Raw genomic sequence first — 113,892 nt, forward strand, 5'->3', positions numbered from 1 at the left:
GCCAGGAGAGCGCCTGCAGCTTCATTAACGGCTTCCGATGGAGACGGTGCAGGTGGTGCCGGATACCAGCGTGATGCCCTCGGGTAAACGGTCAAACTCCACACGCACAGGCACACGTTGAGCCAGTCGCACCCAGGGGACGTTCGGCTTTATGTCCGGCACGAGGCCGGAATCCGTTTCGACGCTTTGATCGTAAATGGCGCGACCGATGCTGGAGACGTGACCCTGTAACGTTTGCGAACCGCTGTAAAGGGTAATGGCCGCAGGTGAACCCTCGCGAATGTGGCGAAGCTTGGTCTCTTCAAAATAGCCCACCACGTAGAAGGAATGGCTGTCGACAAGGGCAAAAACAGGCTGGCCGGTGGTGGCGTAGTTACCCACCCGGGCAGAGAGGTTAGTCACCCATCCATCTACAGGTGCGGTAATCACGGTTTGGGTCAGTTCCCACTGTGCCTGCTTAAGCGTCGCCTGGGCTACGTTGACGCTTGCCTGCATGGCCTTGACGTTAAGGTTGGCGGTATCCAAATCTTCCGCTGAGATGTAGTTTTGCGATAAGTGACGGCGGCGATTGGCTTCGTTATTGGCCTTCGCCAGGTCTGACTGGGCTTTCGCCAGCTGCGCCTGGGCATTCAGAACGGCAATATGGTAGGGGGTATCGTCGATACGGAACAGTTCCTCTCCCTTTTTAACATACTGGTTATCCTTCACCAGGAGCGTGGTAATACTTCCCGACACCTGCGGGGTGATGCTGACCTGCTCGGCGCGAACTTTGCCGTCACGCGTCCAGGGGGACTGCATATAAAAATTCCAGAGCCACCAGCCGGCGATCAGCGCGAGGACCAGGACAAACAGGGTGGAAAAGTACTTCAGCGTTTTCAGAGGCATATTCACCACACGGTCAAAACAGCAAGGCCCAGACTGACACAGAGGGCGAACAGGGAGAGATCCATCAACATGGGATGCCAGATTTCGCCGGAATACATCCAGTCGCGAAGCAGGCGGTGCGCAACGAGCCAGAGGATAAAGCCCACCAGCACGGCTTTAAACAGGGGAGGAAAGTAGACTGACGCACCGAAGATCAGGTCCTGGAGGGGTAAACCCTCTGAGCGATGAAAAAAGGTCACAAGCAGAGATCCTTTGCAGTGAACAGAATGCCGCGTTGGCTTGTCTGAGTATAAAGAAGCATCAGAATTCAGTGTAAGTCATACTTTTGAGTTAGATGAATGCAGTATTGCATTTGTTTTGCCAATACAAATGCTGCACACTATTCTAAAATCAGTATAATAACTTAGCAAGCTAATTATAAGGAGATGAAATTGGAATCGCCATTAGGTTCTGATCTGGCAAGGTTGGTACGCGTCTGGCGTGCTCTGATTGACCATCGCCTGAAACCTCTGGAATTGACACAGACGCATTGGGTCACGCTGCACAACATTCATCAGTTGCCGCCTGACCAGTCGCAAATTCAACTGGCAAAAGCGATAGGTATTGAGCAACCGTCGCTGGTGCGTACGCTTGATCAACTGGAAGAGAAGGGGCTGATCTCCCGGCAAACCTGCGCCAGCGATCGTCGCGCCAAGCGGATTAAACTCACTGAGAAAGCAGCGCCCATTATTACCGAAATGGAAGCTGTGATTACCAAAACGCGCGGTGAAATCCTTTCAGGCGTTTCACCGGCGGAGCTGGAAATGCTCATAAGCCTTATTGCTCGCCTTGAGCAGAACATCCACGAGCTGCAGTCTCGCGACTGACCAGACAACAAGGCCTTGCATCTGCAAGGCCTTTTTCCTACCTAAAGACAACGACGCGGTTTCGGCCAGTCTCTTTCGCTTCATACATCGCTTTATCGGCGCTTTCCACGCACTCCTCTGCGGTCACGGACGATGATGTTGCCGTAAACACACCCATGCTGATGGTAATGGGCTCCGGTAGCTGACCTTCGCTGGTGGTTTTATCAAAGCTGCTCAGCTTCAGCCGTATGCGTTCCGCCACCTGGCATGCTGCGTCTGAAGGGGTATTTGCCAGCATCAGGACAAACTCTTCACCACCGATACGCGCCGCGATGTCCTGCGGGCGCACGGAATCCACCAGCAGATTGGCGACAAACTGTAAGACTTTATCCCCCTGCAGGTGACCGTAGTTGTCGTTGATACGCTTGAAGCGATCGAGATCGCTGACGATAACCGAAACAGGGCGGCTGGATTTTGCGACATCCAGCGCCTGATTTAACGATTCATAAAAATAGCTGCGGTTATACAGGCGCGTAAGCGGATCGCGAATCGAATTCTGATACGACTGCTGATACTTTAAATGCGATTCACGGTACAAGCTGAAGACATCGCAGAGCAGAACAAAAATAATCAGCAGCGTGGCGACGGTTTCAAATAACCGGGCGCGATACCACGATATGTCTTCGGCATGCCCACCCAATAACAGCATTAAGAGCGTGACGATATAGCAGACACAAAGAAAATTACCGGTCACCCAGAACAGATTACGTACGCGCGTCATAAACATCAGCGTTGCTAATGTCACCACCCAGAGGACAATTAAAGAAATATTAATGCTGTGGCTCCAGAGAACCATAAACTGCCGCGTTTCATTATCAACCAGGTCGAGGGATAAAAAATCAAAATGGCTGGAATACATCCACGCCACCATCACGCCACCGGCAGTAAAAAGAAATGTCGTGCTGACGATAGCGATATGCGTCAGCCTCGAAAGGGGCTGATTACGCAGGGGAAACAGCAGGGCCGAAGCGATGAACAGGACCGCCATGATGAGATGGCGGAACATATAGTAGATCATCGCATCGTTATAGTTCACGACGTTGAACTGGTAGAGATCCAGCCAGGCGGGAAAACTGGACAACGTTCCAATCATTAGCAATGCCGAACCGGCAAAGGCAAAAGCGATGGCAACCAGATACAGACGCCTCTTATCACACCAGTATTTCATTGCCATAAAACAGGCAATAAACAGGTGAAATACCAGTAGAAAAATGGTGAGCGTAGGAAACAACAGCGGCGAAAAGGAAGGAACCCATTCAACCAGTGTTGAAAATAAACCCTGTAATATTCCGATGACAACAACACAACCGAAACAGAACGAGAGATAACGACCTTTTACAGTAAGACTATTCGCAAGCATATAAATTTTTTTAAATAATTAAAAATGAATGAACAGGAGGTAATAGCGAAGAGTCTAATCAATTGAAACAATAATTACTTTGCGCAGAAACAATATACGGTGGGGTAAATAATGGGCGGGTGAATATATTTTGTAAATATATTCATGAAAATGATATATATTGTAAAGGGATGTGGCCTGATAGCCACATCCCGTTTTAATTAACGTGGGGAAACGGTCACCTGGCTTCCGTTGCTTGCCAGCACGACACGCTGACCAGCAGAGAAACGGGTATTCCCCTGTTTCTGAACAACCATAATGGTGCTGCCGTCGTCTTTACGAATTTCCAGCTCAACACCCTGCGTTTTGTTCATTGCACCCTGAACGCCCTGGCCTGCAACACCACCCGCCACAGCGCCCGCAGCGGTCGCCAGAGAACGGCCTGTACCGCCGCCAACGGTATTCCCGAGGAAACCACCCAGAACAGCACCGCCGATTGCGCCCATAACGTTGTTGTCATCGCCACCCTGAATTTGTACAGGACGGGCGTTAACAACGGTACCGTAAGTCACGCTCTGAACCTGTTTTGCTTCAGAAGCGCTGTAAACGTCGCCAGACAGTGAGCTGTCATTCACACAGCCAGCCAGGGTTAAACCAATCAGCGAAACGCCCAGTACACGTACAATCATTTGAATCTCCTGTTCACCAAAAACGCCCAATTGGAGGCATCCGTTATGGCTAAATTATATGGCATAAGGGGCCATAGTTCATATCTTTGCACTAACAATAAGAAAATTGTACTTGAATTTGACTTAACGAGACATAAACAGGTTCTGCTCATGTCACCCGCATGACATTGTTAAAAAATATTATCGCTGGATGGCAAAGCCGTGCTGTTTATGGTTGAGTGGATAACCTTAGCCCACGCAACGTAAGGAAAGCGCATGAAATCGGGTCGCTACATTGGTGTGATGTCGGGCACCAGTCTGGATGGGGTAGATGTCGTTCTGGCCGCCATTGATGAACGTATGGTCGCTCAGCAGGCGAGCCTGACCTGGCCCATTCCCATTTCACTGAAAGAGGATATTCTGAGTATCTGTCAGGGGCAGCAATTGACGCTCTCTCAGCTAGGGCAACTTGACGTCCGCCTGGGAGCACTGTTTGCTGATGCGGTACAGGCGTTAATGCAAAAAGAAAATCTTCGTGCCCAGGATGTGGTTGCCATCGGATGCCATGGACAGACCGTCTGGCATGAGCCGGTTGGTGATGCGCCGCATACGATGCAAATCGGTGATAACAACCAGATTGTGGCGAAGACGGGCGTCACGGTCGTCGGCGATTTCCGTCGTCGCGATATTGCGCTTGGCGGCCAGGGGGCACCGCTGGTGCCGGCGTTCCATCAGGCGCTACTGGCACACCCTTCAGAACGCCGGATGGTGCTGAATATCGGCGGAATTGCCAACCTGTCAATGCTCATTCCCGGGCAGCCTGTCCGCGGCTACGATACCGGTCCAGGTAATATGTTAATGGATGCCTGGATCTGGCGGCAGTGCGGGCAACCCTATGATAAAAACGCCGAGTGGGCGAGCGAGGGTAAAGTGATTCTCCCGCTGTTGCAGTCGATGCTCAGCGATCCCTACTTTGCTTTACCGGCGCCGAAAAGCACGGGGCGTGAATACTTCAACGTTGGCTGGCTTGAACGTCAGCTGGCGCCATTCCCGGCACTGGCTCCGCAGGATGTGCAGACGACGCTTGCCGAATTGACGGCGGTGTCGATCTCTGAGCAGGTACTTCTCAGCGGCGGATGCGAACGTCTGCTGGTGTGCGGCGGTGGAAGCCGAAATCCGCTGGTGATGGCGCGTCTGGCCGCGTTACTGCCGGGTACGGAAGTGACCACGACAGACGAGGCGGGTATCAGTGGGGATGATATGGAAGCGCTGGCTTTCGCCTGGCTTGCCTGGCGCACCATCGCCGGGCTTCCGGGTAATTTACCGTCGGTGACCGGCGCGCGCGAGGCCAGCGTCCTCGGGGCGATTTACCCGGCAAATCCTCGTCATAATCAGAGTTAACTGAAATTCAGCGCGGCGTCTCGTCGTTAGAATGGAATGAAACAGGAGGGCAGCCATGCCCTCCAGGACCAGGAAAGTCTTCGGAATACGCCCATGAAAAAAATTCTTCTTATTGTCGCGCCTTTATTGCTGTCAGGATGCAGCGTCTACAACCAGTTCCTTGAGCGTATGCAGACCGATACGCTGGAGTATCGCTGCGATGAAAAACCGCTGACCGTGAAGCTGAATAATCCACGTCAGGAAGCCAGTTTTGTTTATGACAATAAACTGCTGACCCTCAAGCAGGGCATGTCGGCCTCCGGGGCACGTTATTCCGACGGTATCTACGTCTTCTGGTCGAAGGGGGATAGCGCCACGGTCTACAAACGCGACCGCATCGTACTGAACAATTGCCAGCTTGAAAATCCGAAGCGTTGAGATTTTTACAGGGGCGGCGCACAATAGCGCCACCCAATCTCAACGTCAGCTAACGCCATGTCAGATAACGACGAACTGCAGCAAATTGCGCATCTGCGCCGTGAATACACCAAAGGCGGCCTGCGTCGCCAGGATCTTCCCGCTGAACCCCTCGTGCTTTTTGAACGCTGGCTGAAACAGGCCTGTGAAGCGAAACTGGCCGACCCAACGGCCATGGTTGTCGCAACGGTAGATGAAAACGGTCAACCGTATCAGCGCATCGTCCTGCTCAAGCATTATGATGAGAAAGGGCTGGTGTTTTATACCAACCTCGGCAGCCGCAAAGCGCACCATTTAGAAAATAATCCGCGCATCAGCCTGCTGTTCCCCTGGCACATGCTGGAACGTCAGGTCATGGTCACCGGCAAAGCGGAACGTCTCTCGACCCTTGAAGTGGTGAAATATTTCCACAGCCGTCCGCGTGACAGCCAGATTGGTGCCTGGGTTTCAAAACAGTCCAGCCGAATCTCTGCCCGCGGTGTCCTGGAGAGCAAGTTCCTGGAACTGAAACAGAAGTTCCAGCAGGGGGAAATCCCACTGCCAAGCTTCTGGGGCGGCTTCCGTATCCCGATTGAGCAGATTGAGTTCTGGCAGGGCGGTGAACATCGCCTGCACGACCGCTTTTTATACCAGCGCGAGAATGGCGGCTGGAAAATCGACAGACTGGCACCGTAATCCCCGAAATTTGTTGATTTAAGCGCTAGCGCACACCGCGCTTGCGCTTTATTCTATGGTCCTTTCGCATCAGGCGAAAAGTCGTGTACCGGCAAAGGTGCAGTCGTTTATACATGGAGAATTTGATGGCAAGCAGTAACTTGATTAAACAATTGCAAGAGCGGGGCCTCGTGGCCCAGGTGACGGACGAGGAAGCGTTAGCAGAGCGACTGGCGCAAGGCCCGATCGCGCTCTATTGCGGCTTCGATCCCACCGCTGACAGCTTGCATTTGGGGCATCTTGTTCCATTGTTATGCCTGAAACGCTTCCAGATGGCGGGCCATAAGCCTGTTGCTCTGGTGGGTGGTGCAACCGGTCTGATTGGTGACCCAAGCTTTAAAGCCGCTGAGCGTAAACTGAATACCGAAGATACCGTGCAGGAGTGGGTGGATAAGATCCGTAAACAGGTTGCACCGTTCCTCGACTTCAACTGCGGCGATAACGCTGCCATTGCTGCCAACAACTATGACTGGTTTGGCAGCATGAACGTGCTGACCTTCCTGCGTGATATTGGCAAGCACTTCTCTGTTAACCAGATGATTAACAAAGAAGCGGTGAAGCAGCGCCTGAACCGTGACGATCAGGGTATCTCCTTTACCGAGTTCTCCTATAACCTGCTGCAGGGCTATGACTTTGCTTGCCTGAACAAACTGCATGGCGTTTCCCTGCAGATTGGTGGTTCTGACCAGTGGGGTAACATCACGTCCGGTATCGACCTGACCCGTCGCCTGCACCAGAACCAGGTCTTCGGCCTGACGGTTCCACTGATCACCAAAGCAGATGGCACCAAATTCGGTAAAACGGAAGGCGGCGCGGTGTGGCTGGATCCGAAGAAAACCAGTCCGTACAAATTCTACCAGTTCTGGATCAACACGGCGGACGCCGATGTTTACCGCTTCCTGAAGTTCTTCACCTTCATGGATATTGCAGACATCAATGCGCTGGAAGAAGAAGACAAAAACAGCGGTAAAGCACCGCGTGCACAGTATGTGCTGGCCGATGAAGTTACCAAACTGGTTCACGGTGAAGAAGGTCTGGCGGCGGCGAAACGCATTACGGCAAGCCTGTTCAACGGTACGCTGAGCGATCTGAGCGAAGCGGACTTCGAACAGCTGGCGCAGGACGGCGTGCCGATGGTTGAGATGGAAAAAGGGGCTGACCTGATGCAGGCGCTGGTGGACTCCGAGCTGCAGCCGTCTCGCGGACAGGCGCGTAAAACCATCGCGTCTAACGCGATCACCATCAACGGTGAGAAACAGGCTGACCCGGAATACACCTTCGTTGACGGCGACCGTCTGTATGGACGCTACACGCTGCTGCGCCGCGGTAAGAAAAATTACTGCCTTGTTTGCTGGAAATAATTAACAGTCTCCAGGGGCGTGGGAAACCACGCCCTTTTTGTTTTTTCAGGGTTTGGTAAGAAAAAGATGAAGAACATCCTCGCCATTCAGTCCCACGTTGTTTTTGGCCATGCGGGCAACAGTGCAGCGGAATTCCCGATGCGCCGCCTCGGTGCTAACGTCTGGCCCCTCAACACCGTGCAGTTTTCCAACCACACGCAGTATGGTAAATGGGCCGGCTGCGTGATGCCGCCCTCGCACCTCACCGAGGTGGTTCAGGGCATTGCGGATATTGACCAGCTCAAACGCTGTGACGCCGTTCTGAGCGGTTATCTGGGCTCAGCCGAGCAGGGGGAGCACATCCTTGGCATTGTGCGTCAGGTGAAAGCAGCGAACCCGGCGGCAAAATACTTCTGCGACCCCGTCATGGGACACCCGGAGAAAGGCTGTATCGTAGCGCCCGGTGTTGCAGAGTTTCACGTTCGCCATGCTCTGCCTGCCAGCGATATCATTGCGCCAAACCTTATTGAGCTGGAGATCCTCTGCGAGCACCCGGTTAACAGCGTAGAAGAGGCGGTAAGCGCGTCTCGCGAGCTAATAGCCCAGGGGCCAGAGATTGTACTGGTAAAACATCTCGCCCGCGCAGGGCTGAGCCAGTCGCGTTTTGAGATGCTGCTGGTGACGAAAGATGACGCCTGGCATATTAGCCGTCCGCTGGTGGATTTTGGCCTGCGTCAGCCAGTGGGAGTGGGGGATGTGACCAGCGGTCTGCTGCTGGTGAAACTGCTGCAGGGTGCAACGGTCAGAGACGCGCTTGAGCATGTGACTGCGGCGGTGTAGGAAATCATGATTGCGACGAAAGAGATGCAGGAATATGAACTTCAGGTCGTCGCGGCACAGGATCGTATTGCGAAGCCGGAGCACTATTTCAGCGCCACCCGGCTTTAAACGATGCCGGGTGGCGCTGCGCTTACCCGGCCTACAAAACCCGTAGGCCCGTGCAAGCGAAGCGCCGCCGGGCGATATTAGCTAAGACCTTCCGCTTTCAGTGCCGCAGCCACCGCAGGACGCTCCGCCATACGGGTCATATACGATGTAATATGGTCTAACCCTTCCATATTGAGCTTAACCGCCCGTGCCCAGCGCAGCACGGTAAACAGATAGGCATCGGCAATCGTGAAACGGGAACCACAAATCCACTGATCGTCTTTCAGCGACGCGTTTACATACTGCAGCTTTTTCTCAAGAAGCGCGCGCAGGGTCGGTTTGTCCTCTTCCGGCGTATCCGGGCGGAACAGGGGAGTAAAGCCTTTATGTAACTCGGTAGCGATATAGTTTAACCACTCCAGGGTCTTATAGCGTGCAATGCTGCCGGTGGGGGCAAGAAGCTGGCGATCCGGTACGTTGTCCGCCAGGAATTGCATGATGGCAACGCCTTCTGTCAGCAGAGTTCCGTCATCCAGCAACAGCGCTGGAACTTGTCCCTTCGGGTTAATGGCAAGGAAATCATCGCCATTCTCCAGACGCTTTTTCATCAGATCAACGCCATCGAGCGTGAAATCTTTGCCGCTCTCGCGCAGGGTGATATGGGAAGCAAGAGAGCACGCGCCCGGTTTGTAGAACAGTTTCATCGGTAACTCCTTTTTGCTGAGGTTTCAGCTATGTTAGTGCGCGAACAGGCAAAAAAAAAGCCGCTAATGCATTAGCGGCTTCTCAACAGTCGTTTCTCAATAATCTTACGCAGTCGCGGTTTCGCTTGCCTTGGCCGTCTTGTCGTCGTCCTGAGTCATACGATTCAGTTTCGGCGCGGTCAGCAGCATCAGAACTGCAATCACCGCTGTCGCGATACCAATCTGCATGAACACGGTGCCGTAGACATTCAGGGAGACCAGTGGGTCAGTGACGTTTTCCGGCACCGCCATCAGGTTCGCAATCTTACCTGCGATAATTGCTGCACCGGCAGTGGTCAGGAACCAGCTACCCATAATGAAGCCCATCAGACGCTGTGGAACCAGCTGTGCCACCATCGCCAGGCCCAGACCGGAGATCATCAGTTCGCCGATAGACTGCAGCGCATAGCTCAGAATCAGCCAGTTTACGGAGACGATACCGGCGTCGGTCGCAAATTTCGTACCCAGCGGCAGCACCAGGAACGCACCGGAGCACAGCACCATACCAATCGCAAACTTGTGCGGCATTGGCAGACGGTCGCCCATCTTGTTATAGATAGCTGCCAGAATCGGGCTGCCAATCATAATCCAGAACGGGTTCAGCGCCTGATACTGCTCCGGCTCGAACGCGATACCCAGGATAGAGTGCTCAACGTTACGAATGGCGAAGAAGTTCAGAGAGGTTGGCATCTGGCTGTACAGTACGAAGAAGATAATCGCTTCCAGCATCAGAATGAAGGCCACAATCATCTTACGGCGCGCAGCACCCTGCATCGCGAACGCTTCTTTCGCGAAGATGACCACGATACCCAGCGCAACCACGCCCAGCACCGCACGTGCGATACCCTGGTTGTGCAGCAGCCAGGTGGCGATTGCCGCCAGAATCACAACGCCCACGATGGTCGCCAGCAGTTTACCCATATGGACGGGTTCGAAATCGGGTTTTGAACCGTAGTCTTTGACCCAGTTGCGGCAGAACAAGAAGTTCACTACGGTGATCAGCATACCCACGAAGCTCAGCGCAAACGCCACGCTCCAGCCGAATTTAGCGGCCAGCCATGGTGTTGCCAGCATGGAGAAGAATGAACCGATGTTGATGGACATGTAGTACATGGTGAATGCACCGTCCAGACGTGGGTCATCTTTGCTGTAACAGGTAGAGAGCAGGGAAGACGGGTTCGCTTTAAACAATCCGTTACCGACAGCAATGGTCGCCATACCCATATACACCACTGCGGCGTCATGGCCAGACCATGCGACCAGCCCATAGCCAATCGCCAGAACAATGGCGCCCAGCATGATGACACGTTTGGTGCCGAGAACTTTATCACCCAGCCAGCCGCCGATAGCAACCAGGCCGTATACGAGGGCACTGAAGGAGGAGAACAGCGTGATGGAATCGGCTTCGGACATACCCAGCTGTTTTACCAGGTAAACCGCCATGATCCCTTGCAGGCCGTAGTAACCAAAACGCTCCCATAACTCGATAGAGAAGATGAGATAAAACGCTTTCGGTTGTTTAAAAGCGTTAAGACTCACGCTTTCATCTGTTGGTTTATTGTTTGCAGTCGACACATATACCTCTTTTTTTACATCCCATATTAACGGGGGTGTTCATAGCGTGATGGCCGTAGTCCATCCGCCTTATAGTTATATTGGGAGGAGAAACGGCGGGTAATGTTCACTATCCTGACCCGTCTGGCAATACGTTTGTAATAATCTGTTACATTTATCTGGGGTGGTATAATCGTCGGTTCATGCAAATGTTATTCAGCGTTAAATTTCATACGGTGAGTAAAGGTAGTTTTTTCAACTGGTATTCCCCCTCTCCGATCGGCTTTTGGCGATATGTTCTGCTATTTGCCGTTTGTGGCAGTGATATAGCCCATATTCTGAAAAATAGCTGGTCTTATCTTCCGGTTCTGATCGGTTATATCTTGTCTGGCAAAGGCTTTGGGATGATTTTGACAACAAAAAATCAACATGAAGTTATCAGAGTGATCGCGATCACAGATGTATAGAAATTTTTGGCTATGAAAAAAGTATTAACCTGTTTGAGCGTTAACGCGCCGAACAAGTGATAAGTCAGCAGGGGCAAGAGGCGGATGATTTATGGTCAGGAGAGGGACATTTGGAAGGCCTTCTCCTGATGTGGGATTGCGATTGTTCAGACCAGCAATTCAGGGATACACTTTTTCTTTGAATTCGCAGAGGTCTTCAATAATGCAGGAGCCGCAACGAGGTTTACGGGCGATGCAGGTATAACGGCCGTGCAAAATCAGCCAGTGATGGCAGTCAACCTTGAATTCGGCGGGCACCACTTTTAACAGCTTCTCTTCAACCTGCTCAACGTTTTTACCGGGGGCGAAGTTGGTGCGGTTAGAAACTCGGAAGATATGCGTATCCACGGCGATCGTCGGCCAGCCGAACGCCGTATTAAGCACCACGTTCGCGGTTTTGCGTCCTACACCCGGCAACGCTTCCAGCGCTGCGCGGTCTTCCGGCACCTCACCGCCGTGCTGTTCCAGCAAGATCCGGCAGGTTTTAATCACATTCTCTGCTTTGCTGTTAAACAGGCCGATGGTTTTGATATAGGACTTCACGCCTTCCACGCCGAGCTCCAGCATCGCTTTTGGCGTATTAGCGACCGGATAGAGCAGGGCGGTCGCTTTATTGACGCTCACATCGGTAGCCTGTGCAGAGAGCAACACGGCGATCAGCAGCTCAAACGGGGAGGTAAAATTCAGCTCCGTCGTCGGATGCGGGTTCTCGTCCCGCAGACGGGTCAGGATCGCAATGCGCTTTTCTTTATTCATGAGGCCTTCTCGGGTATCCCTTCCTGGACGCTACGCTCTGCTGCGCGGCGCTTACGTTTTTCATCAATCAGGTATTTTACTGCCAGCATCATGCCAAGGCCAATAAACGCGCCAGGTGGCAGCATCGCCAGCAGGAATGGCGTATCGGTATGGAACACCTCGATACGTAGCGATTTGGCCCAGCCGCCCAGCAGCGCATCGGCACCGTCAAACAGCGTCCCGTTGCCGAGGATCTCGCGCAGTGAGCCGAGCACGAACATCGCACCGGTCGCACCCATACCAATCGAAAAACCATCCAGCGCCGACATGGCCGGACTATTTTTCACGGCGAAGGCTTCCGCACGCCCGACCACAATACAGTTGGTCACGATCAGAGGGATAAAAATTCCGAGCGACTGATACAGACCGAAGGCGTAAGCGTTGATCAGCATCTGGACGATACTGACCACCGACGCAATGATCATAACGTAAATGGGAATACGGATTTCCGACGGGGTCCAGCGGCGCAGGGCGGAGATGGAGAGGTTGGTCAGGGTCAGCACCAGCGTCGTTGCCAGACCGAGACCAAGCGCATTGGTGGCCGTTGACGTCACGGCCAGCAGTGGGCACATCCCCAGCAGCTGAACCAGCGCGGAGTTGTTCTTCCACAGTCCCTGGACAATAACCTCTTTAACCTGGCTCATGATCACTCTCCACAGGCCGCAAGATTGTTGATTTGCGCGGGCAGCGTTTCAGCATACAGCCCGGCCCGTTTTACGGCGTTCACCACCGCGCGCGGCGTGATGGTCGCGCCCGTGAACTGGTCAAACTCGCCGCCGTCTTTTTTCACCGCAAACGCGGTGTCACCTTCGCCATGAATCACTTTACCAGCGAAAGCTAAAATCCAGTTGCTCAGACGGGTTTCAATTTTATCGCCCAGGCCCGGCGTTTCATGATGTTGCGTCACGCGGGTGCCCAGTATGGTGCCGGAGAAATCGCTGCCGACGAGCAGCTGAATGGCGCCGGAATAGCCGTCGGGCGCCGTCGCCTCCATTACCGCGCCGACCGGTTTATCCCCTTTGCGGGCGATAAACAGGCGGTGTGGGCCTTTTCCAAGCTGCGGCGCGTCTACCACGAAGCAGCTCTTTTGCAGGTCATTATCGTAAAAATCCGACGGGATCACCTGATCGAACAGCGCTTTTTGCTGCTTCACCGCCTGTTCATCAATGGTCGATTTGGTCAGCTCATTCACCAGCGCCGTCATTCCGGTGAGTACGGCGGCGAAAACGGCCAGCGTGACGCCATGTTTTTGCATTGTTTTCAGCATCGCGACACCCTTAACGATGGCCGTACACGCGCGGGCGCGTGTAATAGTCGATGAGTGGAACGGTGATGTTGGCGAGCAGGACGGCAAACGCCACCCCGTCCGGATAACCGCCAAAGCTACGGATGAGCCAGACCAGCAGTCCTGCCAGCGCACCGAAGATCAAGCGACCACGGTTAGTCGTAGACGCCGTCACCGGATCGGTCAGGATAAAGAACGCGCCAAGCATCGTTGCACCGGAGAGCAAATGCATCTGCGGGCTGGCCAACGACTCAGGGGAGAAGACCCAGCCAAGGGTGGCACAAACCGCCAGCGTCACGAGGAAGCTGACCGGAATATGCCAGCGGATGGCCTTCTGCTGCAGCAGGAACAGGCCACCCAGCAGATACGCCAGGTTAACCCACTGCCAGCCTGCGCCCGCAAGCATACCGCTGTAGATGGCGGATTTCATGATTTGCTCGACGCTGTGCCCGGCATGCAGGGACGTTTTGAACGTATCGAGCGGCGTCGCCTGGCTGATGCCGTCCACGCCCATACGCAGCGCGTTCATATCCGCGCCGAGCGCCGTATGGCCGGTAAAGATCACGTGCAGGGCATCCATAAAGCCTGGCACCGTGGCGGCAATGTCATGCGGTGGAAGCCAGCTGGTCATTTGTACCGGGAAGGAGATCAGCAGCACCACATAGCCGATCATCGCCGGGTTAAACGGGTTATGGCCGAGCCCGCCATACAGCTGTTTGGCAATAATCACGGCAAAAACGGTACCGAGGACGACCAACCACCACGGGGCAAACGGCGGAATACTGATGGCCAGCAGCAGGCCGGTCAGCAGCGCGGAGTTGTCGGCAAGAATGCGGGAGACCGTCATCTTGCGAAGCTTCAGCACCAGCGCCTCTGCCGCTACGGCGCTGATACAGCCCAGAGCTATCTGGAACAGGGTTCCCCAGCCGAAAAACCAGCACTGAACGGCAATACCCGGCAGCGCGGCCAGGCAAACCAGCATCATAATACGCGATGTCTGACGCTGATTATGGGTGTAAGGGGAACTTGCGATTCTGAAAACCATTTAATCCTCGTTAACGGCTTGCTGTGCGGCTTTCTTCGCCTGAACGCGCGCAATCGCGGCAGCGACGGCGGCCTTGCGCGGGTCATCGTTAGCGGCCTGCGGCAGCTCTTCCTGCTGCGCTGCTTTACGCGCTTTGGCACGGGCTATCGCCGCTTCAACGGCAGCTTTACGCGGGTCAACCGGTGCTTCTGTTTCTGCTGCAGGTGCCTGCTGCGCTGCTTTACGCGCTTTGGCGCGGGCAATCGCGGCTTCAACAGCGGCTTTACGCGGATCGACCGCGTCCTGTTCAACCATCACCTGCTGCTCCCCGGCCTTACGGGCTTTGGCACGGGCAATCGCCGCCTCGACAGCGGCTTTGCGTGGATCGACCTCCCCATCCGGTTGCGCTGTTTGCGCTTTTTCTGCCTGACGTGCGCGAGCCGCAGCCTTGCGAGCTTCACGCGCGGCGATGGCTTCACTGTTGTCAGGCTTCTCACCTGCAGGGATCACCACCGTCTGGGCAGCATTGGCTTTTTTCTCGCGAACGCGCGCCAGGGCGGCGTTAATGGCATCCTGATCTTTTTCGCCAGGCTGGACGGCGGCCTGCTTATGACGCTCCTGACGGGCCGCTTTTTCACGTTCCAGCCGCGCCTGACGTGCTTCAAAGCGCGCTTTGGCTTTTGCTGCACGTTTTTCTTCCATGGAGATGGCATAAATTTCGGCCTTCTCCTGGCGGAAGTATTGCACCAGCGGAATATTGCTTGGGCAGACCCAGGCGCAGGCGCCGCATTCGATGCAGTCGGCCAGGTTATGCGCTTTGGCTTTATCGTGTAGCTGGCCTTTGCTGTACCAGTAAAGCTGCTGCGGGAGCAGATCCGCCGGACAGGCATCGGCACAGGCGCCACAGCGGATGCAGCCTTTCTCTTCCTGCACTTCGCCCATCTCGGTGGAAGAGGGAGCAAGCAGGCAGTTCGTGATTTTGACTACCGGGACATCCAGCCATGGCAGGGTAAAGCCCATCAGAGGGCCACCCATGATCACCATCTGATCGGTACCCGGGCAGAATTCAGCCTGCTCCAGCAAATGACGCACCGGCGTACCGAGGCGCGCCCAGACGTTACCCGGACGGGAGACCGATTCGCCAGTCAGCGTCACGACTCGTTCGGTTAACGGCTCGCCGTCAATTACCGCACGTTTCACGGCATAAGCTGTGCCGACGTTTTGCATCAGCACGCCGATATCCGAAGAACGTCCGCCGTGCGGCACTTGCTTCCCGGTGAGGATTTGCGTCAGCTGTTTTGCGCCGCCAGACGGGTACTTGGTTGGAATAACGCGCAGGGTGATATCATGGCTACCCGCCAGCACGGCGCGCAGCATGGAGATAGCCTGCGGTTTATTGTCTTCGATACCAATCAGCACTTCTCGCGGCTGCAAAATATGCGCGAGGATACGGATGCCTTCCACTACCTGAGCGGCGCAATCCTGCATCAGACGATCGTCGGCGGTGATATACGGCTCGCACTCTGCGGCATTGATAATCAGCGTCTGGATTTTATCGCTACCGCCGCGCAGCTTGACGCCGGTAGGGAAGCCCGCGCCGCCCAGCCCGGCAACGCCGAACTGGTGAATGCGCTCGATAAGCGCTTCGCGGCTCTGGCTGCGGTAGTCGCTCCAGCCGTCACGTTCGATCCAGCGATCTTCGCCGTCGGCTTCAATGATCACGCTCAGCTCTGAAAGTGCCGACGGATGCGCCACCGTATGAGGGGCAATCGCGATCACTTTACCGGACGTTGGGGCGTGTACAGGCAGCATACGTCCGCGACCGAAGGTCAGGGGCTGACCGCGAAGGACGGTATCACCTTCTTTTACGCACAGCTCACCTTCCGCGCCGATATGCTGCTTGAGCGGCATGACGTAACGCGTCGCCAGCGGAATCTGGCGCAGCGGCGTACCGTTAGACTGGGTTTTCATCTCCGGCGGATGAATACCGCCGTCAAAGTCCCAGATCTTCTCTTTTCTGAAAGCAGAAAATAACTTAAGCATGTTGTTCCACAGGAATGTTGCGAACCGGAATGGTTTGAAGATCCCACTTCCAGCTTTCGGTAGTCGCTTCAACCGGGCGCAGCGTAATACATTGCGTCGGGCAGGGGGCTACGCAGAGGTTACAGCCGGTGCACAGATCCGCCACGACGGTGTGCATGGCGCGGGTGGCACCAACAATGGCGTCAACCGGGCAGGCCTGAATACATTTAGTGCAGCCGATGCAATTTGCCTCGTCGATCACGGCGAGGGCGCGGACCGGCTCCTGCACATCCGCATCGCCATCAACGGGCTGTGGGTCAACGTTAAGCAGGGCCGCAATTTTCAGCATCACCGCTTCGCCGCCGGGCGCACAGCGGTTAATTTTCTCACCCTGAATGCCCACCGCTTCAGCGTAAGGGCGACAGCCAGGGTAGCCGCACTGCCCACACTGGCTTTGCGGCAGAAGCTCATCAATTTTTTCTACAACGGGATCGTCCTCTACCGCGAAACGGCGGGAGGCGTAACCGAGGATAAGGCCAAACGCTAACCCCAGGACGCTAATAGAGGCGATGGCAATCCAGATAGCATTCATTACAACTTCACCAGACCACTGAAGCCCATAAAGGCCAGAGACATTAAACCCGCGGTGACCAGCGCAATCGCGTTACCGCGGAAAGGCGCAGGGATATCCGCAGCGGCCAGACGTTCGCGAATCGAGGCGAACAGGACCATTACGAACGAGAAACCGACAGCGGCGGAAAAACCGTACAGCGCCGACTGCATAAAGTTATGGCCAAGGTTGATGTTCAACAGCGCTACGCCGAGTACCGCGCAGTTGGTGGTGATCAGCGGCAGGAAGATACCGAGCAGGCGATAGAGCGCCGGACTGGTTTTACGCACCACCATTTCGGTAAATTGCACAACAACGGCAATGACCAGAATAAAGGCCAGCGTACGGAGGTAGATTAACCCCAGCGGGATGAGGATCCAGGTATCAATCAACCACGCGCAAATCGATGCCATCGTCATGACGAAGGTGGTTGCCAGCCCCATGCCCATCGCCGTTTCCAGTTTTTTGGAAACGCCCATAAACGGGCACAGGCCAAGGAACTTCACCAGAACGAAGTTGTTAACCAGCACAGTGCCGACAAAGAGCAGTAAGTAATCGGTCATTATTTAGCCTGAAATAAAAAAGCCGCCTATTATCGGACAAACCGGGTCAGGCGACAACAGGTTATCTGTAAGGTTATTACGGGTTCACGAAGGTGTTTTTTACCCGCGTCGACCGCTTGAAATAGGGCACCAGCAGCGCCGCGGCCAGTAACGGGAAAAGTAGCTGGCGGACCGCAAGTGCGTCAGACACCGGCGAGAACGCAAACGCCTTGACTGCCAGCAGGACTGAGATTAACAGCCAGATAATATAGTGCTTAGGCACCCCTTTGCGGCGTTTGAAGAAGGCGATGGTCAGCCACAGGGTGTAGTACCACATGCCGATCGCGAAAACGAAGGACACAAACCACATCGCAATATTAAGCACACTTTGCGACATCAGGGTCTGAATAGCGTGAGGGGTGATCAGTGCGGTGGTATAAAGCAGCAGCGCAAGCGATGCGCTTAACAAGGCAACCAGCAGCCATGCCAGTGGGGCGATTAACCAGCCTCCAATGCGTTCTTCAGGCGTTGCGGTCATGAACTCTCCCATAATCTGCGCGAAATGTTGTACAGCCAGTTTGCAGGGCGGAGAGTATATAACATTTCGCGCGGATGGCTACTTTCTTATAAAACGTAACGCCAGACAGACTTAGGCACTTCACCGACGTTGAACAAACGACCGCCGGAGACCAGCTCCGCACGGCGATGATCGGCGGCGCGATACATATTGATGATGTCCTGATTATCCGACAGGGTGTAGTTCAGGTGGTCAAACAGTTTTTCCAGGCTCTCAAGCGAATTGATCTTGCGAAATTTTAATAAATAGTCCTGAACTGTCATATTAATAAGTTTCCATATAAAAGTGAGTAATACCCGTTAAGGTAATTCGTTCGAATAATAAACGGATTAATAAAGACGTAAACAGCCCACTCAGGTAACGCGACGAAATTAGGAGTTTTCTTTGCTGAAATTCAGGCATCAGACGATGCCTGGAAGAGAAGGTTAACCGTGTTCACCTGGGCTGGCAATACGTAACTGACATAATATGTCACTCGTTATTGCAGTAACCGGTTACTTAGGTTGGGCGACTGTGACAGGCTCCGGCGGCTGGTAGTTATCGATGTGGCTGGCAACGCCGAGCAAAATGACCGATACCCCAAGAACAATCCATCCCGCTAATTCAATGATTCGATTAATAATTGATGTCATGACTCGTAATTGTACTTTATCCATAAATACAGGGCGCAAATGTTACAGCGAGGCCTCACCAACGGCAAGCGCTTTGGGAACGGTTCCCTTAAACAAAATCAGAAGGTTAATACTATGTAACGAAAACAACCGCCACAACCTGCTATTTTAAGTCATACGGCACATTATTAATCTGCGCTTATGCCAGGCTTGCCAGTGTGAAATAAGAACGTCATAAAAGAGGACGGCACTATGAGTGATAATATCCGCGTCGGTCTGATAGGTTATGGGTACGCGAGCAAAACGTTTCATGCACCTCTGATAGCCGGAACGCCCGGAATGATGCTGGCAGCAGTATCCAGTAGCGATGCTACCAAAGTCCATGCCGACTGGCCTTCCGTGCCGGTTGTCTCTGAGCCAAAACATCTCTTCAACGATCCGAATATTGATTTAATTGTCATCCCTACACCTAACGACACGCATTTTCCCCTGGCAAAGGCCGCGCTGGAAGCAGGAAAGCACGTCATTGTTGATAAACCTTTCACGGTGACGTTGTCACAGGCGCGTGAGCTGGACGCGCTGGCAAAAGGCCTGGGTAGACTGCTTTCCGTTTTTCATAACCGCCGCTGGGACAGCGACTTCCTGACGGTAAAAACGCTACTCAGCGAAGGTACGTTAGGCGAGATCCTCTTTTTTGAATCGCACTTTGACCGTTTTCGCCCGCAGGTAAGACACCGCTGGCGGGAGCAGGCCGGTCCGGGGAGCGGCATCTGGTACGATTTAGCCCCTCATCTTTTGGACCAGGCTGTCAACCTGTTTGGTCTGCCGGTGAGCATGACGGTCGATCTGGCCCAGCTCAGACCCGGGGCGCAGACGACCGATTACTTCCACGCGGTGTTAAGTTATCCGCAGCGCCGCATCGTGCTGCATGGGACGATGGTCGCGGCCGCGGAATCTGCCCGTTATATCATTCACGGCACGCGGGGAAGCTATGTGAAGTTTGGCCTCGACCCACAGGAAGACCGTCTTAAAAGCGGTGAGCGTTTGCCGCAGGAAGACTGGGGCTATGATATGCGCGACGGCGTGGTCACGCGGGTTGAAGGTGAGGAACTGGTTGAGGAAACGTTGCTGACGATGCCGGGCAACTATCCGGCCTATTATGCGGCTATTCGCGATTCGTTGAACGGAACAGGAGAAAATCCGGTTCCGGCCAGCCAGGCGATTCAGATTATGGAGCTGATTGAGCTGGGTATCGAATCTGCCAAACATCGCGCCACGCTCTGTCTGGCATAGGGTTCAGATACTGTAGGCCGGGTAAGGCGCAGCCGCCACCCGGCAAAAAGGCTTACGCGGTTGCCACTTTATTCCGCAGAGCCTGCTTCTCTTCCGGCGTCAGGAACGCAATTTCCAGACCGTTGATCTGCGCCTGACGGATCTGCTCGCGGCTCAGACCCGCCTGCGGTGCGGCGTTGTTGTACTCGTGGATGATATCCACGCCCTGTACCGCCGGATCGTCAGTGTTCAGCGAGGCCAGCACGCCGTGTTCCAGGAAGGTTTTCAGCGGGTGCTGCGCGAGCGTTGCCACGGTGCTGGTCTGAATATTGGACGTCAGGCACGATTCAATCCCGATACGCTGTTCTGCGAGGAAATCCATCAGGGCGCGGTCTTCTACCGCCTTCACGCCGTGACCGATACGCTCGGCGCCGAGCTCACGAATGGCCTGCCAGATACTTTCCGGGCCAGCCGCTTCACCCGCATGAACGGTAATGTGCCAGCCGGCATCGCGTGCGCGGTTGAAGTGAGAGAGGAACAGGCTGCCCGGGAAGCCCAGTTCATCACCGGCGAGATCGACGGCAGTGATGGCATCGCGATGGGCCAGCAGCGCCTCCAGCTCCTGCAGGCAGGCCGCTTCGCCAAACGTACGGCTCATAATACCAATCAGACGGGCCTGGACATCGAAGGTTTCACACCCCTGGCGGACGCCTTCAATCACGGCTTCCACCACGCCTGCAACGGGCAGGTTGTGGGTCATCGCCATATAGCCCGGCGAGAAGCGCAGCTCAACGTAGTGCAGGCCGTTACGAGCCGCATCTTCAATGTTCTCAAACGCCACGCGGCGGCAGGCATCCAGCGAGGCCAGCATCTTCACGCCCCAGTCGAGTTTGCTCAGGAAGCTGACGAGGTCAGGTTCATTAGAGGTGACCTGAACATGCGGGATCAATGACTCCAGCGTTTGAGCGGGAAGCGTTAAATTGTACTGGCGGCCAAGATCGAGGATGGTTTGGGCACGAATGTTACCGTCAAGGTGACGATGAATATCAGTTAAAGGCAGGCGTGTATCAATCATGGTCGCACTCTTTTCTGGTTAAAGTGCGCCATATTATAAAAACAAAACGGGGTAAAAAGCTATTTGCGCAAGGGAATATTCCGTTGCGCAAACTGATTACAGGAGCGTGTTAATCCCGGCAATGAGGCGTTTCACCCCTTGTTCCAGCTTGCTGCGCGGGCAGCCTGCGTTCAGGCGCACGAAACCGTTACCTTCGTTTCCGTAGGTATATCCCGGCATGATGGCCACTTTTTGGTGCTCAATCAGTACTTTTTGTAGCGCGCGGTCATCAATATTTAGCGGGCGCAGATCAACCCAGGCCAGATAGGTGGCCTCCGGCGGCTGCCAGTTCAGTTTCGGAAAAGCACTGTTTAATTCCTGCGCGATATACAGCAGATTTTCTTCGAGATAGTGCCTTAGGGCATCCAGCCACGGCGCTCCCTGCTGGTAGGCGGCGATATGCGCCGTCAGTGCCAGTACGGAGGGGGAAGAGAGTCCGTCCCGGCCTTTTAAGGCGCCGAGATAGCCGTTACGACTCTCTTCTTCACCTATCAGGCCGTAAGCGCCCGTCAGCGCCGGAATATTAAAGCTTTTCGAGCCGGAGGTTAGCAGCGCCCATTTGCCGCGCGCCACCTCATTCCACGGCGTGTGACGATGCGCACCCCACACCATGTCCATATGAATTTCATCGCTGATGACCGCAACGTTATGGCGCGCGCACAACTCTGCCATGTGGGTCAATTCTTCGCGGGTCCAGACCTTACCGGTTGGGTTTTGCGGGCTGCACAGGAGCAGGATTCTATTTTCCGGTTTCGCCAGTGCCGCTTCCAGAGCAGCCATATTGCCCAGCCAGCCAGAAGCATGCTTTTCCATCTCAACCGGCACCACATGACGCCCATTGCCTTCAATGGCTTTGTAAAACGCATCGTATGCCGGGGTGTGCACCACCACGCCGTCGCCAGGAGCGGACCAGAGACGAATCAGCTCGGACACCATGTAGATGACGGAAGGGCCATACACGATGGTTTCGGTATCAATGTGGCTGTTAAAGCGCTGGCGGAACCAGTGCGCGACGGCGGCAAGAAATTCATCGTTTTTCCAGCGGCTGTAGCCAAACACGCCGTGGTTGATGCGCTGGTGCAGCGCGTCAGTAATGCAGGGGGCGGTGGCGAAATCCATATCCGAGATGGTGAAGGGCAGCAGGTCGGGCGCGCCAAAACGGTCGGCGACGTAGTCCCACTGTGTACACCAGGTGCCGTGACGATCCACGACGGTAGAGAAATCAAACATCACGTGAGTCCTTAAAGTAAAACCCCCTCAGAGCGAGGGGGCGGGGCATCAGGCTTCTACTGTTCGCATCAGGGTTGCCAGCTCATCTTTCACCGACTGTACCTGCGGGCCGATAACCACCTGCAAATTGTGCTGATTTAACTGTACCACGCCGATCGCCCGGTTGGCTTTCAGGGCGTTGGTATCCACTTTTGACATATCCGCCACCGACAAACGCAGGCGGGTAATGCAGTTATCCAGCGAGGTAATGTTATCCGCACCGCCCAGCGCCGCCAGAATGGCAGGGGTGTTATAGCCGGATTTGCCCACGGTTCCTGCAACCGCCTGTTCGACGCTGGTGGCTGTTTCAACATCACGGCCTGGCGTTTTCAGGTTGAAGCGGGTAATGGCGAAGCGGAAGATGCCGTAGTACACCGCAAACCAGATGGCCGCCACGACCGGTACCAGATACCACTTGGTGGAAAGACCATGCAGGATACCGAACACCACGAAGTCAATCACGTTGCCGTCGGTATTACCGATAGTGACGCCCAGCACCGCCATGACGGTAAAGCCCAGACCGGTCAGCGCGGCGTGGATGAGATACAGCACCGGCGCAACAAACAGGAACAGGAATTCGATAGGCTCAGTGGTCCCGCCGACGACGCAGGCGATCACGCCGGAGATCAGCAGCCCTTTAATTTTATGGCGGTTTTCCGGACGCGCGCAGTGGTACATCGCCAGTGCCGCACCCGGTAGGCCGCCAAGGAAGGCTGGCATTTTACCCTGAGACAGGAAGCGGGTGGCGCTTTCAGAGAAGCCATGAGTGGTCGGGCAGCTCAGCTGCGCCTGGAAGATGGTCAGCGCGCCGCTCACATCGTGACCGCACACCTCCATGGTTCCGCCCGCTTCGGTGAAGCGAATCAGGGCGACCAGGATATGCTGCAGGCCAAACGGCAGCAGCAGACGCTCACCGGTACCGAAGATCATCGGACCAAAATCGCCCGCGCCGTTAATGATGCGGCCAATACCGTTGATGCCCATCGCAAAGACTGGCCAGATCAGCGGAATGATTAAACCAAACAGACCCATCACCACCAGGGTAATAATTGGTACAAAGCGGGTACCGCCGAAGAAGGCCAGGGCATCCGGCAGGCGAATATTGTGGAAGCGCTCGTGCAGCATCCAGATAATCACCCCGGCGATCACCGCGCCGAGGATCCCGGTATCAATCGACTGGATACCAATCACGCTCTGAATGTTATTGGCTTTCAGCACGGCAGCGTCGGTGGTCGGCAGAATGCCTTTCGCGGTCAGCCAGAAGTTAACCGCCAGATTCATCACAGCGTAACCCACAAAACCGGCAAACGCCGCCACACCTTTGTTCTCGCGCGCCAGACCCAGCGGAATGGCGATACAGAACATCACAGGCAGGAAGCTAAATGCGAAGGAGCCGACTTTACTCATCCAGATGAAGATCGCCTGCAGTACGGGGGTACCGAGGAACGGGATCAGGGTAATGACGTCTTTACTGCTCAGTGAGCTACCGATCCCGAGCATGATCCCACAGAACGAGAGGAGTGCCACGGGCAGCATAAAGGTTTTACCCAGTTGCTGGAAAAACTCCCACAGCGATATTTTTTGTGCTGCTTTCGCCGTCATAAAACGACTCCTTTATTGTTAAAATCAGTTTATCTGCTTCAATGCTGCGAGAAGATAAAACGTTTTATCAAAGTTTAGTGCGCGCTAAATCACATTCTCAGGCTTTGACTGGTAGTATAAAGATAACGTATTGATAAAACGTTTTACCGATCTCATTTCAGGGAGTCACGCCGACACATGGCTGTAGCGAAAAAAATCACCATCAACGATGTCGCGCTGGCGGCGGGGGTCTCCGTCAGTACCGTTTCTCTGGTGCTGAGCGGAAAAGGGCGCATCTCGCCTGCCACCGGGCAGCGAGTTAACGAGGCGGTTGAACAATTAGGCTTTGTGCGTAACCGCCAGGCGTCGGCGCTGCGCGGTGGGCAAAGCGGGGTGATTGGCCTGATTGTCCGGGATCTGACGTCTCCGTTTTATGCAGAATTGACCGCCGGGTTAACCGAAGCGCTTGAAGCGCAGGGACGGATGGTCTTTCTGCTGCACGGCGGACGCGAAGCCGATCAGCTCCTTTCCCGGCTGGATATGCTGCTCAACCAGGGCGTGGACGGTGTGATCGTCGCCGGGGCGTCGGGCGTGGGTAGCGAACTGTGCGAGCGTGCCGCCGAAAAAGGCGTGCCGCTGGTCTTTGCTTCGCGCGCCAGCTACCTGGACGAAGCGGATACGCTGCGCCCGGATAACATGCAGGCCGCGCAAATGTTGACCGAGCATCTTATTCGTCGCGGTCATCAGCGCATTGCCTGGCTGGGGGGTAAAAGTTCGTCCCTGACCCGCGCCGAACGTGTCGGCGGCTACTGCGCGACGTTGATCAAATACGGTCTGCCGTTCCACAGTGAATGGGTTGTTGAATGTGAATCCAGCCAGAAGAAAGCGGCTGAAGCGATAAATGCGCTGTTGCGAAGCAACCCGACGATCAGCGCCGTGATTTGCTACAACGATGTGATTGCTATGGGGGCCTGGTTTGGCCTGATCCGCGCCGGGCGGCAGAGCGGTGAGGGCGGGGTGGAAACCTTCTTTGGCCACCAGGTCTCGCTGGGGGCGTTCGCCGACGTCGGTGAAAACGCACTGGATGACCTGCCGATCGTCTGGGCCATCACCCCCGCGCGGGAGATGGGTTATACGCTGGCGGACAGAATCATGCAGCGCATCGAGAATACGGATGTCCAGGCCGGGCATCAGATTGTGGCGGCGCGCCTGGTCACCGTGAAATAGACGCTTCTGCATATCGCCCGGCGGCGCTGCGCATGTACGGGCCTACAACGGCCCGGAATCGTAGGGCGGGTAAGCGTCAGCGCCACCCGGCAATAAAAAACCCCTCATGAGAGGGGTTTTGACGTTTACTGCTGCGGTGCCGCCGGTTCGGCTGGCGCTGCGGGTTCAGCCGGTTCCGGCATCCCCAGCGTCGGCATACCAAACATGCCGACGAAGTCTTCCAGCGGCATTTTGTCGCCGTTGAGCGTAACCTGACCATTGGTGTACTGCAGGCTGGTGGAGATGGTATTGTTTTCCACCTTCGTGATGCGGAACATCTGGCCCATCGCCGCCAGGCCTTTCACCTGCTGGTTCGCCAGTTTACCGGCGTCTTCGTCGCCGTAGCCTTCCAGCTTCGCAATCTGGGTCATAAACTCGGTTGCCATATCCATCGGGATAGTCAGCTTGCTGTCGAGGGACTTCACGCTGCGATCCACACCCTGCGCCAGCGTCTGCGGTTCACCCGTTGCGGTTGCCGGATCTTTCAGGAACAGAGACAGGTTGAAGTTGGTTTCACCTTTGCTGTTTTTCCAGCTCAGCGGTGCAACGGTTACCACCGGCTCGCCTTTCAGCAGGATCGGCAGGTTGTTGAACAGCACCGCCATCGCCTGCTGCTGATACGCTTCCGGGTTCTGTTGCAGGGCGGTATTGGTCAGCAACGCCTGGCTCTCTTTGCTGTATTTCTGGCTAAATTCATGCCACGCCTGGCCGTCGATATTGCCGATCTTCAGCGAGAGTTTGCCGGTGCCCAGATCCTGGTTCTGGACCTTCAGGCTTTTCAGCGTGTAGTCCAGCTGGGTGTTGATGCTTTTCCCGTCTTTGGAAACGTCGGATTTGCCGTTGACGTCCATGCCTTCCAGCACGGCCATCTCTTTACCTTCAATCGCGATAGCAATCTTATCAACGGAGAGCGTCTGATCGCCGATACGCTCTTTAAAATCGGTCATACGGCTGTTGCCGTCGGCCTTCAGCTTATTGAAGGTGAGCTGAACTTTTTGGTTGTATTCGTTTACGGCGTTGACCAGGCCGCTTTCCGCTTCACCCGTCAGGGAGAAGACATTGCCATCCCGATCCGCGTCGACTTTGAAATTGCCGCCGCTGAAGGCGACTTTCTCATTCTCTTTCTCATAGTCCAGCGCTTTTAGGGCAATATCGGAACTGGTATCACCGGAGTAGCTGATGCGGGTGTTAATGTCGAAAGGGGATTCATTCTTTGCCAGATCAAACAACGGTTTAGTGACGTCGTTATTCACCAGCACGGTGTGAACTGATGCCATGGACGGTATCAGATTAAACGATTTCAACTGTGCCAGCGGGAGCGGACCGTGGCTGACCACTTCATCCAGCACCACGCTCTGGCCTGGCTTCAGCCAGCCGTTTTCATTACCGGCCACTGGCTTCACCACCAGTTGCATATGGCTGGTGAACACACCGCGCTGATAGTTCTGATAGCTCAGTTCCAGACCTGCTTCCGGCGCGCTGCGCTTAATCTCTCCATTAGCCTGTGCCACCATCTCAGCCAGACGGCCTTCCAGCTGTTTCCCGGTAAACCAGGAGGCACCCGTCCAGACCACGCCTAACGCTACAATCACTCCAACCGCTACGACCGATTTTTTCATTGCGACTATCCCTAAAATGAAACCAGGCGGTAAAAACCGCCCGGAGATATTAAGCCTGCAACTAGCTTAGCAAGAGTTGTTAAAAAATTCAGTAAGTGCTTAAAGCTTATTGAAAACGCGCGCCAGACGACCGGTACCGCTTACGTTAACCGGAGACTCATTCGCTGCAACGAACGCTGACTCACCGGGCTTAAGTACCAGACGCTGTTCACCTTTGTGCAGCGTGGCTTCGCCTTCGACACAGAACAGGATTGCTGCACTCTCCTGCGCAATGGTGGTTTCGGCCGGGCTCAGGTCGTGCAGGGAGAAGGCAAAATCGTCCACCGGGATCGGGAAGTCCAGCTCTGCACCTGTTTTGACAGGCTGGGTGAGCAGCTCACCTGCCGGTTTTGCCACAAACTTCACGTTGGCAACCAGCTCAGGAATATCGATATATTTCGGCGTCAGGCCCGCGCGCAGCACGTTATCGGAGTTGGCCATCACCTCCAGCGCCACGCCCTGCAGGTAGGCGTGCGGGGTTTCCGCGAACAGGAACATCGCTTCGCCCGGGTTCAGTTTCACCACGTTCAGCAGCAGGGGAGAGAACAGGCCGCTGTCGTCCGGGTAGAACGCGGAAATCAGACGGATGGTTTCCCACGGTTCACCGTGCTGGCTGTCCAGCGTCGCTTTCAGCACCGCCAGCGCGTGAGATTTCTCTTCACCCTGCATATTCAGCAGGCTGGCAAACAGCTGGCTCAGCGCGTCGGCATTCGGGTTTTCAAGGAAGTGGGCGATAGCCTTGTTAGCACCCGCGACCGGTTGCAGCAGGGAAACGATCTCGGAAAATTCGCGGAATGCGTTCATCGCCAGGAACGGGGTCAGTGCAAAGACCAGTTCCGGCTTGTGATTCGGATCTTTGTAGTTACGCTCGGCAGCGTCTAACGGGATACCCGCCGCGTTCTCTTTCGCAAAGCCGATTTCAGAGGCTTTTTTGTTCGGGTGAACCTGGATGGAGAGCGGCTGGTCGGCACACAGGACTTTAAACAGGAACGGCAGTTCACCGAAGCGCTGAGCAACGTTGTCGCCCAACAGCGCGGATTTATCGGCATCGATCACGTCACGCAGGCTGCGTACCTGGCCGCTGGCGTCTGCAATTTTTGAGCTGCTCTTCGGGTGTGCCCCCATCCACAGCTCTGCCATCGGCAGGTTGTTGGGGTTAGCGATACCGTAGAGATCCGTTAACGCAGTTTTACTTCCCCAGGCGTAGTTTTGCACTGAGTTAATGAGTTTTTGCATTATCAAGCCCTGATTCAATTGTGGAATTAACTCCGGGTATTAAAGCAATAAACCACATGGAAGTAACCTGTGGATGTAAAAAGTCGTACTAGTCTCAGTTTTTGTTAAAAAATTGTGTAGGATAAGCTGACTCGCTTTTAAGCCGGGCAGCGGAACATCTGCCCTGAATAAACAGACCGAAGCAGTAAGTGAGAGAACAATGTCGAATAAACCCTTCCATTATCAGGATCCTTTCCCCCTCAGTAAGGATCAGACCGAGTATTACCTGTTAACCCGCGATCACGTCTCCGTTTCTGAGTTTGAAGGACAAGAGATCCTTAAGGTGGATCCGCAGGCGCTGACGCTGCTGGCGCAGCACGCTTTCCACGACGCCTCGTTTATGCTCCGTCCTGCGCATCAGCAGCAGGTAGCCGATATTCTGAGCGACCCGGAAGCCAGCGAGAACGATAAATACGTTGCCCTGCAGTTCCTGCGTAACTCCGATATCGCGGCGAAAGGCATTCTGCCAACCTGTCAGGACACCGGCACGGCGATTATCGTTGGTAAAAAAGGCCAGCGCGTCTGGACCGGCGGCGGTGATGAAGCGGCGCTGGCCCACGGTGTTTACAACACGTATACCGAAGATAACCTGCGCTACTCGCAAAACGCGGCGCTGGATATGTACAAAGAGGTCAACACCGGCACCAACCTGCCCGCACAGATAGATCTCTACAGCGTCGACGGTGATGAGTACAAATTCCTCTGCATCGCCAAAGGCGGCGGTTCGGCCAACAAAACCTATCTCTACCAGGAAACCAAAGCGCTGCTCACCCCGGGCAAGCTGAAGAACTACCTGGTCGAGAAAATGCGTACTCTCGGTACGGCTGCATGCCCGCCGTACCACATCGCGTTTGTGATTGGCGGTACCTCGGCTGAGAGCACGCTGAAAACCGTCAAACTGGCCTCAACCAAATACTATGACGGTCTGCCAACGGAAGGTAATGAACACGGCCAGGCATTCCGCGACGTGCAGCTTGAGCAGGAGCTGCTGGAAGAAGCGCGTAACCTGGGGCTCGGCGCACAGTTTGGCGGTAAATACTTTGCTCACGACGTGCGCGTGATCCGTCTGCCGCGTCACGGTGCATCCTGCCCGGTCGGCATGGGCGTTTCCTGCTCTGCGGATCGCAACATCAAGGCGAAGATCAACCGCGAAGGCATCTGGATCGAAAAACTGGAAAACAACCCAGGCAAATACATCCCGGAAGAACTGCGTAAAGCGGGTGAGGGGGAAGCGGTTCGCGTTGACCTCAACCGTCCGATGAAAGAGATCCTGGCCCAGCTTTCTCAGTACCCGGTGTCGACTCGCCTCTCTCTGAACGGCACGATTATCGTCGGCCGTGACATTGCGCACGCGAAGCTGAAAGAGCGGCTGGATAACGGTGAAGGGCTGCCGCAGTACATTAAAGATCACCCGATCTACTACGCAGGACCGGCCAAAACGCCTGAAGGCTATGCTTCCGGCTCGTTAGGTCCTACCACGGCGGGCCGTATGGACTCCTACGTTGACCAGCTGCAGGCCAACGGCGGCAGCATGATCATGCTGGCAAAAGGCAACCGTAGCCAGCAGGTAACGGACGCATGCCATAAGCATGGCGGTTTCTACCTTGGCAGCATCGGCGGCCCGGCGGCGGTCCTTGCGCAGGGCAGTATCAAGAGCCTGGAATGCGTGGAATACCCGGAACTGGGTATGGAAGCCATCTGGAAAATTGAAGTGGAAGATTTCCCGGCGTTTATCCTGGTGGATGACAAAGGTAACGACTTCTTCAAGCAAATCCAGTCGTCCCAGTGTTCAGCGTGTGTGAAGTAAGTTAAAACCTTGTCGGGTGGCGTTAGCGCCACCCGACTCCAAAAAGAGCGCACAAAGCGCCATATCGTTTCTCAGAAGTCATCAATACTTATCTCTTAAGCATGTGAGCAATCCCGACAGTGTTATCAAGGAGAAAGTAATGACAACGGTACGCCATGAGAAAGACTCTATGGGCGCAATCGAGGTTCCGGCTGACAAGCTATGGGGCGCGCAAACCCAGCGTTCGCTGGAGCACTTCCGTATTTCGACCGAAAAAATGCCCGTCTCGCTGATTCAGGCGCTGGCACTCACCAAACGTGCAGCGGCAAAAGTAAACCAGGATTTAGGCCTGCTGGGCGCAGATAAAGCCACCGCGATCATTAATGCCGCCGACGAAGTGCTGGCCGGTAAACATCCCGACGAATTTCCCCTCGCCATCTGGCAAACCGGTTCCGGTACCCAAAGCAACATGAACATGAACGAAGTGCTGGCGAATCGGGCAAGTGAACTGCTGGGCGGCGTGCGCGGCATGGAGCGTAAGATCCACCCGAACGATGACGTTAACAAAAGCCAGAGTTCCAACGACGTCTTCCCGACGGCGATGCACGTAGCGGCGGTGATCGCGATCCGCGAGCAGCTTATTCCGCAGCTCAACGTGCTCAAAACCACGCTCAACGAGAAAGCGCAGGCCTTCCGCGACATCGTTAAAATTGGCCGTACTCACCTTCAGGACGCTACGCCACTGACGCTCGGTCAGGAGATTTCCGGCTGGGTGGCGATGCTGGAACATAACCTGAAGCATATCGAGAACAGTTTGCCCCATCTGGCGGAGCTGGCGCTCGGTGGCACGGCGGTCGGTACCGGGTTAAATACGCATCCTGAGTACGCGGTGCGCGTGGCGAAGGAGCTTGCGGCCATTACCGGACAGCCATTCGTCACGGCGCCCAATAAATTCGAAGCGCTGGCGACCTGCGATGCGCTGGTTCACACCCACGGCGCGCTGAAAGGTCTGGCGGCTTCGCTGATGAAAATTGCCAACGACGTCCGCTGGCTGGCCTCAGGGCCGCGCTGCGGTATCGGTGAAATCAGCATTCCGGAAAACGAGCCGGGCAGCTCTATCATGCCGGGTAAAGTCAACCCGACCCAGTGCGAAGCCATGACCATGCTCTGCTGTCAGGTGATGGGCAACGACGTGGCCGTTAACCTGGGCGGCGCGTCCGGCAACTTCGAGCTAAACGTCTATCGTCCGATGGTGATTCATAACGTGCTGCAATCTGTTCGTCTGCTGGCCGACGGGATGGAGAGCTTTAACGAGCATTGTGCGGTGGGCATAGAGCCAAACCGCGAGCGCATCAGCCAGCTGCTGAATGAGTCTCTGATGCTGGTCACCGCACTCAATACCCATATCGGCTACGACAAGGCCGCCGAGATCGCCAAAAAGGCGCACAAAGAGGGGCTAACGCTGAAAGCTGCCGCTCTGGCGCTGGGTTATCTAACGGAGGCGGAATTTGACGCCTGGGTTCGCCCGGAAGCGATGGTCGGCAGTCTGAAATAATCATCCCGCCACATACAGGTGCAGCCGCGGAATAATCAGCTGTAGCGGCTGCGCCTGAGGCCGATAACGGTGCTGAACATTTTCAGCGTCGTAATTCAGCAGCTCACCAATATCCGGCACGATGGCGCCCTGATCGGCATCATAAAGCGCAATCAGCGGCGTCGGGCAGGCATATTGTACCTGTTTTTGCTGACCGGAATACCAGACGCGAGCGATAGGCTGCACCTTTACCGGACGCTTAATTTTGAGGCGCGTATCCGCCGGTAACGAGGCGATGCTGTGATACTCCTGCTCCAGACGCTCAATCCACTGTTCACGCGACCACGGTGCAACGGTACGCGGTGCCTTAAGACTTTTTTCCAGCTGCGCCAGCACCTCATCCCGGGTGAAGTTTTTAATGATGTGCTTATTCGCCCAGCCGAAGCGTAGCGTGGCAGGGTGACGCAGTACGGTCAGCGTGCGGTAGGCATTAAGGGTAATTAATCCCGGAAGCTGGCGGTGCACCCACTCAAACCGGGCGGCCGGAGCGAGGCCGGACTCTTCGGTCACTATCTTCTCAAACGTTGCTTTCAGGGCGTTGATATGCGCAATCTGGTTTTCCAGCGCCTCGCGCGTGGTGGCATCGGTTTGCAGGCAGATCACGCCCGGCAGGCGCACGGCCGCCTTGCTGCTGCGCTGTTCCGACTGCTGCTGAATAAAAAGGTGGCGGTAGTGCTTCAGGGCCAGCTCAAGCGCGGCGCCGCCGATATGCTGCTTCACCTCAATGGCGTCGAGCGGATCGTGCTCCGCGCCTTTGGCGATATCGGGCAGGGTAAAGACGCGCGCGGCCAGCAGGCGGCAGGTTTGTAAACGCGCGGTCAGCGTCAGCAAATCGTGTTCTATTTCGCGGAACGTGCTGTTCAGCCGTTCGATGAGATCGTAGGTTGCCATAAGCACTCTCATTAGTTACAACATACTTATCATATAGCACAGCACTCCGGGTCAGGCCAGCGTGCGGTTAAGGTCAGACAGGGACGGGAAGGGCGATGTTATGGTACACCGGCCAGTTAAAGCAGAAGCGTGCGCCGCCGAGTTCGCTCTCCTCACAATGCACCGTGCCGCCCATGGCCTGCGCAATAGAGTAAACAATAGCCAGCCCCAGTCCGCACCCGCCGGTGGCGCGATCGCGGCTGGGATCGAGGCGGACAAACGGTTCAAATACGGTTTCTCGTGCTTCTGGGGCAATTCCCGGTCCATCGTCTTCAACTGTCAGGCTTGCCTGGTTACCCTGCAAATCCAGTCCAATCTGTAGCGTACTTTCGCTGTAGCGCATGGCGTTGTTCAGCAGGTTATCAAGCACGCGCTCCATCAGCCGCATATCGAGCGCGCCGTAATCGCCGGGCGTGACGCGCGTCAACAGCGTGCGTTGCGGGTTCACGCTCTGGACATCATCAATATGGGTTTGCAGCCAGGCGGGCAGATCTGGCGCACTGAGGTTCAGCTCGTTTTGTGGGCGGTCGAGGCGCGCGTAGGTGAGCAGCTCCTCAATCAGCGCTTCAAGCTGACCAATATCGCGGTTAAGCGCGAGTGACTCCGCTTCTGTCAGATTCTCGCTCATCTCCAGACGATAGCGCAGGCGAACCAGTGGCGTGCGCAGCTCGTGGGCAATTCCGTCGATTAGCTGTTTTTTACTGGCGATCAGGGCATTAATATTATCGGCCATCTGGTTAAAGGCCACGCCCAGCCGTTCAAAGCTGGAACCGCTGTCGAAGTGAATGCGCTCGGTGAAATGCCCCTCGCCAAAACGCTGTGCGGCGGATTCCAGCTTCAGCATGTCCTGCCAGTGGGGACGCATCCAGATAAAGACGGGAAACGCGAGCGAAATGGCGATAAAGGCCATCAACGCCATGTCCAGCAGGCGCATCTGGTGAAGATAATAGAGATAAGGAACCGGCCCGACAGCCAGCACATAATGGCTGCGCGGAATACGCTGGATAAAGGTGTATTTCTCATCCAGCGCCACGATATCGCCATCGCGCAGGCGCTGCATTGCGGGCGGATCTAACTCGAAATCTTTTAATGGCTCGATGCGTAAATCAAATGACAGGTTCAGATCGAGTTCTTTGAGGGTGTTCGCCCAGTCGTGCGGCGGGATCTCTCTGAGTTCGCTCCGCATCAGATACAGCGAGCTTTTCATCAAATCGTCCAGCGACTGCCTGCCCGCACGTTCGGCGGTAAATTTATAGACCAGCCCGACCAGCATGGTCATGACCAGGAAGCAGACAAACAGTAAAAGATAAAACTGCACAAACAGCTTTTTCATTCCATCTCACCGGAAAAACGCAATAGGCAGAATATACATGAAAAACCTCACCTGTTTTCATGTCTGTGACGCCTCTTACATTGCGTGCGCACTTCTTTTGACCTTGGCGATGAGTTTTTCCGTGACGGCCAGGCCTTCCGCAATGTGCGCATCAATCACATCCGTTCCGAAGTCCCTGATTAAGTCCAGGAGCATTTCGTAAGACTGAATCAGTTCCAGCAGGTCAAAGAGCGCTTTTAGGTCGGTACCTGAGGGGGAGGATTGCCTAAAGGTTAGCTGATTAACAATCCATTCAAGATTGGTTTTGATGGCTTCTACTTCATGGTAGCTATACATATTTCATAGGCTTAAATCCTCATTTCAAGATTTCATGGGAGGGAATGTGCGGAACAGGTGTGAGCAGGTAGCGGGGCCGGTGCGGCCTGAAGAAGAGACAATTGAACTTTAATTATGGATTAGATAGCGTGCTTAGCAAGTATTTGTTGCGCAAACGGGTAATTAAACGCGAGAAAGAGAAGGCATCGCGATGTAATGCCTTCATTTCGAGCATGTTTGGTTAGCCGGTGAGCGTAATCAGGTTTCCCAGGCGTGCGGGGCAAACAGATAACCTTTGTTACGCACGGTTTTAATGCGGTAGGGCTCGGTGGCATTATCCTGCAACTTTTTGCGCAGGCGCGAAATCGCAACGTCGACGCTGCGGTCCATGCCGTCATAGCTCACGCCACGCAGGTTTTTCAGCAGCGCGTCACGGTCCATGATTTGCCCGGCATGCGTTGCCAGTTCCCACAGCAGGTCAAAGTCGGCGGTGGAGAGGGCGATAAGCTCGCCGGAAAGCAGCACCTGGCGGTTGATCGGATCGATAGACAGCGTACCAAAACGCATCGCTTTGTGCGGCGTCAGAGAGGGGGCGGGCGATTCGCGTTCGACACTTGCGTGCTGGCGCAAATGCAGGCGCAGACGGGCAAGCAGAACGGCAGGCGGTGTGGTTTTCAGAATGTAATCGTTGGCACCCATCTCCAGCGACAGGATATGGTTCATATCGCTGTCCAGAGAGGTGAGCAACACGATAGGACCTTCCCAGCGGGCGCGCAGGTCGCGGCAGAGGGTCATGCCGTCTTTGCCAGGCAACATGATATCCAGCAGCACCAGGTCCGGGTTTTCACGGACGACCACCTCTTCGGCCCGATCGCCGCGAGGCTCAACAATGACGTCCATATCATGTTTGCCCAGATAGGCGGCGATCAACTGCCCGACTTCGGGTTCGTCTTCAACATAAACAATCTTATTCATACAACGTCTGTTTTCGTGAAAAAAGCCAACATACACCGCGGAACCTTAACCTTCCATTAATCTTTCAAAATTAACGCCGCTTCCGTTATTCTGGCTCATATTGTTATTTGATTGTTATAGGAAAAAGTATGGGGCTGGTGATCAAAGCGGCGCTGGGAGCGCTGGTGGTGTTACTGATAGGCATTCTGGCAAAAACCAAAAACTACTATATTGCCGGGCTGATCCCGCTGTTCCCGACCTTTGCGCTTATTGGCCATTATATTGTGGCGTCTGAAAGGGGAACCGAGGCGCTACGCACCACCATTGTGTTTGGTATGTGGTCTATCATCCCCTATTTTCTCTACCTGCTTTCGTTATGGTATTTCACCGGTTTTCTACGGCTTCCCCTGGCGCTGGGCGGGGCAGTGGTTTGCTGGGGGCTCAGCGCCTGGGTGTTAATTTTCTTCTGGAGCCGCTTTCACTAGCGTAACGGGCGGCCGCCGTCCACGGCAAAGGTTCTGCCGGTGACATAGCAACTGGTGAGCAGGTAATCCACAAGGTCGATCACCTCTTTCTCGCCTGGGGCTATTTTCATGAGCGACTTATTGAGCGCCTGCTGGCGATACTCCGCATCATCGTTTTCATTAAATAAAATCATCGCCGGAGCGATGGCATTCACCTTCACCTCAGGCGCGAGCTTGCGGGCGAACGAACGCGTCATGTTATCCAGCGCGGCTTTACTGGCCGCATAGGCGATGTGCTTGTCGCTGCCGCGTTCCACTACATAGTCGGTGAAGTGAATAATGTCCCCCGCAGCATGACCATGGCCACGCAGCAGATCCTGCAGGGCGTGGTTAAGCAGATAAGGGGCATTGACGTGGATCTGCAGCATCGCGGAGAGCGTTTCGCTGAGTGACGTGCCGGGTTTCTCGGCCCGCCAGGCGCTGGCGTTATGGATCACGGCGCGCAACCCCGTGGTGGTGGCTTTCACCTTCTCCGCAAAGGCCAGAATGCCCTCATCAGTGGAAAAATCGGCCTGAATACAGACGGCTCCGGCTTTGCGCAAACCCTCAATTGACGGGTATTCCGTACGGTAACTGACAATGACCGGATGGCGAAGGTTGAGAAAATGATGGGCGAGGGCGAGGCCGATACGGCGGCCTCCACCCGTGATCAGTATTGGGCGAAGCGGTGTATTTCCCATCGTATTCTCCTTTACAGTTCAACAATGGGAAAGACGAGGGCTATCCCATTAACATCCAGGTTGCCGGAACGGCAGCAACCAGTAACAGTCCGATTAAGGCCATCTCACGCCGTCTCAGCGCGTTCTCCAGCTGATGCGTGCGGCGGGCGTAGATAAACACCAGCAGACCCGGCGCATACAGCACTACCGACAGCAGCAGATGCATAGGCCCGGAAGCATACAACAACCACAGACCGTAAATACAGGCCCCGATACCCACGATATAATGCGCCGGACGCGTGGCGATTTTTAACAAATACGCGCCCACTAAGAAATAGGGTACCAGAATCATCTCTGAGGCGATGGTCAGCAGGGTGTTATAGTCTGAACCTGTGAGCCAGATCAGCACCAGACAGACCTGAACGCTAATATTGGTCAGCCAGAGAGACGCTGAAGGGGCATTATTTTGGTTTTGACGGGCAAACAGGCGTGGAAACGCTTTGTGCGTCGCGGCCAGGAACGGCACTTCAGCCGCCATGATGGTCCAGCTCAGGTACGCGCCGCAGACGGAGACGATCAATCCCGCGGCAATCACGACGTCACCCCACGGGCCAAGCATTTTCACCATCAGCCCGGCCATTGACGGGTTACGCATTTCGGCCAGTTCAGGACGCGCCACCACGCCCAGCGACAGCAGCGTGACCAGCAGATACACGCCCAACGCCGCCAGGACAGCCAGCAGCGTGGCACGGCCCACATCACGTTTGTTACGCGCGCGGGCAGAGACCACGACTGCCCCCTCAACGCCGATGAATACCCACAGGGTGATCAGCATCGTGTTTTTCACCTGCTCCCAGACCGGAACGCCCAGCGCAATGCCGCTGAAATCAAGCGTAAACACATCAAGACGAAACGCAATAAAGGCCAGTACGATAAACAGGCCGAGCGGCACCAGTTTCGCCAGCGTTGCCACCAGGTTGATGCTGGCGGCGGTCTGGACGCCGCGCAAAATCAGCCAGTGAACTACCCAGAGCAGCACCGAGGCACCGACAATTGACTGCCAGGTATTGCCGTCACCAAACAGACGCAGTTCAGGCGTATCGGTAAAGAAGCTGAGCGCTGAGAAAACGATCACCAGATAGGAGACGTTGGCGATCACCGCGCACAGCCAGTAGCCCCAGGCGGAGCAGAAGCCGATCAGCTCGCCAAATCCTTCACGCGCATAGGTGAAAATACCGCCGTCCAGATCGGGGCGAATGCGGGTGAGCAGCAGCATGGCGAACGCCAGCAGCAATATCCCGACGCCGGTAATCCCCCAGCCGATGAGTAACGCGGCGGGGCTTGCGACGGCAGCCATGTTCTGCGGTAAACTGAATACGCCCGCACCCAGCATTGAGCTTAAAACGAGTGCAGTCAGAGCACTCAGGCCAAGTTTCTTTTCCATTGGCTTCCTGTTATGAAAAGTCCCAATCCAGAATAATTATTTCGCTGCGGCGCATAAAAATGGTGGATTACACTAAGGCGCGGGATTTTACGGAGTGTCACGAAAGCATGCAATGATGTGTGGCAGAAATTCGAAAAAAGTAACAAAAAAAGGCGGCGTTGCGCCGCCTTTGGTCAATGATTTTGTTACTTGTACAGATCGGCGCTGATGGTCACGTTGTTACCACGTTCCTGCCACTGGCGGGTGATATGGTAATACTTCGCCCCTTTCTTCGCCGCACGCTTCGCGACCTGGTAAGAGACTTCCGTCATGTTGCCGTAGTTGCCGGTAAACTTGATGCTGTCGAACGGCACCATCTGTGCAGCAGTGGCTTTGTTCAGCTCTTCAATTTTGGTGCCGTCTGGCAGCGTCACGGAATAGCGGCCACCTTTCGTGGATTGCGTTTCAAAGAAACGGCCCACTTCAGCGCTTGGCGCAGCAGTCGTCGCTACGCCTGGAATTTCAACTTTCTTCGCTTCTTCGCCGCCTTTCGCTATCGCCGCGCGACCCGCTTCGGAGTCAGCAGGGATGGCATCCGGGCTCTGCAGAACGCGTTTCTTCGCATCTTCTTTATAGATGAATGCGGTAATACGCTGGTTGCCGCCCTGGTTAGCATCCACCTGGCGCACGATATAGAACGAGTAGGCCCCTTTCTCTTTCGCGGCTTTGGTGATGGCATCGTTCACTTCAGGCTGGCTGCGATAGAAGCCCTGAACGGTAACGGTGTCGTACGGTTCCAGCTCAATTGCCTGATCTTTTGGCAGCTCAACGATACCGTTAATCACACGGTTTTTCGGTGCGTCTGCTTTTGGCGCATTGTCTTTATACAGCGCAATGGTTACGCGCTGGTTGCCGCTGTTGCCATAATCAGACTGGTCAACAACGTAAAACGAGGCCGCCCCGTTTTTATCAGCGGCTTTTGATGCGGCGGCGACGGCATCGCCAATAGAATTATAACGACCCACAATGACCGTATGGTCAAAAGGTTTTAACGCTGCCGCTTGCTCTGGCGTTAACTCTGTTGCGGCATTCGCAGACAGGGCGGTCGCACAGAGAAGTGCGGACGCCAGGAGTGTGTTCTTAAGCTTCATAAAAATAATCCTTCGCCTTGCGCAAACCATGTACTGGTATTGTTGTTAATTTGAGACGGCCCCGATTATGGCATTTAAAACCCGTCGCTGTCTGCGCCATTTTTCACTGCCTGTGCTCACTGAATTAACGAATTCGATAACATTTAGTGATATGTTGAAAAAACAGGCGTTTGACAAGTAAAACTGATAAAGCATATGACTTTTACAAGTTAATTTAATGTTAATAACTTGTTCTCTTATGGCGCTATATCATGTTTTTACCGCTTCGCTTGCGCTATTTATCGGTTCTGGCGATGAATTTAAGGTAAATATCACTGTCAGTGACGCCGATCGCTTATTTTTCACAGATAAAGTAAGAAATAGTGTTTTCTGGCGGTAGATCACGGGCGCTATTTTCAGTAGGTTATAGACAGTTTGTTACTGTTTTATTTTCCGGGGTTAATCATCTCTCATCGCTATGAGAATGGCGAAAATTGATACAAACCGCGGGCATTTATCGACAAACCATCATCAAAAACCGATGGAAGGGAAAACTATGCGTATTGGGGTACCAAAAGAACGGTTAGCCAATGAAACCCGCGTAGCGGCAACACCGAAAACGGTGGAGCAACTGCTTAAGCTGGGTTTTACCGTCGCGGTTGAAAGCGGCGCAGGCAAACTGGCGAGTTTCGATGACGAGGCCTTTATCCAGGCGGGTGCGGAAGTGGTGGACGGTGCTGAAGTCTGGCAGTCGCCGGTTATTCTGAAGGTTAACGCACCGGAAGAGAGTGAGATTGCGCTCCTGAATCCGGGCACCACGCTGGTGAGCTTCATCTGGCCTGCGCAAAATCCAGCGCTTATGGAGAAGCTGGCTGCACGTGGCGTGACCGTGATGGCGATGGACTCCGTGCCGCGCATTTCGCGCGCGCAGTCGCTGGATGCCTTAAGCTCCATGGCTAACATTGCGGGTTATCGCGCGATTGTGGAAGCGGCTCACGAATTTGGACGCTTCTTTACCGGTCAGATCACCGCGGCGGGGAAAGTCCCTCCGGCAAAAGTCATGGTGATTGGTGCGGGTGTGGCAGGGCTTGCCGCAATCGGTGCGGCAAACAGCCTCGGCGCTATCGTGCGCGCATTTGATACCCGTCCGGAGGTGAAGGAACAGGTCCAGAGTATGGGAGCCGAATTCCTTGAGCTGGACTTCAAGGAAGAAGCGGGCAGCGGTGACGGTTACGCGAAAGTCATGTCCGAAGCCTTTATCAAAGCCGAAATGGAACTCTTCGCCGCTCAGGCGAAAGATGTCGACATTATTGTGACCACCGCGCTGATTCCGGGTAAACCTGCGCCCAAGCTTATCACCCGTGAGATGGTGGATTCCATGAAGCCGGGCAGCGTGATTGTCGACCTGGCGGCGCAAAACGGCGGTAACTGTGAGTACACCGTTGCTAATCAGGTGACGACCACCGCCAACGGCGTGAAGGTGATCGGCTATACCGATCTGCCAGGCCGCCTGCCAACGCAGTCGTCTCAGCTGTACGGCACCAACCTGGTTAACCTGCTGAAGCTGCTGTGCAAAGAGAAAGACGGAAACGTCACCGTTGATTTCGACGATGTCGTGGTGCGCGGTGTTACCGTTGTCCGTGATGGTGAAATCACCTGGCCGGCACCGCCGATTCAGGTTTCTGCTCAGCCTCAGGCCGCGCCGAAAGCGGCGCCAGAGCCAAAAGAACCCGCTAAACCGGCGTCTCCATGGCGTAAATACGCCATCATGGCGCTGGTCATTATCCTGTTCGGTTGGCTGGCTGACGTCGCGCCGAAAGAGTTCCTCGGCCATTTCACCGTCTTCGCGCTCTCCTGCGTGGTCGGTTACTACGTGGTGTGGAACGTCTCCCACGCGTTGCACACGCCGCTGATGTCGGTAACCAACGCCATCTCCGGGATTATCGTGGTCGGGGCGTTACTGCAGATTGGTCACGGCGGCTGGATCAGCTTCCTGAGCTTTATTGCGGTGCTGATCGCCAGTATCAATATTTTCGGTGGTTTCACCGTGACTCAGCGCATGCTGAAAATGTTTCGTAAAGGCTAAGGGGTAGCATATGTCTGGAGGATTAGTCACAGCCGCATACATTGTTGCTGCAATCCTGTTTATTTTCAGTCTGGCGGGGCTTTCCAAACACGAAACGTCTCAGCAGGGGAATAACTTTGGTATCGCCGGGATGGCGATTGCGCTGATCGCCACCATCTTCGGGCCGGACACCGGCAACGTGGCGTGGATCCTGGTGGCGATGATCATCGGCGGCGCGATCGGTATTCGCCTGGCGAAACGCGTTGAAATGACCGAGATGCCGGAGCTGGTTGCTATTCTGCACAGCTTTGTGGGTCTGGCGGCCGTGCTGGTGGGCTTCAACAGCTACCTGCATCACGAACCGGGTCTGGAACCGATTCTGGTCAACATTCACCTGACCGAAGTGTTCCTCGGCATCTTTATTGGTGCGGTGACCTTCACCGGCTCAATTGTGGCGTTCGGCAAACTGCGCGGTAAGATTTCGTCTAAACCGCTGATGCTGCCAAACCGTCACAAGCTGAACCTGGCGGCGCTGGTGGTATCGTTTGTACTGATGGTTATCTTCGTGCGTACCGAAAGCGTGGGCCTGCAGGTGCTGGCATTACTGGTGATGACCCTCATCGCGCTGGCATTTGGCTGGCACCTGGTGGCGTCTATCGGTGGTGCGGATATGCCGGTGGTGGTCTCCATGCTGAACTCCTACTCCGGTTGGGCGGCGGCGGCGGCAGGCTTTATGCTGAGCAACGACCTGCTGATCGTCACCGGTGCGCTGGTGGGTTCATCTGGTGCGATCCTGTCTTACATCATGTGTAAGGCGATGAACCGTTCGTTTATCAGCGTTATCGCCGGGGGATTTGGTTCTGACGGCTCCTCTACCGGTTCTGATGAAGAAGTGGGTGAGCACCGTGAGATCAGCGCGGAAGATACCGCAGAGATGCTGAAAAACTCGCACTCGGTCATTATCACCCCGGGCTATGGCATGGCGGTGGCGCAGGCGCAGTATCCGGTCGCAGAAATTACTGAGAAGCTGCGCGCGCGTGGGATCAAGGTTCGCTTTGGTATTCACCCGGTGGCGGGACGTCTGCCAGGCCACATGAACGTGCTGCTGGCGGAAGCGAAAGTGCCTTACGACATCGTGCTGGAGATGGACGAGATCAACGATGATTTCGCCGATACCGACACCGTGCTGGTCATTGGCGCTAACGACACCGTTAACCCGGCGGCGCAGGACGATCCGCGCAGCCCAATCGCGGGTATGCCGGTTCTGGAAGTATGGAAGGCGCAGAACGTGATAGTCTTCAAACGCTCCATGAACACCGGCTATGCTGGCGTGCAGAACCCGCTGTTCTTCAAAGAGAACACCCACATGCTGTTTGGCGACGCCAAAGCCAGCGTGGATGCGATTCTGAAAGCACTATAATTTCGCTTCACCCTGACAAACCGCTCTTCGGGGCGGTTTTCTTATTTCTGCGGTCAGCTTTTCTCCTCTGTCTATACTTTACCCTTTGTGTAAGACGAGGAGGTGTAATGCAATTTCTGTCCCGCTTCGACATCATCGCGTTGATGATGACGCCGACATTTTGGGTAGGCGTCGCCACGGTTGTCTTTGTCACGCTGCTGGTGTACTGGCTGCTGACGCGCCTGATCGCGTTCGTTAAGAAAGGGATCACCACCTGGGGCGACAAACACCCGACCACCAACCGGATGCGTTTTATCCTGAGCGATATGCTTAACAGGACGAGTCGGATCCTGCTTTTTGTCGTAGCACTTCTGTTCAGCCTGCGTTTTGTTGACTTACCCGATCATCTTTTTGGCACGGTCAGCCATGCCTGGTTCCTGGTTTTCGCGATTCAGGTGGCACTGTGGATGGATCAGGGCGTTGTGTCGTGGCTACGTCACGTCATGCTGGCACCGGGAAGTCATAAAAACCCGGTTACGCTGGTGATCACGGGGCTTATTCTCCGTGCCATTGTCTGGTCAGTGATGCTGCTGTCTATTCTTGCTAACGCGGGCGTCAACATCACTGCTCTGGTTGCCAGCCTTGGGGTGGGGGGGATTGCCATCGCTCTCGCCGTACAAACGATCCTGAGCGACGTGTTTGCCTCCCTGTCCATTGGTTTTGATAAGCCGTTTGAAATTGGTGATTTTGTGGTGTTCAACGACGTGGCGGGGACGGTAGAGCACATTGGCCTTAAAACGACCCGCATACGCAGCCTGAGCGGGGAGCAGATCGTCTGCGGCAACGCCATTTTGCTCCAGCAAACGCTCCACAACTACAAACGTATGCAGACACGTCGTATCGTCTTTACCTTTGGCGTGGCCAGCGACACGCCGCCCGATAAGCTGCGCTACGTGGGGGATATGGTCAGGCAAATCATCACCGATGTGGGTGAGACAAAATTCGATCGTGCCCATTTTCTCGGATTTGACCGCGACCGTCTGACGTTTGAAGTCGTTCATATCGTCAATACCGCGGATTACAACAAATACATGGATATCCAGCAGGAGATCAATATCCGTATTCTTGAAGGGCTCAATGCTCAGGAGATTAAGCTGGCACTGCCGAGCATGGTATTGCACGCGCCGTGGATGCAGGATGAGGCGGGTGAACAGCCGAAGCCGGTGATGGAGAGCTGAAAAAAAAGCCCGCCGGAGCGGCGGGCTGACAGGGTTATATTAATCGTCTTCCGGATCGTCCAGCTCAATCGGCGTCTGGAACTCATCTGGCTTAATGACCAGCAGGTCACAGCGCAGATGGTCGATCACCTGTTCGGCGGTATTGCCGAGGAACGCGGCAGAAATACCGGTCCGGCCAATGGTCCCCAGGACCACAATCCCGGCCTGCAAATGTTCTGCTAAATCCGGGATCACCTCTTCAGGCAGCCCTTTCTCTACGTGCGTCATATTCTCATCAATGCTGAACTTCTGGCGCAGCGCTTTCATGGCCAGCAAATGCTGGCCGCGAATGGCGTCGTTATAGACGCTGGGGTCAAATTCAGGCAACTCAATGGCGATATTGATTGGGGTGACTGGATAGGCGCCCACCAGATGCACTTCAGTGTGATTGACCTGGTCAGCGAGCTGGATGGTTTCCTTCACCAGCTTCTCGTTGAGTGAATTATGATAATCCTCTTCGCTGGCGAGGTTTACTGCCACTACGGCTTTCCCGCCCTCCGGCCACGGCTGGTCTTTCACCATCCAGACCGGGCAAGGGCATTTACGCAGCAAGTGCCAGTCGGTTGGGGTGAAGATCACGGATTCCAGCTTGTCGTGCTGGTGCGCCATCTTCAGCAGCAGGTCGTGTCCACCGGCAACGACTTCCTGGATAATGGCTTCAAAAGGTCGGTTATGCCAGACCACTTTGATATCAATAGGAACCCCCGCTTCAAGGTAATACTTCGCCTGTTCACGGATCCACGCGGTACGCTGACTGATGACGCCCTGACGCATAGCGGTGCGCTCGTCAGGCGACAGAAGGGTGGTCATCTCATACGAGAAGTCATAGATCGGCAAAAACGCTTTGATTTTGCCGCCAATCCGTTGATGTAGATACACAGCACGTCGTAATGCCGGCTGATCGTCCTGATTAGGATCGATAGCTACCAGCATGTTTTGATACTTGGCCATACAGGTCTCCTTACTACTGTCACCACAGTCTGTAAGTAAAAGAGTAACCTATATATCCTGAATGAAACAGAGGAGAGCTTTTGTCAGATCAATAATTCATGAAAATTTATCAGAGGAAAAGCACCGTGGTTGTCACCGCGATAAACGCAATAAACAGCAGCACCATCACCGCTATTGCAAACGTCGTGGAGTCCTGCACGTAGGTTTTTTCCTCCCCCTTCATTGGGCCGACAAGCATGATCCAGATGAAGATAAAGGTCACTGAGGCAATCACGACTGAAACGAAAAACAAACTTTCTCTCAATTCATAACCTCAACGACAACCTTTCAGGCGCTGTGTGGGGATGTGCTACGGTGAAGACGGCTTAAAGCGGAAGTGATTATACCAGACTAATAAATCATGTGAATTTATCAGTCTGGTGATCAACATGCGGAGAGTTATGCCACGTTGCGGGCATGACCGGCAAGCACGGCCAGTGCTTCACCGTTTTCGATAGTGATGTATTTACCCTTAACGGCCAGCATCCCGCTTTTCTGGAAACGACCCAGCAGACGGCTGATGGTTTCCACGGTCAGGCCCAGGTAGTTACCGATATCACCACGGGTCATGGTCAGACGGAATTCGCGCGGCGAGAAACCCCGTTCGGCGAAGCGGCGGGAGAGGTTGTAGATAAACGCGGCCAGGCGCTCTTCTGCATTCTTTTTAGAAAGCAGCAGAATCATGTCCTGATCGCCTTTGATCTCACCGCTCATCAGACGCATCATCTGCTGACGCAGGTTAGGCATCTTACCGGACAGGTCGTCCAGCGTTTCAAACGGGATTTCGCAAACCATAGAGGTTTCAAGCGCCTGAGCAAAGCTCGGGTGATGGCCTGTGCCGATGGCATCAAAGCCCACCAGGTCACCCGCCAGATGGAAGCCGGTGATCTGCTCATCACCCTGTTCGGTGATGGTATAGCTCTTGATGGTGCCAGAGCGGATAGCATAGAGCGATTTCAGTTCGTCTCCGGCTTTAAACAGCGTCTGCCCTTTCTGAATAGGCTTTTTGCGCTCGATGATATTATCAAGCTGATCGAGTTCATGCTCATTCAGGGTAAACGGGATACAGAGCTGGCTGATGCTGCAATCCTGGCAATGGATAGCACAACCGCCAGACTGAATGCGTCGTATAATTCGCTTTTCCGGGATCATAGGTTTGCTCAAGCCTTAATTGATATTGGTCAATTTTAACATCTTTTTGGTAAGTACGTAAGCCTGACAAACCATCAATAAGGACAAGAGACGGCAATGTGTCGCCATCTTCTTGAAATTCCACAGCTTGATTATGGATTTTTAGCCTAACCGGTAGAAAATTAAGCACAAAAAGCCTGGGATCTACAGCAGAAGATATCCTTCGTGACGCAGCAACCACTCCTTGCGCTGCACGCCACCGGCATAGCCGGTCAGGGTACCGTTGCGTCCGATGACGCGATGGCAGGGAACGACAATGCTAACGGGATTAGAGCCATTGGCGGCCCCCACCGCACGCGCGGCGCCTGCGCGGCCCAACTGCTCCGCGAGCTGGCCGTAATGCATGACCTGCCCGCAGGGAATGGCCCGCAGCGCCTGCCACACTTCACGCTGGAAAGGGGTGCCAGCCGTGGCGGTGGGGAGTGTATCGATGATGCTGAGATCGCCCTCGAAGTACGCCGCAAGCTTATCGCTCAGCCCACCCGGATTGGTGGCGCGGATACGTTCAAAACCTTGCGCCCGATAATGAATGTTCAGCAGCTCTTCCATGCGGTCGCTGTGCTCTTCCCATTCAACGGCGCGCAGACAAGACTGCTCGTCCGCGATCACCCACAGCGGCCCAAGCGGCGTCGCAATTTTATCTTCGAGTAATCTCAGCATCCTCATTCCTTTAGTTCAGCCTCGGGTAGATCCCCGGCCCAATCGGCAGGCCGACAAGATACCATGCCACCAGCATCACCAGCCATACCCCTAAAAAGATAAGCGGGTAGGGCAAAACCAGCGAATAGTAGGTACCCAGTTTTGCCTCGGGTTTATAGCGCTGCAGAAAGCCTAAAAACAGCGGGACAAACGGCGAAACCGGTGCAAGCGGGATCACTGACGAATCGGCGATGCGGAACAGGATCTGCGCAAACGCCGGATGGAAGCCCAGCATCATAAACATCGGCACGAAGATCGGGGCCAGAATCGACCAGATGGCGGAGCCGCTGGCGATGAACATGCACAGCAGGGACGACAATAGCGCCAGGCCGACAAACGCCGGTACGCCGCTTAACCCGGCAGCTTCCAGCGCGTCGGTCAGGCCCACGGCCATAAACTTGCCCATGTTGCTCCAGTTAAACATCGCCACAAACTGCGCCAGCGGGAACACCATGACGATAAAACCCGCCATCTCTTTCATCGGTTCGATCATCAGCTGCGGCAGATCGCCCTGACGGCGAATTTTGCCGGTGGCGATACCATAAGCGAGCGAAACGACAAAGAAGAAGAGAATGATCAGCGGCACAATACCCTGTATAAACGGCGAGGGCAGGACGGTATGTTTAACCGGATCGCGTAGAATACCGTTTTCCGGCACCACCATCAGCGCGACCATGGCGATGAATACCAGCGAGACAATACCGGCCACGCGCAGGCCGAATTTCTGCTCTTTGCTCAGCGTCTCCAGCGTTTCATCGCTACGGCCTTCCCATTTGCCCAGACGCGGCTCGATGATCTTGTCGGTAATCAGCCCGCCGACAATCGTCAGAACAATCACTGAGCTGGCCATAAAGTACCAGTTGTCGATTACGCTGACGTGCATTGCTGCGTCAATGGTTTTCGCCGCCTCCGTGCTGATGCCCGAGAGCAATACGTCGGTGGTGACAATCAGCAGGTTGGCGGTAAATCCGCAGCCCACGCCCGCAATTGCCGACAGCAGGCCCGCCACCGGGTGCCGCCCGACGGCGAGGAAGATCAACGCCCCCATTGGCGGCATGATCACCAGCGCGGCATCGGAGGAGATATGGCTGAAGAAGGCGATAAACAGCACCATATAGCTGGCGTAACGTGCGCTGACGTGGGATGCCATTTTTACCATCAATGCAGGCAGCAAACCCACGCGCTCTGCCAGCCCGGCCCCTAATACCAGTGCCAGAATGGCCCCTAGCGGGGCGAAGCCGCTGAAGTTTTTGATGACGTTAGGTAAAAACCAGTGCAGCCCGTCAACGCTGAGCAGGTTTTTCACCGCCACCAGGCTGCCATCGGCCGGACTTCGCACGCTCACGTCAAAGGCGGAGAGCACGGCGGTGGCAACCATCAAAATGACAATCAGATAGATAAACAGCAGGAAAGGGTGTGGCACTTTATTGCCGATCCTTTCAACCCAGCCATAGAGCTTACCGGATGGGGAATGCGAAGGTATGGATGACATACTCATGGGCGTTCCTCGGGAGTGTTGTGTTGTTGTGTTGTGTTTTTTTATTTTAAAGGTGACGGTGTCACGCCCTGTGGGATCGGACACACGTACGGTTTTTCTTGTATTTGTTGTTCGAACTCTTCACGACATTTTTTTAGCAGGGCTGCATCCTGCAGCAGATTCAGTGCCGTGGCGCCCATGACTTTCCCGGCCAGCAGCATGCCTTTGTGAGCAATGGAGGTTCGCCCCTGTGCCACCAGTTGCCAGGTATGCAGCGGCGTTCCCACGGTAAAGCAGGGGCTGAAGCACTGGGCGACCGGCATTTTCCAGCTGACGTCACCCACATCCGTTGAACCCGCCAGCACGTTATCGGTAATGGCATAGGGCGCAATCTCATCCATCAGGAGTGTCTCCTGATGACGGCGGGCAAAGGCTTTACCGGCGTCTCCGCCCGTGGCGGCTATATTTTTGAGGCTATTCTGCAGGTCGTTGGGCGCGAGCGTAGCGCGGATCTCACGGGCAAAGTCGCGCTCTTCAGCAGTCCACGCCGGCGTGCCGTAGTGTTGTAATGCCCGATACATTGCCGCTTCAAGCGTGCGGTTCGGCAGGTAGCTGGAGCAGGCTTTATCAAAGCGACACTCCACGGTGGTTTCGGTCATCATTGCCGCGCCCTGGGCGATTTTCTCAATGCGTTCGTAGATCTGCTGCGCATCGGCCATCTCCGGGGCGCGGATCAGGTACAGCACTTCGGCCTGGGCCTGCACCACGTTGGGCGAAATCCCGCCGGTATCGGTGATGGCGTAATGGACACGCGCTTTCTCAATGATGTGTTCATTAAGGAAGTTGGTGCCGGTCGTCATCAGCGTCACGGCATCCAGCGCGCTGCGCCCCAGATGAGGGGAGTTGGCCGCATGCGCCGCCACGCCGTGAAAACGCCAGGCGGCCTGAATATTGGCCAGGGTGCTGACGTTAAACATGCCGGCAAAGGCTTCCGGGTGCCAGGTGACGGCGGCATCGACGTCATCAAACAGTCCTTCCCGCACCATAAAGGTTTTGCCGGAGCCGCCTTCTTCCCCGGGGCAGCCGTAAAAACGCACCGTTCCGCTACCGCCATGCTGTTCAAGCCAGCTTTTTACCGCCACCGCACCGGCCAGCGCCGCGGTGCCCAGGAGGTTATGCCCGCAGCCGTGACCATTCGCTCCCGGCGTGGCGGATTGCGCGGTTGCACAATGCGCCTGCTGGCTTAGCCCGGCCAGCGCATCGTATTCACCGAGCAGGGCGATAACCGGTTTCCCACTGCCGTAGCTCGCAATAAAAGCGTTTGGAATACCGCCCGCCTCGCGAGTCAACGTAAAGCCTTCGGCTTCCAGCGCCCCAGCGAGTCGTTCGGCGGACCAAAATTCTTCAAAGCGGGTTTCAGGGTGATCCCAGATGGCATCGGCTATATCGGTTAGCGTCTGACATCGCGTATCGATGGCATCGGCAATAAAAGCGTAGTTCTCCTGCATTACACACCTCGCGTCCACGGAAAATTGAGCGCAGTCCGCGCCAGCGTTTCGATGGCGATAGCCATAACCTGTTCATCGAAGTCGAATTTTTCGTTGTGATGGCCGGCGCTCAAATCCGTGCCGAATACCATATATGACGCCATGCCGCCGTTTTGCTGCACGCGGGCCATCATCAGCGTGGCGTCTTCGGAGCCGGCGGGGGCTTTGACCTTATCGATAGCGCGAGCAATGCCGGAAACCTGGCTCGCCTGTTCGCGCAGATAATCAACCCAGGCCGGTGTGGGCGCGCTGGAGGTGGCGGCCCCCATCAGACGCATCTCCGCCTTCACGCCGTAGAGTGCGGCCGCCCCGGTAATGACGGCCTGCGCGCGTTCAAAGACATACTGATTTATGGCTTCGCTTTCCCCGCGGGTTTCCACTTTGATGAGCGCATTCGCGGGCACCACGTTGCGGCCGCTTCCGGCCTGCATGACCCCGACGTTGACGCGGGAAGCCCCTTCACTGTGCGGTGCGATGCTGTGTAAGGCGAGAGCGGCCTGCGCGGCGGCGAGCAGGGCGTTTCGCCCGTCCTCCGGTTTTCCGCCTGCGTGTGCGGCAACGCCCGTAAAATTCACGTCGAACTTGGTGGTCGCCATAAAGTTATCGCTGCCGCAGATCGCCGTTCCGGCAGGCACGCCGGTACCGATATGGATGGCAGTAAAATAGTCCACGCCATCCAGCGCCCCGGCGGCAACCATAGCGCGTGCGCCGCGCGTCCCTTCTTCGGCAGGCTGAAAGATGAGCCTGATGGTGCCGTTGAGCTGCGCTTCATTCTGCTTAAGCACCTGCGCCAGTCCCAGACCAATGGTGGTATGGCCGTCATGCGCGCAGGCGTGCATCATTCCCGGGTTGCAGGAGGCAAAACCGTCGCGGAACGGGCGATGGCTGTTGTCCTGCGCTTCGCTTAAATCAAGGGCATCCATGTCTACGCGAAACGCCAGGATTGGCCCCGGGCGGCCAGTCTTAAGGGTCGCCACAATGCCGGTAAATCCGCCTTCAAACGGTGCCAGCCATTTTTCGGGGGCGCCTTGCGCACGCGCTCGGGCAAATTCTCGCGCCAGCGTTGCGTCATCGGGCAATCCCATTCGGCTTTCGGCATCCACCACATCACGGCCCATCGCCAGTTCGTACCCCAGCGAATCAAGAATTTCAGCGACTTTCGCTGCAGTTCTAAACTCTACCCAGCCGGATTCCGCAAAATGGTGAAAATCGCGACGCCACGCGCTCAGCTGCGGCGTTAATGTCTGGATGTACTGCGCCAGTGTGTCCATATCTCTTCCCGTCATCATTAAAAAATGTGAACTGCTTCACGCTGTGATAGTTTTTACTTATCACTAACCGATTTTTCACAGTTTTAACCGTTCAGGAATTACCCTCGCACATCCCTTTCCATTAAAGTAGATGACAGTTTCTTTACTCTGATAAACAACGGTTATCGGTCGGGCTATGACATTTCAGATTAAATTTCATCAAATCCGGGCGTTTGTTGAAGTCGCGCGTCAGGGCAGTATTCGCGGTGCCAGCAGGACGCTGAATCTTTCGCAGCCAGCGCTGACCAAATCGATCAAAGAGCTGGAAGAGGGTATGGCGGCACAGCTTTTTGTGCGCCGGAGTAAAGGTGTTGCCTTGACCGAGTGTGGCGAGGGCTTCTACCAGCGCGCCAGACTGATTCTGGAAGAGTTGCGTGCGGCGCAGGATGATATTCGCCAGCGGCAGGGGGAACTGGCCGGGCAGATCAATATCGGGATGGGCGCCAGCGTTTCACGCAGCCTGATGCCTGCCGTTATTACGCGCTTTCATGCACAACACCCCCAGGTCAAGGTACGGATTATGGAGGGGCAGCTGGTGTCGATGATCAATGAATTACGCCAGGGTGAGCTGGATTTCACCATTAACACCTATTATCAGGGGCCTTACGACCATGAATTTACGTTCGAAAAGTTGTTTGAAAAACCGTTTGCGGTATTTTGCCGGGAAGGGCATCCGGCGACAGGGGCAACATCCATTAATGAACTTTTGCATTATAACTGGACAATGCCGACGCCGCGGGGAAGCTATTATAAGCAATTAGAAGATCTATTTCGCCACCGCTCGCAAATACCGCGAATTGGGGTGGTGTGTGAAACATTTTCGTCCTGTATAAGCTTGGTTGCGCAAAGTGATTTTTTAAGTATCCTGCCGCAGGAGTTGGGCTCTGACCCGCTTCTGGCGCACCGTCTCGTCATTCTACCGGTTGTCGAATCGCTTCCAAAAGCCGCGTATTATTTAATTCAGCGACGTGATTCACGTCAGACACCTCTTGCTGAATCCTTAATTACGCAATTCAGAAGGGAAGCGAGAAAAATAGACGCAGCGGAAAATTAAAAATAAAAAAAACAGAGTCTGCCCGACATCAGACAGACCCTACAGTACACACAGCAGTACGTCCTTTTGCCAGTCCTGAGTATTATTTCCATGGGGCAGGTTTATTTAGTTATAACACCTTTTCCGAAAAAAGACAGGTTGACGAGTGATTGATTTCACGAATTTTTAACGTAAATCACTTATTTTACCTTCACTGAAGTTTTAGTTAAGTCTGGTTTAAGTGCGTATCACCCTTATTATATATTCGCCGGGTAAATATATATGCCGTGAGTGGGCCGCTGACGGTTATTGAGACACATGTCTGGCACAGGTATAGTACCTCCCTCAGAAGTAGCCGGAGGATCCCCATGAACCCTGACGACAAATCACTTTTTCTTGACGCCATGGAGGATGTCCAGCCCATGAAGCGCTGCTCGGATATCCACTGGCAGCCGATGAGAAACGCACGGGCGCGGCAGGAGATGGATACTGAACAGCTGGACAACTTTCTGACGCTGGGGTTTCTGGAACTCCTGCCCCTTGAAGAACCGCTGGCGTTCCAGCGCGAAGGGGTACAGCAGGGCGTTATAGAGAAGCTGCGTTCGGGGAAATACGACCGACAGGCCAGCTTAAACCTGTTGCGTCAGCCCGCCGAACGCTGCCGACAGATGCTGTATTCCTTTATCAGTCAGGCCCGTCGTGACGGATTACGTAACCTGATCATCATTCACGGGAAAGGGCGCGAACAGAATTCGCATCCCAATGTGGTGCGCAGCTATCTGGCACGCTGGTTAACTGAGTTCGAGGAAGTGCAGGCTTTCTGCGTGGCGCTGCCGCATCACGGCGGCAGCGGGGCATGTTACGTTTCACTGCGGAAATCCGATGAAGCGAAACAGGAGAACTGGGAACGGCACGCCAAGCGCAGCCGTTAAGGCGGTTTTCGCGGGCGAGGCGATCGCCCGCCTGTGACTCAGAAGGTTTCCCAGTGACTGTCAGGCGTGGCGTTAGCCGTTGCCGGACGCAGTAGCTGCGGCGTTTTCACATTTGCCGGACGTGAGGCGACCGCGTGTTCTTTTCCGTTCAGACGAAACGCGGCCACAGCCTGACGCAGCTGTTCGGACTGATCTTCCAGTGCCGCCGCCGCCGTAGCGGACTGCTGCACCAGCGCGGCGTTTTGCTGCGTCACGCTGTCCATTTGCGAAACGGCCAGGCTCACCTGTTCAATACCGCGGCTCTGCTCATCGGAGGCCGACGAAATCTCACCCATGATATCGGTTACGCGGGTCACGGCGGCGACAATCTCCTTCATGGTCGCGCCCGCTTCGCTAACCTGCTCAGAACCGGTATTCACCCGGCTGACGGAGTTCTCGATAAGCCCTTTGATCTCTTTCGCCGCCTGTGCACTGCGGCTCGCCAGCGTACGGACTTCGCCTGCGACGACCGCAAAACCACGCCCCTGTTCCCCGGCGCGTGCGGCTTCTACCGCGGCGTTAAGCGCCAGAATATTGGTCTGGAACGCGATGCTGTCAATCACGCCAGTAATGTGGGCAATCTGCTGGGAACTGTCGGCAATTTCGGTCATGGTGCGAACCACGTTATCCACGACGTGGCCACCACGTGCTGCGGTTTCAGAGGCATTCTTCGCCAGTAACGTAGCCTGACGGGCGTTATCGGAGTTCTGTTTAACCGTCGCGGTCAGCTCTTCCATGCTGGCGGCCGTCTCTTCGAGCGAGGCGGCCTGCTCTTCGGTGCGAGCGGAAAGATCGTTGCTGCCTGCGGCAATTTCACCTGCGCCGGTGTAGATGGAGTCGGTACTGCCGCGCACGGCGCTGACGGTAGTCACCAGAGATTGTTGCATCTCATGCAGGCCTGCGGCCAGTTGACCCATTTCATTGCGGCCAGAGAGCGCGATATTCTGCGTCAGGTCGCCCCCCGCAATGGCGCGAATATGGTTCATAATGGTGTTGAGTGGTTTTAACAGCAGGTGTTGTAACCCCTGCCAGATGACCACCAGCACGGCGATAACGGCCAGGAAAATGACTGCCAGCGTCCACTGCATTTGCGTAAAGCTGCTTTGGTTCTCTTCGGTTGCCGCTTTCAGCAGCGTGTTGTTTTCGGCGCGCCAGCGGTTATAGACCGCTTCCATATCATCCTGAGCCTGCTGAGCATCCAGATCGCCATAGGCCTGGTAGTTGTCGGCGCGAAGATACTGAATCGACAAACGCATGACCTCATGCATCTGATTCCAGGATTTTTGCATCTCGTCAGTTAACGCCGCATTCTGGCCGTTAACCTGCGGCAGTTTCTGCCACGCTTTGTTATAGGTTTCTGCTTTAGCCAGCGAGTCACTTGCGGTATCAAGCAGTTTGTTGATCGCGGCAAGGGAAGCCGGATCGCGCTGGTTTTTCAGGTAGCGGATCGCCACGCGGGTCACGGTGACGCGCGTTTTTACCAGCGTGTTTACGCTGTCGCTCAGATTTTCCTGCTGGGCATTGAGCACGCCGGAGTTCTGGAAGTTATGGCGATCGTTGCTGACGGCGGAGTAGAACAACCCTCCCGTGACAACTTGCAGCAGACAGAATATGGTGAGGGCAAAGATAATACCGGTAATCACGTGCAGATTTTTCAGCATAGCGGTCGTCCGTTAGAGAAGATGCAGAGGTACACCAATACTATCGTCGTATAGAATTTAAACTTTAATTTAACTCGCGCTTAACGAAGGGCTCCGGTCAGGAACCTGTTGTAAATCCGGATCATTTTTATGAGGAAGGTCAACATGAGCAGCATTGATAAAAGCGGGACGTACGCGCTCGGTACGCGGACGGTTAAACGACTGGGGTACGGCGCGATGCAGCTTGCCGGACCGGGCGTATTTGGCCCTCCGAAAGATAAAAATGCCGCGCTGGAGGTGTTACGCGAAGCCGTGGCGGCGGGGGTGAATCATATCGATACCAGCGATTTTTATGGTCCCCATGTGACCAATCAGCTGATCCGCGAGGCGCTTCATCCGTACCGGGACGATCTCACTATCGTCACCAAGATCGGGGCCCGCCGCAACGATAAAGGCGCCTGGCTGCCGGCCTTTTCCGCGCAGGAGCTGACTCAGGCGGTGCATGATAACCTGCGTAATCTGCAGGTGGATGTACTGGATGTGGTGAATCTGCGGATCATGTTTAGCGCTCACGGCCCGGCAGAAGGATCGATTGCTGAACCGCTTTCCACCCTCGCAGAGTTACAGCAGCAAGGGCTGGTACGCCACATTGGTCTGAGCAATGTCACGGCCACTCAGGTTGCGGAAGCGCAGAAGATGGTGCCTGTTGTCTGCGTGCAGAACATGTACAACATAGTGAACCGCGGCGACGATGCGCTGGTGGATTTACTGGCGCAGCAGGGGATTGCCTATGTGCCGTTTTTCCCATTGGGCGGCTTTACGCCACTGCAATCCAGCGATCTGCAGGCCGTCGCGGATTCCCTTGGCGCAACCGCGATGCAGGTTGCGCTGGCATGGCTGCTGCAACGTTCCCCGAATATTCTGCTGATCCCCGGCACCTCTTCCGTGGCGCATCTGCGGCAAAATCTCGCAGCAGGAGAACTGCAACTGCCGCCTGACGCTCTGGAAACGCTGAATACGCTGGTAGGCCGATCGTTGAACTAAATCCGTTCAAACTTCAATACGTTCGGCTTCACCGCCGGAAAGCATCTTGATCCTGGCCCATAATCCGTAATGCTGTATTTATATACAGTATTACGGCAGGAAAGCATTTATGGGCACTCTCTTTTCTTATCACTCTAATCAAGTCATTGAATTACCTCTCTTTCTGGAGCGCGTCGCCTGCGGCTTCCCCAGCCCGGCGCAGGATTATGTGGAGGATCGTCTCGATCTTAACCGGCTGGCGGTCAGGCACCCCAGTGCGACCTACTTTATAAAAGTGAGTGGTGACTCGATGATTGGGGCTGGGATCGGCGACGGCGATCTGCTGGTGGTCGATCGTTCGTTAAATGCCGAACATGGGGATATCGTCGTGGCGTCGGTTGCCGGTGAGTTTACGGTGAAAGAGCTACAGACCCGTCCGGTTTTGAGGTTGCTGCCGCATAATGCCCGCTATCAGCCGATTACCTTCCAGTCAGAAGAGGAGCTACAAATCTTCGGCGTTGTCACTCACACCCTCAAAACGTATAAACATGTTCGCACTGGTTGATGTGAATAGCTTTTATGCCTCCTGCGAGAGGGTGTTTCGCCCCGATCTGGAGGGCAAACCCATCGTGGTGGTCTCGAACAACGACGGCTGCATTATTTCGCTGTCGCGGGAGGCCAAACAGTTCGGCATAAAAATGGGTGAGCCCTACTTTAAATTCAAGGAGAAGGGTTATCCGGCGCGGGTGTATGTTTTTAGCTCGAACTATGCGCTGTATGCCGATCTCAGCAGCCGGGTGATGCAAACGCTGACCGATCTTGCTCCGGCAATTGAGATCTACTCGATTGATGAAGCCTTCGTGAACGTGTCGGGCGTCAGCCGCTGCATGTCGCTGGAGGCTTTTGGCCATCAGATGCGCAACCAGGTCGCTAAAAATACGGGGTTGACCGTTGGGGTCGGTATTGCCCCGACCAAAACGCTGGCGAAGCTGGCCAACTATGCGGCGAAGCGGTGGTCTGCCACCGGCGGCGTGGTCGATCTATCGGATCGCGAACGGCAGCGTAAGCTGCTGGCGAAGGTGCCGGTAGAGGAAGTGTGGGGTGTCGGGCGACGCATCACGAAAAAACTCAACGCCATGGGGATTACCACGGCGCTGGAGCTGGCGGAAGCGTCCTCCTGGGTCATTCGCAAACATTTTAACGTGGTAATGGAACGCACGGCGCGCGAGCTTCGCGGTGAGCCTTGTCTTGATCTGGAAGAGTTTACCCCGACGAAGCAGCAAATTATCTGTAGTCGTTCGTTTGGACACCGTATTACGCAATACGAAGAGATGCACCAGGCCATTTGTGCCTACGCGGAGCGTGCCGCCGAAAAACTGCGCGGCGAGCATCAGTATTGCCGCTTTATCAGCGTGTTTGTGCGCACCAGCCCGCATGCCGACAACGAAATTTATTACGGCAACCAGGCCTCAGTCACCCTGATGACACCCACTAATGACACGCGCGATATCATCCGTGCTGCCACGGAGGCGCTGGGGCGTATATGGCTTGACGGGTATCGCTATATGAAAGCGGGGGTGATGCTGGCGGATTTTTTCAGCAGCGGCGTCGCCCAGCTGAATTTGTTTGATGATAACCGCCTGTGTGCCAATAGCGCAGCGCTGATGGAGATAATCGACAGCGTAAACCATTCCGGCAAAGGGAAGATATGGTTTGCCGGGCAGGGGATTGAGAAATCCTGGGCGATGAAGCGTGAGATGCTGTCACCGGCGTATACGACGCGGTACGCAGATTTGCCGGTGGCAAGGTAGGATATTGTCATAAACGATCGCCGCGTTATACTCACGGCGTTAATAAGAATGTATGACGGGGCAGGGATATGTACGAGAGCCTAAAAATGATATCAGTCGCGCTGCCCCTCATTGCGCTTTTCATCCTGTTAAGATTTGTTGTCAGACGTATTCGTCAGGCAAAGCGCCTTATTTCAAATCATAACGGGATGAAAAAGATATCTGCTAACCCCTCAATTTTTGGCGGGAATGCAGGTAAAACATGGTTTTATGATGACCAGTTTTTATATGAAGTTAAAAACAACGCCACCCGTAAGATTGCGCTGGCTACTATCATTAAAATCGGGCCGGGGAATATCGAGATAAATAGCCGACGGGTCTGGATTGTTATTTACCGTGACGGTGCTAATGAAAAGCAGGTGCAGTTTTATAACAATCTCACCCTCTGGAATCATAACTTCACGGCTTTTCTGGCCGCGATAAAAAGTGCCAATCCGGACGCTGTCGTTAAAGAGCGCGCAATCCTCAATTTGTGAAAAAGGACCGCAGACCGTCACGGCCGCGCATCCGCCAGTTCATAACACAGCGCCCCAATCCGCTCCACGGCATTCAGCAGACGGGGCGTCGGTTCGTTTGCGCAGTTTAGCCGCAAAAAGTGAGACAGCTCTGCGGCAGGGGAAAACAGCGGGCCGGGGCTGACGCCAATACCCAGCGCCAGCGCGCGACGATGTACCTCCAGCGCGTTGACCTGCAAAGGAAGTTCTACCCACAGCAAGTAACCCGCGGCGGGCGCGTTAACACGCGTGCCGGGAGGAAAACTTGCCTCGACTCGCGCCACGACGGCGTCTATTCCCTCCGCAACGCGACGCTTGAGCCGCCGCAGATGGCGATCGTAATCGCCGCTCGCCAGGACTTCGCTGGTTGCGGCTTCCAGCAGCGGAGCGCCTGCCCAGTCTCCGGCCATGCGGGCCTGTAAAACCTGCGGAAAGTAGCGTCCGGCGGCAATCCAGCCGATTCGCCAGCCGGGCGCAAGCGTTTTAGACAGGGAGCTGCAATAAATGACATTTCCACTCTGGTCGAACGCTTTACAGGCTGGAGGACGTTGCCCCTCGCCGACAAGATCGCCGTAAACATCATCTTCAATGAGAGGAATATCTGCCGCGTCAAGCAGGGCAACGAGTTCCTGCTTACGCGTGACGGGCATACTGGCGCCCAAAGGGTTTTGCACCGTAGGGGAGGCCAGAACGGCGGCCGGGCGGTGGCACCGAATGGCGTCCGCCAGCGGTTCCAGCAGCAGGCCCTCAACAGGATCGGTGGGGATCGCTAAGGCCTTCAGACCCAAATCCTCCAGCAGCAGGAGCGTACCAAAGTAGGCTGGCTGCTCAATCGCCACCACATCACCGGGCTGGCACACGGCTCGTAGCGCAAGGCGCAACGCCTGCGTCGCACCTGCGGTGATAATAAGGTCATCCGCGCTGAAACGGGCTCCCCACTGTGCAGAACGCGCGGCAATCTTGCTTCGCAAATCACGCCTTCCCGGCGGCAGGCTATAGCTCTGACCGTGCGCGTCCAGACGTCGGCCCGCGGAGTGCAACGCCCGCTGTAGCGTCTCGCCCGGCAGCCACGCAGGATCGGGCAGGGCTGCACCCAGAGGCACCAGACGGGCTTCTGAACTGCTGAACAGCGACCGGGCCATAGTCGACAGGGTGACGGGAACCGGGCCTGGCGGAGAACGAGAAGGCTCCACAGGCTGCGGAAGGCTTGTCTGGTGGATGTAATAACCTGAACGCGGACGTGCAACAATCAGCCCCTCGGCCTCAAGGCAGCGCAGCGCTTCCAGCGCCGTCGGAAGACTGACATGCTCGCGTTCGGCCAGTTTACGCGCGGAGATAATCTTGTCACCGGCTCGCAACGCGCCAGACGTAATTGTAAGACGCAGCATATCCGCAATACGGCGATAGTGAGGAGAGGACGGGGATGGGGCAGACATGGTATCTGTTCAGGCTAATTTTCGATAAAACTGACTATACAGCCAATAATGCACGCCATCTATAGTGTCCGACATGTTCAGGACAAGGAGGCATTATGCACAGCGATATTTTTGATATTTTCACGTATTTCAAACGCATAAACTACACCGGCCCCGCGGCTGCCGATACGGGTACCCTGCATGCGCTTATGCGTCATCAGCTTTTTGCAATCCCGTTTGAAAATCTGGATGTACAGGCGGGGAAAATTGTCTCGCTGGCACCTGACGATATTGCCGATAAGCTGTTAACACCGGGGCGCGGCGGCTACTGCTATGAGGTGAACGGGCTGTTTGCCATGGCGCTGGAGGCGTTAGGTATTCCTTACCGTTTTGTGGCGGCACGCCCGATGTTCTACCCCGTACGGCGGCCAAAAACCCATATGGCGTTAATTGCTGAGGTGGAGAGCCGACAGTGGCTTTGCGACCTCGGGTTTGGCAGCTATGGCATTCGTGCGCCAATGGCTCTGGATACGCTTGATGTTGATATCGCACAGGATTTTGACACGTTCCGGCTTAGCCGCAGCGCTGAGGGCGAATATCTGCTTCAGGCGAAGGTGGCGGGAGAATGGGCCCGTCAGTACGGCTTTGATCTTACGCCACAGGAGTGGATTGATTTCGTTCCGGCCAACTACCTTAACTCCACGCACCCGGATGCCATTTTTGTGCAGAAGCGTGTGGTGGTGCAGCATCGACCGGAGGGACGCGAGATTTTACTGGGGAATATGCTGAAAACCATTACGGCGAAGGGCACGGAAACCCGGCAGCTGGCGGAGGACGACATCCCCCGTATTCTGAAAGAGCGTTTTGCGTTGATCGCGGCGTAAAGCAGAAGGGGGCCTGTGCCCCCTGAGCCTCACGCACCGCGGTTGAAGCATTACTTCTTCTTGTTCATCATCGCTTTTAAATCGGCAAACGGGTTAAACGTGGCGACGCCCACGTCTTTTTGCGCGTCTTCCCCGGCGACCACGGTGGTACCGTACTGATCCGCTTCGGTGTATTTCGAATGTTCGTGATCGTGGCAAAACAGGCACAACAGCTCCCAGTTACTGCCATCTTCCGGGTTGTTGGTATGGTCGTGATCGATGTGGTGAACCGTCAGTTCGCGCAGATTGGAATAGACAAACTCGCGCGAGCAGCGTCCGCATACCCAGGGATAGATTTTTAACGCTTTTTCGCGATAGCCACTTTCAAGTCTCGCGTAGTTTTTGGGGATCAGAGCCATTGCTGGTTTTACCTGTGATAAAAATAGTGGGCCAATATATCCCATCAGGCACGGTAAATGTACAGGACCTTCCTCCGCTAGAGCGAGAATGTGCCTTCAAGCGTCATCACGCAATTTCCGCCAACGCGAACCACCGCCTCTCCCGACGAGGCATCGTATCCCGCGAACAGCACGCTTGCTCGTCCCATATCAACGCCCTGACTGACGTTAAGATTAAGCGTCGTTTTATTGCGGTGCAACGCCAGTAGCGCTGTCGCAGCGGCAGTCGCGCTGCCTGTGGCAGGATCTTCTGTCATGCGGGGAGTAAACATGCGGGCCTGCACATCATGAGGTTCATCAGCATTCGTATCCAGGGTGTAGGCATAGAGGGAAACGGCGCCATCCAGCGGTAAGGTCGCGCGAAAACCCTGTAAATTCGGCACGCATCGACGAAGCGCCTCACGAGAAGCCAGCTCGGCTATCAGAAAGGGCAGACCTACCGACGCGACCACAGGCCTATGTACCTCGGTACGGATATCTTCCGTGTTCAGGGATAAGCAGGCAGCCACGCTTTCCGGGCTGACTTCAGAGCGGCACGAGAGTGCCTCAGGCACCAGGAGTTCTGCGCCAGTGACCGTATCGTTGTCGCGCAACAGGCGAACGGGCACCACACCGGCTATTTCCTCGAAGTGTAGCGTATCAGGCAGGCGCTGATGATTCATCGCGGCGTAATGGGCAAGCACGTAAGCCGTTCCAACATTCGGGTGCCCGGCGAAGTGGATCTCGCGCGAGGGCGTAAAGATTCGCACGCGTGCTGTATGGGAAGGATTGTCTGGCGGCAAAACGAACGTGGTTTCGCTGTAGCCAAATTCAACGGCGACCTGCTGCATTTGTGCTTTGTTCATGCCTTGAGCATCGAGTACGACGGCAACAGGGTTACCCAGAAACGGAGTATCAGTAAAAACATCCGCAACAACATAGCGTCTTTTCATTTTCTGTCCGATGTAAAAGTCCTGATATAGAGATGTAACGTTAAATCAAACCGATAACCAGCCGTTTTTCACCCGACGGACCTGAAAAAAATTCAATCAATTTATTTGAATCATTCCGTTAAAGAAACGCCATTTATTCTCCACAGGTAATGCGTACAGTAGGGAGAACGCAACGCATTATCAGGACACAGGATTATGAAAAAGATCGGCTTTTTATCGTTTGGTCACTGGACGCCTTCTCCGCAGTCCGGCACGCGCTCGGCAGCAGACACCCTGCTGCAGTCCATCGACCTGGCCGTGGCGGCCGAAGAGCTGGGGGCGGACGGCGCCTATTTTCGCGTGCACCACTTTGCTCGTCAGCTGAGCTCTCCGTTCCCTCTGCTGGCCGCAATTGGGGCCAAAACGAAAACCATCGAGATCGGTACTGGCGTGATTGATATGCGCTATGAAAACCCGATGTACATGGCCGAGGATGCCGGTGCGGCGGATCTGATTTCCGGCGGTCGTTTGCAGCTTGGCATCAGCCGGGGCTCCCCGGAGCAGGTCATTGATGGCTGGCGTCATTTCGGCTATGTCCCGCAGGAAGGGGAAAACGAATCAGATATGGCACGCCGTCATACCGAGGTGCTGCTTGAGGTTCTGCGCGGCGAAGGATTTGCAAAGCCGAATCCACAGCCGATGTTTCCTAATCCACCGGGGCTGCTGCGACTGGAACCCTATTCCGAAGGGCTGCGCGAGCGTATCTGGTGGGGCGCCGGTTCGAATGCGACCGCAGTATGGGCCGCTAAGCTCGGCATGAATCTGCAAAGTTCTACGCTGAAAGACGATGAAACCGGTGAGCCGTTCCATATTCAGCAGGCAAAACAGATCCGCGCGTACCGCCAGGCGTGGAAAGAGGCAGGGCATACGCGTGAGCCGCGCGTGTCGGTCAGCCGCAGTATTTTTGCCCTGATGGACGACCGTGACCGGATGTACTTCGGTGCCAGCCGCAACGACAGCGATAGCGTGGGGTATCTTGACGAGAAAACGCGCGCGATCTTCGGACGCAGCTATGCCGCGGAGCCGGACAAGCTTATCGAACAGCTGAAAAAAGACGAGGCGATTGCGGAAGCGGATACGTTACTGTTGACCGTACCGAACCAGCTCGGTGTGGATTACAATGCGCATGTGATTGAGTCCATTCTCAAACATGTCGCACCGGCAATGGGCTGGCGCGAGTAGTCGACGCGCTGGGATAAGCCCCGTCGCCGCACGTGGCGTGAATCTTCATTTGTAACTATTCGGGCGCTTATCGCGAAGACAGGAGGATCTATACATTCCTCCTGTCAGCGCTATTTCTGGCTCATATCGCTCAGCAGCACGGCGATGCTTTGTCCGCCCTCGGTCTGTTCCAGACCAATCTTCACAATGATGGTCAGCGGAACGGAGAGCAGCATACCGACGGGACCGAGCAGCCAACCCCAGAAAATCAAAGACAAAAAGACGACCAATGTGGATAGCCCCAGCCCGCGTCCCATCATCCGTGGCTCAAGAATATTGCCGAACAGCAGGTTAATGGCCAGATATCCGGCCAGCAGAACCAGCGCATCATACAGCCCGCTGAAAACCAGCACCTGAAGGATAGGGGGGATCGCTGCCAGCACGGAACCGATGTTGGGAATGTAGTTGAGCGCGAAGGCCAGTAATCCCCAGACGAACGCGAAGCGGACGTCCAGCGCCAGCAGCATCACCCAGACGACACCACCCGTAACCAGGCTAATGGCGGTTTTCAGCACCAGATAGCGTGAGACGCTGTTCAGCGCGCGTTGAATCGCCCCCATGCCCTCAACCGGACGGACCATTATCTGCTGCAGCTTTGCCGGCAGTTGAGGCACCTCCAGCAGCATAAACACCACCGTTAAAAACAGCAGGAAAATGGAGGTCATGGCATTCGAAAGCTGCGCCAGCAGGCTGGTGACGATCGTCATGGCCGCATTGGGGTCGATATATTTAAGGAGTTCCTCAACCGAGACTTCAATACCTGCGCGTTGCAGCCAGGGTTCAAGCTGCAGCAGCGGTATCGCCAGCGACGATCGGTACTTCGGTAACGTGCGCGCCAGTTCATTCAGCGAGGTGCCGAGATAGGCAACCAGTAATACCATGGCAACAATAATCACGCTGATGAGCAGGGTAATCGCCAGCACGCGCGGGATGCGTAGCCGCGTCATGCGCCGTACCAGCGGGTTAAGGATCACCGCAATGAACAGCGCCAGAATAAAGGGCACGATGATGTCGGCTGCAAATCGCACGCCCGTCAGTATGATCACCAGCATGCCCAGCATGATGACAATTTTTAACCCGTTCAGGGTAATAATGGGTTTAGCCATGGTGACTCCGAAATACGCTTTTTATTTATAATAAAGGTGAAACGCGTTGCAATAAACTAACCAAAATCAAACGGTGTGGGTAAAGAATTGCAAAGACTTTGAGTAAAATCCTGGCTTATGGTACAAATTTAGCGTGTTTAACTACCGAGGACAATTTTCATCCGCAAAGACGAGAAGCAACAACGCGGATAATTGTAATTTTATGGACAATGTGTTCAGGACGTATTCTTCAAACAACACCGCTGTATTTTTCACCTCCTTCTGCCTGGTTGCTGGTGAGCAACACTGGCGCACCGCCCTATAGTTATCTCTTCTGCCTGAGCTGGCGCTACGCGCTTAGCTGTCTGATTTAATTTCATATTTTTTTTGGTTTGCCGCATGCGGCGGGCCACGATGGATTATATTCTCAAGCAGGAGAAAAACATGTTTTACTGGATTTTACTCGCTCTGGCTATTATCGCTGAGATTACCGGCACGCTGTCGATGAAGTGGGCGAGCGTCAGCGATGGCAATACCGGTTTTATTTTAATGCTGGTGATGATTTCACTTTCCTATATTTTCCTCTCATTTGCGGTGAAAAAAATTGCGCTGGGTGTGGCGTATGCGCTGTGGGAAGGGATCGGTATTTTATTGATTACACTCTTCAGCGTCCTGATATTTGACGAAACATTAACAACAATGAAAGTCGCCGGGTTAACGACGCTGGTCGCGGGTATTGTGCTGATTAAATCAGGTACCCGTAAACCGACCAAACAGCAGAAGGAGCAGAACCATGCAACAGTTTGAATGGGTTCATGCGGCCTGGCTGGGTTTCGCCATCGTGCTGGAAATTTTCGCCAACGTTCTGCTGAAATTCTCCGATGGTTTTCGTCGTAAAGTGTATGGCCTGATGTCGATAGCCGCGGTTCTGGGGGCGTTCAGCGCCCTGTCGCAGGCGGTCAAAGGTATCGATCTTTCGGTGGCCTATGCGCTGTGGGGCGGTTTTGGTATCGCCGCCACCCTTGCCGCCGGTTGGGTACTGTTCGGCCAGCGGTTAAATAACAAAGGCTGGATAGGACTGATATTACTGCTGGCGGGTATGGTCATGATAAAACTCGCCTGATAACCCGGTAACCCTTTTTCACCCGCAGCCGCGCTGGCTTACTCTTGAGCCAGCGCTTCCAGCTTATCGCGAAAACCGGTGACGGATAAGGCCCGGTTATCGGCTCGCCATCGGTCTTTCGCCGCCGGAGCGGAGCTTTGAACACCAATCAATTGCCAGCCGTTATCGGTTTTCAGCATCAAGGGCGAACCACTGTCACCCGGTAACGTATCGCACTGGTGCGACAGCACGCTGGTTTGTGCCCAGCCCGTTACAACACAGTCGGTATGGGTGTAAAGCGCATCCAGATGATCGACCGGGTAGCCTGACTGCGTGACTTTACGGTCGGCGGCTTTCAGCGCGGCGGTGAGCGCCGCTTTATCTCCGTCGAATAACGGCAGTGGCGTAATGCCTGAAGGCGGGTAGCGCAGAATGATCAGGCCAAAATCCCATGACGCTGCCGCGGGCGGCACTATCCAGCCATCACCATCCGGTTTCAGTCGTTTACCCAGAGAAGGATCAACCCGGCCTTCGATGCCGTGGATTTCGTAGCGCCAGACACCTTTTTGCGACACAAACCGTAAGGCTACCGCTTTGTCTGGCTTTCCGTTAGGGGGTGTCAACAGGCAGTGGCCTGCCGTCAGGGCTAATTGCGGGGTGATCAACGTCGCGGTGCACAGGTTGCCGCTGGCGGTTTCCAGTTGTCCAATAGCATCCCAGGGGGCCTGTGTTGGGTCGGTGACGCGAGTACGATCGTCATGACCGAAAAAAAGCGTCTTAAGCTCTTTCGCGCTAATGGCGTCATCGCCGCCATCATCCGCCTGTGAAAATCCAGAAAAAAGACCAAACGTTCCCAGCAACAACACAACAGATTTACGCATATCACACTCTGGTGGGGGTAATTATGATTATTAAAAGTGAACCCTATGAAAATACTATAGACGGGACAGCACGAAAGTGGGAGTAAAATCAGCGTGCTACAATCAGGAAAGATAAAAATGGCTTGCGATGAGCGCGCATAAAATAAGCAGGATCAGAATGAGCTCAAACCGATAGCGTCGCAGCATACGCCCTCCGGATAAAAAAAACGGCGCAGAACCTTTTCCGGTTCAGCGCCGGTTTACCAACGTGCCCCGAAGGGCACGGTTAAGCTTGTACCTTACGCAGCTGGCTGAGCAGCTGGTTTAGCAGCTTCGTGTTTTACTGCTTTTTTGTGATGCTTTTTAGCGGCCTGGGCTTTCTGCTCTACAGCAGGTTTAGCGGCTTTTTTATGGTGCTTTTTAGCGGCCTGGGCTTTCTGCTCTACAGCAGGTTTAGCGGCTTTTTTGTGATGCTTTTTAGCGGCCTGGGCTTTCTGCTCTGCAGCAGGTTTAGCGGCTTTGTGGTGTTTTTTATGATGTACAGTTTTTGCTGGCGCAGCAGTGGTCGTTGCAGTTGGCGCAGCGGCCGCTGGTGCAGCAGTGGTTTCAGCAGCAAACGCAGCAGAAGACAGACCCATAGCAGCGGCAACAACCAGAGCTAATACTTTTTTCATGTTCATACCCTCGAATTTGGTTTTTCATTTAACCCCACTGCGGGGCCGTTGAAATAACTATATCCCTGTAAATTCGAGGTTTCCGTGAGTGATTGGTATCGGCGTGTAACCATATGTACAACGCCGGGGGAGTCTCCCCGGCGTTGTTATTACAAATAGCGCGAGGTGAGATGTTCGCGGAAGTAGCGGATATTCAGATCTTCGCCCGTTGCCTGGGTGATTAATTGCGACGTGCTGAAGCGGCTGCCATGCTGCCAGATGTTCTGACGCAGCCACTCAAACAGGGCCGAAAAATCGCCCTCGGCGATAGAGGCCTGTAGCCCCGGCAGGGCGGTTTTTGCGGCATGGAACAACTGTGCAGCATACATAGCGCCCAGCGTGTATGACGGGAAATAACCAAACCCACCGTCGGTCCAGTGGATATCCTGCATACAGCCGTTGCGATAGTTGTCTTTGGTTGATAACCCGAGCCAGGCCTGCATTTTTTCATCCCACAGGGCGGGAATATCGTCCACCTCGATCTCGCCGTTAGTCAGCGCACGCTCAATTTCATAGCGCAGCACCACGTGGGCCGGGTAGCTCACTTCGTCTGCATCAACGCGGATGTAACCTGGCTTCACGCGCTGGTTCCAGGCGATAAAGTTCTCTTCGCTGAAGGCGGCCTGGCTACCAAAGCGGGCGTGAACGGCAGGGAGCAGATGCTTCAGGAAAGCCTCGCTGCGTCCCAGCTGCATTTCAAAAAACAGGCTCTGAGATTCGTGGATGGCGGTTGAACGCGCCAGCGCCACGGGTTGTCCTGCCCAGGCTCGCGGCAGGTTTTGCTCGTAGCGCGCGTGTCCGGTTTCGTGGATCACGCCAAACAGCGCGCTGAGCAGCTCGTCCTCGTCATAGCGCGTGGTGATACGCACATCTTCCGGCACGCCGCCGCAGAACGGGTGGGCACTGACGTCCAGACGACCGCCGTTAAAATCGAAGCCGAGCATCTTCATGGCTTCCAGTCCGAGTTCACGCTGGGTAGCCGTCGGGAAAGGGCCTTGTGGCGGGACGAACGACCGCTGAGCCTGTTTTTCCACCACGTTCGCCAGCAGGTCCGGCAGCCAGGTTTTCAAATCACCAAACAGCACGTCCAGGCGCGCGCTGGTCATGTCCGGTTCGAAAATATCCAGCAGGGCATCGTACGGGGTACAGCCTTTGGCCTCGGCGCGAAGACGGGCTTCTTCACGGCTGAGTTTGACGACGTCTTTTAGATTGGCGGAAAAACCCTGCCAGTCGTTAGCGGGGCGCTGTGTACGCCAGGCGTGCTCACACTTGCTGCCCGCCAGCGATTTGGCTTCAACCAGCGATTCCGGCAGTAGGGTCGCCTGCTGGTAGTGGCGCGTCATTTCACGCAGGTTAGCCTGTTCGACGTCATTCAGATCTTCCTCTGCCGCTGCGGTCAGCCAGTCGCCCACTCTTTTATCGGTAAGGAGCTGGTGCTGCAGGACGCTCATTTCCGCCAGCGCTTCCCCGCGCGCGGCACTGCCGCCGGGCGGCATCATGGTAAACATGTCCCAGCTGGCGATGGAGGAGAGATGCGAGAAGCGGGAGAGGCGCTGGAAGGTTTTCACAAGTGACTGATAGGCGGATGGATTTTGCAATTCTTATTTCCTCTTGCCAGGGATGTGTTTCAGGGAGCATACAATGAAACAGGCCAAATTCCCCAACATTTCCTCCGTGGAAACCGTCTTCCGGAAGTCCGGGAGACGGTTCTCAGTGGGCACTTATGCCTTATCACGCATAACCTGTTGCAGGATCGCCAGCGCCTGGGTGAACTGGGCATCCGGAATGGTCAACGGATAAAGGAAGCGGATCACGTTTCCGTACTGGCCGCAGATCAGTAACAGCAGGCCCCGGGAAAGTGCCTTTTGCTGAATCGCCTGCGCGATGGCGGCCGACGGTTCACGGCTCTCGGGATCAAAAAACTCTGCCGCAATCATCGATCCTCTTCCTCTAATCGCCACGAGCGCAGGGAAGGTACCCTGAATCTCCTCCAGCGTGGCGCTCAGTCGATCGCCCAGGTGACAGGCGCGCGCGCACAGTGACTCGTTGTCGATAATATTCAGCACCGCGTGCGCGGCGGCCACCGCAAGCGGATTGCCTGCATAGGTTCCCCCGAGTCCACCGGGGGCTGGTGCATCCATGATCTCAGCGCGGCCCACCACGCCGGACAGCGGCATTCCGCCTGCCAGGCTTTTAGCCATCGTCATCAGGTCAGGCTTGTCAGCGTAGTGGTCCATGGCAAACAGCTTACCGGTACGGGCGAAACCGCTCTGCACTTCATCGGCAATCATCACGATCCCGTGCTCATCACAGATGCGGCGGATGGCGGCCACCAGCTCTGGCGGCGCGACGTTGAATCCGCCTTCACCCTGAATGGGTTCAAAAATAATCGCCGCTACCTGTTTCGCCTCAATATCTGCTTTGAACAGGCGCTCTATCGCCGTGATGGCATCCTGCGTCGTGATGCCGTGCAGCTCGGAGGGATACGGTACGTGATAAACCGACCCGGGGAAGGGGCCAAATCCCAGCTTATAAGGCACGACCTTGCCGGTTAACGCCATGGTCATATAGGTTCGGCCGTGAAAACCTCCCCCAAAGGCAATCACGCCAGGCCTGCCGGTGTGGGCCCGGGCGATTTTAATGGCATTTTCCACCGCTTCCGCGCCCGTCGTGAAGAACGCGGTTTTAGCCGGGCCCTGTACCGGGGCCAGCTCGTTAAGTTTTTCGGCCAGGGAAACGTAGCTTTCATACGGCACAATCTGGTAGGCCGTGTGGGTGAACTGGTGCAGCTGTTTTTCCACTGCGGCCACCATTTCAGGATGACGATGGCCGGTATTCAGTACCGCGATCCCGGCGGCGAAATCAATATAGTCATTGCCTTCCACGTCGGTAAGCGTGGCATTCTCCGCCGTGCGGGCAAAGAAATTACACATTACGCCTACGCCGCGCGGGGTGGCCGAAAGTCTGCGCTGATGAAATTCCTGGTTACTCATGTCAGATACCCTTTTGTCGAAATGATCAAACGCCAAGACGATCGCGCAGGCTGTAATACGCCGCGCCCATCGCCGTAAATGGAATCCGCAGGCTGCGACCGCCCGGGAAGGGGTAGTGCGGGAGGTTGGCAAACGCATCAAAGCGCTCTGCGTCACCGCGCAGCAGTTCCGAAATCAGCCGTCCGGCCAGGTGGGTGCAGGTCACGCCGTGGCCGCTGTAGCCCTGCATGTAGTAGATGTTTTTATCCAGACGACCAAACTGCGGCATGCGCGACAGGGTCAGCAGGAAGTTGCCCGTCCAGCGGTAGTCGATTTTGACCCCTGCCAGCTGAGGGAAGGTTTTCAACAGCTTTGGCATCACCAGACGCTCGACATCGTCCGGATCGCGCGCGCCATAGACTACGCCACCGCCGTACAGTAGTCGGTTGTCGGCGGTGAGACGGTAGTAGTCCAGCAGGTAGTTGCAATCTTCAACACAGTAGTTATTGGGGATTAGCGTGCGGACGACCTCTTCCGGCAGTGGGGCGGTGGTCACCACCTGGGTGCCGCAGGGCATGCTGCGTTTTGCCAGTTCTGGTTCGACCTTATCGCCCAGATAGGCATTTCCGGCGACGATCACATAGCGGGCCGTCACCTGACCATGCTGCGTGCTTACCACGGCCGGGCTGGTGTGCTGAATGGCGGTCACCGGGGATTGTTCATACACACTCCCGCCGTTAAGGCGAATGGCGTCCGCTTCGCCGATCGCCAGGTTGAGCGGATGAATATGTCCCCCGCTGCGGTCCAGCAGCGCGCCGGTATAGCGTTCGCTGTCGACTTCCCGGCGGATCGCGCTGGCATCCAGCAACTCCAGCTGCGTGTTGCCGTAGCGTTCCCAGTTGGCTTTTTGCTCTTCCAGCGTCTCCAGCTGCTTATGGTTCAGGGCAACAAACAGCCCGCCGGGACGATAGTCGCACTGGATCTGATAGCGCTGAATACGCTCCCGGATGATTTCCCCGCCTTCAAACATCATGCTCCCAAGGACTTTGGCAGCATCGGGGCCATAGTTTTTCTCAATCACGTCGATATCGCGGCTGTAGGAGTTAACCAGCTGGCCGCCGTTGCGTCCGCTGGCACCGAAGCCGATGCGCGCCCCTTCAAGGAGCACCACGTCGTAGCCCATTTCAGCGAGATGCAGTGCGGAGGAGAGGCCGGTATAGCCGCCGCCTACCACGCACACGTCACAGCTGATTGATTCGCTAAGCGTCGGGAATGGTTCGTACGCGTTCGCGCTGGCCGAATAATAGCTGGTGGTATGTTCGGTCATGATTGAGGCTCCAGGGCAATCCAGATGGTTTTCAGTTCGGTAAATTTTTCCAGCGCGTGCAGAGACTTATCGCGGCCGTTGCCGCTCTGCTTATAGCCACCAAACGGTACGGTCATATCCCCGTCGTTATAGTTATTGACGAAGACCGAGCCTGCTTTCAGGCGACGGCTCATGCGGTGTGCGCGGGAGAGGTCGCGGGTCCATACCGCCGCGCCAAGCCCATATTCACTGTCGTTGGCCAGCGTTAAGGCTTCCTCTTCGGTTTTAAAACGGGTGACGACCAGAACAGGCCCGAAAATCTCTTCCCGGCACAGCGGGGAGGCAGGGTCGATGTCGACAAAAATGGTTGGACCTACCGCAGAAGGCCAGGATTGTGCCCGCCCGTCCAGCAGCAGCGTACCTTTCCGGGCGCCCTCGCGAATAAACGTGTGAACGGTATCGGCGTGCGCGGCGTCGATGAGCATTCCCATCGTGCTGTCGGGATCGAGCGGATCGCCCGGCTGCCAGTGGCGGGCCTGCGATTTCAGCTTTGCCAGAAAGTCATCGGCGATGCTCTCCTCAAGCAGCAGGCGGGTCCCGGCGATACACACTTGCCCCTGGTTATAAAAAATCCCGGCGGCGGTCGCGCTCACGGCCTTGTCCAGGTCCGGACAGTCGGCAAAGACAATGTTGGCGCTCTTGCCGCCAGCCTCCAGCCAGACGCGCTTCATGTTGCTTTCGCCTGCGTCCTTCAACAGCTGCTTGCCGGTACGGGTAGAGCCGGTAAACGTCAGCACCTCAACGTCCGGATGCAGGGCCAGTGCCTGGCCCGCCTCGTGGCCGTAACCGCTTATCACATTCAGCACGCCGTCCGGCAGGCCCGCCTCTTTCGCCAGCCCGGCCAGCCGCAGGGCGGTGAGGGGCGATTTTTCGGACGGTTTCAATACCACGCTATTGCCCGCGATCAGCGCCGGGCCCAGCTTCCAGCAGGCCAGCAGCAGCGGGAAGTTCCAGGGAACGATGGCGGCGACAACCCCGATCGGTTCGCGCACAATCATCGCCAGCTCGTCCGGACCCGTAGGCGCCACTTCGCCGTAGACTTTATCCGCCGCTTCGGCGTACCAGCGAATGGCGCGCACCGCGCCGGGAATATCGTCGCGCAGGCTGTGGCGGATGGGTTTACCGGTGTCCAGGGTTTCCAGTAAGGCCAGCTCTTCGCCGTGGTGTTCCATCAAATCGGCGAACTTATTGAGAACGTATTTGCGCTGCGCCGGTGACGCCTGCGACCAGTCGCCACGGTCAAATACCTCACGCGCAGCCTGAACCGCGAGGTCTACGTCCGCCTGCTTGCCCCGGGCCACATTCGCCAGCGTCTGACGGGTTGCGGGGTTGACGGTTTCAAACGTGGCCTTATCGGCGGCGTCACAATAGGCACCGTTAATAAATAACCGGGTCTCAATGGCACTGTTTTTTGCTTTATCCTGCCAGTAAGTCAGGTGCTGAAAATGCATATTCACTCCTTTCTTTCGCAATCAGATAAATAAAGGCATGGCCGTTTCAGGCAATACGAAGCCGTGAGGCATCCCGGGGATTAACCCGTAAAATGCCGACATTGATCGTTTTTATTTGCCCCGGCGTAAGTCTTTACGCCGGGGCTGAGTGGTCATCAGAACGTGGTGGGGGTGTGGGCACTGATAATGCGGCAGATGCCTGCCGAGGTATTGCTGAAGCTGTGCGGTATGCCGGTATTAATGGCATAGCTTTGCCCCGCAACCAGGTGATAAGGCTGGCCATTAATGGTCAGCACAATTTCACCTTCCAGTATCGTACCGATCTCCTCACCCTGATGTTTGATCCTCTCTCCGGTCGTGGTTCCAGGCTGGTAAGTTTCAAAAATCATCGCCAGCGTACGGTTCGGATTTCCGTTGTGAACCAGCTTCATCGAAACCCCCTGACTGCCTATTTCGATAAGGTCTTCCTGATTAATAACCACTTGCGGTTCATCAGGTTTTTCCGGTTCCGAAAAGAATTCCGAGAGCGACAGCCCATAGACTTTCAGCAGCTTCTGAAGCGTACTGATGGCAGGACTGACTTTATCCTGCTCGATGGTGCTGATGGCACTGTGTGTTAACCCAGACAGTTCGGCGGCACGCCGCTGCGAGAGACCCAGTTGCTGGCGGATCTCAGACAGACGTTTCCCTGGCGCCAGTCCGTCATCGCTCATAGTTGCATTTCCTTTACGGTAGTGGTCAAAGTCGTTGCTTCTCGGCAATGTGGCTTTGACAGGCGGTGATAAAACCTTCAAACAACATACGTGACAGGGCGTACTCGCTGCTGTTCCATTCGGGGTGCCATTGCACGCCGAGGGCAAAAGGATGGTCATGCACGCTGACCGCTTCAACCAGCCCGTCCGTCGAGCGGGCCTCCACGCGAAGCCGTGGTCCTAACGTTCGTGCACCTTGCCCGTGTAACGAGTTTACCCAAAATGTGTTACAGCCTGGTATTAATTGAGACAGCAGTCCTCCCTCCTGAACCTGAACTTCATGAGACGGGGCGTATTGTAGCTCAACCGGCAGTTCAGGATCTTCCCGGTGCTCAAGCAGGTCATTCTGCTCGAACAGGCGACGATACAGCGTCCCTCCCGTCGCAACAACCAGTTCCTGCAGCCCCCGGCAGATGGCGAAAATGGGGATGCGCCTTTCGAGCGCGGCGGCAATCAGCGCCATACTCAGAAGATCACGCCCGGGATCGGCGTCAGGCTCATCGCCGTTTTCACCATAAAGGTGCGGCTGCACATTACTTGGGCTGCCCGGCAGGTAAATCCCGTCCAGGGTTGGCAGCAGAGTGGTAAGCAACTCTGGCTCTGCCAGCGCATGCGGTAAGGCAATGGGTAAGCCCCCCGCATTGATAATGGCATTCAGGTACTTTTCTTGCAGGGTCTGGGTCTCATGACCCTTAAGCCTGTTTCTGCACATCACCACGCCAATGACTGGCTTGTTCATTATATTTTCCATGATCGCCCTCACAAAGTGGACTAAATTTAGGCCAGTTTCACCTGTAAAACGGCCTTTTCGTTCAATATTTTCTCAATCTAGCAACGAGATCTGCCTTTTGCAAACTTAATTTAACATTTGACAAACAATTTATTTGCATACAGATTCGATAGGGTGGACATTATATTTGACAGTCCTGAGCAGCGAACGCAAATCCCAAAAACGGTGGTAAATCATGGAAACCAATATCGTAGAAGTTGAGAACTTTGTTCACTACACGGATGAGAGGCGGGGCAGCGCCTTTACGCAGGAGGTGAAGCGCTATTTAGAGCAGTATCCGAACACCCAGTTTATTGATGTCCTCCTGACCGATTTGAACGGCTGTTTTCGCGGTAAACGTATTCCGGTTGCCGGACTGAACAAACTCGAAAAAGGCTGCTATTTCCCGGCGTCGGTGTTCGCCATGGATATTCTGGGTAACGTGGTGGAAGAGGCGGGGCTGGGGCAGGAGCTCGGCGAGCCTGACTGTGTTTGTGTGCCGGTGCCGGGCACCCTGACACCGTCCGCTGCGGACCCGGAATACATTGGTCAGGTGCAGCTCACCATGGTCGATGAAGATGGCGCTCCCTTTGACGTTGAGCCGCGGAACGTACTCAACCGGCTCTGGCAGCAGTTGCGCCAGCGCGGTCTGTTCCCCGTGGTAGCGGTAGAGCTGGAGTTCTATTTACTTGATCGGAATCGCGATGCCGACGGCTATCTGCAGCCACCCTGCGCGCCGGGCACCGACGTGCGTAACACGCAAAGCCAGGTCTACTCGGTTGATAATCTCAACCACTTTGCTGACGTGCTGAACGACATTGACGAACTGGCGCAGCTGCAGCTGATCCCCGCCGATGGCGCAGTGGCTGAGGCCTCGCCGGGTCAGTTTGAAATTAACCTGCACCATACGGAAAACGTGCTTGATGCCTGTGATGATGCGCTGGCGCTAAAACGTCTCGTCAGGCAGATGGCAGAAAAACATAAGATGCATGCCACGTTTATGGCGAAGCCGTATGAAGAGCATGCGGGCAGCGGGATGCATATCCACATCAGTATGCAAAACAACAGAGGCGAAAACGTGCTCGCGGACGCCAGCGGCGAGGATTCCGCGCTGCTGAAACGCGCGCTGGCCGGGATGATCGATCTGATGCCAGCGTCCATGGCGCTGCTGGCACCGAACGTCAACTCGTACCGCCGTTTCCAGCCGGGTATGTACGTGCCGACGCAGGCGTCGTGGGGACACAACAACCGCACGGTTGCCCTGCGTATTCCCTGCGGCGATCGCCATAACCATCGTGTCGAATACCGGGTGGCAGGGGCAGACGCGAATCCGTATCTGGTGATGGCGGCGATTTTTGCCGGCATTCTGCACGGGCTGGATAACGATTTACCGCTGCAGGAAGAGGTTGAAGGCAATGGTCTGGAGCAGGACGGACTGCCGTTCCCGATTCGTCAGAGTGATGCGCTGTGGGAGTTTATGCAAAACGATCGCCTCCGCGAGCGGCTGGGCGAACGTTTCTGCCACGTGTATCACGCCTGCAAAAATGATGAATTACTGCAGTTTGAACGCCTGATTACCGAAACAGAAATCGAGTGGATGCTGAAAAACGCCTGATAACGCGCCCCGGTAAGGGGCCGCTTTGTTTCATCTCATACGTATCACCATACGGCCTGCGCGGAGCCTGGCCGAACTGTTCGCTGGCACGCCAGCTATCTCCCGGGAGTCGCGTTATGGAGCGCAGGCGGCACAGGGACTTTCTTAACGACACTGTGTGACGAGGTAGGAAATGATGCAGATGTTCAACTATCCGCAGGGCGAAGGGGGCCAGTCAGGCTTCCATGGTGAATGCGAGCCAGAGACGGTGCGCTGGTACGGTCGCGTTTGTTCTTCACAACTTCCCCCTTTGCTAAGCAGGTTTGCGTTAAGGTCAACGCGATTGCAAACCACGGTAAGCATGGGGGGGACGGTATATGGCGACTAACACGTCTCTTGACGCGCCGGGCATGGCCGGCAGAACCCGACTGCGCAGTTCCCTTAAGCTCTGGCAGGTGGTGATGATGGGGCTGGCTTACCTCACCCCCATGACCGTGTTTGATACCTTCGGTATTGTGTCCGGTATCAGCAACGGCCACGTGCCCGCCTCGTATCTCCTGGCGCTGGCTGGCGTCATGTTTACCGCCATCAGCTACGGTAAACTGGTACGGCAGTTCCCGGAAGCGGGCTCCGCGTATACCTACACGCAGAAATCGATTGGACCCCACGTGGGCTTTATGGTCGGCTGGTCATCGTTGCTGGACTATCTCTTCCTGCCGATGATCAACGTGCTGCTGGCAAAGATCTACCTTTCCGCGATGTTCCCTGAGGTCCCGCCGTGGGTCTGGGTGGTGGGGTTTGTGACGATCCTGACGCTGGCGAATCTGAAGAGTGTTAACCTGGTCGCCAACTTTAATACCCTGTTTGTGCTGGTGCAGGTCGCGATTATGGTGGTGTTTGTCATCCTCGTGGTGCATGGCTTGCACAAGGGAGAAGGGGTCGGCACCGTCTGGTCGCTCCAGCCGTTTATCAGTGAGAACGCACATCTGATCCCTATTATTACCGGCGCGACCATCGTCTGCTTCTCTTTCCTCGGCTTTGATGCGGTTACCACGCTTTCGGAAGAGACGCCAAACGCGGCACGGGTCATTCCCAAAGCCATTTTCCTGACCGCGCTGTATGGCGGGCTGATATTCATTATTGCCTCGTTCTTCATGCAGCTCTTTTTCCCGACCATCGCGCGCTTTAAGAACCCGGATGCCGCGCTGCCGGAAATAGCACTGTACGTGGGTGGTAAGCTTTTCCAGTCGGTGTTTTTATGTACCACCTTTGTCAATACGCTGGCTTCGGGCCTGGCCTCGCACGCCAGCGTCTCGCGGTTATTGTATGTGATGGGGCGTGACAACGTCTTTCCGGAGCGGGTGTTTGGTTATGTGCATCCGAAATGGCGTACCCCGGCCCTGAACGTCATTATGGTGGGGATAGTGGCCCTGTCGGCGCTGTACTTTGACCTCGTGACCGCAACGGCGCTGATCAACTTTGGCGCACTGGTGGCGTTTACGTTTGTTAACCTCTCGGTGTACAACCATTTCTGGCGACGTAAGGGGCTAAACAAAACGTGGAAAGATCGTTTCCACTATCTCCTGCTGCCGCTTATTGGGGCGGTAACGGTCGGCGTGCTGTGGATAAACCTCGAAGCGACGTCCCTGACGCTTGGCCTCATCTGGGCGGCACTGGGGATCCTTTACCTGACATGGCTAACGCGCCGTTTCCGAAAACCGCCTCCGCAGTTTGAAGCCGGTAAGATAGAGCAGGCCTGGGATTCCTGAACGATAAACGGCACCAGTACGCTGGTGCCGTTTAGGTCGCTCGTGCGTCTTACCGGACATCAGCCCGCACGTTTATTATCTCAACCGTTGATGAAGACTTGCCCCCACCAGCAGCGCGGCACAAAGCATCAGGGCGATAAACCCGCCCACGCCGTTCCAGCCGTAGTGATGCCAGAACACGCCCCCCAGCGTCCCGGCGATGCTGGATCCCAGGTAATAGCTAAACAGGTACAGCGACGATGCCTGTCCTTTGGCTCGACGCGCGCGCGGGCCAATCCAGCTGCTGGCGACCGAGTGCGCGGCGAAGAACCCGGCGGAGAAGAGCAGCATCCCGGCAAAAATCAGCCACAGTGAGGAGAAGAGCGTCAACAGCAGGCCGAGCAGCATTACCGCTGTGAAGACCAGCATGACCGGCCCGCGGCCGAAGCGTGCGGTCATCGCCCCGGCTTTCGGCGAACTCCACGTGCCGGTGAGATAAGCCACAGAAAGCAAACCGACCATGGCCTGATTCAGATGCCACGGCGAAAGCATCAGGCGATAGCCAATATAGTTAAACAACGTGACGAATGACCCCATCAGCAGGAAGCCCATCAGGAACAGGCGCGGCAACCCTTTATCACGCCAGTGCAAACGGAAGTTAATAAACAGCGTTTTCGGGCGCAGAGAAATCGGGCGGAAATGGCGTGATTCCGGCAGGATTTTCCAGAACATCAGTGCAGATGCCAGCGCGAAACACCCGATAACCGCCAGCGCAATACGCCAGCTAAAGAAGTCCGTAAAGACCCCGCTCAGCAGACGCCCACTCATGCCGCCAATTGAATTCCCGCTGATGTACAACCCCATCGAAAAGGCAACGAAGCTCGGATGGATCTCTTCGCTGAGATAGGTCATCCCGACCGCGGCCACGCCGCTGAGCGACAGCCCAATCAGCGCGCGCATCACCAGAATGCCGTGCCAGCTGGTCATCATGGTCGAGAGCAACGTACAGACCGAGGCCAGCATCAGGGCAGTGACCATCACCGGTTTACGGCCAATGGCGTCGGACAAAGGGCCGGTAAAGAGCAGGCCAATTGCCAGCATCGCGGTTGAAATCGAGAGCGAAACGCTGCTGCTGGCGGGCGATACGCCAAACTCATGGGAGAGAACGGGGAGGATCGGCTGAACGCAGTAGAGCAGGGCAAACGTGGCCAGACCGGCCGAAAAGAGCGCCAGGGTAACGCGCATAAATTGGGGAGTACCACGTTTAATGAACTGGACCGGCTGCGATGCTACGGGTAAATCATTGATATCGCTTGCCGGAGAGATATCAATGGAGGTTGTACGACTCACACAGTTTCCTTGCTTAAACATCCCCGTGATTTCGGGTGACGGGTATGACCACACGATCAGGGTAGGAAAATGTAAATATTCTGTCTAATATATTAATTATCTCAAATGATACTTTAAAAATATGAATATCGAACTGCGTCATCTTCGCTACTTTGTCGCCGTTGCTGAGGAGCTGCATTTTGGCCGCGCGGCGGCACGGCTGAATATCTCTCAGCCCCCGTTAAGCCAGCAGATTCAAATCCTCGAACAGCAGGTTGGCGCGCGCCTTCTGGCCCGCACCAACCGCAGCGTGAGCCTGACGGCGGCGGGTAAGCAGTTTCTGACCGACAGCCGACAAATCCTGAGCATGGTTGATGACGCCGCCGCCCGTGCAGAGCGGCTTTACCTCGGAGAAGCCGGTGAGCTGCGAATCGGGTTTACGTCGTCTGCGCCCTTTATCAGCGCCGTCTCCCAGACGCTTTCCTCATTCCGCCGCCATTTCCCGGATGTGCATATTCAGACGCGCGAAATTAATACCCGCGAGCAAATTGCACCGCTGAATGAAGGCGCACTGGATTTGGGGTTGATGCGGAATACGCAGCTGCCGGACACGCTGGCGTGGCAGGTGATTCTGCATGAACCCCTGATGGCTATGATCCCCCTTGACCACCCGCTGGCCTCGCGTCCGGCGGTATCGCTCGCAGAGCTGGCAAAAGAACCCTTTGTCTTTTTTGATCCTCAGGTCGGAACGGGCCTGTATGACGACATTCTGGGACTGATGCGTCGCTACGATCTTGCTCCGGTTATCACCCAGGAGGTGGGCGAGGCGATGACCATTATTGGGCTGGTCGCCGCCGGACTGGGGGTCTCTATTCTTCCGGCCTCCTTTAAACGGGTACAACTGCGCGAAATGCGCTGGGTTCCCATCGCCGAAGAGGATGCCGTTTCCGAGATGTGGCTGGTCTGGTCAAAACATCGTGAACAGAGCCACGCCGCGCAGCGCTTCAAACAGCAGTTAATCAGCGCTTCAGGTGGGCAAAACCGGTAGGGAAAAGGGATAAAAATGTGCGGTAAATCACAGAGCTAAGTAAATATTTGACGACAGCTATGGAAGTGCTTCACCATAGCCCAAAGTTTATTTCGAAGCTCGAAAATAAGGGAGTACGAGGTGGTTGCTGATAGTCAGCCAGGGCACATTGATCAGATTAAGCAGACCAACGCTGGCGCGGTATACCGCCTGATTGATCAGCTTGGTCCGGTTTCGCGTATCGATCTTTCGCGCCTGGCACAGCTGGCACCTGCCAGTATCACCAAGATTGTCCGTGAAATGCTGGAAGCGCACCTGGTCCAGGAGACGGAAATTCAGGAGCCGGGCAGCCGTGGCCGTCCGGCGGTCGGGCTGGTGGTTGAGACGGAAGCATGGCATTACCTGTCACTGCGCATCAGTCGCGGGGAGATCTTCCTCGCGCTGCGCGATCTGAGCAGCAAACTGGTGGTGGAGGATCGGCTTGAGCTGCCGCTCAACGCGGAACAATCGCTCCTCGATGCCATTGTCTCCCATATCGATAACTTCTTTATCCGCCATCAGCAGCGGCTGGAACGCTTAACGGCAATCGCCATCACCATGCCGGGCATTATTGATACCGAAAACGGCATCGTGCACCGCATGCCGTTTTACGACGATGTTAAAGAGATGCCGCTGGGAGAGGTGCTGAAAAACCATACCGGCGTGCCGGTCTATATTCAGCATGACATCAGTGCCTGGACCATGGCGGAGGCCCTGTTTGGCGCGTCGCGCGGTGCGCGTGATGTGATTCAGGTGGTGATCGACCATAACGTTGGGGCGGGTGTCATCACCGACGGGCGTCTTCTTCACGCCGGGAGCAGCAGCCTGGTGGAAATCGGGCACACTCAGGTCGACCCGTACGGGAAGCGCTGCTACTGCGGGAACCATGGCTGCCTGGAGACTATTGCCAGTGTAGAAAGCGTGCTGGAGCTGGCGCAGGTCAGGCTCAGCCAGTCCATGAGCTCCTCGCTGCACGGCCAACCCTTAACGGTCGATTCCCTCTGCGCCGCCGCGCGTCAGGGAGATTTGCTGGCGAAGGATATTATTACCGGGGTGGGGAATAACGTTGGCCGCATCCTGGCGATTATGGTGAACCTCTTTAACCCGCAAAAAATCCTGATTGGCTCCCCGCTCAGCCAGGCGGCGGAGATCCTCTTTCCGGCGATCTCGGCCTGTATCCATCAGCAGTCGCTTCCCGCCTACAGCAAGAATATTGCGGTGGAAAGCACCCAATTCTCTAACAAGGGCACCATGGCAGGTGCGGCGCTGGTCAAAGATGCCATGTATAACGGCTCGCTGCTTATCCGCCTGTTACAGGGTTAACTCTTTTCCGCAGATGTACGAAAAATTGCGCTATCTCAAGCCGGGTAGCGCACGCATCCCGTAGACTTCCTCCACTGAATTATTTACCTGGTTTATATTTTCGAAGCATACCCAAGAGGTGGAGTGAGTCATGCTTAAGCGTTTCTTTGTTACTGGTACAGATACCTCTGTCGGCAAGACCGTCGTATCCCGCGCATTGCTGCAGGCGCTTGCAGCAAGCGGTAAACGCGTGGCAGGGTACAAACCGGTCGCAAAAGGGAGTAAAGAGACGCCAGAGGGATTGCGTAATAAAGACGCCCTGGTGCTGCAAAGCGTCTCGTCGCTGGAACTGCCTTATCAGGCGGTCAATCCCATTGCCTTAAGCGAAGAGGAGAGCAGCGTGGCGCACAGCGGTCTGATTAATTATCCCCTGCTGTCCGATGGGCTGGCGAACCTGAGCGAGAAGGTTGATCACGTGGTGGTCGAAGGGACGGGCGGCTGGCGCAGCCTGATGAATGATTTGCGTCCGCTCTCTGAGTGGGTCGTCCAGGAACAGCTTCCGGTGGTGATGGTGGTGGGTATCCAGGAAGGGTGTATCAACCATGCGCTACTGACAGCGCAGGCGATTGCCAATGACGGCCTGCCGCTGGTGGGCTGGGTGGCAAACCGTATCAACCCGGGCCTGGCGCACTACGCGGAGATCATCGACGTGCTGAGCGCCAAACTGCCTGGGCCGCTGGTGGGTGAGCTGCCTTATCTGCCTCGTGCCGAGCAGCGCGAGTTAGCGCAGTACATCGATCTCTCTGCCCTCGGCGGCGTGTTGGCCGTAGATCGAGTCGTGGCGTAACGTCCGCGACAGCACGGACGCCACCACACAGGCGACCAGTAAACCGGGCAGTAAAACATACTGTCCGGTCATTTCACAGACCATCAGCGCCGACATAATGGGCGCATGCGTGGTCGCAGCAAGTAGCGTTGCCATTCCCGCCAGTCCCAGCAATATTGCCGTCTCAGAACCCGGTAACCACAGCGCGAAAAGCTGCGCAAACAGCATCCCCGTCGCCATGCCGACAAACAGCGTGGGCGTAAACACGCCGCCCGGTGCACCCGAACCGCTGCTGGCCAGTACCGCCAGCAATTTACAGATAAACACTCCGGCAATCACCGACAGCAGCGGCGGGGCGAGCAGAAAAGCCTGAACCACGCTGTAGCCATTCCCCCATACCTTCGGCGTGAGGAGGGACAGCAGCCCGACGATCAACCCCCCCAGCGCCAGTTGCCACGGCGGCGAAAGTTTGAGACGCAGAAACAGTCCGTGGCTAAACGTCATCAGCCACATCAACAGGGGCCCGCAAAGACCTGCCAGCAGACCCATGGCGACCAGCAGGGCATAATCTGTCGCGGTCAGTATGCCGCTCAGATGGACCTCATAGAGCGTGCTGGCGCCAGGTGCCAGCAGGCGTGTGGTCAGAAGCGCCACCACCGCCGCAATAACCACGGGGCCGAGTGAGGCCAGCATGAGCGTGCCAAACAGAATCTCTGCAATAAACAGGCTTCCGGCTAAGGGGGCATGATAAGCGCTGGACATCCCGGCCGCGGCACCACAGGCGATCCAGAGCTTCCATTCGGATTTGGGCGTAAAACGGCTAGCGAAAAAGGAGGCGGCGAGAGCGGCAAGCAGGATCATGGCCCCTTCGCGCCCGATGGCGCTTCCGCTGGCGACGACCAGCAGCGACGCCAGGGATTTTACAAGGCTGGCACCGTAATCAAACTGGCCGTCCCCGGTCTCCAGCGCCTCCATGTAATCGGTTGGCGCGTGAGGCCGCTGGGCGGTCAGTCGTTGCCATCCCCAGAGCAGTACCCCGGCGGCCAGCCCACCCAGCGCAGGCGTCAGCGCGCGCCGCCAGGACGAGAGCGATGCGGCGGCATTCACCAGGCTACCGCTGTCGTTGCTGAGAAGCAGCCACTCCAGCAGGTACATGCTGTGACGAAACACCGCAACGGCCAGCGCCGCCAGCACGCCGGTGACGGTGGCAATCAACAGTCGGCGAAACATCGCCCGGATGTCGGGGTAAGCATGAAGACGTTGCATGGGTCGCGATTACAGGGGAACGATACAATATTGTGGCGGGAAATCGCGGGGTTAGCAAAAGGTATGCGTGCGAAAGCGCCGGGCGAGGCCCGGCCAGAAGGGTTAACTGTCGCTATGAATATTCAGTGCCCGACGCGTACGCCCGGAACTCAGGTACTCGGCAATATAGTCCTGCGAAATCTCGCCGTTGTAACGCCCGTCCTCATCCACGATCGGCATCCAGCTGGTATTGCTTTCATACAGACGTGACAACACGACGCGCAGGTTGTCTTCCGCCTTGCCGGTCATGCGGAACGGATGCAGGATGTCGGCACAGGTACCGCTGGCGTTGCGCGCTTCGCGACGTTTCACAAAGCCGAGCGGTTTTCCGTGCTCGTCGACCACGGTAATTGCGCGAATATCATTGTCGTCCATCGTGGCAAAGGCTTCAGGAAGCGGCGTAGAGCTCCGCGCCGTAATGGTCGGCTGCTGGTCGGTGACGTCTCCTGCGGAGACCAACAGCAGCCGCTTCAGCGTCCTGTCCTGACCAACAAACGAGCCGACAAATTCGTTGGCCGGTTTTGCCAGCAGTTCATCCGGGCTGGCACACTGCACGATTTTCCCCTGACGGAAGACCGCGATTCGGTCGCCGAGCTTCAGGGCTTCATCAATATCGTGGCTGACCAGCATCACCGTTTTCTTCAGCTTGCGCTGCATCTCCAGGAACTGGTTCTGGATCACCTCGCGATTGATGGGGTCCACCGCGCCGAACGGTTCATCCATCAGCAGTACCGGAGGATCCGCCGCCAGGGCGCGGATGACGCCGATACGCTGCTGCTGGCCGCCGGACATCTCGCGCGGATAGCGGCTAAGAAACTTACGCGGATCCATTGCCACCATATCCATCAGCTCTTCGGCGCGGGTTTTGCAGCGCGCTTTATCCCAGCCCAGCATGCGCGGTACAACGGTGATGTTCTCTTCGATAGTCATGTTCGGGAACAGGCCAATCTGCTGGATCACGTAGCCAATATTGCGGCGCAGGGTCACCGTGTCCATCCCGCTGGTGTCTTCACCGTTAATGAGGATTGTTCCGCTGCTGGGTGTGATAAGGCGGTTAATCATCTTCAGGGTCGTGGTTTTCCCACAGCCGGACGGGCCGAGCAGGACACACATTTCCCCTTCGGGAACGTTCAGGTTGACGTTATTGACGGCCTTAAAGGTCTGGCCGTGCTTCTGTGAAAAGTGTTTGGTGAGGTTTTCCAGTTTTATCATTATCGAATCCCCTTTGGAGTCAGAACCACCTGCAAACGGTGCAGCAGCCAGTCGAGCACAATAGCTAAAAGACAAATCATCAGCGCGCCCGCAATCAACATGCGAATATCACTTCCGCCAATACCGTTGAGCAGCAGCAGGCCCAGGCCACCCGCGCCGATTACCGCGGCAATCGCCATCACGCCAATATTCATGACGACGGCGGTACGGATCCCACCGAAAATTACCGGCAGCGCCATCGGGATTTCCACCCAGCGCAGACGCTGCCAGAAGGTCATGCCGATGCCCCGTCCGGCTTCACGCAGCCCCGGCGGCAGGCTGTCGAGCGCCGTATGGGTGTTACGTACAATCGGCAGCAGCGAGTAGAGAAACACCGCCGTAATCGCGGGCAGGGCACCGATACCCTGACCGATCAGCGAAAAGAGCGGGATCATCAGACCAAACAGGGCGATGGACGGAATGGTCAGCACGATGGTAGCGATGCCCAGTACCGGCGTTGCCAGCCATTTATGACGGACAATCAGAACGCCCAGTGGGACGCCGATGAGGATGGCTAAACCCACGGCCAGCGCCACCAGCCACAGGTGCTGCAGCGTCAGGGTTAACAGATAGTCCCAGTTATCCAGGATGTAGTGAACGGTATCCATAGCGCCTCCTACAGCAACTGTTTGCTACGCAGGAAATCACGGGCGACCTGCTGCGGTGACTGATGGTCGATATCCACCTTCTTGTTCAGCTCGGTGATAACGTCGTTGTTGAGCTGGGCGGAGAGGGTATTGAGCGCCTCTTCCAGACCCGGATTAGCCTCCAGCGTGTCTTTACGCACCACCGGAGTGACCGCATAGCTCGGGAAGAAGCCTTTATCATCTTCCAGCACCTTCAGGTCAAAGCCCTTCACGCGCCCGTCGGTGGTGTAAATCAGACCGGCGTCGACAAAGCCGTCGCGCACCGCGTTATAGACCAGTCCCGGGTCCATCTGACGGATCTGCGGGCGGTCCAGCGTCATGTTATAGGCGGCCTGCAGCGGCTTCATGCCGTCGCTGCGCCCGGCAAATTCCAGGTCCAGGCCCAGCAGCCAGTTTTTGTCCGGGTTGGTTTTACGGATCTGCTCAATCTTCGCCACCATCTCTGACATGGTGTTGATATGTTCCGCCTCGGCGCGCTTGCGCTGCATGGCGAAAGCATAGGTATTGTTCATGTCAGCGGGTTTAAGCCATACCAGACCGTGCTTTGCGTCCAGGCGTTTCACCGTCTCGTAAGACTCCTGCGGCGACATGCGTTTGTTGATGTGGTTAAAGATGATTAATGACGTGCCGGTGTACTCCCAGGTCATATCAATCTGTTTGTTGATCATCGCGTTACGGGAAATCACCGTGGCGATATTGGTTTGCGGCTGTACCTGGAATCCTTTCTTCTGTAAATACTGCACGGTCATGGCCGAGAGAATATGCTGCTCGGTAAAGCTTTTGGTTGCCAGGATCAGCGGGGCTGCTATTGCCTGGCTGGTGAAGAGCGCCGCGGCGCACAGCGCCGTCAGGCCGGAAAACAGTCTCATAAAAGCTCCTTGTTATTGTTATTGAGCGAGATGGGGGCTCATCACGCGACCCAGCGCCGCCAGCAGGGTATCGAGGATCAGGGCGAACAGGGCGGTGGCCGCCGCGCCGAGGATCAGGGTCGGAAAATCGTTCAGGTAGATGCCGGGGAAAATCAGCTCACCGTAGCTGCTGGCACCAATCAGGAAGGCCAGCGGCGCGGTACCGACGTTGATGGCGGTGGCGATGCGGATCCCGGAGAGCATGACGGGCCAGGCGTTGGGCAATTCAACCTGACGCAGACGCTGCCATTTGGTCATCCCGATCCCGTTTGCCGCTTCCAGTAACGAGGCCGGAACGGAACACAGTCCCGCGTAAGTATTGCGCACAATGGGCAGCAGCGAGGCAAGAAACAGCGCGATGATGGCGGGCGTATCGCCGATGCCAATCACCACCATCGCCAGGGCCAGCACGGCCAGCGGTGGCAGCGTGTTACCCACGTTGAAAATTTGCATCACATATTCGGCGATACCCCGCGCGGCCGGGCGGCTCAGCAGGATACCGGCCGGAATACCGACCAGCAGGGCAAAAAACATCGACGAGAAAACCAGTATCATGTGCTGTTGCCCGAGATAAATCAGGTCAACCTGACGCGCCTTGATTGTCTCAAGTCCGATCCCCCAGATGAGAAGGGCAAGAACCACGATAATCGCGCCAACAAACAGCAGCGAACGTTTGAGTAATGGGTGCATTGCGGTGTGTCTCCCTGTGCGCATGCGTTATAGCAACCACCGGTTGCCTGTTGTTATGCCATGTTTCGGCAGGGGTAACTGACCTATAGCAAGCGTTTGGGAAGGGTTCCAGCGAAGGGGGAAAATCAGTAACCCTATGAAAAGCGTGACAACCTTAAGTCAGGCCTTATGGCGTAAGGGCTGAATATGGCGCAGGCAGAATAGTCCTAAAGCGCAGCCCATAAAGTGACAGGGTCACGTATCGCGATGTTCCTGTCACCCTGCCTGAGAGCTTTATCTGCTGAGTAGGGGGCGTACACGGCGAACACGCACTGAGATACTGATAATCGATACGGTCGCGACAACGGAGAGCATCAACCCGAGCGCCAGCATGGCGTTGAAGCCAACCCATCTGAAGAGCAGTAACCCGGCGATACCCCCGGTAATGAACGAGAAAAGGGTGGTTAAGTGGGTTTTCAACTGACTTTTTTGTGCCGCGGTATCTTTGGAGTAATCCCTGCGAAGCATGGCAACCGTGACGGAGGCCAGGGAAATTCCCGCGTCCGTCAGCGTGCCGGTAATGTGCGTCGATCTCACCCGTCCGCCGGAAAGCTGTGTGGAGGTTGAATTATGAATGCCCATCAGACAGCACAGGAAAATAATAATCTCGCGGTTGCTGGTGAGCGCATGGAAATACATCTCGTAGAGAGATACGCCGGTTAATAATATCCCTTCGACAAAAAGGATTTGGCAAAAAACCAGCCTGACGTTATGGATAATGCCCCATATCACGATAAGACGCGCAAGGATTGCACCCGCCACAAAGGAGAGAATAATCGAGCCAAAGAAAATGATATCGCTCAGATCGGTGGAGGAGACTTCGCTGGATAATTGTGAGGTGTTGCCGGTCATATGAGAGGGGAAAAAGCCAAAGGCCCCAAGGGCGATGGCGTTGAGCAAACCTGCTGAGGTCGCCAGCCAGAGAGCAAGCCGGCGATCCTCCTGGTGCGTTCGTTCTTTCTTGAGTTTAATCAGCAAGAATACCTCCGGGGTGAGCTTTGCCTGAATAATCAGGCTAGCAAAGCGTGTCGACGGGCTGTCCAGGATATTGCTTAATTATTATTCCCTCTGGCGACGTTGAGGGTTTAGTAATTAAATAAAATATCCTTACGAAAAGTATTCCAAACTGAAACCTCACGCTACGCCGTTATTTCCATGATGCAAAAATGCCAGTCGCTGGTTAAGGTGTTCAAACCAGGCCTCAATCGCGGGCGCGTCGGGTTTATCAAACGGCGTTATTTTCCATCGATTCACCGACAGCCTAAGCACCACATCCGCAAGGGTAAGAGCGATGCGCTGCAGTTGGCTTTCCAGAATGGTGATGCAGTGGTTCCACTCTTTTATTCCTGCCGCAATGCGCTCAGGGTCGTTAAAGCCAGGGTTGTTACGCCACAGCGCTGGGAAGATATAGGGCCTGGCGTCGTTAAGTTCGGTCGCCAGCCAGTCCATCCAGCTCTTAACTTTGGCTCAGAGCTGTGACTCTGCGGGCAGAAGATCGCGACGTCCGGCTTTGCGCGCCAGATAACGGCAGGTGGCGTTAGATTCCCACAGTACGAAATCGTCATCGATCAGTACCGGCACGATGGCATTGGGGGTCAGGGCTCGGAAAGCATCCGTTTCCGTTGAGGCAAAACCGCTGCCGTCATCTTCCTGCTGCCCGTCGATGCCCGCATCTCGAAGATCCAGAGCACTTTGCGCACGTTGATGCAGGTGGTTTGGCCGAGGATCTTTAGCATAGTGCTGGTGCCCTTTAAGGGTATGAACGATCTAAAACAACACACTGGCTTGAACAGAATTCAACCTCCAAAACTCGGGTGTTTTCTCTCCAGGTCTGTAACAAAAGGACTGATATGGTTGGATAACCAAAATTTATCCGTCGAGGAACTGAAAAAACCGCAGCATGCGTCGCGTTTCATACAGGAGGTACAAACAGGGCTCCAGCTATTCTTAAAGTCGCTGATACTCTGTTTGCAATGGGCTCGTGTGTCTTCGTTAACAATACATAAAGGAAGGTTAAAGACCCTTACATCAATACCATATAACTGAAAAATCTCGATGGTGGCGGATAGCGTATCCTTATACTCCCAGGGATCGATAAATACGGCTTCCCGGTTCAGTTTTGCATATCCCATGTTCTCCATGCCCATAAGCGCAACATGCTTAACGAAAAAGAGATTTCGGGAAATAAATTCTGCCAGCGCAGTTAAATATTTTACCGTTACTTTGTTCAGTACAACGCGCAGTTCAATGTCAATCCCGTGTTTGTAGCAATTTAACAAACCGGCCATTGTTTGATCAAATGCCCCTTCGCATTGAACAACATAGTCGTGAATCTCTGAAACATGACCAAAAAGGGGGATGCCGGCGAGCAAATGATGATTACTTTTCTGTGCCAGACGCGCTGTATAGTTCCCCTGACATAAGTAGCGGCCATTCGTCAGCAAGTGTATTAACGTCTGTTGGTTTCTTTCTGAAATCGCCTCAATAATATGAAGCAATCCTTCGTTTAACATTGTCGGTTCCCCCCCCGTAATACAGAGTGCTTCCGGAAAGTGCTTATCATCAATCAGGGCAAGAGTTTTTAGGATCCGCTGCTCAATATCACCCTGGTTAATTGCTGCTTCCGGTTTAGGAGGCTGCGGGCACATTACACAGAGGTTGTTGCAAACTTCAGTCACCAGGAATGCGTTGTTCTTAGAGCTTGCACGAAATAAGCGATGGATCCGCCCCCGCTCGCTGATGGTTATTACATCGCCCTCACTGAAAACAGTTTCTTCTGAAACGACGATAACCGGTGTCTCCCCCTGGGCGATTAAGTCTTCAAAGTTCGGATTGTTCTTTGTACAAATGATTGCGCGTGCAGAGGGCAATGCTGACACTGGTATAGATTTGCCGGAGGTCAGAAAGACAATGCTATCCGCTGCGATTTGATTTAATTCGACAGCGACTTTACCAAATAGTGCTGCCTTCAGGTGCCAGATGCTTTCTGCCTGAGTAGAAAGAAAAAGCGTATCGTCAGTGCATCGTGTTTTCATTTCATTCCCCATTGCATCAGAATACGACGGGTCTCGCGATCGCCTTCAACAAATCGTTTAATAATCATCGAAATAATACCTTTGTTTTTTAAACAGAAATCGTCTTTACCGGGATGGCCATAAACTGAACCTGTTACCTGATAGCGGCGTACAGGGTCTGCGCCGCAGTAGGGAGCAAACGCACAGTCAGAACAGACGGGCAGGCAGTCATTGACTCCTGCAGAGGCGAGTTCTTGCATGACTGAGCCAAAGAAAAGTTCTTCTGGGCTATTCTCAAAAACACTCCCCATTTTGAAATGCTGATCGCCCGTTTCTGACATCATTCGGCTTTCATCGCTTGGGTAGATGTTTCCATCATAGTTATACAGTGTGACCCCAAAACCAGATCCACAGGGGGACTGAAGATCCACAAATCCTGTTGCCCAAGGCGTCATGAGCTTTTTCATGATCAATGCAGCATAGGATTCGCGAAATGCAATTCCATCGTGATTAATGCGAATGATGTAATCGAGACACTTCTCATAAAACGCCAGAAATTGTTCCGTGGTATACCCGATTTTATGGAAGTATTTCTGTGCGAAGCCATAAGGATTAAGTTCGCGGATGAAAATACTCCGAAATCCATGGCTTACATATTCATTTATAATCTCTTCAGCCATATCAAGGCTTGGCCGGGTCGTTGTCATCAGTGCGCTAACTCTGTCAAACGCATCACGCCGTTTGATTTTATTAAGCGTTGAAATGAGTGCACTCCATGCACCTGATTTTGCATATTTACGGTTAGCATCATGCAACGCCTGAGGGCCATCAAGCGATGTGCTGATTGAAAAATTATGCTCTAGCAAAAAGTCGAGATCTTCGTCATTCAACTCGCACAAATTAGTACAAACCACGAATTGAATATCTTTTCGGGTATTTTTCCTGTTGACCAAGGCGATGGCCTGACGGATGAGGCCCATATTCAGCGTGGACTCTCCCCCCTGAAATTCAAGCGTAAGCTTGTCTGAAGGCATAGATAAGAATAAATCAATACTCTTTTCAAGGGTCTCCGGACTCATATCATAACGAGATTGATCGGACTGGCAGCTCTTACGAGAGGCCTGACAATAGACGCAGGAGTTGTTACAGCGAACGGTGAGGACAAAAATATGGAGCTGAGAAAAGTTTTCCAGGAATGATTTCTTTGTTCTGTATCGGGAGGAGAGTAAAGCGATCTGGTTGTCATCAATTCCGTTACTGACCATGTGTTTGGCCTTCAGTTCATACCAAAGCGTTTCATCTTCAATCTTCTCCTTATTGATGAGTGTAGTAAGTTGTGAAGGGCTAATACACATCCACTCGCCATAATCAGTCGAAAGGAAATAATTTCCGTCATCCAGTTGGCTGAATCTGAATGGAAGTAGTTGATATGACTGAGAAGCAAACTCATCGGGAGATTTAAATCTAACGCTCATTGTGCATGATGTCCTGTATACTGAGATCAAGGATGTTAGTCAGGAAGGTATTCATAATGAGAGGTGCATCTGAGAGATATTTTTTATTGATACTTATCCTCAGACAGAACGCCTCTTTAATGGTAAACTCTACACTCAAATAATCATTGAATTGTTGGGCTATATTCTCTATAGCGCCCTGAGTATAAAAATGTGGGTCAAGCTTGATTATCATCGTCTTATACTACCGATTTTAAAATATCTTGAGTGTCAGCCTGTACCCGTTTTTCAACAAACACGGCGGCCGGGGAGAATGCTTTCCTGACGATCTCTTCATGTAAGGCTGAAGTTTCATCATGAATGATTTGACGCATCTGATTTTCATGAAGTAAATGTAAAAAGCGCTTTGCTACGGTATTCATATCATTAACGCTGTCGTTTTTTTGGTAGATATAGATACCAACATCTTCATTTTCTGATTTGACGGCATGAATGAAGAAATCATCGGTAAACGAGTAGCATGTTTTCATTATAGCTTCACGGCTATAGAGTTTTTTGTTTAGGGGCAACAAAAAATATTCCCCTAATTCATTCTTTCCATGTTTGAGGTTATCCATGAGCATCTCCTTCCGGAATGGCCAGCCTGCAGCTGGCCTTGAGTGTTAGCACGTTGAACCAGGCGTGCAGGAATAGTGGCTGGAATGGCTTGCATGACTTGAGTGGCTGTAATGCGCCGCGAATGCTTGTCCTTCCAGAGAAGGTTTAGCCAGTAAAACAGACGTACCAGGTTGCTGTACGCTGTTGCTGGCGGCAACCTTGGAGTGCGTTGGTGCAATCATTGGTGTACTATTGCTGGCGAACGCTGGGGCGCTCGCACCCGCTATCACCCCAGCAACAATACCCGCAACGACAGGTACGATATTTTTACCTGAAAGTTCGTTGACAGAGCCTTTTACGACTTTTGGCAATGCTTTCATCTGTAATCCTTATCATAGAACGAGAGATAACAGGATTGTTATCGTGAATATGATAAGACACTGTGATATTCGTTCGGGATAATATTTATGTTTGTTATTTGATTTTAATCATGCAGCGAGTAAATAGATTGATTTCAAATTGGAAATTGAAAGGGAACATGTAAGCATTAATTATGCACTTAGTGAAATTAATTCATTTTTTATATGAATAGCCTGCTATCGATAATGTTAATTTTAGCCAGAGATGGAACATCCAATTAACGGAAGGCTAATATATACATTAAAAATTTTATCGCTCAATTCTCGGTCAAAACATCGTATCGCTCATTTATAACGCGATGTGATAAACGTCAACGCAGCCGCACAAAGCAGCACTATGCCGCTCAGGGCAAACGTGCTCTGCCAGCCGAGGCGATCAAACACCATACCGCCCGCCGTTGAACCCAGTGCAATGGCGAGTTGGATCACCGCGACCATTAACCCTCCACCCGCTTCGGCATCCTCCGGTAGCGTTCGGGCGACCCACGTCCACCAGCCCGTCGGTGCTGCCGTCGCCAGCATTCCCCAAAAGCCTGACAGCAGGGCAACAATCCACACGTTATGCCCGGTCAAAATCAACGCGCCAGCGATGGCGGCCATCAGCAGTGGAATCGCTATTAACGTCAGGTAAAACGCCGCGTTCAGAACCAGAGTAACGAGAAGGGTGCCAACAAATCCGGCAATGCCGATGGCGAGCAAAATCAGCGATAGCCCGGAGGCGCTGACGTGCGTGACGGTCTCGAGAAATGGGCGCACATAGGTAAATAGCGCAAACTGTCCCATAAAGAACAGGCTGCAGGCTATCAGACCGATGGATACGACAGGCTGGCGAAATAGCCGAAAGACGCCTTCACCTGACGCACTGTTTTTACGCCCGCTCATATTTGGCAGGCTAACGTACTGCCACAGGAATGCCGCGATTGCCACGGGCACCAGACAAAGGAAGGCACCGCGCCAGCCAATGGTTGCCCCCAGGTAGCTGCCTAGCGGGGCGGCCACGACCGTTGCCAGCGCGTTACCACCGTTGAAAATAGCCAGCGCGCGCGTGACCTGATGATGGGGAACCAGGCGAATAGCCGTTGCCGCCGACATGGACCAGAACCCGCCGATGGCGATACCGATCAGTGCGCGACCGGTCATATACGTCTGATAGTTCGTGGCGAAGGCAATAATGAGCCCCGAGAGCGCCATCAGTATCGTCATGCCCAGCAGAAGGTGTTTACGATTCATATTCCCGGCAAGCCGGGAGAGGCAGAGGCTGGTCAGTACCGCCAGCGCGCCGGAGATAGCAATGCCCTGGCCTGCAAGCCCCTCCGTCACGCCTAAATCTGCGGCAAGCGGGGTGAGCAGGCTCACGGGCATAAATTCCGAGGCAATCAGGACGAATACGCAAAGGGTCATGGCAAAAATGCCTCCCCAGTACGCATGTTCCTCATGCTGTGAAGTGGTGTGGTTTAATGTGGACATCGTCTGATTTCGCGAAGAGAGCCGCCCGTCGAAACGGGCAGCAGGGAGGTTTATTTCAGGCTGTTTTTAAAGAATTGTTCAAACTGTGCGAATGGGATCTTCCCGGCAGCATTGTCGTAGAGATCGACATGGTTTGCGCCCGGGACAATCACCAGTTCTTTCTGCTTGCTGCCGACCGCTTTAAACGCATCTTCGGCGAAATAACGGGAGTGCGCCTTTTCGCCGGTCACGATAAGCGTCGGGATAGCGATCTCTCCGGCATAGTTCAGCAGCGGCATGTTCATGAACGAGAGCGGCATGGTTGCCGTCCATGCGCCGGTTGAGTTGACGGAACGCGCGTGGAAGCCACGCGGCATGCGGTAGTAGTCATAAAACTCTTTCAGCACCGGATTCGGGTTGGCGGGCAAGGCTTCTGGCAAAATACGTTCTGATGCGGTCACTTTGCCGTTCTCGTCAACATAAATGTCATGGCCGCCCTGTGCAAAGGTGCCGTTCCCGGCATCCTTCCAGCGCTGTTCATTCAGGTACTGCAGCACAGCATGGCGATCTGCCGAAGAATAACGATCTTTGCCGTCGCCTACGCCGTGACCCATCGCCCGGCTCATGTCATACATTACGCTGGTGGCGACAGCTTTGATGCGCGTATCCATGGATGCCGCATTCAGCGCCATACCGCCCCAGCCGCAGATCCCAAGGATGCCAATGCGCTTACGGTCGACCTCTTTCTGCACGCCCAGGAAATCAACCGCGGCGCTAAAGTCTTCGGTGTTGACGTCCGGTGACGCGACGTTGCGCGGCTGACCGCCACTTTCGCCCGTCCAGGAAGGGTCGAACGCCAGGGTTACAAACCCTTTTTCCGCCAGGGTCTGCGCGTAGAGACCGCTGGACTGCTCTTTGACCGCGCCAAATGGCCCGCTGACGGCAATCGCTGCCAGCTTACGGTCGCCACGGTTTTTAGGAAGATAGAGATCGCCTACCAGGGTAATACCGTAACGGTTCTGGAAGGAGACCTTACGGTGATCAACCCGGTCACTTTTGGCAAAGGTTTTGTCCCAGGCTGTAACCATCGAGACGGGGGCGTTAGGATTGGTGGCTTCTGCATAACTCATGGTTGTCACTCCACTTAATGATGCGCATAGCAGCATCGCAACAGACAGTTTTTGGGTGAATGTTTTCATGTATCGATACCCTGCGGTGTTGTGTTGCGGCCATTATAGTTAGCAGAATGAGTGCTGATTAGAGGCCATAATCTGCTAGAATTAATATCAAATTGTTATGAATTGCGGGGCGTAATGGCGAAGCGAGAAAACTACAATGAGCTGTATCTGTTTATGCAGGTGGTGCGGGAGGGAAGTTTCACCGCGGCTGCGCAGCGGCTTGGGCTGGCGCAATCCGGGGTGAGCCGCTCGGTGCGCGAGCTGGAGGAGCGGTTGGGCGTCCAGCTTCTCGTTCGCACCACGCGTAAGCTGTCGTTAACCCACGCCGGGGAGCAGCTCTATCAGACAGCCGAATCCGCGTTCGATGCACTTGATTCGGGTCTGGCGACCCTCGCACATTATCGTCAGACACCGTCCGGCACGGTGCGCATTAACGCCAGTCAGCACGCCATCGACAAATGCCTGCTGCCAAAGCTCGCCATTTTTAAACAGCGTTACCCGGATATCAGGCTGGAACTCATAAATGAAAGCCGCTTCGTCGACATCATCACCGAGCGGTTTGATGCGGGTGTCAGGCTGGGAGCTGAGGTCAGTCAGGGAATGATTGCGGTGCGTATCACGCCCGATATGGAAATGGCCATAGTGGCTACACCGGCGCACTTCAGGCGTTACGGCTTTCCCCAGACGCCAGCTGATTTAGTGGCGCATCCCTGCATTGCCTATCAGTTTGCTGACGGGAGTGATTATCAGTGGGAACTGGTCGAGGACGGGAAAAAAATCACCCATCGGCCAGAGGGGCAGTGGGCATTGTCAGACAGCTATATGGAGGCCGAAGCCGCACGACTTGGGCTTGGGCTGGCTTATGTTCCGCTTGAGCTGGTGGCTGATGATCTTGAAAAAGGAACGCTTATCCGGGTATTGCAGCGCTATAGCCTGCGCATGGACGGGCTATATCTTTATTATCCGCACCGCAACGTATCGCCGGCTTTGAGGGCCGTTATTGATACGCTGAAAATGTAATTTCTGTGAACGTGTTTTTCTTCGACATGTGAACTGCAGGCCCCTGCTTGCTTAAGTCAGGAAAAAAACTTAGGCTAACGTCAAGATCTGCTTGCTCAACAAAGGCTTAAAAATGGAAAAAATAATCCCGGAATATACGGCTGTTGATTTATCCCGTTGGGCAAGAAAGGAGCATTTTGAGGTATTTCAGGGGTTTGCTCAATCGACGTTTAACCAGACGGTGTTGGTCGATATTACCGTGCTGCTAAGCCATATTAAAAACGTTGGCTGGAAGTTTTATCCGACGATTATTTTTCTCGTTGCTAAAGTCGTTAACCGTCACCCAGAATTCCGTATGGCCATGAAGGACAATGAGCTTGTCATATGGAATGAAATTCATCCAAATTATACGATTTTCCATAATGAAACAGAGACCTTTTCATCATTATGGAGTCATTACGATGGCGATATACAGCACTTTCAGAAAACCTATTCTGAAGACATGGCTCGCTATGGCGATAAACTTGCGTATTGGCCAAAAGAAGAATCCAGGGAAAATATCTTTTTTATATCCGGCATTCCGTGGGTAAGTTTTACGAGCTTCAGCGTTAGCGTGGCTAATATGAAAAACTTTTTTGCCCCTATGTTTACGCTTGGAAAATATTACGAGCAAGAGGGCAGGGTATTATTACCTCTCGCCGTTCAGGTACATCATTCTGTCTGCGATGGTTTCCATGTGGCAAGGTTTTTTAATGAGTTACAAGAGGTCTGCGATGCGTTACCACAGCAGACCGGGCAACAGGAATGATGATGTGGCCATCAGGCCGCTTTAACCGCCCTGATTTTTTTACTGTCAGCTGCACCTGACTCGGTTTTATCGTCAGCAGGGGTATCAAGAGCCGGGAGCTTACTGGTTCGCAAAATATGCTGCACGGCATCTTTCTGCTCGGCGAGATACAGGCCAAGATCTTCAGCCTGCGTTTCATCCATCTGCATTCCGCTTTGCAAAAGCCAGTCGGTAAACGCCTCTGCCATATCAAGCAGTTTGTCGTGAGCGTCAGCCTCTTTCTTACTGGCAAATGTCATTTTCTCTTCACCTTTTCTTACGACAACATATTTTGTTTCAACAGCCATCACGCACCTCTCATACTGTAGTTATGTACAGTATAACAGGGGCCGGAAAAAGTTGCAGCAAAATGTGCGTTACGTGTGCGCCTGCTGGGTTTCACGGGAGGCCACACTGCGCCGCCATGCGCCTGGAGCCTGACCATATTGCCGTTTAAAACTGCGGTTGAAGGATTGCTGAGAGTCAAAACCCAACGCGATCGCCACGTTCAGAATCGGTTCGTCGCTGTGGGTTAAGCGCTCAACGGATTTTTGCAGCTTTTGCGCGCGAATGTACCCGGCGAGAGGGTAGCCCGTATGTTCTTTAAACAGGCGCTGAAGGTGCCATTTCGAATAGCCGGAGCGCCTGGCGACGGACTCAATATCCAGACGGCTATCAAGGTTGTTGTCAATCCAGTCGAGTAAATCATGCATAAATGCGCCCGTGTTCATCGAGTTACCTCCACGCAGCCTGTTAAATGGTATCTTTATCTGTTGCATTTAAAGGTGGCGCGTTTTTGCAGTAATTGCAAGTTTTATTGTTGCATTTAAATCCTTACCTGAAACGGGCCTTTTTAACATCCGATCGAATAGCACATAAAGTGCAACAATTATTCTTGCACTTAGTTAAGCGCCTTCCTACAATCGCCGCGAATAGTGTATTCGCAACTGTTACAGTTTTGTGGCGATGAACGACACAAATGGCCTTAAGCCAGCCCGGACAAAGGAAGTGGCGCGGTGCCTCCTGCCGCGTCTTGCCCGGCGGCTACAATTACCGGAATAAAAATAATGAGCCTGCAAAAAACCTGGGGAAACGAACCTCTGCATGCGCTGGGAGCGATATTGCTCTCCCTGTTGCTTATCGGATGTGATAACAGCGCCGCGCAAAATGCTGCACCACCTGCGCCCGCCGTCAATGCTGCTGATGTGGTTGTGAAATCCATTAGTCAGTGGGATAGCTTTAACGGCCGGATCGAAGCCGTGGAGAGCGTTCAGCTTCGCCCCCGCGTCTCTGGCTATATCGACAAAGTGAATTTCACCGACGGCCAGGAGGTGAAAAAGGGTGAGGTGCTGTTCACGATTGATGACAGAACCTATCGTGCCGCGCTGGAGCAGGCGCAGGCGACGCTGGAGAGAGCCAAAACGCAGGCCAGCCTGGCCCGAAGCGAGGCTAACCGTACCGATAAACTCATCAATACCAACCTGGTATCCCGTGAAGAGTGGGAGCAGCGCCGTGCGGCCGCCATTCAGGCGCAGGCCGATATTCGCGCCGCGCAGGCTGCGGTAGACGCCGCGCAGCTTAACCTCGATTTCACGAAAGTAACGGCACCGATTGATGGCCGCGCCAGCCGCGCGTTGATCACCAGCGGTAATCTGGTCACGGCGGGCGACAGCGCCAGCGTGCTGACAACGCTGGTCTCGCAGAAGACGGTGTACGTCTACTTTGACGTGGATGAGTCAACCTACCTCCACTATCAAAACCTCGCCCGCAGCGGGCAGGGGGCGTCCAGCAATCACACTGCACTACCGGTTGAAATTGGCCTGGCGGGTGAGGAAGGGTATCCCCATCAGGGCAAAGTGGATTTCCTGGATAATCAGCTGGCGCCGAGTACCGGTACGATCCGTATGCGCGCGCTGCTGGATAACGCGCAGCGTCAGTTCACGCCGGGTCTCTTCGCTCGCGTTCGCCTGCCGGGCAGCGCTGAATTCCAGGCCACGCTTATTGACGACAAAGCGGTGCTGACCGATCAGGATCGCAAATATGTTTATATCGTGGATAAAGAGGGCAAAGCACAGCGACGCGATATTACGCCAGGGCGCCTGGCGGACGGCTTACGCATCGTGCAGCAGGGGCTGAAACCCGGCGATAAAGTCATCGTCGATGGTTTACAAAAAGTGTTTATGCCGGGTATGCCGGTTAACGCGAAAACCGTCGCCATGACCGCCAGCGCCGCCCTCAACTGATCATCTGACCTGAGAATCCTACCCATGGACTTTTCCCGCTTTTTTATCGACAGGCCGATTTTCGCTGCCGTCCTGTCGATTCTGATTTTTATCACAGGATTAATCGCCATCCCGCTGTTGCCGGTGAGCGAATACCCTGATGTCGTACCGCCAAGCGTACAGGTGCGCGCGGAGTACCCGGGCGCCAACCCGAAAGTGATTGCTGAGACCGTGGCAACGCCGCTGGAAGAGGCGATCAACGGCGTTGAGAACATGATGTACATGAAATCCGTCGCGGGTTCTGATGGCGTGCTGGTGACGACCGTCACTTTCCGTCCTGGAACCGACCCGGATCAGGCGCAGGTTCAGGTACAAAACCGCGTGGCGCAGGCCGAGGCGCGTCTGCCGGAGGATGTGCGCCGTCTGGGCATCACGACGCAGAAACAGTCTCCTACGCTGACCCTGGTGGTGCATCTGTTTTCGCCTGGCGGTAAATACGACTCTCTGTATATGCGCAACTACGCCACGCTGAAAGTGAAGGACGAACTGGCGCGTCTGCCCGGTGTCGGCCAGATCCAGATTTTTGGCTCAGGCGAATACGCGATGCGCGTCTGGCTGGATCCCAATAAAGTAGCGGCGCGCGGGCTGACCGCCTCGGATGTCGTCACGGCGATGCAGGAGCAAAACGTGCAGGTGTCGGCCGGGCAGCTGGGCGCCGAGCCGCTGCCGAAGGAGAGCGATTTCCTGATCTCCATTAACGCCCAGGGGCGTCTGCATACCGAAGAAGAGTTTGGCAATATCATTCTCAAAACGTCTCAGGACGGGTCGCTGGTACGCCTGCGCGACGTGGCGCGTATTGAAATGGGATCGGGCAGCTATGCGTTGCGTTCGCAGCTTAACAATAAAGACGCGGTCGGGATCGGTATCTTCCAGTCTCCTGGCGCAAACGCCATCGATCTGTCTAACGCGGTGCGCGCTAAAATGGCGGAACTGTCCACCCGTTTCCCGGAAGATATGAAGTGGGCGGCACCTTACGATCCGACGGTATTCGTGCGCGATTCCATCCGTGCGGTGGTGCAAACGCTGCTGGAAGCGGTAGTGCTGGTCGTACTGGTAGTGATCCTCTTCCTGCAAACCTGGCGTGCGTCGATCATTCCGCTGATCGCGGTGCCGGTTTCGGTCGTGGGGACGTTCAGCGTTCTCTACCTGCTGGGCTTTTCGCTTAATACCCTGAGTTTGTTCGGGCTGGTATTGGCTATCGGTATCGTGGTGGATGATGCCATCGTGGTGGTGGAAAACGTCGAGCGAAATATCGAAGAGGGGCTTGCTCCGCTTGCGGCGGCGCATCAGGCGATGCGTGAAGTGTCCGGGCCGATTATCGCGATTGCGCTGGTATTGTGCGCGGTGTTTGTGCCAATGGCGTTCCTTTCCGGCGTCACCGGCCAGTTCTACAAACAGTTTGCGGTGACGATTGCCATTTCGACGGTGATCTCCGCCATCAACTCGCTGACGCTCTCGCCAGCGTTGGCTGCTCTGCTGTTAAAACCGCACGGCGCACCGAAAGATTTCCCGACCCGGCTTATCGATCGTCTGTTCGGCTGGATTTTCCGACCGTTTAACCGCTTTTTCCATCGTAGCTCGACTGGCTATCAGGGGCTGGTGGGTAAAACGCTCGGCCGACGTGGCGCGGTGTTTGTGGTGTATCTGCTGCTGCTGTGTGCCGCAGGCGTCATGTTTAAAGCGGTTCCCGGTGGCTTTATTCCGACACAGGATAAGCTGTACCTGATTGGTGGCGTGAAAATGCCCGAAGGCTCGTCGCTGGCGCGTACTGATGCGGTGATCCGCAAAATGAGCGAAATCGGGATGAATACCGAAGGCGTGGACTATGCGGTTGCTTTCCCGGGGCTGAATGCGCTGCAGTTCACCAATACGCCGAACACCGGAACGGTCTTCTTTGGCCTGAAGCCGTTCGACAAGCGTAAACACAGTGCTGCGGAAATTAACGCTGAAATCAATGCGAAAATTGCGCAAATCCAGCAGGGCTTTGGCTTCTCCATTCTGCCGCCGCCGATTTTGGGGCTGGGGCAGGGGTCGGGTTATTCCCTGTACATTCAGGATCGTGCCGGTCTTGGCTATGGCGCATTGCAGAACGCGGTGAATACCATGTCCGGTGCGATTATGCAGACGCCGGGGATGCATTTCCCGATCTCGACCTACCAGGCCAACGTTCCACAGCTGGACGTGCAGGTTGACCGTGACAAGGCGAAAGCGCAGGGCGTGTCGCTGACCGATCTGTTCGGTACGCTGCAAACCTATCTGGGCTCGTCTTATGTGAACGACTTCAACCAGTTCGGGCGTACCTGGCGTGTAATGGCGCAGGCCGACGGACCGTACCGCGAGAGCGTGGAGGATATTGCGAACTTACGTACCCGTAATAACCAGGGTGAAATGGTGCCGATTGGCAGTATGGTTAAGATCAGCACCACCTACGGGCCGGATCCGGTGATCCGCTACAATGGCTACCCGGCGGCTGACCTGATTGGCGATGCCGACCCGCGCGTACTCTCGTCCGCCCAGGCGATGACGCAGCTGGAAGGTATGTCTAAGCAGATATTGCCGAACGGAATGAATATTGAATGGACGGATCTGAGCTTCCAGCAGGCGACACAAGGTAATACGGCGCTGATCGTCTTCCCGGTCGCGGTGCTGCTGGCCTTCCTGGTGCTGGCGGCACTGTATGAAAGCTGGACGCTGCCGCTGGCGGTGATCCTTATCGTGCCGATGACAATGTTGTCCGCGCTGTTTGGCGTCTGGCTGACCGGTGGCGATAACAATGTGTTCGTGCAGGTAGGACTGGTGGTACTGATGGGGCTGGCGTGTAAAAACGCGATTCTTATCGTGGAGTTTGCCCGCGAGCTGGAAATTCAGGGCAAAGGTATCATGGAAGCCGCGCTGGAGGCCTGCCGCCTGCGTTTACGCCCGATTGTGATGACCTCCATTGCCTTCATCGCCGGAACCATTCCGCTGATCCTTGGCCACGGCGCAGGCGCAGAAGTGCGCGGTGTCACCGGGATTACGGTCTTCTCCGGGATGCTGGGCGTCACGTTGTTTGGTCTGTTCCTGACACCGGTGTTTTACGTGACGCTGCGTAAATTCGTTACGCGCGGTAAAGAGGAAAGGGACGTTCTGCCTGCATAGGGATGTTGCAGAAAACAAAAAAGCGCCTTCACAGTAAGGCGCTTTTTTTTCACATCAGATCAACCGTTAAAACGTTTCTTTATACTGGGCCATAAGCTCAGGTACCGGATCGCAGCCGCTGCTATCGGCTTTTTTGACCTCTTCCAGCGCGCTTGCCACGGTGTGTCGGGCTAATACCGCCAGCGAAGCCTGCTCAGCTTCTTCGGATACCGATTTAAAGTACCAGCAGGCGTTAGCGCTGACCACACAGCGAGCCGGTACGTCAGGACGCGACGCCCACAGCTTTTTATCTTCAGTGACCGAAAGGTAGATGTCACGCAGGGTGATCTCTTCCGGCGGGCGCCCAAGATGAATGGAGCCGTTGCGGCCAAGCGTGGAAACGATAATTCCGTCACGCGTAAGGGGAACCATCAATTTGCGGATAAAGCTCGGGTTGGCTTCCAGGCCGTAGGCCAGAACGCCACTCGTCGAACGTTTACCTAATTGCTCCGCCATCGCTACGCTGAGGACCATCTGCAAAGCTGTCGGGAAGCGGTAATCTAACATTTCTCTGTCCTGGGTCGCGGTGAATCTTGTTCTTTTTGGCACCGCAGAGGTGAATAAGCAATAAACAACAATATAACAAATAGGGTAATTTTTTTGAAGCAATCTGCGGCATTTGCGATCAAACACCCTGTTCTGGTTTAGCTAAACGTGCGGTTCGGGAAGGCAACCGTCACCAGGAGGCCACCTTCTGCGGACGCCCTCAGGGCTGTACTTCACGGCATTTTCAATGAGATTGTCTATCAGCGATATCAAACTTTGCCTGACGCCGATAATCCGGATGTTCTCCTCAGCGAAGAATTCCAGTTCAATTCTGCGCGCTGAGGCTAACGGTTCCAGCTCGGCCATTCGCTCCGGTATGAGCGACGTTAGCGGCACGGACTCCTTCGCGGCGTCAATGCGTGCCTCACTGTGCTGCGGTACGGCTTTTAAGGGGGAGAGAGCGTCAGGTGTGCGTAAAATGCGGAGCGCTGGCGCCGACAGGCAGTTGGGGCTCCAGCAAGTATATGCAAACGTATTACGGCGTGAGCGATGCCCAGTCGGCGGCATCGGGGTTTGCCCGACATGACGCCGGCGCAGGGATTTACGCCTGGTCGATGGATCTTGACTGGAACCACAAGCTCACCGCCCGCTGGAGCGTGCTTGCCGCAGCGGGCGTAACGCAGTTGACGGGAGAGGCAGGCGATAACCCGATTGTGTAACGAAAAACGTCGCCCACGGGGAGTTTGAAAGTGACGTATCTTATCTCATTAATACCTGAAACAGCTGAACAAAGATATATATTGTCGCTGCCACTTGTATCGTCCGGAACCCCCATCTGAAATAGCGCCATTCATGGCGTTCTCTGGCATCAGCTGCTTCAATAGCGGGGTCAGAACATTTTCTTTTCCTGGCCCTGAATGCACTGATTATCCACAAGATGAGAAGAAAGATGACGATGGTTTTCTCAAGGATTGGATTACCCACAAAATGTGACTCCGTCCTGCCCGCGGTTACAAGCAGGATGGATGAACTACCTTCACATAGCAACCACTAAATGTAGGGGTAATATTCGTTTTCGCTCTGGTGGATTTGCAGTGATTCCGTCACGAGATGTTTTACTCGTAAAATTCGACTTATATTTTGCCAAGCAAAATATTCAACATCCGGCGCAACGGTTCTGCCGCCCCCCATAATAGCTGATCGCCCACCGTCAGAACCGAGTAAATAGGGGCATTATTCAGGGACATTTTTTTGTAACGGCCAACGCCAACCTGTAGCGAACCGCTGATGTAAGCTGGGGTCAATCGACTGACACTTTCATCCTTGTTATTGGGTACGTAGTTAACCCAGGGGTGGGAATGCGTTACTAAGCTTGCGAATTCTTTTTCGCTGACTTCACGCTTGAGCTTCAGGGTGATGGCAGCACTATGGCACCGGATCACGCCGACACGAATACACAAACCGTTTACCGGGATTGTACCTGGAGAAAGCCCAAGAATCTTGTTCGTTTCTGCCTCACCTTTCCACTCTTCGCGGCTATTCCCATCGCCTAAATCGCTATCAATCCATGGAATGATGCTGCCCATAAGAGGTACGCCGAAATTCTGGATGGGCATGTCAGCACTGTTAATAAGCTCACTGACTTTATTGACTAAAGGAAGCACCGATCCTGATGACATGAGTTCATCTGAGGATAAATGCTGACTGATATATGCGCTTTGAGCGATTAATTCTCTAACATATTTAGCCCCTGCACCTGATGCAGACTGATACGTCATTACGCTCATCCATTCGATTAAGTCAGCCTTTATCAGTCCAGCAAGCCCCATAAGACTCAGGGTGATGGAGCAGTTGCCACCAACAAAAAGTTTAATTCCTTCTTTGATTGCACGATCAATATTAGAACGATTGACGGGGTCGAGAATAATACAGGCTTTCTCATCCATCCGTAACGCTGAGGCCGCATCAATCCAGTAGCCTTTCCAGCCATGATCAATCAAATCAGGATATATTGCTTTAGTATAATCACCGCCCTGACAGGTTATAATGATATCCATTTCGGACAGGGCGTTGATTGAATTAGCATCTTTTAGCGTATAGCCGACGCCACCAATGACAGGACCGGCGGCACCTGCACTTGAAGTACTGTAAAAATGCACAGAAATACCGTCGAAGTCGTTCTCTTCGACCATTCGCTGTAACAAAACAGAACCTACCATTCCTCGCCAACCGACGATGCCAACCTGCTTCATTTGCTTAACCTTTGTAATGTTATGATATTGTTAACTTGTGTTCGGAGGACGTTATATCGCATCTAAAGTTGAAGGTCATTACGTATGGCATCAGATTTAATCATTATTAAAATGTTTCATACGGCATCAGTGATTTTTATAGCTAAACCAGACAAAAAATTCACATTCACCGGGTATTAAATAAATAATCATGGGCTGGCGCGTCATACATAAGTAATGAGCGTTAAGCATTTAGAGCAATTGCGGACATACGAGCCACACATATTACGTCGCTTTCATTAAGGGCTAAGAAGGGCTCTGAATGGTTAAGGTTGAGGAAATAAAAATGAGGAATTCGCCTGCCTGGATGAAGAGGTTTATCTGTTATCTTTTTTTTAAAATCCGCTTCCGGCACAAGCAAGACCGCAAGCGGACAATCTCAACACCTCATCACATCCCTTAGCGATACAGCGTCTTTTCCGCAACAGGGATAACCAGCGCGGATCGCCAGTCCGCCAGCGTCAGCTGCGCAAGCCTGCCCAGCGCGGTGTAAAACGGATGACCCGCATTGTCGACAAATACCGACAGGAAGCGGGTACTCCACGGCAGCAGGTGCCACGCCAGGAGCTGGTCGCACTCCGAATCGCGGCCATTCTCAATCAGCCACGCCGCCAGCAGCAGCAGGGTACCGAAATGATCTTCCGGTTCGTTCTGCTGCATCTCAAAAGCGATGCCGTTTTCACGCATCCACTGGCGCAGCGCAAGGGTTGAGTCACCAAACAGCACGGATTCGCGATCCAGCCAGACGGAACCCCACGGCGGAGCGGGCAGGGCATAAGGGCCAATAAACAACCGTTGCCAGGCGTCCGTCAGCGGCTCATCGGAAGACGTGGCAAAGGTATCGGCAACGGGCTGCAGCGTTTCCGGAGACAGGGGCCAGTCCTGAACCCATTTGCCAGCGGTAAGGGCCTGTACCAGGGGCGCAGTCTGCTCGCTGTCAGGAGCGAAATAAAACAGCGCGCTCAGCACCCGGGCGCTGAACGCGAACGATTCACGCTGTAAGACGTCTTTCATTAAACCTTCCTTGCTTGCGCGGGGCACGCCCGCGCGACTGTGTTAATCAGTAATACACACCATAGAATAAACCACGGCCATCCGTTTCACCCCTTATACCTTCTCAATCTGTACCAGGTTGGTGTGCTGCGGGTTGCCCTTGGCCAGCGGAGACGGGCGATGGGTCGTCAGGGTGTTGATGCAGGAGCCGTGGTCGATACGATCGCCATTCATATTGGCGTCATGCCAGGCGCCCTGGCCCATGGCACTCACGCCGGGCATGATGCGAGGCGTGACTTTCGCTTCAATTCTCACCTCACCGCGATCGTTAAACACGCGCACCGTATCGCCGTTCTTAATGCCGCGTTTTTCGGCATCGAGAGGATTAAGCCAGACCTCCTGGCGGCAGGCCGCTTTCAGCACGTCAACGTTACCGTAGCTAGAGTGGGTACGGGCTTTGAAATGGAAGCCAAACAGCTGCAGAGGATACTGCGCGCGCGCGGGGGCATCCCAACCGTCAAATGTTGAGGCATAGACGGGAAGAGGGCTGATGGTTTCGTCTTTTGCCAGTTCCCAGGTCGCTGCAATTTCAGCCAGCTTACTCGAGTAAATTTCAATCTTACCCGATGGCGTTTTCAGCGGATTGGCTTCCGGGTTTTCGCGGAACTTTTTATACGCCACAAAGTGTCCGTTCGGATCTTTGCGCTTATAAATGCCCATTTTCTTCAGCTCATCATAGGACGGCAGTTGAGGGTCTTTTTCGAGCATTTTGGCATACAGATACTGCAGCCATTGCGCTTGCGTCCGTCCTTCGGTGAATTTCTGATGGATATCCGGCCCAAGACGTTTCGCCACTTCACTCATGATCCAGTAGATGGGCTTGCGTTCAAACTTCGGTGCGGTGACGGGCTGGAGGAAAATCAGGTAGCCCATGTTCCCGGCGTAATCGTTAGGAATAATATCTTCCTGCTCGACGGTCATTAAATCCGGCAACACAATATCGGCATACTTCGCTGACGACGTCATGAAATTATCGATGACGACAATCATTTCGCACTTGCTTTCATCCTGCAGGATATCGTGGGTTTTATTGATATCGGAGTGCTGGTTGATGATGGTGTTACCCGCGTAGTTCCAGATGAACTTAATCGGCACATCCAGTTTATCTTTACCGCGCACCCCGTCGCGCAGGGCAGTCATTTCCGGTCCGCGGGCGATGGCGTCCGTCCAGCTAAAGCAGGAGATCTGCGTTTTGACCGGGTTTTCCGGCAGCGGCATCCGTTCGATGGTGATGGTGTACGTCGACTCACGCGCGCCGCTGTTACCGCCGTTGATCCCTACGTTGCCGGTCAGGATCGGCAGCATCGCGATGGCGCGGGACGTCAATTCGCCGTTCGCCTGACGCTGTGGACCCCAGCCCTGGCAGATATAGGCTGGCTTCGCAGAACCGATCTCCCGGGCAAGCTTAACGATACGATCGGCCGGTATGCCCGTAATGCGCGAGGCCCACTCCGGGGTTTTCGCCGTTCCGTCATCGCCCTGGCCGAGAATATACGCTTTGTAGTGCGCGTTAGCCGGCGCGCCTTCCGGCAGCTTTTTTCGTCGTAGCCGACGCAGTACTTGTCGAGGAAAGGCTGGTCGACCAGATTTTCGTTAATCATTACCCATGCCAGACCGGCCACCAGCGCGGCATCGGTCCCTGGACGAATTGGGATCCATTCATCTTCACGTCCGGCTGCCGTGTCGGTATAGCGCGGATCGATGACAATCATACGCGCGTTGGACCGCTCGCGAGCCTGCTCAAGATAATAGGTAATCCCGCCCCCGCTCATGCGCGTTTCCGCCGGGTTGTTGCCGAACATCACCACCAGTTTGGTGTTTTCGATATCCGAGGTGCTGTTACCGTCATTGCTGCCGTAGGTGTAAGGCATTGCGCAGGCGATTTGCGCCGTGCTGTAGGTGCCGTAGTGGCTCAGGAAACCGCCGTAGCAGTTCATCAGGCGCGCCACCAGCGACGCGTAAGGGGAGGAGCGGGTGATATTGCCGCCGACAATCCCGGAGGAGTAGTTGATGTACACCGCTTCATTGCCGTATCTGGCGACCACGTCTTTCAGGCTGGCGGTGATGGTGTTGAGCGCTTCATCCCAACTGATACGCTCGAACTTGCCTTCACCGCGCTTGCCCACGCGCTTCATCGGGTAGTTCAGACGGTCAGGGTGGTTGATGCGACGGCGAATAGAACGTCCGCGCAGGCAGGCGCGAACCTGGTGATTGCCGTAGATATCCTCGCCGGTGTTATCCGTTTCGACCCAGTACACCTCATCGTCGCGGACGTGCAGACGCAATGCGCAGCGGCTGCCACAGTTAACCGAGCAGGCGCCCCAGACGACTTTATCGTCAGCAGGTTTCGTGGCGCTTTGCACTGCGGCGGCAACGCGTTTCACGCCAAAAGGCAATGAGACGCTACCGGCGGCGAACGCCAGCGATCCTATCGCCGTAGATTTCACGAGTGTTCGACGGCTAATCCCGCCGTGATGTTCGATATCGGACATGGCTCACCCCACCAATGTAATTGCGTATTATTTTTCCCGAAATGATAACCGGGCTAATGGTGGGGTGAGTGTTACTGATTTAGGGGTAGTAAATATTAATCCTTATCAAATCAAAGGGGATTGAGGGGAAATTACTGCGGTTCAGTTGGCGCATTATCCTGACTGGCGGACGCCGCTCCGCTCCCGGTGCGGGTGTACAGAATTTTAAAGGTGTCGTTGGCACAATGGCCTACCACCTGTGCGTCCGGCTGATCGGCCTGATCGTTCGGCACAATGTTCAGCGTGAACCCTGACTCGGGCACGCCGTTGTTGATGATCTTCTGCTGAATATCGCTTTTCACGCGCTCGCAGGAATCGGGTGCCGCCAGTGCGGCCGTTGAAGCACTCATTAACAGCAGGGCGGTAATCCAGGGTAACCGTTTCATCTGTCGCTCCTTTTCTCTGTGTGTAGACATTAATTTTAGCAGGCTTCGTGTAAACAACTGTATTTGCTAATATGATTGGGAATAATCTCTCTGTACGGTAATCAATGTGAAGAAATATGCAGCGATAACGCTCCTGGCAGCCACTCTCGTGGGGTGTGACAACAACTCCACACCGCTGTCGTTTACGCCGGAGATGGCGAGTTTCTCGAACGAATTTGATTTTGACCCCCTGCGCGGCCCGGTTAAAGACTTTACCCAGACGCTGTTCAACGAGAAGGGCGAAGTGTCTAAACGGGTGACGGGCACCGTGTCGACAGAAGGGTGTTTCGATACACTGGAACTTCACGACCTGGAGGCCAACACCGGCGTGGCGCTGGTGCTGGATGCGAATTACTACATTGATGCCGAAACCCAGCAGCGCAAAGTGAAGTTGCAGGGGAAATGCCAGCTGGCCGAACTGCCGTCAGCCGGGGTGACGTGGGATACCGACGATAACGGTTTCGTGGTGGCGGCGCACGGCAAAGAGATGGAAGTGAAATACCGCTATGATGCCGATGGTTACCCGTTGGGCAAAACCACCGTCTCCGGGGATCAGCATCTGTCTGTCCAGTCGACACCGTCTAAAGACGTACGCAAAAGGATGGATTACTCGGCCGTGAGTTTGTTAAACGACAAGCCGCTGGGTAACGTGAAGCAGAGCTGCGACTACGATCGACACAACAATCCGGTGAGCTGCGATCTGATCATCACCGATGACAGCGTCAAGCCCGCCGTTGAGCGCAAGTACACCATCAAAAACACGATTGAATACTACTGAGCAATGTATTGATATTATTGCACAATGTAGGCCGGGTAAGCGCAGCGCCACCCGGCAAGAAAGACGGCGCAATTGTTAATGACAGGGGTTGTCATCAAACTCACTGCGCGGTTGGTTTCAGCAGGCTGGCGCCTGAGGGTTTATGCCCGGCCAGGTGCTGATGCTGGAAGATGCACATGCGGATGGTATTGCGGTATTCACCGTTGATAAAGAACTCGTGAATCAGCTCGCCTTCCACCATAAAGCCCAGCTTGCGGTAGATATGGATCGCTTTCTCGTTCTCTTTGTCCACAATCAGGTACAGCTTGTAAAGATTCAGAACGTTGAATCCGTAATCCATCGCCAGCTTCGCCGCGCGTGAGGCCAGGCCTTTCCCCTGGTGCTCAGGCGAAATGATGATCTGGAACTCTGCCCGACGGTGAACGTGGTTGATTTCAACCAGCTCCACCAGCCCGGCTTTTTCGCCGCCACACTCCACCACAAAACGACGTTCACTTTGATCGTGAATGTGTTTGTCGTACAGATCCGACAGCTCGACAAAGGCCTCGTAAGGCTCTTCGAACCAGTAGCGCATCACGCTGGCGTTGTTGTCGAGCTGATGGACAAAGCGCAGGTCTTCACGCTCCAGCGGACGGAGCTTAACGTCACACGAAGCCGACATTATGGGGCTACCGTACGGCCAGTGCGGCGGTCCAGGCAGCGCAGGGTGTTAGGCTCCCAGTAGGCATTGACGTTTGCACTTTGCTGACACTTATCGCGTGCGTCAAAAGCGACATCTTCTTTATCCCACTCTTTTTCAGCACGTTTGTTGACCTTCTGACGAAGGCTACGGGTGTCATTCCATTGTTCTTTGTCCATGGCGGCGTTCTGGCGGCTTTGCGCGCTGTCACCAGACTCAATAATGAGTTTGCTGGTTTCGGCTGTCGCAGAGGCGGCAAAAGCGAACGATGACAGCGCCAGCAGGGCTGTCAGACAAAGGCGTTTGCTTAATGTTGTCATAGCGTTTCCTTTTAAATGGGTGCAGATAATCAAGTAACCCCTTACAGATTCTACACCAAAGAGAAAAGACGGCATACCCGCAGCGCAGGTATGGAAAAGTTAACGCCATCATCGGGTATGATGTTTAAATAAATCCTCACCTGAAGTGAAATATGCTCAAAACCACGCTGCTTTTTTTTGCCACTGCGCTCTGCGAAATCATCGGTTGCTTCCTGCCCTGGCTCTGGCTGAAGAAGGGAGGTAGCGCATTATTGCTGATCCCGGCGGGCGTCGCGCTTGCTCTTTTTGTCTGGCTGTTAACGCTGCATCCGGCGGCAAGTGGGCGCGTCTACGCGGCCTACGGCGGTGTATATGTCTGTACCGCGCTGCTGTGGTTACGCGTGGTGGACGGCGTCAGGCTTAGCGCCTATGACTGGGCCGGCGCGCTAATTGCTCTGTGCGGGATGCTAATTATCGTGGCGGGATGGGGGCGGGCCTGAGCCCCCGGTTTTGTGATCGCTCGCTGATTTCATGATCATTATACTTGTATGGTAGTATTGCAATTGAGTAAATTTCCGGCATCACAACGAACGATGTAAGGAAAGGAACTATGAAGATTGTCGCGGCTGACGTATTTGTTACCTGCCCGGGGCGGAACTTTGTCACCCTTAAAATCACCACCGATGACGGGATTGTCGGCCTCGGTGACGCTACGCTGAACGGACGCGAGATCTCCGTCGCTTCGTACCTGAAGGATCACCTTTGCCCGCAGTTAATTGGCCGCGACGCGCACCGTATCGAAGATATCTGGCAATTCTTCTATAAAGGCGCCTACTGGCGTCGCGGACCGGTCACCATGTCGGCCATCTCCGCCGTTGATATGGCGCTCTGGGACATCAAAGCCAAAGCGGCCAATATGCCGCTCTACCAGCTGCTGGGCGGCGCCTCCCGTGAAGGCGTGATGGTCTACTGCCACACGACCGGTCACACCATTGACGACGTGCTGGAAGATTACGCGCGTCATAAAGAGATGGGCTTCAAGGCGATCCGCGTGCAGTGCGGTGTGCCGGGTATGAAAACCACCTACGGCATGTCGAAAGGAAAAGGGCTGGCCTACGAGCCTGCCACCAAAGGCGACTGGCCGGAAGAGCAGCTCTGGTCGACCGAGAAATACCTCGATTTCACACCCAAACTGTTCGACGCGGTGCGCAGTAAATTTGGCTTCAATGAACACCTCCTGCACGATATGCACCACCGTCTGACGCCCATTGAGGCGGCGCGCTTCGGTAAGAGCATCGAAGACTTCCGCATGTTCTGGATGGAAGATCCCACGCCTGCCGAAAACCAGGCCTGCTTCCGTCTTATTCGCCAGCACACCGTCACGCCCATTGCGGTGGGCGAGGTGTTTAACAGCATCTGGGACTGCAAGCAGCTTATCGAAGAGCAGCTTATCGACTATATCCGCACCACAATCACGCATGCGGGCGGCATCACCGGCATGCGTCGCATCGCTGACTTTGCGTCGCTCTACCAGGTACGTACCGGTTCGCACGGCCCGTCGGATCTGTCGCCGGTGTGTCATGCCGCCGCGCTGCATTTTGACCTGTGGGTACCGAACTTTGGCGTGCAGGAATATATGGGCTATTCCGAACAAATGCTCGACGTCTTCCCGCACAGCTGGCGCTTTGATAACGGCTATATGCACCCGGGTGACAAGCCAGGGCTGGGCATTGAGTTTGACGAGAAGCTGGCGGCGAAATACCCGTACGATCCGGCGTACCTGCCGGTGGCACGTCTTGAAGACGGTACGCTGTGGAACTGGTAAACGAGGAGCGAACGATGAAAAGCATAGTCATTCAACAGCCGAACCAGCTGGTCATTGAAGCGCGTCCACGCCCGCAGCCAGGCGCAGGCGAAGTGCGCGTCAAAATCACACTCGCCGGGATCTGCGGTTCGGACAGCCACATCTACCGCGGCCATAACCCGTTTGCGAAGTATCCGCGCGTGATTGGCCACGAGTTTTTTGGCGTGATCGATGCCGTTGGCGAGGGCGTGGATCCGTCCCGGTCAGGAGAACGCGTGTCGGTTGACCCGGTGATTAGCTGCGGACACTGCTACCCGTGCTCCGTCGGAAAACCAAACGTCTGCACCTCGCTGGTGGTGCTGGGCGTTCACCGCGACGGCGGTTTCAGCGAATATACAACGGTACCCGCAAAAAATGCTTGGCGCATCCCGGATGCGATCCCGGATAAACACGCCGTCATGGTTGAGCCATTTACCATTGCCGCCAACGTGACGGGGCAGGCCAACCCTGGTGAACAGGACGTGGCGCTGATCTACGGCGCAGGCCCGATGGGGCTGGTAACCGTGCAGGCGCTGAAGGGCGTCTATAAGGTGAAACAGGTGATTGTGGTTGACCGCATAGACGAACGCCTGGCAATGGCCCAGCGCAGCGGCGCGGACTGGGTCTTTAATAACGGCGAGCAGTCGTTGCAGGCCGCGCTGGACGAAAAAGGCATCAAACCGACGTTAATCATCGATGCCGCCTGTCATCCGTCCATTTTACAGGAAGCGATAACCCTGGCCTCGCCGGCGGCGCGCATCGTGCTGATGGGCTTCTCCAGCGAACCGAGCCAGATTGTTCAGCAGGGCATCACCGGCAAAGAGCTGGCGATTTTCTCCTCGCGCCTGAACGCCAATAAATTCCCGGTCGTCATCGACTGGCTGACAAAAGGACTGATCGACCCGGAAAAACTGATCACCCATACCTTTGACTATCACCATGTAACAGACGCCATTGAAGTGTTTGAGAAAGACCAGAGGCAGTGCTGCAAGGTCCTGCTCACGTTCAACCCAGTATAATTCACGCGGTGAAGAGCCCGCGAAGACGGGCTCTATGTGGTACGCATCTTACCTTTCAGAGATAGCCATTATGACGCAAGCACAACCTCAAAGAACCACCTCCGATCTGGTGAAAGCCGCCGTTTCAGGCTGGCTGGGCACCGCGCTGGAGTTCATGGATTTCCAGCTCTACTCGCTGGGGGCCGCCCTGGTATTTCATGAAATCTTCTTCCCGGAACAGTCCGCTGCGATGGCACTGATCCTGGCGATGGGAACCTACGGCGCAGGCTATATCGCGCGTATCGTCGGCGCCTTTATTTTTGGTCGCATGGGCGACAGCATTGGCCGTAAAAAGGTACTGTTTATCACCATCACCATGATGGGGATCTGCACCACGCTGATTGGCGTGCTGCCCACCTATGCACAGATCGGGATTTTCGCGCCCGTACTGCTGGTGACGC

111 protein-coding genes and 5 pseudogenes (2 of these 116 running past the window's edge) are annotated in these 113,892 nt (G+C 54.8%); 41 read left to right on the plus strand and 75 right to left on the minus strand.

Annotated elements, in window-relative coordinates:
- The 3 genes in view from ACOTYN_RS02265 to ACOTYN_RS02275 are tightly spaced (at most 2 nt apart) and all read right to left on the minus strand, a layout consistent with a single transcriptional unit that may run on beyond the window.
- Positions 1 to 25 carry the beginning of an FUSC family protein gene (locus ACOTYN_RS02265; protein ID WP_071922298.1) on the minus strand. Its footprint begins 2,009 nt before the window's first position, so 25 of the gene's 2,034 nt are visible here — the first part of the coding sequence; the start codon lies at positions 23 to 25; its stop codon lies off the left edge, out of view.
- On the minus strand, positions 25 to 885 hold the full coding sequence (locus ACOTYN_RS02270; protein WP_014883566.1) for an HlyD family secretion protein: 861 nt from the start codon (positions 883 to 885) through the stop codon (positions 25 to 27). Before ACOTYN_RS02270 ends, ACOTYN_RS02265 begins: the two co-directional genes overlap by 1 nt.
- A 2-nt stretch (positions 886 to 887) precedes the next feature.
- Positions 888 to 1,124: a DUF1656 domain-containing protein gene (locus ACOTYN_RS02275; protein ID WP_014883567.1), complete on the minus strand. Its 237-nt coding sequence runs from the start codon at positions 1,122 to 1,124 to the stop codon at positions 888 to 890.
- Between the two features lie 186 nt (positions 1,125 to 1,310).
- Between ACOTYN_RS02275 and slyA the strand changes: the two genes are divergently transcribed.
- Positions 1,311 to 1,751, plus strand: a complete 441-nt coding sequence (slyA, locus tag ACOTYN_RS02280) for a transcriptional regulator SlyA (RefSeq protein ID WP_021241135.1) — start codon at positions 1,311 to 1,313, stop codon at positions 1,749 to 1,751.
- Positions 1,752 to 1,788: 37 nt separating this feature from the next.
- On the opposite strand, the gene ACOTYN_RS02285 is transcribed toward slyA, so the two are convergent.
- Both ACOTYN_RS02285 and slyB read right to left on the minus strand, forming a co-directional pair.
- Entirely contained in the window at positions 1,789 to 3,150 is a 1,362-nt protein-coding gene (locus tag ACOTYN_RS02285; protein WP_071922297.1) for a sensor domain-containing diguanylate cyclase, read from the minus strand.
- Between the two features lie 200 nt (positions 3,151 to 3,350).
- Positions 3,351 to 3,818, minus strand: a complete 468-nt coding sequence (slyB, locus tag ACOTYN_RS02290; protein ID WP_014883569.1) for an outer membrane lipoprotein SlyB — start codon at positions 3,816 to 3,818, stop codon at positions 3,351 to 3,353.
- Between the two features lie 255 nt (positions 3,819 to 4,073).
- On the opposite strand from slyB, the gene anmK reads away from it, so the two are divergent.
- The 5 genes and pseudogenes from anmK (at position 4,074) to pdxY (ending at position 8,656) form a co-directional block, all read left to right on the plus strand.
- Positions 4,074 to 5,198: an anhydro-N-acetylmuramic acid kinase gene (anmK, locus tag ACOTYN_RS02295; RefSeq protein ID WP_045282022.1), complete on the plus strand. Its 1,125-nt coding sequence runs from the start codon at positions 4,074 to 4,076 to the stop codon at positions 5,196 to 5,198.
- A 93-nt stretch (positions 5,199 to 5,291) separates the two neighbouring features.
- Positions 5,292 to 5,615 (plus strand): C-type lysozyme inhibitor, encoded by a 324-nt coding sequence (gene mliC, locus ACOTYN_RS02300; RefSeq protein WP_014883571.1) that lies wholly within the window; start codon positions 5,292 to 5,294, stop codon positions 5,613 to 5,615.
- Between the two features lie 57 nt (positions 5,616 to 5,672).
- Complete coding sequence (gene pdxH, locus ACOTYN_RS02305; protein ID WP_008500575.1) at positions 5,673 to 6,329, plus strand: pyridoxamine 5'-phosphate oxidase; 657 nt, start codon at positions 5,673 to 5,675, stop codon at positions 6,327 to 6,329.
- Between the two features lie 125 nt (positions 6,330 to 6,454).
- Positions 6,455 to 7,729, plus strand: coding sequence for a tyrosine--tRNA ligase (gene tyrS, locus ACOTYN_RS02310; RefSeq protein WP_014883572.1), 1,275 nt, complete (start codon positions 6,455 to 6,457; stop codon positions 7,727 to 7,729).
- A gap of 66 nt (positions 7,730 to 7,795) precedes the next feature.
- Positions 7,796 to 8,656: pseudogene (pdxY, locus tag ACOTYN_RS02315) on the plus strand (pyridoxal kinase PdxY).
- Positions 8,657 to 8,733: 77 nt separating this feature from the next.
- On the opposite strand, the gene gstA reads toward pdxY, so the two are convergent.
- The 12 genes from gstA to blr all read right to left on the minus strand — a co-directional run bounded on the left by gstA (position 8,734) and on the right by blr (position 18,913).
- The gene (gstA, locus tag ACOTYN_RS02320) at positions 8,734 to 9,339 is read right to left on the minus strand and encodes a glutathione transferase GstA (RefSeq protein WP_332956289.1); all 606 of its coding nucleotides are present in this window, start codon (positions 9,337 to 9,339) and stop codon (positions 8,734 to 8,736) included.
- 105 nt (positions 9,340 to 9,444) lie between these two features.
- Entirely contained in the window at positions 9,445 to 10,953 is a 1,509-nt protein-coding gene (dtpA, locus tag ACOTYN_RS02325; protein ID WP_014883575.1) for a dipeptide/tripeptide permease DtpA, read from the minus strand.
- A 605-nt stretch (positions 10,954 to 11,558) separates the two neighbouring features.
- Positions 11,559 to 12,194 (minus strand): endonuclease III, encoded by a 636-nt coding sequence (nth, locus tag ACOTYN_RS02330; RefSeq protein WP_023338272.1) that lies wholly within the window; start codon positions 12,192 to 12,194, stop codon positions 11,559 to 11,561.
- Positions 12,191 to 12,877 carry an electron transport complex subunit E gene (locus ACOTYN_RS02335; RefSeq protein ID WP_023337188.1) on the minus strand — a complete coding sequence of 229 codons (687 nt, stop codon included), beginning with the start codon at positions 12,875 to 12,877 and terminating at the stop codon, positions 12,191 to 12,193. Before ACOTYN_RS02335 ends, nth begins: the two co-directional genes overlap by 4 nt.
- Positions 12,878 to 12,879: 2 nt before the next feature.
- Entirely contained in the window at positions 12,880 to 13,500 is a 621-nt protein-coding gene (gene rsxG / locus ACOTYN_RS02340) for an electron transport complex subunit RsxG (protein ID WP_048996073.1), read from the minus strand.
- 10 nt (positions 13,501 to 13,510) lie between these two features.
- Positions 13,511 to 14,563: an electron transport complex subunit RsxD gene (rsxD, locus tag ACOTYN_RS02345; protein ID WP_045269484.1), complete on the minus strand. Its 1,053-nt coding sequence runs from the start codon at positions 14,561 to 14,563 to the stop codon at positions 13,511 to 13,513.
- On the minus strand, positions 14,564 to 16,585 hold the full coding sequence (gene rsxC / locus ACOTYN_RS02350; protein WP_332956293.1) for an electron transport complex subunit RsxC: 2,022 nt from the start codon (positions 16,583 to 16,585) through the stop codon (positions 14,564 to 14,566).
- Complete coding sequence (rsxB, locus tag ACOTYN_RS02355) at positions 16,578 to 17,156, minus strand: electron transport complex subunit RsxB (RefSeq protein ID WP_023337191.1); 579 nt, start codon at positions 17,154 to 17,156, stop codon at positions 16,578 to 16,580. The genes rsxC and rsxB overlap by 8 nt, the downstream gene beginning before the upstream one ends.
- Positions 17,156 to 17,737, minus strand: a complete 582-nt coding sequence (gene rsxA, locus ACOTYN_RS02360; protein ID WP_014883581.1) for an electron transport complex subunit RsxA — start codon at positions 17,735 to 17,737, stop codon at positions 17,156 to 17,158. Before rsxA ends, rsxB begins: the two co-directional genes overlap by 1 nt.
- A gap of 76 nt (positions 17,738 to 17,813) precedes the next feature.
- Positions 17,814 to 18,254, minus strand: a complete 441-nt coding sequence (locus tag ACOTYN_RS02365) for a DUF2569 domain-containing protein (RefSeq protein WP_332956295.1) — start codon at positions 18,252 to 18,254, stop codon at positions 17,814 to 17,816.
- 86 nt (positions 18,255 to 18,340) lie between these two features.
- A complete protein-coding gene (ydgT, locus tag ACOTYN_RS02370; RefSeq protein ID WP_013096896.1) occupies positions 18,341 to 18,556 on the minus strand; it encodes a transcription modulator YdgT in 216 nt (71 codons plus the stop codon).
- A gap of 231 nt (positions 18,557 to 18,787) precedes the next feature.
- Entirely contained in the window at positions 18,788 to 18,913 is a 126-nt protein-coding gene (gene blr, locus ACOTYN_RS02375) for a division septum protein Blr (protein ID WP_168112406.1), read from the minus strand.
- 243 nt (positions 18,914 to 19,156) lie between these two features.
- On the opposite strand from blr, the gene ACOTYN_RS02380 reads away from it, so the two are divergent.
- The gene (locus ACOTYN_RS02380; RefSeq protein WP_071922295.1) at positions 19,157 to 20,197 is read left to right on the plus strand and encodes an oxidoreductase; all 1,041 of its coding nucleotides are present in this window, start codon (positions 19,157 to 19,159) and stop codon (positions 20,195 to 20,197) included.
- 52 nt (positions 20,198 to 20,249) lie between these two features.
- On the opposite strand, the gene add is transcribed toward ACOTYN_RS02380, so the two are convergent.
- The 3 genes from add to malX form a co-directional block, all read right to left on the minus strand.
- Entirely contained in the window at positions 20,250 to 21,251 is a 1,002-nt protein-coding gene (add, locus tag ACOTYN_RS02385; RefSeq protein ID WP_014883584.1) for an adenosine deaminase, read from the minus strand.
- A 96-nt stretch (positions 21,252 to 21,347) separates the two neighbouring features.
- Entirely contained in the window at positions 21,348 to 22,520 is a 1,173-nt protein-coding gene (locus ACOTYN_RS02390) for a MalY/PatB family protein (RefSeq protein ID WP_045269487.1), read from the minus strand.
- A gap of 48 nt (positions 22,521 to 22,568) precedes the next feature.
- Positions 22,569 to 24,161, minus strand: coding sequence for a maltose/glucose-specific PTS transporter subunit IIBC (gene malX, locus ACOTYN_RS02395; protein ID WP_048996084.1), 1,593 nt, complete (start codon positions 24,159 to 24,161; stop codon positions 22,569 to 22,571).
- Between the two features lie 177 nt (positions 24,162 to 24,338).
- Between malX and ACOTYN_RS02400 the strand changes: the two genes are divergently transcribed.
- Positions 24,339 to 25,367, plus strand: a complete 1,029-nt coding sequence (locus ACOTYN_RS02400) for a Mal regulon transcriptional regulator MalI (RefSeq protein ID WP_071922293.1) — start codon at positions 24,339 to 24,341, stop codon at positions 25,365 to 25,367.
- A gap of 125 nt (positions 25,368 to 25,492) precedes the next feature.
- Here the strand turns inward: ACOTYN_RS02400 and ACOTYN_RS02405 are convergent, their stop codons facing one another.
- The gene (locus ACOTYN_RS02405) at positions 25,493 to 27,025 is read right to left on the minus strand and encodes a YdgA family protein (protein WP_071922292.1); all 1,533 of its coding nucleotides are present in this window, start codon (positions 27,023 to 27,025) and stop codon (positions 25,493 to 25,495) included.
- Positions 27,026 to 27,124: 99 nt separating this feature from the next.
- Positions 27,125 to 28,300, minus strand: a complete 1,176-nt coding sequence (manA, locus tag ACOTYN_RS02410; protein WP_071922291.1) for a mannose-6-phosphate isomerase — start codon at positions 28,298 to 28,300, stop codon at positions 27,125 to 27,127.
- Between the two features lie 199 nt (positions 28,301 to 28,499).
- Between manA and fumA the strand changes: the two genes are divergently transcribed.
- On the plus strand, positions 28,500 to 30,146 hold the full coding sequence (fumA, locus tag ACOTYN_RS02415; RefSeq protein WP_014883590.1) for a class I fumarate hydratase FumA: 1,647 nt from the start codon (positions 28,500 to 28,502) through the stop codon (positions 30,144 to 30,146).
- Positions 30,147 to 30,285: 139 nt separating this feature from the next.
- A complete protein-coding gene (gene fumC / locus ACOTYN_RS02420; RefSeq protein ID WP_045134979.1) occupies positions 30,286 to 31,680 on the plus strand; it encodes a class II fumarate hydratase in 1,395 nt (464 codons plus the stop codon).
- On the opposite strand, the gene tus is transcribed toward fumC, so the two are convergent.
- The 4 genes from tus to rstA form a co-directional block, all read right to left on the minus strand.
- Complete coding sequence (gene tus / locus ACOTYN_RS02425; protein ID WP_332956303.1) at positions 31,681 to 32,610, minus strand: DNA replication terminus site-binding protein; 930 nt, start codon at positions 32,608 to 32,610, stop codon at positions 31,681 to 31,683.
- 73 nt (positions 32,611 to 32,683) lie between these two features.
- A complete protein-coding gene (rstB, locus tag ACOTYN_RS02430; RefSeq protein WP_014883593.1) occupies positions 32,684 to 33,982 on the minus strand; it encodes a two-component system sensor histidine kinase RstB in 1,299 nt (432 codons plus the stop codon).
- 75 nt (positions 33,983 to 34,057) lie between these two features.
- A complete protein-coding gene (locus tag ACOTYN_RS02435) occupies positions 34,058 to 34,318 on the minus strand; it encodes a hypothetical protein (RefSeq protein WP_047344110.1) in 261 nt (86 codons plus the stop codon).
- A gap of 237 nt (positions 34,319 to 34,555) precedes the next feature.
- Complete coding sequence (gene rstA / locus ACOTYN_RS02440) at positions 34,556 to 35,272, minus strand: two-component system response regulator RstA (RefSeq protein WP_032636775.1); 717 nt, start codon at positions 35,270 to 35,272, stop codon at positions 34,556 to 34,558.
- Between the two features lie 128 nt (positions 35,273 to 35,400).
- On the opposite strand from rstA, the gene ACOTYN_RS02445 reads away from it, so the two are divergent.
- Complete coding sequence (locus ACOTYN_RS02445) at positions 35,401 to 35,736, plus strand: GlpM family protein (protein ID WP_071922290.1); 336 nt, start codon at positions 35,401 to 35,403, stop codon at positions 35,734 to 35,736.
- Here the strand turns inward: ACOTYN_RS02445 and folM are convergent.
- The 3 genes from folM to ydgH all read right to left on the minus strand — a co-directional run bounded on the left by folM (position 35,733) and on the right by ydgH (position 39,008).
- On the minus strand, positions 35,733 to 36,455 hold the full coding sequence (gene folM / locus ACOTYN_RS02450) for a dihydromonapterin reductase (protein ID WP_014883597.1): 723 nt from the start codon (positions 36,453 to 36,455) through the stop codon (positions 35,733 to 35,735). The genes ACOTYN_RS02445 and folM overlap by 4 nt on opposite strands.
- A gap of 40 nt (positions 36,456 to 36,495) precedes the next feature.
- Entirely contained in the window at positions 36,496 to 37,878 is a 1,383-nt protein-coding gene (locus ACOTYN_RS02455) for an amino acid permease (protein ID WP_023330267.1), read from the minus strand.
- 185 nt (positions 37,879 to 38,063) lie between these two features.
- Positions 38,064 to 39,008: a DUF1471 family protein YdgH gene (gene ydgH, locus ACOTYN_RS02460; RefSeq protein WP_014883599.1), complete on the minus strand. Its 945-nt coding sequence runs from the start codon at positions 39,006 to 39,008 to the stop codon at positions 38,064 to 38,066.
- 535 nt (positions 39,009 to 39,543) lie between these two features.
- On the opposite strand from ydgH, the gene pntA reads away from it, so the two are divergent.
- From pntA to ACOTYN_RS02475, 3 genes are all read left to right on the plus strand, one after another.
- Positions 39,544 to 41,073: a Re/Si-specific NAD(P)(+) transhydrogenase subunit alpha gene (gene pntA, locus ACOTYN_RS02465; protein WP_023330268.1), complete on the plus strand. Its 1,530-nt coding sequence runs from the start codon at positions 39,544 to 39,546 to the stop codon at positions 41,071 to 41,073.
- A gap of 10 nt (positions 41,074 to 41,083) precedes the next feature.
- A complete protein-coding gene (pntB, locus tag ACOTYN_RS02470) occupies positions 41,084 to 42,472 on the plus strand; it encodes a Re/Si-specific NAD(P)(+) transhydrogenase subunit beta (protein WP_071922289.1) in 1,389 nt (462 codons plus the stop codon).
- Positions 42,473 to 42,579: 107 nt separating this feature from the next.
- Positions 42,580 to 43,689 carry a mechanosensitive ion channel family protein gene (locus tag ACOTYN_RS02475; protein ID WP_045269495.1) on the plus strand — a complete coding sequence of 370 codons (1,110 nt, stop codon included), beginning with the start codon at positions 42,580 to 42,582 and terminating at the stop codon, positions 43,687 to 43,689.
- Positions 43,690 to 43,728: 39 nt separating this feature from the next.
- On the opposite strand, the gene uspE is transcribed toward ACOTYN_RS02475, so the two are convergent.
- The 7 genes from uspE to ACOTYN_RS02510 form a co-directional block, all read right to left on the minus strand.
- A complete protein-coding gene (gene uspE, locus ACOTYN_RS02480; protein WP_014883603.1) occupies positions 43,729 to 44,679 on the minus strand; it encodes a universal stress protein UspE in 951 nt (316 codons plus the stop codon).
- Positions 44,680 to 44,788: 109 nt separating this feature from the next.
- On the minus strand, positions 44,789 to 44,971 hold the full coding sequence (locus ACOTYN_RS02485) for a hypothetical protein (protein WP_014883604.1): 183 nt from the start codon (positions 44,969 to 44,971) through the stop codon (positions 44,789 to 44,791).
- A gap of 146 nt (positions 44,972 to 45,117) precedes the next feature.
- A complete protein-coding gene (gene fnr, locus ACOTYN_RS02490) occupies positions 45,118 to 45,870 on the minus strand; it encodes a fumarate/nitrate reduction transcriptional regulator Fnr (protein WP_006174991.1) in 753 nt (250 codons plus the stop codon).
- 183 nt (positions 45,871 to 46,053) lie between these two features.
- On the minus strand, positions 46,054 to 46,569 hold the full coding sequence (ogt, locus tag ACOTYN_RS02495; protein WP_014883605.1) for a methylated-DNA--[protein]-cysteine S-methyltransferase: 516 nt from the start codon (positions 46,567 to 46,569) through the stop codon (positions 46,054 to 46,056).
- Positions 46,570 to 46,579: 10 nt separating this feature from the next.
- Positions 46,580 to 48,106, minus strand: coding sequence for a p-aminobenzoyl-glutamate transporter (gene abgT / locus ACOTYN_RS02500; RefSeq protein ID WP_041163050.1), 1,527 nt, complete (start codon positions 48,104 to 48,106; stop codon positions 46,580 to 46,582).
- 41 nt (positions 48,107 to 48,147) lie between these two features.
- A complete protein-coding gene (locus ACOTYN_RS02505) occupies positions 48,148 to 49,593 on the minus strand; it encodes a M20 family metallopeptidase (protein ID WP_332956310.1) in 1,446 nt (481 codons plus the stop codon).
- Positions 49,593 to 50,903: a M20 family metallo-hydrolase gene (locus tag ACOTYN_RS02510; RefSeq protein ID WP_332956313.1), complete on the minus strand. Its 1,311-nt coding sequence runs from the start codon at positions 50,901 to 50,903 to the stop codon at positions 49,593 to 49,595. The genes ACOTYN_RS02505 and ACOTYN_RS02510 overlap by 1 nt, the downstream gene beginning before the upstream one ends.
- A 175-nt stretch (positions 50,904 to 51,078) precedes the next feature.
- On the opposite strand from ACOTYN_RS02510, the gene ACOTYN_RS02515 reads away from it, so the two are divergent.
- Both ACOTYN_RS02515 and smrA read left to right on the plus strand, forming a co-directional pair.
- Positions 51,079 to 51,996 (plus strand): LysR family transcriptional regulator, encoded by a 918-nt coding sequence (locus ACOTYN_RS02515; protein WP_058690816.1) that lies wholly within the window; start codon positions 51,079 to 51,081, stop codon positions 51,994 to 51,996.
- Between the two features lie 347 nt (positions 51,997 to 52,343).
- Positions 52,344 to 52,907: a DNA endonuclease SmrA gene (smrA, locus tag ACOTYN_RS02520; protein WP_014883610.1), complete on the plus strand. Its 564-nt coding sequence runs from the start codon at positions 52,344 to 52,346 to the stop codon at positions 52,905 to 52,907.
- Positions 52,908 to 52,945: 38 nt separating this feature from the next.
- On the opposite strand, the gene tcp is transcribed toward smrA, so the two are convergent.
- Positions 52,946 to 54,607, minus strand: a complete 1,662-nt coding sequence (gene tcp, locus ACOTYN_RS02525; protein ID WP_014883611.1) for a methyl-accepting chemotaxis citrate transducer — start codon at positions 54,605 to 54,607, stop codon at positions 52,946 to 52,948.
- 144 nt (positions 54,608 to 54,751) lie between these two features.
- Between tcp and ACOTYN_RS02530 the strand changes: the two genes are divergently transcribed.
- The 4 genes from ACOTYN_RS02530 (at position 54,752) to ACOTYN_RS02545 (ending at position 57,935) form a co-directional block, all read left to right on the plus strand.
- The gene (locus tag ACOTYN_RS02530) at positions 54,752 to 55,630 is read left to right on the plus strand and encodes an aldo/keto reductase family oxidoreductase (RefSeq protein ID WP_023337208.1); all 879 of its coding nucleotides are present in this window, start codon (positions 54,752 to 54,754) and stop codon (positions 55,628 to 55,630) included.
- A gap of 109 nt (positions 55,631 to 55,739) precedes the next feature.
- A complete protein-coding gene (umuD, locus tag ACOTYN_RS02535; protein ID WP_014883613.1) occupies positions 55,740 to 56,174 on the plus strand; it encodes a translesion error-prone DNA polymerase V autoproteolytic subunit in 435 nt (144 codons plus the stop codon).
- Complete coding sequence (gene umuC / locus ACOTYN_RS02540) at positions 56,158 to 57,420, plus strand: translesion error-prone DNA polymerase V subunit UmuC (protein WP_014883614.1); 1,263 nt, start codon at positions 56,158 to 56,160, stop codon at positions 57,418 to 57,420. The genes umuD and umuC overlap by 17 nt, the downstream gene beginning before the upstream one ends.
- A gap of 68 nt (positions 57,421 to 57,488) precedes the next feature.
- Entirely contained in the window at positions 57,489 to 57,935 is a 447-nt protein-coding gene (locus tag ACOTYN_RS02545; RefSeq protein WP_047344101.1) for a hypothetical protein, read from the plus strand.
- A 17-nt stretch (positions 57,936 to 57,952) separates the two neighbouring features.
- On the opposite strand, the gene ACOTYN_RS02550 is transcribed toward ACOTYN_RS02545, so the two are convergent.
- The gene (locus ACOTYN_RS02550) at positions 57,953 to 59,389 is read right to left on the minus strand and encodes a PLP-dependent aminotransferase family protein (RefSeq protein ID WP_252070565.1); all 1,437 of its coding nucleotides are present in this window, start codon (positions 59,387 to 59,389) and stop codon (positions 57,953 to 57,955) included.
- Between the two features lie 95 nt (positions 59,390 to 59,484).
- Here ACOTYN_RS02550 and ACOTYN_RS02555 point away from each other — a divergent pair, with 95 nt between their 5' ends.
- Positions 59,485 to 60,252, plus strand: a complete 768-nt coding sequence (locus tag ACOTYN_RS02555; RefSeq protein ID WP_071922285.1) for an arylamine N-acetyltransferase family protein — start codon at positions 59,485 to 59,487, stop codon at positions 60,250 to 60,252.
- A gap of 50 nt (positions 60,253 to 60,302) precedes the next feature.
- Here the strand turns inward: ACOTYN_RS02555 and yajD are convergent, their stop codons facing one another.
- On the minus strand, positions 60,303 to 60,650 hold the full coding sequence (gene yajD / locus ACOTYN_RS02560) for an HNH nuclease YajD (protein WP_006808895.1): 348 nt from the start codon (positions 60,648 to 60,650) through the stop codon (positions 60,303 to 60,305).
- Between the two features lie 77 nt (positions 60,651 to 60,727).
- On the minus strand, positions 60,728 to 61,621 hold the full coding sequence (locus ACOTYN_RS02565; protein WP_071922284.1) for a PhzF family phenazine biosynthesis protein: 894 nt from the start codon (positions 61,619 to 61,621) through the stop codon (positions 60,728 to 60,730).
- A 195-nt stretch (positions 61,622 to 61,816) separates the two neighbouring features.
- On the opposite strand from ACOTYN_RS02565, the gene ACOTYN_RS02570 reads away from it, so the two are divergent.
- Entirely contained in the window at positions 61,817 to 62,842 is a 1,026-nt protein-coding gene (locus ACOTYN_RS02570; RefSeq protein WP_014883619.1) for an LLM class flavin-dependent oxidoreductase, read from the plus strand.
- Positions 62,843 to 62,952: 110 nt separating this feature from the next.
- Here the strand turns inward: ACOTYN_RS02570 and ACOTYN_RS02575 are convergent, their stop codons facing one another.
- A complete protein-coding gene (locus ACOTYN_RS02575) occupies positions 62,953 to 63,987 on the minus strand; it encodes an AI-2E family transporter (protein ID WP_071922283.1) in 1,035 nt (344 codons plus the stop codon).
- Between the two features lie 133 nt (positions 63,988 to 64,120).
- On the opposite strand from ACOTYN_RS02575, the gene ACOTYN_RS02580 reads away from it, so the two are divergent.
- The 3 genes from ACOTYN_RS02580 (at position 64,121) to mdtI (ending at position 65,089) form a co-directional block, all read left to right on the plus strand.
- A complete protein-coding gene (locus ACOTYN_RS02580; RefSeq protein WP_086527785.1) occupies positions 64,121 to 64,291 on the plus strand; it encodes a hypothetical protein in 171 nt (56 codons plus the stop codon).
- 119 nt (positions 64,292 to 64,410) lie between these two features.
- Positions 64,411 to 64,773 carry a multidrug/spermidine efflux SMR transporter subunit MdtJ gene (gene mdtJ / locus ACOTYN_RS02585; protein WP_014883621.1) on the plus strand — a complete coding sequence of 121 codons (363 nt, stop codon included), beginning with the start codon at positions 64,411 to 64,413 and terminating at the stop codon, positions 64,771 to 64,773.
- The gene (gene mdtI / locus ACOTYN_RS02590; RefSeq protein ID WP_014883622.1) at positions 64,760 to 65,089 is read left to right on the plus strand and encodes a multidrug/spermidine efflux SMR transporter subunit MdtI; all 330 of its coding nucleotides are present in this window, start codon (positions 64,760 to 64,762) and stop codon (positions 65,087 to 65,089) included. The genes mdtJ and mdtI overlap by 14 nt, the downstream gene beginning before the upstream one ends.
- A 38-nt stretch (positions 65,090 to 65,127) precedes the next feature.
- Here mdtI and ACOTYN_RS02595 read toward each other — a convergent pair whose 3' ends face one another.
- The 8 genes from ACOTYN_RS02595 to puuD form a co-directional block, all read right to left on the minus strand.
- Positions 65,128 to 65,949: a trypsin-like serine peptidase gene (locus tag ACOTYN_RS02595; protein WP_014883623.1), complete on the minus strand. Its 822-nt coding sequence runs from the start codon at positions 65,947 to 65,949 to the stop codon at positions 65,128 to 65,130.
- A 278-nt stretch (positions 65,950 to 66,227) separates the two neighbouring features.
- Positions 66,228 to 66,602: an acid resistance repetitive basic protein Asr gene (asr, locus tag ACOTYN_RS02600; protein ID WP_014883624.1), complete on the minus strand. Its 375-nt coding sequence runs from the start codon at positions 66,600 to 66,602 to the stop codon at positions 66,228 to 66,230.
- Between the two features lie 149 nt (positions 66,603 to 66,751).
- Positions 66,752 to 68,239 (minus strand): carboxypeptidase M32, encoded by a 1,488-nt coding sequence (locus ACOTYN_RS02605; protein WP_071922282.1) that lies wholly within the window; start codon positions 68,237 to 68,239, stop codon positions 66,752 to 66,754.
- Between the two features lie 123 nt (positions 68,240 to 68,362).
- The gene (puuE, locus tag ACOTYN_RS02610) at positions 68,363 to 69,634 is read right to left on the minus strand and encodes a 4-aminobutyrate transaminase (RefSeq protein WP_071922281.1); all 1,272 of its coding nucleotides are present in this window, start codon (positions 69,632 to 69,634) and stop codon (positions 68,363 to 68,365) included.
- 25 nt (positions 69,635 to 69,659) lie between these two features.
- Complete coding sequence (locus ACOTYN_RS02615) at positions 69,660 to 70,940, minus strand: FAD-binding oxidoreductase (RefSeq protein WP_332956327.1); 1,281 nt, start codon at positions 70,938 to 70,940, stop codon at positions 69,660 to 69,662.
- Complete coding sequence (gene puuC / locus ACOTYN_RS02620) at positions 70,937 to 72,430, minus strand: aldehyde dehydrogenase PuuC (protein WP_332956330.1); 1,494 nt, start codon at positions 72,428 to 72,430, stop codon at positions 70,937 to 70,939. The genes ACOTYN_RS02615 and puuC overlap by 4 nt, the downstream gene beginning before the upstream one ends.
- A 155-nt stretch (positions 72,431 to 72,585) precedes the next feature.
- The gene (puuR, locus tag ACOTYN_RS02625) at positions 72,586 to 73,143 is read right to left on the minus strand and encodes an HTH-type transcriptional regulator PuuR (protein WP_013096835.1); all 558 of its coding nucleotides are present in this window, start codon (positions 73,141 to 73,143) and stop codon (positions 72,586 to 72,588) included.
- A gap of 25 nt (positions 73,144 to 73,168) precedes the next feature.
- The gene (puuD, locus tag ACOTYN_RS02630) at positions 73,169 to 73,921 is read right to left on the minus strand and encodes a gamma-glutamyl-gamma-aminobutyrate hydrolase (protein ID WP_196238017.1); all 753 of its coding nucleotides are present in this window, start codon (positions 73,919 to 73,921) and stop codon (positions 73,169 to 73,171) included.
- Positions 73,922 to 74,147: 226 nt separating this feature from the next.
- On the opposite strand from puuD, the gene ACOTYN_RS02635 reads away from it, so the two are divergent.
- From ACOTYN_RS02635 to ACOTYN_RS02645, 3 genes are all read left to right on the plus strand, one after another.
- Positions 74,148 to 75,566: a glutamine synthetase family protein gene (locus ACOTYN_RS02635; protein WP_032636739.1), complete on the plus strand. Its 1,419-nt coding sequence runs from the start codon at positions 74,148 to 74,150 to the stop codon at positions 75,564 to 75,566.
- A 181-nt stretch (positions 75,567 to 75,747) separates the two neighbouring features.
- Positions 75,748 to 75,933 (plus strand): hypothetical protein, encoded by a 186-nt coding sequence (locus ACOTYN_RS02640; RefSeq protein ID WP_418251745.1) that lies wholly within the window; start codon positions 75,748 to 75,750, stop codon positions 75,931 to 75,933.
- The gene (locus tag ACOTYN_RS02645) at positions 75,923 to 77,314 is read left to right on the plus strand and encodes an APC family permease (RefSeq protein ID WP_014883631.1); all 1,392 of its coding nucleotides are present in this window, start codon (positions 75,923 to 75,925) and stop codon (positions 77,312 to 77,314) included. Before ACOTYN_RS02640 ends, ACOTYN_RS02645 begins: the two co-directional genes overlap by 11 nt.
- Before the next feature lie 75 nt (positions 77,315 to 77,389).
- On the opposite strand, the gene ACOTYN_RS02650 is transcribed toward ACOTYN_RS02645, so the two are convergent.
- Positions 77,390 to 78,643 carry an MFS transporter gene (locus ACOTYN_RS02650; RefSeq protein ID WP_023337217.1) on the minus strand — a complete coding sequence of 418 codons (1,254 nt, stop codon included), beginning with the start codon at positions 78,641 to 78,643 and terminating at the stop codon, positions 77,390 to 77,392.
- A 121-nt stretch (positions 78,644 to 78,764) separates the two neighbouring features.
- On the opposite strand from ACOTYN_RS02650, the gene ACOTYN_RS02655 reads away from it, so the two are divergent.
- The 3 genes from ACOTYN_RS02655 to bioD all read left to right on the plus strand — a co-directional run bounded on the left by ACOTYN_RS02655 (position 78,765) and on the right by bioD (position 81,837).
- Positions 78,765 to 79,670, plus strand: a complete 906-nt coding sequence (locus ACOTYN_RS02655; RefSeq protein ID WP_014883633.1) for a LysR family transcriptional regulator — start codon at positions 78,765 to 78,767, stop codon at positions 79,668 to 79,670.
- Positions 79,671 to 79,790: 120 nt separating this feature from the next.
- The gene (gene mlc / locus ACOTYN_RS02660; protein WP_332956334.1) at positions 79,791 to 81,011 is read left to right on the plus strand and encodes a sugar metabolism global transcriptional regulator Mlc; all 1,221 of its coding nucleotides are present in this window, start codon (positions 79,791 to 79,793) and stop codon (positions 81,009 to 81,011) included.
- Between the two features lie 130 nt (positions 81,012 to 81,141).
- Complete coding sequence (gene bioD / locus ACOTYN_RS02665; protein ID WP_014883635.1) at positions 81,142 to 81,837, plus strand: dethiobiotin synthase; 696 nt, start codon at positions 81,142 to 81,144, stop codon at positions 81,835 to 81,837.
- Here bioD and clcB read toward each other — a convergent pair.
- From clcB to ACOTYN_RS02730, 13 genes and pseudogenes are all read right to left on the minus strand, one after another.
- Complete coding sequence (clcB, locus tag ACOTYN_RS02670; RefSeq protein WP_117581854.1) at positions 81,772 to 83,082, minus strand: voltage-gated ClC-type chloride channel ClcB; 1,311 nt, start codon at positions 83,080 to 83,082, stop codon at positions 81,772 to 81,774. The genes bioD and clcB overlap by 66 nt on opposite strands.
- Positions 83,083 to 83,184: 102 nt before the next feature.
- Positions 83,185 to 84,333, minus strand: a complete 1,149-nt coding sequence (gene osmV, locus ACOTYN_RS02675; protein WP_332956337.1) for an osmoprotectant ABC transporter ATP-binding protein OsmV — start codon at positions 84,331 to 84,333, stop codon at positions 83,185 to 83,187.
- On the minus strand, positions 84,333 to 84,980 hold the full coding sequence (gene osmW, locus ACOTYN_RS02680) for an osmoprotectant ABC transporter permease OsmW (RefSeq protein ID WP_014883638.1): 648 nt from the start codon (positions 84,978 to 84,980) through the stop codon (positions 84,333 to 84,335). The genes osmV and osmW overlap by 1 nt, the downstream gene beginning before the upstream one ends.
- An 8-nt stretch (positions 84,981 to 84,988) precedes the next feature.
- Entirely contained in the window at positions 84,989 to 85,888 is a 900-nt protein-coding gene (gene osmX / locus ACOTYN_RS02685) for an osmoprotectant ABC transporter substrate-binding protein OsmX (RefSeq protein WP_063434169.1), read from the minus strand.
- An 18-nt stretch (positions 85,889 to 85,906) separates the two neighbouring features.
- Complete coding sequence (osmY, locus tag ACOTYN_RS02690) at positions 85,907 to 86,617, minus strand: osmoprotectant ABC transporter permease OsmY (RefSeq protein ID WP_032636727.1); 711 nt, start codon at positions 86,615 to 86,617, stop codon at positions 85,907 to 85,909.
- Between the two features lie 273 nt (positions 86,618 to 86,890).
- Positions 86,891 to 87,634 (minus strand): YoaK family protein, encoded by a 744-nt coding sequence (locus tag ACOTYN_RS02695; protein WP_014883641.1) that lies wholly within the window; start codon positions 87,632 to 87,634, stop codon positions 86,891 to 86,893.
- A 156-nt stretch (positions 87,635 to 87,790) separates the two neighbouring features.
- Positions 87,791 to 88,392 (minus strand): annotated as a pseudogene (locus ACOTYN_RS02700) (glutathione S-transferase family protein).
- A gap of 60 nt (positions 88,393 to 88,452) precedes the next feature.
- Positions 88,453 to 89,691 (minus strand): His-Xaa-Ser system radical SAM maturase HxsC, encoded by a 1,239-nt coding sequence (gene hxsC / locus ACOTYN_RS02705; RefSeq protein WP_332956339.1) that lies wholly within the window; start codon positions 89,689 to 89,691, stop codon positions 88,453 to 88,455.
- Positions 89,688 to 91,145: a His-Xaa-Ser system radical SAM maturase HxsB gene (gene hxsB / locus ACOTYN_RS02710; protein WP_332956341.1), complete on the minus strand. Its 1,458-nt coding sequence runs from the start codon at positions 91,143 to 91,145 to the stop codon at positions 89,688 to 89,690. The genes hxsC and hxsB overlap by 4 nt, the downstream gene beginning before the upstream one ends.
- A gap of 218 nt (positions 91,146 to 91,363) precedes the next feature.
- Positions 91,364 to 91,741: a His-Xaa-Ser system protein HxsD gene (gene hxsD, locus ACOTYN_RS02715; protein ID WP_045269511.1), complete on the minus strand. Its 378-nt coding sequence runs from the start codon at positions 91,739 to 91,741 to the stop codon at positions 91,364 to 91,366.
- 45 nt (positions 91,742 to 91,786) lie between these two features.
- Positions 91,787 to 92,101, minus strand: coding sequence for a hypothetical protein (locus tag ACOTYN_RS02720; protein WP_063434173.1), 315 nt, complete (start codon positions 92,099 to 92,101; stop codon positions 91,787 to 91,789).
- A gap of 324 nt (positions 92,102 to 92,425) precedes the next feature.
- On the minus strand, positions 92,426 to 93,607 hold the full coding sequence (locus ACOTYN_RS02725) for an MFS transporter (protein WP_332956346.1): 1,182 nt from the start codon (positions 93,605 to 93,607) through the stop codon (positions 92,426 to 92,428).
- Between the two features lie 50 nt (positions 93,608 to 93,657).
- Complete coding sequence (locus ACOTYN_RS02730; protein WP_332956348.1) at positions 93,658 to 94,785, minus strand: alpha/beta hydrolase; 1,128 nt, start codon at positions 94,783 to 94,785, stop codon at positions 93,658 to 93,660.
- A 114-nt stretch (positions 94,786 to 94,899) separates the two neighbouring features.
- Here ACOTYN_RS02730 and ACOTYN_RS02735 point away from each other — a divergent pair, with 114 nt between their 5' ends.
- Complete coding sequence (locus ACOTYN_RS02735) at positions 94,900 to 95,784, plus strand: LysR family transcriptional regulator (RefSeq protein WP_047344091.1); 885 nt, start codon at positions 94,900 to 94,902, stop codon at positions 95,782 to 95,784.
- Between the two features lie 112 nt (positions 95,785 to 95,896).
- Positions 95,897 to 96,571: a type A chloramphenicol O-acetyltransferase gene (gene catA, locus ACOTYN_RS02740; protein WP_032637899.1), complete on the plus strand. Its 675-nt coding sequence runs from the start codon at positions 95,897 to 95,899 to the stop codon at positions 96,569 to 96,571.
- 11 nt (positions 96,572 to 96,582) lie between these two features.
- Here catA and ACOTYN_RS02745 read toward each other — a convergent pair whose 3' ends face one another.
- Together ACOTYN_RS02745 and ACOTYN_RS02750 are read right to left on the minus strand one after the other, a co-directional pair.
- Complete coding sequence (locus ACOTYN_RS02745) at positions 96,583 to 96,897, minus strand: YebG family protein (RefSeq protein ID WP_014883646.1); 315 nt, start codon at positions 96,895 to 96,897, stop codon at positions 96,583 to 96,585.
- A gap of 69 nt (positions 96,898 to 96,966) precedes the next feature.
- Positions 96,967 to 97,320 (minus strand): helix-turn-helix domain-containing protein, encoded by a 354-nt coding sequence (locus ACOTYN_RS02750; protein WP_047344090.1) that lies wholly within the window; start codon positions 97,318 to 97,320, stop codon positions 96,967 to 96,969.
- Positions 97,321 to 97,656: 336 nt separating this feature from the next.
- Between ACOTYN_RS02750 and ACOTYN_RS02755 the strand changes: the two genes are divergently transcribed.
- Positions 97,657 to 98,832: an efflux RND transporter periplasmic adaptor subunit gene (locus ACOTYN_RS02755; protein WP_332956353.1), complete on the plus strand. Its 1,176-nt coding sequence runs from the start codon at positions 97,657 to 97,659 to the stop codon at positions 98,830 to 98,832.
- A gap of 24 nt (positions 98,833 to 98,856) precedes the next feature.
- Positions 98,857 to 102,009, plus strand: a complete 3,153-nt coding sequence (oqxB, locus tag ACOTYN_RS02760; protein ID WP_071922270.1) for a multidrug efflux RND transporter permease subunit OqxB — start codon at positions 98,857 to 98,859, stop codon at positions 102,007 to 102,009.
- Between the two features lie 66 nt (positions 102,010 to 102,075).
- On the opposite strand, the gene ACOTYN_RS02765 is transcribed toward oqxB, so the two are convergent.
- Positions 102,076 to 102,555: an RrF2 family transcriptional regulator gene (locus ACOTYN_RS02765; protein ID WP_023330297.1), complete on the minus strand. Its 480-nt coding sequence runs from the start codon at positions 102,553 to 102,555 to the stop codon at positions 102,076 to 102,078.
- Positions 102,556 to 102,744: 189 nt separating this feature from the next.
- Positions 102,745 to 102,966 (minus strand): annotated as a pseudogene (locus ACOTYN_RS02770) (sensor histidine kinase); the annotation flags it as partial.
- A gap of 56 nt (positions 102,967 to 103,022) precedes the next feature.
- Here ACOTYN_RS02770 and ACOTYN_RS02775 point away from each other — a divergent pair.
- A pseudogene (locus tag ACOTYN_RS02775) lies at positions 103,023 to 103,253 on the plus strand (MipA/OmpV family protein); the annotation flags it as partial.
- A 40-nt stretch (positions 103,254 to 103,293) separates the two neighbouring features.
- On the opposite strand, the gene ACOTYN_RS02780 reads toward ACOTYN_RS02775, so the two are convergent.
- The 6 genes and pseudogenes from ACOTYN_RS02780 to ACOTYN_RS02805 all read right to left on the minus strand — a co-directional run bounded on the left by ACOTYN_RS02780 (position 103,294) and on the right by ACOTYN_RS02805 (position 108,795).
- Positions 103,294 to 103,518 carry a hypothetical protein gene (locus ACOTYN_RS02780; RefSeq protein WP_014883667.1) on the minus strand — a complete coding sequence of 75 codons (225 nt, stop codon included), beginning with the start codon at positions 103,516 to 103,518 and terminating at the stop codon, positions 103,294 to 103,296.
- A gap of 149 nt (positions 103,519 to 103,667) precedes the next feature.
- Positions 103,668 to 104,786 (minus strand): aspartate-semialdehyde dehydrogenase, encoded by a 1,119-nt coding sequence (gene asd, locus ACOTYN_RS02785; RefSeq protein WP_071922269.1) that lies wholly within the window; start codon positions 104,784 to 104,786, stop codon positions 103,668 to 103,670.
- 438 nt (positions 104,787 to 105,224) lie between these two features.
- A complete protein-coding gene (gene dmsD, locus ACOTYN_RS02790) occupies positions 105,225 to 105,839 on the minus strand; it encodes a Tat proofreading chaperone DmsD (protein ID WP_332956358.1) in 615 nt (204 codons plus the stop codon).
- A 93-nt stretch (positions 105,840 to 105,932) separates the two neighbouring features.
- Positions 105,933 to 107,435 (minus strand): DMSO/selenate family reductase complex A subunit, encoded by a 1,503-nt coding sequence (locus ACOTYN_RS02795; RefSeq protein ID WP_332956374.1) that lies wholly within the window; start codon positions 107,433 to 107,435, stop codon positions 105,933 to 105,935.
- Positions 107,351 to 108,370 (minus strand): annotated as a pseudogene (locus ACOTYN_RS02800) (molybdopterin-dependent oxidoreductase); the annotation flags it as partial. The gene ACOTYN_RS02795 and the pseudogene ACOTYN_RS02800, both read right to left, overlap by 85 nt.
- 131 nt (positions 108,371 to 108,501) lie before the next feature.
- Complete coding sequence (locus ACOTYN_RS02805) at positions 108,502 to 108,795, minus strand: DUF1161 domain-containing protein (RefSeq protein WP_023330302.1); 294 nt, start codon at positions 108,793 to 108,795, stop codon at positions 108,502 to 108,504.
- A gap of 106 nt (positions 108,796 to 108,901) precedes the next feature.
- On the opposite strand from ACOTYN_RS02805, the gene ACOTYN_RS02810 reads away from it, so the two are divergent.
- Complete coding sequence (locus tag ACOTYN_RS02810; protein WP_047344084.1) at positions 108,902 to 109,612, plus strand: YnfC family lipoprotein; 711 nt, start codon at positions 108,902 to 108,904, stop codon at positions 109,610 to 109,612.
- A 100-nt stretch (positions 109,613 to 109,712) separates the two neighbouring features.
- Here the strand turns inward: ACOTYN_RS02810 and speG are convergent, their stop codons facing one another.
- Complete coding sequence (gene speG, locus ACOTYN_RS02815; protein ID WP_014883673.1) at positions 109,713 to 110,273, minus strand: spermidine N1-acetyltransferase; 561 nt, start codon at positions 110,271 to 110,273, stop codon at positions 109,713 to 109,715.
- Positions 110,273 to 110,611 carry a DUF1283 family protein gene (locus ACOTYN_RS02820; RefSeq protein WP_008502414.1) on the minus strand — a complete coding sequence of 113 codons (339 nt, stop codon included), beginning with the start codon at positions 110,609 to 110,611 and terminating at the stop codon, positions 110,273 to 110,275. Before ACOTYN_RS02820 ends, speG begins: the two co-directional genes overlap by 1 nt.
- Positions 110,612 to 110,763: 152 nt before the next feature.
- Here ACOTYN_RS02820 and ACOTYN_RS02825 point away from each other — a divergent pair, with 152 nt between their 5' ends.
- The 4 genes from ACOTYN_RS02825 to ACOTYN_RS02840 form a co-directional block, all read left to right on the plus strand.
- Positions 110,764 to 111,090: a YnfA family protein gene (locus tag ACOTYN_RS02825; RefSeq protein WP_023330304.1), complete on the plus strand. Its 327-nt coding sequence runs from the start codon at positions 110,764 to 110,766 to the stop codon at positions 111,088 to 111,090.
- A gap of 110 nt (positions 111,091 to 111,200) precedes the next feature.
- On the plus strand, positions 111,201 to 112,415 hold the full coding sequence (gene rspA / locus ACOTYN_RS02830) for a starvation-sensing protein RspA (RefSeq protein ID WP_071922267.1): 1,215 nt from the start codon (positions 111,201 to 111,203) through the stop codon (positions 112,413 to 112,415).
- Positions 112,416 to 112,429: 14 nt separating this feature from the next.
- Entirely contained in the window at positions 112,430 to 113,452 is a 1,023-nt protein-coding gene (locus ACOTYN_RS02835; protein WP_071922266.1) for a Zn-dependent oxidoreductase, read from the plus strand.
- A gap of 70 nt (positions 113,453 to 113,522) precedes the next feature.
- Positions 113,523 to 113,892: the 5' end (the start) of an MFS transporter gene (locus ACOTYN_RS02840; RefSeq protein WP_014883677.1), read on the plus strand. 998 nt of this gene lie beyond the right edge of the window; 370 of the gene's 1,368 nt are visible here — the first part of the coding sequence; it begins with the start codon at positions 113,523 to 113,525; its stop codon lies off the right edge, out of view.

It is taken from the genome of Enterobacter cloacae complex sp. IR5458, assembly GCF_049238025.1.
Lineage (GTDB): Bacteria > Pseudomonadota > Gammaproteobacteria > Enterobacterales > Enterobacteriaceae > Enterobacter > Enterobacter kobei.

Coding starts and splice junctions, on each gene's coding strand:
- ACOTYN_RS02270 (WP_014883566.1), bottom strand. CDS start 885: ATGCCTCTGAAAACGCTGAAGTACTTTTCCACCCTGTTTGTCCTGGTC.
- slyA (WP_021241135.1), top strand. CDS start 1,311: ATGAAATTGGAATCGCCATTAGGTTCTGATCTGGCAAGGTTGGTACGC.
- ACOTYN_RS02285 (WP_071922297.1), bottom strand. CDS start 3,150: ATGCTTGCGAATAGTCTTACTGTAAAAGGTCGTTATCTCTCGTTCTGT.
- slyB (WP_014883569.1), bottom strand. CDS start 3,818: ATGATTGTACGTGTACTGGGCGTTTCGCTGATTGGTTTAACCCTGGCT.
- anmK (WP_045282022.1), top strand. CDS start 4,074: ATGAAATCGGGTCGCTACATTGGTGTGATGTCGGGCACCAGTCTGGAT.
- mliC (WP_014883571.1), top strand. CDS start 5,292: ATGAAAAAAATTCTTCTTATTGTCGCGCCTTTATTGCTGTCAGGATGC.
- pdxH (WP_008500575.1), top strand. CDS start 5,673: ATGTCAGATAACGACGAACTGCAGCAAATTGCGCATCTGCGCCGTGAA.
- tyrS (WP_014883572.1), top strand. CDS start 6,455: ATGGCAAGCAGTAACTTGATTAAACAATTGCAAGAGCGGGGCCTCGTG.
- gstA (WP_332956289.1), bottom strand. CDS start 9,339: ATGAAACTGTTCTACAAACCGGGCGCGTGCTCTCTTGCTTCCCATATC.
- nth (WP_023338272.1), bottom strand. CDS start 12,194: ATGAATAAAGAAAAGCGCATTGCGATCCTGACCCGTCTGCGGGACGAG.
- ACOTYN_RS02335 (WP_023337188.1), bottom strand. CDS start 12,877: ATGAGCCAGGTTAAAGAGGTTATTGTCCAGGGACTGTGGAAGAACAAC.
- rsxG (WP_048996073.1), bottom strand. CDS start 13,500: ATGCTGAAAACAATGCAAAAACATGGCGTCACGCTGGCCGTTTTCGCC.
- rsxD (WP_045269484.1), bottom strand. CDS start 14,563: ATGGTTTTCAGAATCGCAAGTTCCCCTTACACCCATAATCAGCGTCAG.
- rsxC (WP_332956293.1), bottom strand. CDS start 16,585: ATGCTTAAGTTATTTTCTGCTTTCAGAAAAGAGAAGATCTGGGACTTT.
- rsxB (WP_023337191.1), bottom strand. CDS start 17,156: ATGAATGCTATCTGGATTGCCATCGCCTCTATTAGCGTCCTGGGGTTA.
- rsxA (WP_014883581.1), bottom strand. CDS start 17,737: ATGACCGATTACTTACTGCTCTTTGTCGGCACTGTGCTGGTTAACAAC.
- ACOTYN_RS02365 (WP_332956295.1), bottom strand. CDS start 18,254: ATGACCGCAACGCCTGAAGAACGCATTGGAGGCTGGTTAATCGCCCCA.
- ydgT (WP_013096896.1), bottom strand. CDS start 18,556: ATGACAGTTCAGGACTATTTATTAAAATTTCGCAAGATCAATTCGCTT.
- ACOTYN_RS02380 (WP_071922295.1), top strand. CDS start 19,157: ATGAGTGATAATATCCGCGTCGGTCTGATAGGTTATGGGTACGCGAGC.
- add (WP_014883584.1), bottom strand. CDS start 21,251: ATGATTGATACACGCCTGCCTTTAACTGATATTCATCGTCACCTTGAC.
- ACOTYN_RS02390 (WP_045269487.1), bottom strand. CDS start 22,520: ATGTTTGATTTCTCTACCGTCGTGGATCGTCACGGCACCTGGTGTACA.
- malX (WP_048996084.1), bottom strand. CDS start 24,161: ATGACGGCGAAAGCAGCACAAAAAATATCGCTGTGGGAGTTTTTCCAG.
- ACOTYN_RS02400 (WP_071922293.1), top strand. CDS start 24,339: ATGGCTGTAGCGAAAAAAATCACCATCAACGATGTCGCGCTGGCGGCG.
- ACOTYN_RS02405 (WP_071922292.1), bottom strand. CDS start 27,025: ATGAAAAAATCGGTCGTAGCGGTTGGAGTGATTGTAGCGTTAGGCGTG.
- manA (WP_071922291.1), bottom strand. CDS start 28,300: ATGCAAAAACTCATTAACTCAGTGCAAAACTACGCCTGGGGAAGTAAA.
- fumA (WP_014883590.1), top strand. CDS start 28,500: ATGTCGAATAAACCCTTCCATTATCAGGATCCTTTCCCCCTCAGTAAG.
- fumC (WP_045134979.1), top strand. CDS start 30,286: ATGACAACGGTACGCCATGAGAAAGACTCTATGGGCGCAATCGAGGTT.
- tus (WP_332956303.1), bottom strand. CDS start 32,610: ATGGCAACCTACGATCTCATCGAACGGCTGAACAGCACGTTCCGCGAA.
- rstB (WP_014883593.1), bottom strand. CDS start 33,982: ATGAAAAAGCTGTTTGTGCAGTTTTATCTTTTACTGTTTGTCTGCTTC.
- ACOTYN_RS02435 (WP_047344110.1), bottom strand. CDS start 34,318: ATGTATAGCTACCATGAAGTAGAAGCCATCAAAACCAATCTTGAATGG.
- rstA (WP_032636775.1), bottom strand. CDS start 35,272: ATGAATAAGATTGTTTATGTTGAAGACGAACCCGAAGTCGGGCAGTTG.
- ACOTYN_RS02445 (WP_071922290.1), top strand. CDS start 35,401: ATGGGGCTGGTGATCAAAGCGGCGCTGGGAGCGCTGGTGGTGTTACTG.
- folM (WP_014883597.1), bottom strand. CDS start 36,455: ATGGGAAATACACCGCTTCGCCCAATACTGATCACGGGTGGAGGCCGC.
- ACOTYN_RS02455 (WP_023330267.1), bottom strand. CDS start 37,878: ATGGAAAAGAAACTTGGCCTGAGTGCTCTGACTGCACTCGTTTTAAGC.
- ydgH (WP_014883599.1), bottom strand. CDS start 39,008: ATGAAGCTTAAGAACACACTCCTGGCGTCCGCACTTCTCTGTGCGACC.
- pntA (WP_023330268.1), top strand. CDS start 39,544: ATGCGTATTGGGGTACCAAAAGAACGGTTAGCCAATGAAACCCGCGTA.
- pntB (WP_071922289.1), top strand. CDS start 41,084: ATGTCTGGAGGATTAGTCACAGCCGCATACATTGTTGCTGCAATCCTG.
- ACOTYN_RS02475 (WP_045269495.1), top strand. CDS start 42,580: ATGCAATTTCTGTCCCGCTTCGACATCATCGCGTTGATGATGACGCCG.
- uspE (WP_014883603.1), bottom strand. CDS start 44,679: ATGGCCAAGTATCAAAACATGCTGGTAGCTATCGATCCTAATCAGGAC.
- fnr (WP_006174991.1), bottom strand. CDS start 45,870: ATGATCCCGGAAAAGCGAATTATACGACGCATTCAGTCTGGCGGTTGT.
- ogt (WP_014883605.1), bottom strand. CDS start 46,569: ATGCTGAGATTACTCGAAGATAAAATTGCGACGCCGCTTGGGCCGCTG.
- abgT (WP_041163050.1), bottom strand. CDS start 48,106: ATGAGTATGTCATCCATACCTTCGCATTCCCCATCCGGTAAGCTCTAT.
- ACOTYN_RS02505 (WP_332956310.1), bottom strand. CDS start 49,593: ATGCAGGAGAACTACGCTTTTATTGCCGATGCCATCGATACGCGATGT.
- ACOTYN_RS02510 (WP_332956313.1), bottom strand. CDS start 50,903: ATGGACACACTGGCGCAGTACATCCAGACATTAACGCCGCAGCTGAGC.
- ACOTYN_RS02515 (WP_058690816.1), top strand. CDS start 51,079: ATGACATTTCAGATTAAATTTCATCAAATCCGGGCGTTTGTTGAAGTC.
- smrA (WP_014883610.1), top strand. CDS start 52,344: ATGAACCCTGACGACAAATCACTTTTTCTTGACGCCATGGAGGATGTC.
- tcp (WP_014883611.1), bottom strand. CDS start 54,607: ATGCTGAAAAATCTGCACGTGATTACCGGTATTATCTTTGCCCTCACC.
- ACOTYN_RS02530 (WP_023337208.1), top strand. CDS start 54,752: ATGAGCAGCATTGATAAAAGCGGGACGTACGCGCTCGGTACGCGGACG.
- umuD (WP_014883613.1), top strand. CDS start 55,740: ATGGGCACTCTCTTTTCTTATCACTCTAATCAAGTCATTGAATTACCT.
- umuC (WP_014883614.1), top strand. CDS start 56,158: ATGTTCGCACTGGTTGATGTGAATAGCTTTTATGCCTCCTGCGAGAGG.
- ACOTYN_RS02545 (WP_047344101.1), top strand. CDS start 57,489: ATGTACGAGAGCCTAAAAATGATATCAGTCGCGCTGCCCCTCATTGCG.
- ACOTYN_RS02550 (WP_252070565.1), bottom strand. CDS start 59,389: ATGTCTGCCCCATCCCCGTCCTCTCCTCACTATCGCCGTATTGCGGAT.
- ACOTYN_RS02555 (WP_071922285.1), top strand. CDS start 59,485: ATGCACAGCGATATTTTTGATATTTTCACGTATTTCAAACGCATAAAC.
- yajD (WP_006808895.1), bottom strand. CDS start 60,650: ATGGCTCTGATCCCCAAAAACTACGCGAGACTTGAAAGTGGCTATCGC.
- ACOTYN_RS02565 (WP_071922284.1), bottom strand. CDS start 61,621: ATGAAAAGACGCTATGTTGTTGCGGATGTTTTTACTGATACTCCGTTT.
- ACOTYN_RS02570 (WP_014883619.1), top strand. CDS start 61,817: ATGAAAAAGATCGGCTTTTTATCGTTTGGTCACTGGACGCCTTCTCCG.
- ACOTYN_RS02575 (WP_071922283.1), bottom strand. CDS start 63,987: ATGGCTAAACCCATTATTACCCTGAACGGGTTAAAAATTGTCATCATG.
- mdtJ (WP_014883621.1), top strand. CDS start 64,411: ATGTTTTACTGGATTTTACTCGCTCTGGCTATTATCGCTGAGATTACC.
- mdtI (WP_014883622.1), top strand. CDS start 64,760: ATGCAACAGTTTGAATGGGTTCATGCGGCCTGGCTGGGTTTCGCCATC.
- ACOTYN_RS02595 (WP_014883623.1), bottom strand. CDS start 65,949: ATGCGTAAATCTGTTGTGTTGTTGCTGGGAACGTTTGGTCTTTTTTCT.
- asr (WP_014883624.1), bottom strand. CDS start 66,602: ATGAAAAAAGTATTAGCTCTGGTTGTTGCCGCTGCTATGGGTCTGTCT.
- puuE (WP_071922281.1), bottom strand. CDS start 69,634: ATGAGTAACCAGGAATTTCATCAGCGCAGACTTTCGGCCACCCCGCGC.
- ACOTYN_RS02615 (WP_332956327.1), bottom strand. CDS start 70,940: ATGACCGAACATACCACCAGCTATTATTCGGCCAGCGCGAACGCGTAC.
- puuC (WP_332956330.1), bottom strand. CDS start 72,430: ATGCATTTTCAGCACCTGACTTACTGGCAGGATAAAGCAAAAAACAGT.
- puuR (WP_013096835.1), bottom strand. CDS start 73,143: ATGAGCGATGACGGACTGGCGCCAGGGAAACGTCTGTCTGAGATCCGC.
- puuD (WP_196238017.1), bottom strand. CDS start 73,921: ATGAACAAGCCAGTCATTGGCGTGGTGATGTGCAGAAACAGGCTTAAG.
- ACOTYN_RS02635 (WP_032636739.1), top strand. CDS start 74,148: ATGGAAACCAATATCGTAGAAGTTGAGAACTTTGTTCACTACACGGAT.
- ACOTYN_RS02640 (WP_418251745.1), top strand. CDS start 75,748: ATGTTCAACTATCCGCAGGGCGAAGGGGGCCAGTCAGGCTTCCATGGT.
- ACOTYN_RS02645 (WP_014883631.1), top strand. CDS start 75,923: ATGGCGACTAACACGTCTCTTGACGCGCCGGGCATGGCCGGCAGAACC.
- ACOTYN_RS02655 (WP_014883633.1), top strand. CDS start 78,765: ATGAATATCGAACTGCGTCATCTTCGCTACTTTGTCGCCGTTGCTGAG.
- bioD (WP_014883635.1), top strand. CDS start 81,142: ATGCTTAAGCGTTTCTTTGTTACTGGTACAGATACCTCTGTCGGCAAG.
- clcB (WP_117581854.1), bottom strand. CDS start 83,082: ATGCAACGTCTTCATGCTTACCCCGACATCCGGGCGATGTTTCGCCGA.
- osmV (WP_332956337.1), bottom strand. CDS start 84,333: ATGATAAAACTGGAAAACCTCACCAAACACTTTTCACAGAAGCACGGC.
- osmW (WP_014883638.1), bottom strand. CDS start 84,980: ATGGATACCGTTCACTACATCCTGGATAACTGGGACTATCTGTTAACC.
- osmX (WP_063434169.1), bottom strand. CDS start 85,888: ATGAGACTGTTTTCCGGCCTGACGGCGCTGTGCGCCGCGGCGCTCTTC.
- osmY (WP_032636727.1), bottom strand. CDS start 86,617: ATGCACCCATTACTCAAACGTTCGCTGCTGTTTGTTGGCGCGATTATC.
- hxsC (WP_332956339.1), bottom strand. CDS start 89,691: ATGAAAACACGATGCACTGACGATACGCTTTTTCTTTCTACTCAGGCA.
- hxsB (WP_332956341.1), bottom strand. CDS start 91,145: ATGAGCGTTAGATTTAAATCTCCCGATGAGTTTGCTTCTCAGTCATAT.
- hxsD (WP_045269511.1), bottom strand. CDS start 91,741: ATGGATAACCTCAAACATGGAAAGAATGAATTAGGGGAATATTTTTTG.
- ACOTYN_RS02720 (WP_063434173.1), bottom strand. CDS start 92,101: ATGAAAGCATTGCCAAAAGTCGTAAAAGGCTCTGTCAACGAACTTTCA.
- ACOTYN_RS02725 (WP_332956346.1), bottom strand. CDS start 93,607: ATGTCCACATTAAACCACACCACTTCACAGCATGAGGAACATGCGTAC.
- ACOTYN_RS02730 (WP_332956348.1), bottom strand. CDS start 94,785: ATGAAAACATTCACCCAAAAACTGTCTGTTGCGATGCTGCTATGCGCA.
- ACOTYN_RS02735 (WP_047344091.1), top strand. CDS start 94,900: ATGGCGAAGCGAGAAAACTACAATGAGCTGTATCTGTTTATGCAGGTG.
- catA (WP_032637899.1), top strand. CDS start 95,897: ATGGAAAAAATAATCCCGGAATATACGGCTGTTGATTTATCCCGTTGG.
- ACOTYN_RS02745 (WP_014883646.1), bottom strand. CDS start 96,897: ATGGCTGTTGAAACAAAATATGTTGTCGTAAGAAAAGGTGAAGAGAAA.
- ACOTYN_RS02750 (WP_047344090.1), bottom strand. CDS start 97,320: ATGAACACGGGCGCATTTATGCATGATTTACTCGACTGGATTGACAAC.
- ACOTYN_RS02755 (WP_332956353.1), top strand. CDS start 97,657: ATGAGCCTGCAAAAAACCTGGGGAAACGAACCTCTGCATGCGCTGGGA.
- oqxB (WP_071922270.1), top strand. CDS start 98,857: ATGGACTTTTCCCGCTTTTTTATCGACAGGCCGATTTTCGCTGCCGTC.
- ACOTYN_RS02765 (WP_023330297.1), bottom strand. CDS start 102,555: ATGTTAGATTACCGCTTCCCGACAGCTTTGCAGATGGTCCTCAGCGTA.
- asd (WP_071922269.1), bottom strand. CDS start 104,786: ATGAAGCAGGTTGGCATCGTCGGTTGGCGAGGAATGGTAGGTTCTGTT.
- dmsD (WP_332956358.1), bottom strand. CDS start 105,839: ATGAAAGACGTCTTACAGCGTGAATCGTTCGCGTTCAGCGCCCGGGTG.
- ACOTYN_RS02805 (WP_023330302.1), bottom strand. CDS start 108,795: ATGAAACGGTTACCCTGGATTACCGCCCTGCTGTTAATGAGTGCTTCA.
- speG (WP_014883673.1), bottom strand. CDS start 110,273: ATGTCGGCTTCGTGTGACGTTAAGCTCCGTCCGCTGGAGCGTGAAGAC.
- ACOTYN_RS02820 (WP_008502414.1), bottom strand. CDS start 110,611: ATGACAACATTAAGCAAACGCCTTTGTCTGACAGCCCTGCTGGCGCTG.
- ACOTYN_RS02825 (WP_023330304.1), top strand. CDS start 110,764: ATGCTCAAAACCACGCTGCTTTTTTTTGCCACTGCGCTCTGCGAAATC.
- rspA (WP_071922267.1), top strand. CDS start 111,201: ATGAAGATTGTCGCGGCTGACGTATTTGTTACCTGCCCGGGGCGGAAC.
- ACOTYN_RS02835 (WP_071922266.1), top strand. CDS start 112,430: ATGAAAAGCATAGTCATTCAACAGCCGAACCAGCTGGTCATTGAAGCG.